This is a genomic window from Pseudonocardia sp. (genome assembly GCF_050246655.1).
GTDB lineage: Bacteria > Actinomycetota > Actinomycetes > Mycobacteriales > Pseudonocardiaceae > Pseudonocardia.
The window spans coordinates 1-114921 of record NZ_JBFWVQ010000005.1; the positions used below are offsets into that span (position 1 = coordinate 1).

At 73.8% G+C, this 114921-nt stretch carries 99 protein-coding genes and 2 tRNA genes (1 of these 101 only partly in view); 56 read left to right on the top strand and 45 right to left on the bottom strand.

The features are described from left to right. Positions 1-401: 401 nt before the first annotated feature. Genes AB7J25_RS02865 through AB7J25_RS02880 form a run of 4 tightly spaced genes read right to left on the bottom strand, consistent with a single transcriptional unit; the run spans position 402 to position 2949 of the window. The gene (locus AB7J25_RS02865) at positions 402-719 is read right to left on the bottom strand and encodes a hypothetical protein (protein ID WP_428376250.1); all 318 of its coding nucleotides are present in this window, start codon (positions 717-719) and stop codon (positions 402-404) included. Continuing rightward, positions 709-1530, bottom strand: a complete 822-nt coding sequence (gene istB, locus AB7J25_RS02870; RefSeq protein ID WP_428376252.1) for an IS21-like element helper ATPase IstB — start codon at positions 1528-1530, stop codon at positions 709-711. Before istB ends, AB7J25_RS02865 begins: the two co-directional genes overlap by 11 nt. Before the next feature lie 2 nt (positions 1531-1532). After that, positions 1533-1946, bottom strand: a complete 414-nt coding sequence (locus tag AB7J25_RS02875) for a hypothetical protein (RefSeq protein WP_428504685.1) — start codon at positions 1944-1946, stop codon at positions 1533-1535. 40 nt (positions 1947-1986) lie between these two features. Next, positions 1987-2949 carry a hypothetical protein gene (locus tag AB7J25_RS02880; RefSeq protein WP_428504687.1) on the bottom strand — a complete coding sequence of 321 codons (963 nt, stop codon included), beginning with the start codon at positions 2947-2949 and terminating at the stop codon, positions 1987-1989. A gap of 283 nt (positions 2950-3232) precedes the next feature. Here AB7J25_RS02880 and AB7J25_RS02885 point away from each other — a divergent pair, with 283 nt between their 5' ends. The 3 genes from AB7J25_RS02885 (at position 3233) to AB7J25_RS02895 (ending at position 5828) form a co-directional block, all read left to right on the top strand. Beyond that, positions 3233-4513, top strand: a complete 1281-nt coding sequence (locus AB7J25_RS02885; RefSeq protein ID WP_428504689.1) for an IS110 family transposase — start codon at positions 3233-3235, stop codon at positions 4511-4513. 408 nt (positions 4514-4921) lie between these two features. Then, positions 4922-5416, top strand: a complete 495-nt coding sequence (locus tag AB7J25_RS02890; RefSeq protein WP_428504691.1) for a hypothetical protein — start codon at positions 4922-4924, stop codon at positions 5414-5416. Positions 5417-5507: 91 nt separating this feature from the next. Continuing rightward, positions 5508-5828: a hypothetical protein gene (locus AB7J25_RS02895; protein ID WP_428504693.1), complete on the top strand. Its 321-nt coding sequence runs from the start codon at positions 5508-5510 to the stop codon at positions 5826-5828. On the opposite strand, the gene AB7J25_RS02900 is transcribed toward AB7J25_RS02895, so the two are convergent. The 3 genes from AB7J25_RS02900 to AB7J25_RS02910 all read right to left on the bottom strand — a co-directional run bounded on the left by AB7J25_RS02900 (position 5829) and on the right by AB7J25_RS02910 (position 8150). Next, positions 5829-6341 (bottom strand): flavoprotein, encoded by a 513-nt coding sequence (locus AB7J25_RS02900; RefSeq protein WP_428504695.1) that lies wholly within the window; start codon positions 6339-6341, stop codon positions 5829-5831. Further along, complete coding sequence (locus tag AB7J25_RS02905) at positions 6338-7540, bottom strand: helix-turn-helix domain-containing protein (protein WP_428504697.1); 1203 nt, start codon at positions 7538-7540, stop codon at positions 6338-6340. The genes AB7J25_RS02900 and AB7J25_RS02905 overlap by 4 nt, the downstream gene beginning before the upstream one ends. Before the next feature lie 226 nt (positions 7541-7766). Then, the gene (locus tag AB7J25_RS02910; RefSeq protein WP_428504699.1) at positions 7767-8150 is read right to left on the bottom strand and encodes a helix-turn-helix domain-containing protein; all 384 of its coding nucleotides are present in this window, start codon (positions 8148-8150) and stop codon (positions 7767-7769) included. Positions 8151-8270: 120 nt separating this feature from the next. Here AB7J25_RS02910 and AB7J25_RS02915 point away from each other — a divergent pair, with 120 nt between their 5' ends. The 9 genes from AB7J25_RS02915 to mobF all read left to right on the top strand — a co-directional run bounded on the left by AB7J25_RS02915 (position 8271) and on the right by mobF (position 17998). Continuing rightward, positions 8271-8609, top strand: a complete 339-nt coding sequence (locus tag AB7J25_RS02915) for a hypothetical protein (RefSeq protein WP_428504701.1) — start codon at positions 8271-8273, stop codon at positions 8607-8609. Further along, a complete protein-coding gene (locus AB7J25_RS02920) occupies positions 8606-8917 on the top strand; it encodes a hypothetical protein (RefSeq protein ID WP_428504703.1) in 312 nt (103 codons plus the stop codon). Before AB7J25_RS02915 ends, AB7J25_RS02920 begins: the two co-directional genes overlap by 4 nt. A gap of 1 nt (position 8918) precedes the next feature. Continuing rightward, positions 8919-9149, top strand: coding sequence for a hypothetical protein (locus AB7J25_RS02925; RefSeq protein ID WP_428504705.1), 231 nt, complete (start codon positions 8919-8921; stop codon positions 9147-9149). Continuing rightward, the gene (locus AB7J25_RS02930) at positions 9146-9580 is read left to right on the top strand and encodes a WhiB family transcriptional regulator (RefSeq protein ID WP_428504707.1); all 435 of its coding nucleotides are present in this window, start codon (positions 9146-9148) and stop codon (positions 9578-9580) included. Before AB7J25_RS02925 ends, AB7J25_RS02930 begins: the two co-directional genes overlap by 4 nt. Further along, positions 9577-9948, top strand: coding sequence for a hypothetical protein (locus AB7J25_RS02935; protein WP_428504709.1), 372 nt, complete (start codon positions 9577-9579; stop codon positions 9946-9948). Before AB7J25_RS02930 ends, AB7J25_RS02935 begins: the two co-directional genes overlap by 4 nt. After that, the gene (locus AB7J25_RS02940; RefSeq protein ID WP_428504711.1) at positions 9945-10556 is read left to right on the top strand and encodes a DUF2637 domain-containing protein; all 612 of its coding nucleotides are present in this window, start codon (positions 9945-9947) and stop codon (positions 10554-10556) included. Before AB7J25_RS02935 ends, AB7J25_RS02940 begins: the two co-directional genes overlap by 4 nt. Further along, positions 10553-12400, top strand: coding sequence for a type IV secretory system conjugative DNA transfer family protein (locus tag AB7J25_RS02945; protein ID WP_428504713.1), 1848 nt, complete (start codon positions 10553-10555; stop codon positions 12398-12400). The genes AB7J25_RS02940 and AB7J25_RS02945 overlap by 4 nt, the downstream gene beginning before the upstream one ends. Beyond that, complete coding sequence (locus AB7J25_RS02950) at positions 12397-13029, top strand: hypothetical protein (RefSeq protein ID WP_428504715.1); 633 nt, start codon at positions 12397-12399, stop codon at positions 13027-13029. Before AB7J25_RS02945 ends, AB7J25_RS02950 begins: the two co-directional genes overlap by 4 nt. A 634-nt stretch (positions 13030-13663) precedes the next feature. Beyond that, positions 13664-17998, top strand: a complete 4335-nt coding sequence (mobF, locus tag AB7J25_RS02955; RefSeq protein WP_428504717.1) for a MobF family relaxase — start codon at positions 13664-13666, stop codon at positions 17996-17998. Between the two features lie 22 nt (positions 17999-18020). Here mobF and AB7J25_RS02960 read toward each other — a convergent pair whose 3' ends face one another. The 11 genes from AB7J25_RS02960 to orn form a co-directional block, all read right to left on the bottom strand. Beyond that, on the bottom strand, positions 18021-18602 hold the full coding sequence (locus AB7J25_RS02960) for a hypothetical protein (RefSeq protein ID WP_428504719.1): 582 nt from the start codon (positions 18600-18602) through the stop codon (positions 18021-18023). A gap of 435 nt (positions 18603-19037) precedes the next feature. Then, on the bottom strand, positions 19038-19538 hold the full coding sequence (locus tag AB7J25_RS02965; RefSeq protein WP_428504721.1) for a hypothetical protein: 501 nt from the start codon (positions 19536-19538) through the stop codon (positions 19038-19040). 414 nt (positions 19539-19952) lie between these two features. Continuing rightward, positions 19953-22178 carry a hypothetical protein gene (locus AB7J25_RS02970; RefSeq protein WP_428504723.1) on the bottom strand — a complete coding sequence of 742 codons (2226 nt, stop codon included), beginning with the start codon at positions 22176-22178 and terminating at the stop codon, positions 19953-19955. Continuing rightward, positions 22175-23995: a hypothetical protein gene (locus AB7J25_RS02975; RefSeq protein WP_428504725.1), complete on the bottom strand. Its 1821-nt coding sequence runs from the start codon at positions 23993-23995 to the stop codon at positions 22175-22177. Before AB7J25_RS02975 ends, AB7J25_RS02970 begins: the two co-directional genes overlap by 4 nt. Positions 23996-24095: 100 nt before the next feature. Further along, complete coding sequence (locus AB7J25_RS02980; protein ID WP_428504727.1) at positions 24096-24341, bottom strand: hypothetical protein; 246 nt, start codon at positions 24339-24341, stop codon at positions 24096-24098. Between the two features lie 18 nt (positions 24342-24359). Further along, complete coding sequence (locus tag AB7J25_RS02985) at positions 24360-26426, bottom strand: hypothetical protein (protein WP_428504729.1); 2067 nt, start codon at positions 26424-26426, stop codon at positions 24360-24362. Between the two features lie 13 nt (positions 26427-26439). Beyond that, entirely contained in the window at positions 26440-29928 is a 3489-nt protein-coding gene (locus AB7J25_RS02990; protein ID WP_428504731.1) for a penicillin-binding transpeptidase domain-containing protein, read from the bottom strand. Positions 29929-30074: 146 nt separating this feature from the next. After that, positions 30075-31304: a tyrosine-type recombinase/integrase gene (locus AB7J25_RS02995; protein ID WP_428504733.1), complete on the bottom strand. Its 1230-nt coding sequence runs from the start codon at positions 31302-31304 to the stop codon at positions 30075-30077. A 97-nt stretch (positions 31305-31401) separates the two neighbouring features. Next, positions 31402-31477 (bottom strand) — tRNA-Lys (locus AB7J25_RS03000). Positions 31478-31559: 82 nt separating this feature from the next. Beyond that, positions 31560-31635: transfer RNA gene (locus tag AB7J25_RS03005), tRNA-His, on the bottom strand. Positions 31636-31703: 68 nt separating this feature from the next. Beyond that, positions 31704-32351, bottom strand: a complete 648-nt coding sequence (gene orn / locus AB7J25_RS03010) for an oligoribonuclease (protein WP_428504735.1) — start codon at positions 32349-32351, stop codon at positions 31704-31706. A 34-nt stretch (positions 32352-32385) separates the two neighbouring features. On the opposite strand from orn, the gene AB7J25_RS03015 reads away from it, so the two are divergent. After that, positions 32386-33975 carry a helicase HerA-like domain-containing protein gene (locus AB7J25_RS03015; protein ID WP_428504737.1) on the top strand — a complete coding sequence of 530 codons (1590 nt, stop codon included), beginning with the start codon at positions 32386-32388 and terminating at the stop codon, positions 33973-33975. Positions 33976-33999: 24 nt separating this feature from the next. Here the strand turns inward: AB7J25_RS03015 and AB7J25_RS03020 are convergent, their stop codons facing one another. Both AB7J25_RS03020 and AB7J25_RS03025 read right to left on the bottom strand, forming a co-directional pair. Beyond that, positions 34000-35622 carry a PH domain-containing protein gene (locus AB7J25_RS03020; protein WP_428504739.1) on the bottom strand — a complete coding sequence of 541 codons (1623 nt, stop codon included), beginning with the start codon at positions 35620-35622 and terminating at the stop codon, positions 34000-34002. Further along, entirely contained in the window at positions 35619-36122 is a 504-nt protein-coding gene (locus tag AB7J25_RS03025; RefSeq protein WP_428504898.1) for a PH domain-containing protein, read from the bottom strand. Before AB7J25_RS03025 ends, AB7J25_RS03020 begins: the two co-directional genes overlap by 4 nt. Before the next feature lie 169 nt (positions 36123-36291). Between AB7J25_RS03025 and AB7J25_RS03030 the strand changes: the two genes are divergently transcribed. Together AB7J25_RS03030 and AB7J25_RS03035 are read left to right on the top strand one after the other, a co-directional pair. Continuing rightward, positions 36292-37188 carry a TIGR03564 family F420-dependent LLM class oxidoreductase gene (locus AB7J25_RS03030; RefSeq protein WP_428504741.1) on the top strand — a complete coding sequence of 299 codons (897 nt, stop codon included), beginning with the start codon at positions 36292-36294 and terminating at the stop codon, positions 37186-37188. Continuing rightward, positions 37188-38693 carry an argininosuccinate lyase gene (locus AB7J25_RS03035; protein ID WP_428504743.1) on the top strand — a complete coding sequence of 502 codons (1506 nt, stop codon included), beginning with the start codon at positions 37188-37190 and terminating at the stop codon, positions 38691-38693. The genes AB7J25_RS03030 and AB7J25_RS03035 overlap by 1 nt, the downstream gene beginning before the upstream one ends. 465 nt (positions 38694-39158) lie before the next feature. Here the strand turns inward: AB7J25_RS03035 and AB7J25_RS03040 are convergent, their stop codons facing one another. Continuing rightward, entirely contained in the window at positions 39159-40139 is a 981-nt protein-coding gene (locus tag AB7J25_RS03040; RefSeq protein WP_428504745.1) for an alpha-ketoacid dehydrogenase subunit beta, read from the bottom strand. Continuing rightward, a complete protein-coding gene (locus AB7J25_RS03045; RefSeq protein ID WP_428504747.1) occupies positions 40139-41137 on the bottom strand; it encodes a thiamine pyrophosphate-dependent dehydrogenase E1 component subunit alpha in 999 nt (332 codons plus the stop codon). The genes AB7J25_RS03040 and AB7J25_RS03045 overlap by 1 nt, the downstream gene beginning before the upstream one ends. A gap of 196 nt (positions 41138-41333) precedes the next feature. On the opposite strand from AB7J25_RS03045, the gene AB7J25_RS03050 reads away from it, so the two are divergent. The 3 genes from AB7J25_RS03050 (at position 41334) to AB7J25_RS03060 (ending at position 44619) form a co-directional block, all read left to right on the top strand. After that, positions 41334-42203 carry a DUF7714 family protein gene (locus AB7J25_RS03050; protein ID WP_428504749.1) on the top strand — a complete coding sequence of 290 codons (870 nt, stop codon included), beginning with the start codon at positions 41334-41336 and terminating at the stop codon, positions 42201-42203. A 110-nt stretch (positions 42204-42313) separates the two neighbouring features. Then, complete coding sequence (locus AB7J25_RS03055) at positions 42314-43666, top strand: class-II fumarase/aspartase family protein (protein WP_428504751.1); 1353 nt, start codon at positions 42314-42316, stop codon at positions 43664-43666. Further along, positions 43663-44619, top strand: a complete 957-nt coding sequence (locus AB7J25_RS03060; RefSeq protein WP_428504753.1) for a 1-aminocyclopropane-1-carboxylate deaminase/D-cysteine desulfhydrase — start codon at positions 43663-43665, stop codon at positions 44617-44619. Before AB7J25_RS03055 ends, AB7J25_RS03060 begins: the two co-directional genes overlap by 4 nt. On the opposite strand, the gene AB7J25_RS03065 is transcribed toward AB7J25_RS03060, so the two are convergent. After that, a complete protein-coding gene (locus AB7J25_RS03065) occupies positions 44609-45403 on the bottom strand; it encodes a phosphosulfolactate synthase (RefSeq protein ID WP_428504755.1) in 795 nt (264 codons plus the stop codon). The two genes, AB7J25_RS03060 and AB7J25_RS03065, sit on opposite strands and share 11 nt — an antisense overlap. 231 nt (positions 45404-45634) lie before the next feature. Between AB7J25_RS03065 and AB7J25_RS03070 the strand changes: the two genes are divergently transcribed. The 13 genes from AB7J25_RS03070 to AB7J25_RS03130 all read left to right on the top strand — a co-directional run bounded on the left by AB7J25_RS03070 (position 45635) and on the right by AB7J25_RS03130 (position 60554). Further along, on the top strand, positions 45635-46741 hold the full coding sequence (locus AB7J25_RS03070; RefSeq protein ID WP_428504757.1) for a cobalamin-independent methionine synthase II family protein: 1107 nt from the start codon (positions 45635-45637) through the stop codon (positions 46739-46741). Position 46742: 1 nt separating this feature from the next. Continuing rightward, positions 46743-46943, top strand: a complete 201-nt coding sequence (locus tag AB7J25_RS03075; RefSeq protein WP_428504759.1) for a zinc ribbon domain-containing protein — start codon at positions 46743-46745, stop codon at positions 46941-46943. A 141-nt stretch (positions 46944-47084) separates the two neighbouring features. After that, the gene (locus AB7J25_RS03080; protein ID WP_428504761.1) at positions 47085-48392 is read left to right on the top strand and encodes an FAD-dependent oxidoreductase; all 1308 of its coding nucleotides are present in this window, start codon (positions 47085-47087) and stop codon (positions 48390-48392) included. After that, positions 48389-49129 carry an SDR family NAD(P)-dependent oxidoreductase gene (locus AB7J25_RS03085; protein ID WP_428504763.1) on the top strand — a complete coding sequence of 247 codons (741 nt, stop codon included), beginning with the start codon at positions 48389-48391 and terminating at the stop codon, positions 49127-49129. Before AB7J25_RS03080 ends, AB7J25_RS03085 begins: the two co-directional genes overlap by 4 nt. Then, positions 49126-49893 carry an SDR family NAD(P)-dependent oxidoreductase gene (locus tag AB7J25_RS03090; RefSeq protein ID WP_428504765.1) on the top strand — a complete coding sequence of 256 codons (768 nt, stop codon included), beginning with the start codon at positions 49126-49128 and terminating at the stop codon, positions 49891-49893. Before AB7J25_RS03085 ends, AB7J25_RS03090 begins: the two co-directional genes overlap by 4 nt. Then, on the top strand, positions 49890-50789 hold the full coding sequence (locus tag AB7J25_RS03095; RefSeq protein ID WP_428504767.1) for a CoA transferase subunit A: 900 nt from the start codon (positions 49890-49892) through the stop codon (positions 50787-50789). The genes AB7J25_RS03090 and AB7J25_RS03095 overlap by 4 nt, the downstream gene beginning before the upstream one ends. Next, entirely contained in the window at positions 50786-51598 is an 813-nt protein-coding gene (locus tag AB7J25_RS03100) for a CoA-transferase (RefSeq protein ID WP_428504769.1), read from the top strand. Before AB7J25_RS03095 ends, AB7J25_RS03100 begins: the two co-directional genes overlap by 4 nt. 89 nt (positions 51599-51687) lie before the next feature. Beyond that, positions 51688-53691, top strand: coding sequence for an acetate--CoA ligase family protein (locus AB7J25_RS03105; RefSeq protein WP_428504771.1), 2004 nt, complete (start codon positions 51688-51690; stop codon positions 53689-53691). A gap of 189 nt (positions 53692-53880) precedes the next feature. Continuing rightward, positions 53881-55002 (top strand): cobalamin-independent methionine synthase II family protein, encoded by a 1122-nt coding sequence (locus AB7J25_RS03110; protein ID WP_428504773.1) that lies wholly within the window; start codon positions 53881-53883, stop codon positions 55000-55002. Positions 55003-55014: 12 nt separating this feature from the next. Next, positions 55015-56409 (top strand): aldehyde dehydrogenase family protein, encoded by a 1395-nt coding sequence (locus AB7J25_RS03115; RefSeq protein WP_428504775.1) that lies wholly within the window; start codon positions 55015-55017, stop codon positions 56407-56409. Between the two features lie 7 nt (positions 56410-56416). Further along, the gene (locus AB7J25_RS03120) at positions 56417-57055 is read left to right on the top strand and encodes an MEDS domain-containing protein (RefSeq protein WP_428504777.1); all 639 of its coding nucleotides are present in this window, start codon (positions 56417-56419) and stop codon (positions 57053-57055) included. After that, the gene (locus tag AB7J25_RS03125; protein WP_428504779.1) at positions 57052-58707 is read left to right on the top strand and encodes a PucR family transcriptional regulator; all 1656 of its coding nucleotides are present in this window, start codon (positions 57052-57054) and stop codon (positions 58705-58707) included. Before AB7J25_RS03120 ends, AB7J25_RS03125 begins: the two co-directional genes overlap by 4 nt. Positions 58708-58709: 2 nt before the next feature. Next, the gene (locus tag AB7J25_RS03130) at positions 58710-60554 is read left to right on the top strand and encodes a helix-turn-helix domain-containing protein (RefSeq protein WP_428504781.1); all 1845 of its coding nucleotides are present in this window, start codon (positions 58710-58712) and stop codon (positions 60552-60554) included. 105 nt (positions 60555-60659) lie between these two features. On the opposite strand, the gene AB7J25_RS03135 is transcribed toward AB7J25_RS03130, so the two are convergent. Together AB7J25_RS03135 and AB7J25_RS03140 are read right to left on the bottom strand one after the other, a co-directional pair. After that, positions 60660-62417, bottom strand: a complete 1758-nt coding sequence (locus tag AB7J25_RS03135) for a thiamine pyrophosphate-binding protein (protein WP_428504783.1) — start codon at positions 62415-62417, stop codon at positions 60660-60662. 1 nt (position 62418) lies between these two features. Continuing rightward, positions 62419-63492, bottom strand: coding sequence for a hypothetical protein (locus AB7J25_RS03140; protein ID WP_428504785.1), 1074 nt, complete (start codon positions 63490-63492; stop codon positions 62419-62421). Between the two features lie 203 nt (positions 63493-63695). Here AB7J25_RS03140 and AB7J25_RS03145 point away from each other — a divergent pair, with 203 nt between their 5' ends. The 5 genes from AB7J25_RS03145 (at position 63696) to AB7J25_RS03165 (ending at position 68403) form a co-directional block, all read left to right on the top strand. After that, positions 63696-64439, top strand: coding sequence for an SDR family NAD(P)-dependent oxidoreductase (locus tag AB7J25_RS03145; RefSeq protein ID WP_428504787.1), 744 nt, complete (start codon positions 63696-63698; stop codon positions 64437-64439). Between the two features lie 2 nt (positions 64440-64441). After that, entirely contained in the window at positions 64442-65323 is an 882-nt protein-coding gene (locus AB7J25_RS03150; RefSeq protein WP_428504789.1) for an alpha/beta fold hydrolase, read from the top strand. A gap of 4 nt (positions 65324-65327) precedes the next feature. Next, entirely contained in the window at positions 65328-66086 is a 759-nt protein-coding gene (locus tag AB7J25_RS03155; RefSeq protein WP_428504791.1) for an SDR family NAD(P)-dependent oxidoreductase, read from the top strand. Positions 66087-66111: 25 nt separating this feature from the next. Then, positions 66112-67173, top strand: coding sequence for a hypothetical protein (locus AB7J25_RS03160; protein ID WP_428504793.1), 1062 nt, complete (start codon positions 66112-66114; stop codon positions 67171-67173). Positions 67174-67362: 189 nt separating this feature from the next. Continuing rightward, positions 67363-68403: a hypothetical protein gene (locus AB7J25_RS03165; RefSeq protein WP_428504795.1), complete on the top strand. Its 1041-nt coding sequence runs from the start codon at positions 67363-67365 to the stop codon at positions 68401-68403. 102 nt (positions 68404-68505) lie between these two features. Here the strand turns inward: AB7J25_RS03165 and AB7J25_RS03170 are convergent, their stop codons facing one another. Both AB7J25_RS03170 and AB7J25_RS03175 read right to left on the bottom strand, forming a co-directional pair. Continuing rightward, on the bottom strand, positions 68506-69138 hold the full coding sequence (locus AB7J25_RS03170; protein WP_428504797.1) for a class II aldolase/adducin family protein: 633 nt from the start codon (positions 69136-69138) through the stop codon (positions 68506-68508). A 40-nt stretch (positions 69139-69178) separates the two neighbouring features. Continuing rightward, positions 69179-69781, bottom strand: a complete 603-nt coding sequence (locus AB7J25_RS03175) for a TetR/AcrR family transcriptional regulator (protein ID WP_428504799.1) — start codon at positions 69779-69781, stop codon at positions 69179-69181. A gap of 86 nt (positions 69782-69867) precedes the next feature. Between AB7J25_RS03175 and AB7J25_RS03180 the strand changes: the two genes are divergently transcribed. Genes AB7J25_RS03180 through AB7J25_RS03190 form a run of 3 tightly spaced genes read left to right on the top strand, consistent with a single transcriptional unit; the run spans position 69868 to position 73378 of the window. Beyond that, positions 69868-71622, top strand: a complete 1755-nt coding sequence (locus AB7J25_RS03180; RefSeq protein ID WP_428504801.1) for a CocE/NonD family hydrolase — start codon at positions 69868-69870, stop codon at positions 71620-71622. A 32-nt stretch (positions 71623-71654) separates the two neighbouring features. Next, a complete protein-coding gene (locus tag AB7J25_RS03185; protein WP_428504803.1) occupies positions 71655-72437 on the top strand; it encodes a cyclase family protein in 783 nt (260 codons plus the stop codon). Continuing rightward, positions 72434-73378 carry a fumarylacetoacetate hydrolase family protein gene (locus AB7J25_RS03190; protein ID WP_428504805.1) on the top strand — a complete coding sequence of 315 codons (945 nt, stop codon included), beginning with the start codon at positions 72434-72436 and terminating at the stop codon, positions 73376-73378. The genes AB7J25_RS03185 and AB7J25_RS03190 overlap by 4 nt, the downstream gene beginning before the upstream one ends. An 8-nt stretch (positions 73379-73386) precedes the next feature. On the opposite strand, the gene AB7J25_RS03195 is transcribed toward AB7J25_RS03190, so the two are convergent. The 3 genes from AB7J25_RS03195 to AB7J25_RS03205 form a co-directional block, all read right to left on the bottom strand. After that, on the bottom strand, positions 73387-74346 hold the full coding sequence (locus AB7J25_RS03195; RefSeq protein WP_428504807.1) for a sucrase ferredoxin: 960 nt from the start codon (positions 74344-74346) through the stop codon (positions 73387-73389). 92 nt (positions 74347-74438) lie between these two features. Further along, positions 74439-76034: an AMP-binding protein gene (locus tag AB7J25_RS03200; RefSeq protein ID WP_428504809.1), complete on the bottom strand. Its 1596-nt coding sequence runs from the start codon at positions 76032-76034 to the stop codon at positions 74439-74441. A gap of 38 nt (positions 76035-76072) precedes the next feature. Next, on the bottom strand, positions 76073-77419 hold the full coding sequence (locus AB7J25_RS03205) for an MFS transporter (protein ID WP_428504811.1): 1347 nt from the start codon (positions 77417-77419) through the stop codon (positions 76073-76075). A 287-nt stretch (positions 77420-77706) separates the two neighbouring features. Here AB7J25_RS03205 and AB7J25_RS03210 point away from each other — a divergent pair, with 287 nt between their 5' ends. Further along, positions 77707-78480 (top strand): DUF2461 family protein, encoded by a 774-nt coding sequence (locus AB7J25_RS03210; RefSeq protein ID WP_428504813.1) that lies wholly within the window; start codon positions 77707-77709, stop codon positions 78478-78480. 149 nt (positions 78481-78629) lie between these two features. On the opposite strand, the gene AB7J25_RS03215 is transcribed toward AB7J25_RS03210, so the two are convergent. The 3 genes from AB7J25_RS03215 to AB7J25_RS03225 all read right to left on the bottom strand — a co-directional run bounded on the left by AB7J25_RS03215 (position 78630) and on the right by AB7J25_RS03225 (position 82576). Continuing rightward, positions 78630-80741 (bottom strand): glycosyltransferase family 39 protein, encoded by a 2112-nt coding sequence (locus AB7J25_RS03215; RefSeq protein WP_428504815.1) that lies wholly within the window; start codon positions 80739-80741, stop codon positions 78630-78632. Further along, the gene (locus AB7J25_RS03220) at positions 80738-82036 is read right to left on the bottom strand and encodes a glycosyltransferase (protein ID WP_428504817.1); all 1299 of its coding nucleotides are present in this window, start codon (positions 82034-82036) and stop codon (positions 80738-80740) included. Before AB7J25_RS03220 ends, AB7J25_RS03215 begins: the two co-directional genes overlap by 4 nt. A gap of 123 nt (positions 82037-82159) precedes the next feature. Then, entirely contained in the window at positions 82160-82576 is a 417-nt protein-coding gene (locus AB7J25_RS03225; RefSeq protein WP_428504819.1) for a MarR family winged helix-turn-helix transcriptional regulator, read from the bottom strand. A 69-nt stretch (positions 82577-82645) separates the two neighbouring features. Here AB7J25_RS03225 and AB7J25_RS03230 point away from each other — a divergent pair, with 69 nt between their 5' ends. Continuing rightward, positions 82646-83191, top strand: a complete 546-nt coding sequence (locus tag AB7J25_RS03230; RefSeq protein WP_428504821.1) for a sigma factor-like helix-turn-helix DNA-binding protein — start codon at positions 82646-82648, stop codon at positions 83189-83191. A gap of 80 nt (positions 83192-83271) precedes the next feature. Continuing rightward, positions 83272-83955, top strand: coding sequence for a DUF899 family protein (locus AB7J25_RS03235; RefSeq protein ID WP_428504823.1), 684 nt, complete (start codon positions 83272-83274; stop codon positions 83953-83955). A 927-nt stretch (positions 83956-84882) separates the two neighbouring features. Here the strand turns inward: AB7J25_RS03235 and AB7J25_RS03240 are convergent. The 5 genes from AB7J25_RS03240 to AB7J25_RS03260 form a co-directional block, all read right to left on the bottom strand. Next, positions 84883-86307: a sensor histidine kinase gene (locus tag AB7J25_RS03240; RefSeq protein ID WP_428504825.1), complete on the bottom strand. Its 1425-nt coding sequence runs from the start codon at positions 86305-86307 to the stop codon at positions 84883-84885. After that, on the bottom strand, positions 86304-87032 hold the full coding sequence (locus tag AB7J25_RS03245) for a response regulator transcription factor (protein WP_428504827.1): 729 nt from the start codon (positions 87030-87032) through the stop codon (positions 86304-86306). The genes AB7J25_RS03240 and AB7J25_RS03245 overlap by 4 nt, the downstream gene beginning before the upstream one ends. Before the next feature lie 154 nt (positions 87033-87186). Next, a complete protein-coding gene (locus tag AB7J25_RS03250; RefSeq protein WP_428504829.1) occupies positions 87187-87420 on the bottom strand; it encodes a hypothetical protein in 234 nt (77 codons plus the stop codon). Between the two features lie 34 nt (positions 87421-87454). Next, positions 87455-88198, bottom strand: coding sequence for a siderophore-interacting protein (locus tag AB7J25_RS03255; protein WP_428504831.1), 744 nt, complete (start codon positions 88196-88198; stop codon positions 87455-87457). A gap of 565 nt (positions 88199-88763) precedes the next feature. Continuing rightward, positions 88764-89354 (bottom strand): TetR/AcrR family transcriptional regulator, encoded by a 591-nt coding sequence (locus AB7J25_RS03260; RefSeq protein WP_428504833.1) that lies wholly within the window; start codon positions 89352-89354, stop codon positions 88764-88766. A gap of 71 nt (positions 89355-89425) precedes the next feature. On the opposite strand from AB7J25_RS03260, the gene AB7J25_RS03265 reads away from it, so the two are divergent. The 7 genes from AB7J25_RS03265 (at position 89426) to AB7J25_RS03295 (ending at position 99603) form a co-directional block, all read left to right on the top strand. Further along, on the top strand, positions 89426-90871 hold the full coding sequence (locus tag AB7J25_RS03265) for a flavin-containing monooxygenase (RefSeq protein WP_428504835.1): 1446 nt from the start codon (positions 89426-89428) through the stop codon (positions 90869-90871). 132 nt (positions 90872-91003) lie between these two features. Then, the gene (locus AB7J25_RS03270) at positions 91004-92467 is read left to right on the top strand and encodes an FAD-binding oxidoreductase (protein WP_428504837.1); all 1464 of its coding nucleotides are present in this window, start codon (positions 91004-91006) and stop codon (positions 92465-92467) included. Beyond that, a complete protein-coding gene (locus AB7J25_RS03275) occupies positions 92464-93963 on the top strand; it encodes an AMP-binding protein (RefSeq protein WP_428504839.1) in 1500 nt (499 codons plus the stop codon). The genes AB7J25_RS03270 and AB7J25_RS03275 overlap by 4 nt, the downstream gene beginning before the upstream one ends. 87 nt (positions 93964-94050) lie before the next feature. Beyond that, positions 94051-94989 (top strand): CHAD domain-containing protein, encoded by a 939-nt coding sequence (locus AB7J25_RS03280; RefSeq protein ID WP_428504841.1) that lies wholly within the window; start codon positions 94051-94053, stop codon positions 94987-94989. A 106-nt stretch (positions 94990-95095) separates the two neighbouring features. After that, entirely contained in the window at positions 95096-96124 is a 1029-nt protein-coding gene (locus AB7J25_RS03285; RefSeq protein WP_428504843.1) for a PHP domain-containing protein, read from the top strand. Positions 96125-96168: 44 nt separating this feature from the next. Further along, positions 96169-96720 (top strand): thioredoxin family protein, encoded by a 552-nt coding sequence (locus AB7J25_RS03290; RefSeq protein ID WP_428504845.1) that lies wholly within the window; start codon positions 96169-96171, stop codon positions 96718-96720. 57 nt (positions 96721-96777) lie between these two features. After that, a complete protein-coding gene (locus AB7J25_RS03295; protein ID WP_428504847.1) occupies positions 96778-99603 on the top strand; it encodes a helix-turn-helix transcriptional regulator in 2826 nt (941 codons plus the stop codon). Here the strand turns inward: AB7J25_RS03295 and AB7J25_RS03300 are convergent. Further along, positions 99595-100122 carry an ester cyclase gene (locus AB7J25_RS03300; RefSeq protein WP_428504848.1) on the bottom strand — a complete coding sequence of 176 codons (528 nt, stop codon included), beginning with the start codon at positions 100120-100122 and terminating at the stop codon, positions 99595-99597. The two genes, AB7J25_RS03295 and AB7J25_RS03300, sit on opposite strands and share 9 nt — an antisense overlap. Continuing rightward, on the bottom strand, positions 100119-100553 hold the full coding sequence (locus AB7J25_RS03305; RefSeq protein ID WP_428504849.1) for a VOC family protein: 435 nt from the start codon (positions 100551-100553) through the stop codon (positions 100119-100121). Before AB7J25_RS03305 ends, AB7J25_RS03300 begins: the two co-directional genes overlap by 4 nt. 80 nt (positions 100554-100633) lie before the next feature. Here AB7J25_RS03305 and AB7J25_RS03310 point away from each other — a divergent pair, with 80 nt between their 5' ends. Further along, entirely contained in the window at positions 100634-101281 is a 648-nt protein-coding gene (locus AB7J25_RS03310) for a TetR/AcrR family transcriptional regulator (protein WP_428504851.1), read from the top strand. A gap of 6 nt (positions 101282-101287) precedes the next feature. On the opposite strand, the gene AB7J25_RS03315 is transcribed toward AB7J25_RS03310, so the two are convergent. After that, positions 101288-102895, bottom strand: a complete 1608-nt coding sequence (locus AB7J25_RS03315; protein WP_428504853.1) for an FAD-dependent oxidoreductase — start codon at positions 102893-102895, stop codon at positions 101288-101290. 88 nt (positions 102896-102983) lie between these two features. On the opposite strand from AB7J25_RS03315, the gene AB7J25_RS03320 reads away from it, so the two are divergent. The 5 genes from AB7J25_RS03320 (at position 102984) to AB7J25_RS03340 (ending at position 110121) form a co-directional block, all read left to right on the top strand. Continuing rightward, positions 102984-105953, top strand: coding sequence for an ATP-binding protein (locus tag AB7J25_RS03320; protein WP_428504855.1), 2970 nt, complete (start codon positions 102984-102986; stop codon positions 105951-105953). A 4-nt stretch (positions 105954-105957) separates the two neighbouring features. Next, positions 105958-107337 (top strand): FAD-binding oxidoreductase, encoded by a 1380-nt coding sequence (locus AB7J25_RS03325; protein ID WP_428504856.1) that lies wholly within the window; start codon positions 105958-105960, stop codon positions 107335-107337. Next, positions 107334-108248 carry an NAD(P)H-binding protein gene (locus AB7J25_RS03330; RefSeq protein ID WP_428504858.1) on the top strand — a complete coding sequence of 305 codons (915 nt, stop codon included), beginning with the start codon at positions 107334-107336 and terminating at the stop codon, positions 108246-108248. The genes AB7J25_RS03325 and AB7J25_RS03330 overlap by 4 nt, the downstream gene beginning before the upstream one ends. A 53-nt stretch (positions 108249-108301) precedes the next feature. Further along, positions 108302-108811 (top strand): methylated-DNA--[protein]-cysteine S-methyltransferase, encoded by a 510-nt coding sequence (locus AB7J25_RS03335; protein ID WP_428504860.1) that lies wholly within the window; start codon positions 108302-108304, stop codon positions 108809-108811. A gap of 266 nt (positions 108812-109077) precedes the next feature. Further along, positions 109078-110121, top strand: coding sequence for an alcohol dehydrogenase catalytic domain-containing protein (locus AB7J25_RS03340; RefSeq protein ID WP_428504862.1), 1044 nt, complete (start codon positions 109078-109080; stop codon positions 110119-110121). Between the two features lie 80 nt (positions 110122-110201). On the opposite strand, the gene AB7J25_RS03345 is transcribed toward AB7J25_RS03340, so the two are convergent. Together AB7J25_RS03345 and AB7J25_RS03350 are read right to left on the bottom strand one after the other, a co-directional pair. Then, positions 110202-112073: a helix-turn-helix domain-containing protein gene (locus tag AB7J25_RS03345; protein WP_428504864.1), complete on the bottom strand. Its 1872-nt coding sequence runs from the start codon at positions 112071-112073 to the stop codon at positions 110202-110204. Positions 112074-112126: 53 nt separating this feature from the next. After that, on the bottom strand, positions 112127-112669 hold the full coding sequence (locus tag AB7J25_RS03350) for an RNA polymerase sigma factor (RefSeq protein ID WP_428504866.1): 543 nt from the start codon (positions 112667-112669) through the stop codon (positions 112127-112129). 175 nt (positions 112670-112844) lie between these two features. Here AB7J25_RS03350 and AB7J25_RS03355 point away from each other — a divergent pair, with 175 nt between their 5' ends. Next, the gene (locus tag AB7J25_RS03355) at positions 112845-113633 is read left to right on the top strand and encodes a YqjF family protein (RefSeq protein WP_428504868.1); all 789 of its coding nucleotides are present in this window, start codon (positions 112845-112847) and stop codon (positions 113631-113633) included. Here AB7J25_RS03355 and AB7J25_RS03360 read toward each other — a convergent pair. Then, positions 113526-113960: a hypothetical protein gene (locus AB7J25_RS03360; RefSeq protein WP_428504870.1), complete on the bottom strand. Its 435-nt coding sequence runs from the start codon at positions 113958-113960 to the stop codon at positions 113526-113528. The two genes, AB7J25_RS03355 and AB7J25_RS03360, sit on opposite strands and share 108 nt — an antisense overlap. Before the next feature lie 57 nt (positions 113961-114017). Then, positions 114018-114921, bottom strand: the end of a protein-coding gene (locus tag AB7J25_RS03365; RefSeq protein WP_428504872.1) for a transglycosylase domain-containing protein. The gene runs 1133 nt beyond the window's last position; the window shows 904 of its 2037 coding nt (coding positions 1134-2037); its start codon lies beyond the right edge, outside the window — the gene reads right to left on this strand; its stop codon occupies positions 114018-114020.

Genomic DNA, 114921 nt, shown 5'->3' on the forward strand with positions numbered 1-114921 from the left:
CAGTGGGTCCGCGTTTCTAAGGGCGGACGTCGAACAAGGCGTCGGCTTAACAGGGCGGTGGCCCACTGGTACCTCGGACGGATCGACGACGTCGGCCGCCGACACCTGCTGAGGGTGGACCAGTGAGGCTGGCACGCCGGCACTCAACATCAAGGGTGCTCGCTGCGCTCGCATCGGCTGCGCCGACGGCCGCGAGCGGCCGCCCTTGACGTCGAGCCTAATGGGGCTTGCCAGGCTGTCTGTGGGGCAGTCTCGGTGCTCGTAGCCGCCTGTCGGTGAGCACTCGTTGAGCCTGGAGCTCGAGGTTGTGGGACTCCTGGGTGGAGATCGTGCCCCGGTGATGACGCTGGCTGGAAGTTCCCAGAGTTGCTAGATCATCTTCCCCAGGTGTGGCGGGCAGCTTAGCGATCGTGTCGGCGCAGCGGGATGACCGTGTCGCCGACGGCGGGCGGGGTTGGGCGGGCGGCTTCCGGGGTGGTGAGCAGGGCGACGATGGTGATCGTTTCGCCGCAGTGGGGGCAGGGGCGGGTGGCGGCGGGCTCGGGTCCGGGCGGCGGTTCGGTGGCCGGGGTGGTGGTCGGGGGTGGCTGCTCGGCGAGGCGGCGTTGGTAGGCGGCCTTGCGGCAGCGGTCGGAGCAGTAGGTGTGGCGAGGTTGGACGGCCAGGAAGCCGTCCCAGCAGATGGGGCAGATTCGCTCGGCGCGCTGTTCAGCTGACACGGGCGTTCACCCCGGCGCGCAGGTTGTCGACGGTGTGCTGGTGGGCGCGCAGTCGGTAGGAGGGGCCGTCGATGCCGACGACGGCGGCGCGGTGCAGCAGTCGGTCGAGCATGGCGGCGGCGACGGTGGCGTCGCCGAACGCGGAGGCCCAGTCGGCGATGCCGACGTTGGTGGTCAGGATCGTGCTGGACTTGAGGTAGCGCTGGTTGATGACCTGGAACAGGGCCGACGCGCCGTCGCCGGGTAGCGGGAGGTAGCCGAGTTCGTCGATGACCAGCAGCCGGGGGCCGGCGAAGAAGCGCATGCAGGTGGCCCAGCGGCCTTCGAGGGCGGCCTTGTGGCAGCGGGCGGCCAGGTCGGCGGCGGTGGTGAAGTAGACCCGGTGGCCGGCGTCGACCGCGGCGCGGGCCAGGCCGGTGGCGAGCATGGTCTTGCCGACCCCGGGTGGACCGACGAGCAGGACGTTGGAGGCGTCGTCGAGGAAGCGCAGGGTGGCCAGGTCGCGGATGAGTTTCTCGTCGACGCCGGGTTGGGCGGCGAAGTCGAAGTCGGTGATCGTCCACGGGTCGGGCAGGCAGGCGAACCGCAGCCGGGAGGCCAGGCGGCGGTCCTCGGTGGCGGTGACCTCGATCTCCAGCAGCCGCTCCAACGCCGCGGTCAGCGACAGCCGCTCGGAGCGGGCGGCGTCCAGCACCCGGTTCAGGGCCTCGGCGGCGTCGTTGAGCTTCAGGTAGGACAGGTGCGCCTTGAGCTGCTGAAACCGGCGGGCCTCGCTCATCGCGGGTGCGGAGTCGGCTCTCGGATCGGGCATGGTCACTCCTTGCTGGTCGAGGTGCTGGTCGAGGTGCTGGTCGAGGTGCTGGTCGAGGTGGGGGCGGGTGCGCGCGACAGCTGGGCCGCGGTCGCGGCGTAGGTGGACCTGTCGATCACGACCCGGGCGGCCGGGTCGGGAACTGCGGTTCCGCGCAACCGGTCGGCTTCGGCCAGCGCGGCCGCCGAGGGTGGTCGGCGGGTCTTGTGCCGGCACGGGGCTTGGTCGGTGAATGCGGTCAGGACGGCGCGCTCGAGCGCGATGACGTGACCGGTGTCGCGCAGGATCTGCCCGGCGCCGTCCGGCGCGCGCCGGTGCGCGGCGATGACCGCCCCGTCCGGGGTGGCGATATGGATCAGGTCCGCGCCGAGCCGATGGCGGACGCTGACCTGGGTGCGCCCCAGACCGGGCGGCACTGAGTAGGAGTTGCCACGGACGCGACCAGGCCCTGTGGGCTCACCGTGCGGGCGACGACGAGCTCGGCGGGGAACACCGCGCGCGGCGCCGGGCGCAGACCCTCGCTGGCGGCGAGCGCGCTGACCGTGGTCGCAGCGCCGTCACGGCGACGAACCCGTGCCGATCGAGCCGGGCGCAGAGCTGGTCCAGCCCGTCCTGCGCGGCCGCGACGGTGACGTCGTCGAGGGTGCGCCACCAGCGCTGCGCGGCAGCGTGGTTGGCCTTCTCGACCACGCCCTTGCGGTTGCCGCGCCGCGGCGGGCAGATGTCGATCCCGACCCCGTAGTGGCGGGCCACCGCCGCGAACGCCGGCGTGATCTTGCCCGACGCCGGGAAGCACACCGTGGCCATCCGGTCGAACCGCCACCGACGGGTCACCCCGTCGAGCCGGTCGACCACCCCTGCGAGGGCCTCGACCAGGTGCGGGAAGTCCTCGGCCTCGGCCAGCACCCCGCGCCAGCGCCCGGAGTGGGCCAGCGCGCCGACCAGCAGATGCGCCTGCCGCCCCGGCCCGTGACTCGCCACGGCGGTGCCGCCCCAACCGGGGGGTGGGTCGGGCAGCTCGACCCAGTCCCACTGGGTCTCCTCCCCGGCGGGGTGCGCAATGATCGAGACGTCGCGGCCGCGCACGGTCTGGCAGGGCTCGCAGTGCGGGCGCAGCTCGTGGGCCCGGATCGCCGCGGTCAACGACGGATACGACCCCCGGTAGCCCAGCTCGACCAGCTCGTCGAGCAGCGTCGAAGCCCACAGATGCGGATCGTCGGCCAGCCGCTGCCGACAGTAGGCCACGAACGGCTCGACCAGCGTCGGGGCCGTCCGGACCCGCTGCCCGGGCGCCCGTTGCCCGGACAGGTAGGCGCGCACCGTCTTGCGGTCCACCCCGACATGACGGGCGATCGCCGAGATCAACCAGCCCCGCGCACGCAGCGCGTGCACTTCCACGTCTTCCTCCAGCGAGAGCATCAGGGCCCTCCAACCATCGCCCGCGATTGATCACCGCGGACCGTGGCCGTCGGGCAGGACACCGGCGCGCAACCACGCCGGACCCCGCTCACACCTGGGGAAGTTGATCTAGCAGGACTGGGGAACTTCAGATAGCGCCGTCACCGGCCGGTGGCCGGGAGGGCAAGACCGCTGCAGGGATGGCGTGCCGACCTGATCTCAGGTCCGAGCACTGATCCATTAGGCCGCTGGCGTTCCTCCCGGAGGCTACCCATTGTCGATCATTGTTCGGAGGGATGTCAGGTTGCTGTTCGTGGGAGACGACTGGGCCGAGGACCACCACGACGTGGAGATCCAGGACGGCGCGGGCCGTCGGCTGGGCAAGGCCCGACTGCCCGAGGGCATCGCCGGGGTGGCGCGGCTGCACGAGCTGATCGCCGAGCACCTACCGGCCGACCGGGGACAGGCCGGGGCTGCCGACGCCGAAGCAGTCGAGGCGGCCGATGGCCCGGGTGCGGTGTGGGTGGGGATCGAGACCGACCGGGGCCCGTGGGTGCAGGCGCTCGTCGCGGCCGGGTACCGGGTCTTCCCGATCAACCCGCGGCAGGTGGCCCGCTACCGGGAGCGGCACTCCAACGCCGGCGCGAAGAGCGACGCCGGTGATGCACACGCCCTGGCCGACATGGTCCGCACCGACGGTCACCAGCTGCGGGCGATCGCCGGGGACAGCGCGTTGGCCGCAGGGGTGAAGATTCTCGCCCGCGCGCACCAGACCCTGGTCTGGGAACGCACCCGGCACGCGTCGCGGCTGCGTGCGGGGCTGCGCGAATACTTCCCGGCCGCGCTGGACGCCTTCGACGACCTCGCCGCCGCCGACACCCTGGAGCTGCTCGGCAAGGCCCCCGACCCGGCCAGCGCTGCCCGGTTGACCCGCGCGCAGATCACCGCCGCGCTGCGCCGTGCTCGCCGCCGCGACGTCGAGGCCAAGGCCGCCGCGATCCAGGCGGCATTGCGGACACCGGCGCTGACCCAACCCGCCCCGGTTGCGGCCGCGTTCGCCGCCGTCACCCGCGCCCTGGCCGGCGTCATCGGCGCGCTCAACGCCGAGATCGCGGCCCTGCAGGCCCAGCTGGCCGCCCAGTTCACCGCCCATCCCGACGCGGAGATCTACCGCAGCCAGCCCGGCCAAGGCGCGGTCGTCGCCGCCCGGGTGCTGGCCGAGTTCGGCGACGACCCCGACCGCTATGCCACTGCGCGGGCGCGGCGCAACTACGCGGCCACCAGCCCGATCACCCGCCAGTCCGGCAAGAAGAAGACCGTGCACGCCCGGTTCGTGCACAATGACCGCCTCGTCGACGCCCTGAACCGACAAGCCCAGGGCGCACTGTCGGGTTCGCCGGGCGCGCGGGCCTACTACGACCGGCTCCGCGCCCGCGGTATCGGGCACAACGCCGCACTGCGCCAGCTCGCGAACCGGCTGGTCGGGATCCTGCACGGCTGCCTGCGCACCCGCACCCGCTACGACGAGGCCACCGCCTGGCCCCACACCGCACCCGGCGCCGTCCCGGACTCCACCGCCGCGTGACGACCCGGGGGCAGCTCAAGGCCGCGCGGCCGAGCACCGAACGGACCGCCTGCGGCGGGCTGCTCCGCGGCCCCTGAGCTTGACACGGCCGCTCTCCCCGGCAAGGGCCGCGAGAACTTCTGGCCGCCCTACGGGCCGCTAGCGCTCGGCCACAACTTCTCACTTCCTCCCTTGCCGGCGAGCCTCGGCGGCCGTGTGCGGCGCCCAGAGCGGTGGCGGGCAGGACCCGCCACCCACGAGGCGGGGCCGCGGACCAGCAGCCCACCCCGACCGCCACCGAGATCCACGCCTTGACCAGCAACGGCCAGGGATGTCTCCACCGGCGCGCACGGACGCCTCTGCGGTGGCGGGGCAGCGCCCGCCACCCACCACCGGGCCGCCAGGCCCGCGAGGCTCGGGGAGGCCACGATGACCAGCACCGCCACGAACCCGACGACGGTCTCCGACCAGCTCGGCCCGGTGATCACGTCCAACGTTCTCGCCGTCGTGATGCGCGTCGCCGGACCGGTGACGACCGGGGTCGCGCCGTACGGGCTGGGTACGCCGGAGCGGCAGGTCACCGTGCGGATCGGGGACGCCGTGGTGTTCCTGCGGGATCGGCGGACGGCCGCGCGAGTCCGGCAGCAGTGGGACGCCGGGGTTGGGATGGCGCTGCAGTTGCGGCGTCGGGTCTCGCAGACGTGGCTGCACCCGCGGCCGGGCACCTACCCGGTGGCCGTCAGTGTGCAGCTCACCGAGCACGTCAAGGTGTTGACGGTGTTCGTGCCGGGGAACCTGGAGAAGCGGCGGCCCGACCACGTACGGGTGCAGGTCGACCAGCTCGTTTGGGAAATCTGCGACATCGAGGCGTGGCGGACGATCGGCGACGCCTGGCTCACCGCCCAGCAGTACTTGGAGCGGTGACGCCGCTGGGCTGTGGACAGCGCGGAACCGGCTGTCCACAGCCCGACGTCATCCGGCGCCACGCCGATCCAAACGGCGGCACGCTTGCCGGATGCGAACCCATCGATGGGCGATCTCGTCCGATCCCACCGGCGACCGTGTCCTGTGCGAAGGCTCGGCGACCAGCAACGCGGAGGCCTGGCTTGCCGCCCTGAGCGCCGGCCGCATCGCGCTCCTCGACGGCACCGTGACGGACCTGGCGGTGACGGTCGATGACTGGCTGCCGACGGCGCTGTACAGCCCGGCCCGGGACGCGGCCGGCCGCGTCGACCCGGACGAGGTGACCGCCGATCTCGTCACGATCTACCAGTGCCGGACAGCGGACGCGACGGCGGCCGCGATCGAGCGGCCGCCGCCGCGAGGGCGCGGCTGATCAGGACGGCAGGACGCGAGGCCAGTTGAGTACCGGCGGGCCATCGGCGACACGCAGAACGACCTCGTCGGGATCGAGCACGGTCACACCGGAGGATCGGAGCAGATCAACGCTGCGCGGGTAGGCCGGGTGCCGCTGCAGCGCCTCCTTGACGCACGGCGCAGCGGTGATCGGCAGCCCGAGGCCGAGCGCCTCGTTGAGCAGCCCGAGCGCGAGCGTGTCGCTGATGCCGGCGGCCCACTTGTTGAGGCTGTTGAACGTCAGTGGCGCGGCGATCACGGCGTCGGCCGGCGGGAGCGGGTCCTGATCGGCGGGCGTGCGCGGCTCGACCCGGACCGGATGCCCGCTGGCGTCGGCGAGGGCGTCGATGTCGACCCAGGTCGCGGCCGTGGGTGTGAGGATCACGTACGGATCCCAGCCGTGCTGAGAGAGCAGCGCGAGGAAGCGAGGCAGGTCGAGCACCGGCGGCGCGCTGCACGCGATGACGTACACGACCCGGCGCGACCCCGTCATGCCTGCAGCACCCCGGCGCGGCCGGCGATCGCGCGCAGCCCGGGCGTAGCCGTGCGGCGCTCCCGCTTGAGCATCTCGCGCAGCAGTTCCCGCACGAGGACGTTGTAGCGCAGCGTCTGGGGCGCGACCCGCTCGGCTTCCAGCAGGTTGACGACGGCCTCGGCGTCTGCGCGCCGCTGGCAGTAGGCCCAGGCCATGTCGATGTGGACCTGGGCGCGCCGGCTGAGCAGGCCCTGCGGCATCGATGTGGTGTCGACGTACTCGGCCTTCGCGATCGCCTCGCCCGCGTCGCCGAGCTCGGCGGCCGCCGAGACCCGGTGGATTGCGACGTTGGTCGGGCCGAACGCCGTCCAGCCGTGGTTGCCGTCTTCGCCGAGCTGGTCGGCGAAGAGCTGTGCGCGCTGGAGGCGCTCGGTGGCTTCCGGGCGGTCGTTGCGCCGGCCGGCGACCACGGCGGCGATCAGCATCAGTGCTCCGCGCACGGACAGGCCGGTGGGGGAGTCGTCGTCGAGGTTCGTCGCGGTGGTGACGGCGATGGTCTCGGCCTCGTCGAGCCGGTCGTTCTTCAGGAACGCGCACGCCACCTGGTAGGCCGCGGCGGCTGCCAGCGCCGGTGACTCGGCGTGCAGCGCGGCGGTCGCTGCCCGGTCGGCGGTCAGCCAGGCGAGCTCGCCGTTGCCGACCTTCGTGACGAGCTTGGCCGCCGCGACGTAGACGCTGCTCTGCAGTTCGAGCGCGCGGCGGCGCTCGTCGCCGCGCAACTCAGCGACGAGGCCGTCGGCGCTCGTGATGAGCGATGGCAGGATGCGGGTCGCGGCGCCGTAATCGGCGGCCTGGTAGCGGAGGTGAACCTCCGTGGTCATCCGTTCGATGTCCCGCAGCTGGACGCTGCGCAGTGCTGGGACTCCGAGCCCGGGATAGGCGCCGAGCGCGGTCTGGATCGCGGCCATCCCGTCGAGCTCGGGTTCGCCGTTCGGGGCCAGTGAGAACGGCTGCCCGCTCAGCGTCTCGACCTTGACCCGCAGCACCTTGGCGATGTCGACGAGGACGGACAGCTTGTCCACCGAACGGACGCCCCGCTCGACCTGCGACAGCCAGGACTCCGAGCGCCGCACGAGACCGGCGAGCTCGCGCTGGCTCAGTCCCCGCCGGAGCCGGTAGATGCGGATTCGTTCACCGATCGGACCTTCGAGTGCCATGCCGCCCATTCCACCTCCCAGCCTTGATCGGAACCCGCACTTTCGTACTACCCGATCTTCGTGCAGGCGGTCCCGATGATCGGTTCCACGCTAGGTGGCATGCGGACGGCGCGGGGCGGATTCGAAGAAGACGGCACTCCCGACGGTAGGCCACCCGACGAGGTGCGGGCAGTCGTCCGCGACCTGGTCGCCGAGCTCGACCGGGCGCTGGAGACGCTCAGCGAGCTCAGGGCCGAGCGTCTGCGTCGTTTAGCCGAGCTTCGAGCTTTGCGACGCGCTCCCGCAGATCACGCAGCTCCGTCTCCACGCCGTTCAGGGCGTCGAGCACCGGATCCGTGACCTCGTCTGGGTGAGGCTCGACCTGCTCACCACGGAGGACCTGGTCGAGATAGCCGCTCGGCCAGCCCAGCGCCTCCGAGACGGCCGCGAGGGTCTGCGGGCGGCGCCGGCGCGGGCTGAGGTTGTGCTGCAGCTCGCGCAGCGTCGTGATGGACACCTGGGCACGTGACGCGACATCCATCTGCGTCATGCGCGTCTGGGCAAGCCGGTCCTGGATCGCACGCGCGACGGCGTCCCAGTCTTCGGGAACCTGCCGGTCGCTGTCGGCCACGGGCGAAGCCTAGAGCCTCACCGATCCACAGGAACACCACTACCGCAACCGTTCGCGGCCGATCGCTGTCAATATTGACACCAACTGATGCTAGCTTCGATCAGTATGAGGGGAGAGATCATGAACCGACACACCGCGGGGGCTCCGAAGACCAGTCAGGCCGACCCGCACCCGTCCGAGCCGACCGATCGCCAGGCCGGGCTGTTGATGACGGTCGAGCAGGTAGCGATGCTCTGGTTCGGCGACGTCGGTCCGGGCGGCTCAGCGAGCTCGAACTGCCAGCGGATCCGCCGTCTGATCCCGGACGCACTGCCCGCCCGGCGGATCGGCAACCGATGGTTCGTCAACCGGTCGACCGCGGAGGCGTGGGCCGCAGGATCCGACCCGGCGTCGGTGATGGCGCATCCGGACAGCCGCATCCCGGCGTCGCGGCGCCCGTCCGAGGAGGCCGGACGATGAGCGGCACCTTCCAGAAGATCGACGACGCGGTCGAGCACAGCCGCCGCGAGCGGGAGCGACTGCTGCGGGAGCCCGCGTGCCCGGACCGGGCGATCCGGATCTCCGAGCTGTTCGTGATCGAGGCGGACGCCTGGTCGCAGCTGTTCGAGCTGACCTCCGTCCGGCCGGTGTGGCGGGCCGCACTCGTCGCCGAAGCCGTGGCCCGCCAGCAGGCCCGTCGGTGGACCGCCCGGGCAGCCGAGCTGATGGACCTCGCGTGCGATGTCCCGCTGCCCGAGGCCGCCACGGTCGCGAACGGGGGGCGGTGACGTGGACAGCATCGGAGTCCTGATCGCGTTCTCGATCCTCGGCGCGGTCATCTGCGCCAAGGCGCGCGTACCCGCGGGCGCCGTCGTGTTCTCGCTCGTCGGGATCGTCCTGTTCGTCTCGACCCCGGCCGGCGACGGCCTGCCGCGCGGCCTGGCCGAGTTCGTCACCACTCTGAACGACGCCACCACGCCCGCTCTCACCCGCGACGAGCCCGCGGGCGGCATCGGATGAGCGCCTCGATTGCCCGGCCGGATCCGACCTGGCGGGAGCGGGCGGCCTGCAGAGACGCCGAGCCCGACCTTTTCTTTCCGGAGCCGGACTTCGGTCCGGCCTACGACGCGCAGGTGGAGCAGGCGAAGGCCGTCTGCGCCGGCTGTGCCGTCCGCGCTGAGTGCCTGTCCTTCGCAATGAGCTGGCTCGGCTACGGCGTGGCCGGGGGGCTCAGCCAGGACGAGCGATGGCAGCTCGTCGGGGCGACCCGGCGGACGGCCGTCCGTCGTTCCGTCACGACGTTGCCGGGCTCGACCCGGGCCGAGATCTCGGCCGCCGGCCGGTCGCTGCTGGCCGAGGGCCGCTCGCCGGAGTCCGTTGCCCGCGAATGCGGGGTCAGCATCCGCACCGCGCTCCGCTGGGCCGCTCAGATCAAAGGAGCAGCAGCATGACGACCCTCGATGACGGCGGAGAGTACTGGCCGACGGCGACGTCCTACGCGAGCGAGGGCGCGAACGCGTGGCGCAAGGCCGTCCACGCCCAGCTCAGCGCTCCGGCAGCGCACAGCGACTTCTACGCGCTCGCCGCCGAGCTTGTGGACACCCTGCGGTCGCTCGACGGCCTGCTGGGTGTCCTCGCGCGGCAGGTCGCGGGCTACGGAGAGGGGCGCGAGCTCTACGACGACGCAGATGTGAATCCGGTGGAGCGGCTACGGGACGGCGAGCGGCACTTGACCGTTGCTCGTCAACGACTGGCCGAGGCGGAGCGCGCGGCGAACGGGTTCTGGTCGGCGATCGGGCACATCGGTGAGCGGTCATGACGGGGCGGACCGTGCTGTTCGGGCTGCTGCTGGTCGTCGCGGCCGCGGCCGCGGTGCTCTCGTTCGCAGCGCTGCGCGACCTCGCGCTGGTGTGCGGGTTCGCCCCGGGGCTCGCCTGGTTGCTGCCGGTCGTTGTCGACGCCGGGGCGGCCGCCGGGTCGTTGGTCTGGCTCGGCGGGTGGAGCGCCGACTCGGCGCGGCGGTTCGCCCGCGCTCTCGCGCTGGCCCTGCTCGTGCTGTCGGTGGCGGCGAATGCCCTCGGGCACGGCCTGGCGGCCTACGCCCTCGCGCCGCCGTGGTGGGTCGTCGTCGTGGTCTCGGCCGTCGCCCCGGCCGTGCTGGGCGCGGTCGTGCACCTGGCCGTCCTGGTCGGTCGGCCGCGGCCCGTCGTCGAGGACGAGCAAGACGAGGAACTGCTCGACGAGCGCGACTGGTGGGCGACCGCCCCGCCTGCCGGTGACACGACCGAGGACCGCGCGTCCGAGCTGATCACGGCCGGGGCGGGGCGCCGCCGGCTGTCCCGGGAGCTGGGTGTCTCGGAGTACCAGGCCCGGCAGCTGCTCGACCGGGCCCGCAACGGAACGGCACAGGGGGAGTCGACGTCATGAATATCGGAACCGTTCTGGTCCTCGCTGCGATGGTCGGCGGCGGGATGTTCGCGTGGCGGCGTGGCGCCCGCGGGGTGGCGGCCGGGCTGCTCGGCCTGGCGCTGCTGCCCGCCCTCACGCTCGTCGAGCAGACGCCGCCGGCGGTCCTCGTCGGAGCCGGGCTCGTCGCGGCCGTCCTCGGGTGGCACCACTGGTCGCGCACGTCGACGACGGTGACCCGGTGGGGCGCCCGCTCCCGCCGCAAGTCGGGCGTCGCCTCCACGCTGGACATCGCGCGGCTGGCGAGCGGGCCGGCGATGCGACGCAAGGCAACGACGGTCCGGCCGTTGCTGGCCGGGCTGTCTCGATGGCAGCGGTTGCGGGTGCGCACTGTCGAGTTCGCCGTGCCACTCTGCCGCGCCGGATTCGCCTGGGTGTGGGCGTCGATCGAGGACGTCGTCTGCGTGTTCGGCGGGCCGCGCACCGGTAAGACCGGCTGGCTCGCCGGGAAGGTGATCGACGCTCCCGGCGCTGTGCTCGTCACCTCCACCCGGACCGACCTGCACGACATAACCGCGCCACTGCGCGCGGCGAAGGGCCCGGTCTACGTGTTCAACGCGGTCGGGCTCGGCGGGCTGGCGTCCACGATCACCTTCGACCCGCTCACCGGGTGCACCGACCCGGTCACCGCCGCCGAGCGGGCGACCGACATGCTCACCGCCACCACGCGGTCGGGAGTGGGTGGCGACCGGGAGTTCTGGGACGCCCAGGCCCGCCGCGTCCTCGCCGCGCTGCTGCACGCTGCCGCCCTCGGCGGACGGCAGATGCGCGATGTGCTCGGCTGGGTCGCCGACCCCGACCGCGGACGGGCCGAGCTGACCTCGTTGCTCCGCAAGAGCCGCGAGCCGGCGTTCGAGGAGGACGTCGCGCAATTCGTCTCGACCAACGAGCGCACCCGCACGTCGATCACCTCCACGATCATGCCCGCGCTCGGGTGGCTGATGAGCCCCGCGGCGTCGGCCGCGGCCGAGCCGGGCCACGGGTTCGACGTGGCAGAGCTGCTGGAGTCGCGCGCCACCGTGTACCTTCTCGGCGCGGAGGAGGCGCACACCGGGCCGCTGGTCTGCGCGCTCACCGGGCACGTCGCCCGGGAGGCCCGGCGCATCGCCGCGCACGAGCCCGCCGGACGGCTCGACCCGCCGCTCACGCTCGTGCTCGACGAAGCCGCGCTGATCTCGCCCGTCCCGCTGCACTCGTGGACGGCCGACATGGGCGGGCGCGGGGTGACGATCCTTGCCGCCTTCCAGTCCCGGGCGCAGTTGCTCGCCCGCTACGGCGAGCACAACGCCGCGACGATCCTCAACAACACCGGCGCCGTCCTGCTCTTCGGCGGCACCCGTGACCGCGACGACCTCCAGTTCTGGTCGACCCTCGGCGGCGACCGGGACGAGCGGATCACCACCACCGATCTGCACGGCCGCGTCGCCTCCCGCACCGTCCGGAAGGTCCCGGTGCTGGCGCCCGCCCAGATCGCCAACCTCCCGGCCGGGCGGGTCGTCGCGTTCCGTCGCGGGCTCGCGCCGGTGATCGGGCGGGCGCAGATGGCGTGGCGCCGCCGGGACGTCCGCGCTCGTGCCCGCCACGCCCGCCGGTTGGAGCGGTGGGCCCGATTCGACCGTTGGGCCGACCGACAGCGTGTCCGCCGCGACGCGTTGCTGGAGACCGTGCTCTCCGCGCTGGCCGCTCGGTGGCCGGAGCGGTTCGGCGAGGTGGCCACCCGCGTGCGCGCGTCGAACGCCATGTTCGCCGAGCTGCGGGAGATCCAGAACGCGACGGAGGCCGACGTCGAGGGACAGTCGCGATGACGCAGCCCGACGACATGCAGCTGCTCGCACTCGGCCGCGACGTCGAGCGCAACGCCCGGCGGCTCGGGGACGTCGAGACGCTTGTCCGGCAGCTCTGCGCCGAGGTCGCCGGCCTCGCTCGGCGGCTCGGCGCCGCCGAGGCCGAGGAGGAGTCGCGGGCAGTCCGCGCGCTGCTGGCGTCCGACGACGCCGAGCAGGCCGCGGCCGACCTCGCCGACCTCGTGAACTGGCTGGCCAGCGTGTACCTGCAGTACCCGGGTTCCGAGCTGCGGTCATGCTGGCTCTGGCACCCGGACGTCGTCGAGGAACTCTGGTGGCTGCGGTGCGCGCACGCCGACGCCTACCACCCGGAGAACGGCACGTGGCAGCGCGTGGGGGACTGGCACGACCGCCAGCGGCCTGGGGTTGCCCGCCGGATCAGCAAGGCGATCGGCTCCTGTGAGCTGTCGCTGCACGTTCCGGGCGCGCGGCGCCACCAGCCGTCCGCGTCGGTCCCACTCGTCGACGCGGCGCCGCCCATCGCGGCGTGGATCGTCGGCGGACAGGCCGCCTCGCCACCGGTGCCGACGGCCGCTCAGCTCGCCGAGGCCGAGCGGTACGACGCCGAGCTGCACCGGAGCCACCGGTGAGGACCTGTGCGGTACGCGGCTGCGGGGCGCCGCACCGGGCCCGTGGTTGGTGTCGGGCGCACTACCGCCGCTGGCAGCGGCACGGCGATCCGCTCACTGATGTGCCGATCCGCCGGGCGGCAGGCAGCTACTCGACGGCCCGCCAGCGGGTCGCCGCCGCGCGGGGCCGGGCGTCGGAGCACGCGTGCGCGGCTTGCGGCGCGCGGGCGTCGCACTGGTCCTACGACGGCACCGACCCGCACGAGCGCAGGGATCCCCGCGGCCGCCGCTACAGCCTCGACCCAGGCCGCTACCAGCCGAGCTGCCGGTCCTGCGTGCGACGTCCGAAGACGCTCGATATCCAGCGCGCCGCACGGCTCTACCGCGTCGGCGCCAGCGCCCGCGCGATCGGCCGACTTCTCGACACCGGACCTGAGGCCGTCCTCACCGCACTCCGCCATCACGGAGTCCCGATCCGATCCACCCGAGGACGACGAGCGACAGCACCTAGTCAAGATCAAGAGCGAGGGACACAACCGCAACAGCAACCGAGGAGCACACCAGTGCATCCCGATCCCATGGTGTGTGCTGCGAGCCCTGACCGGGCCGCGGCCAAGATCCACTCGTCGTCGCTCGCGGACGAGGAGGCAGCCTCGTGCTGACCGTCGAGTCCGGACACGACGTCGGCTACCTCACCGGCGCGGTTGCCCGTGGCCGCGAGGGCTACTACACCGGCGCCGTCGCGGCCGGTGAGCCGCCGGGCCGTTGGTACGGCGCCGGGGCCGAGCTGCTCGGTCTGCACGGTGAGGTCGACGCCGACCTGATGCAGGCCGTCTACACGCACCTGCTCGATCCGCGCGACCCCGCTGCGCACGATCGCAAGATGTGGAACGAGGCGCCGGCACTCGCCGCCGCGCACCGCAAGTACCGCAGTGCGGACGACATCTACGCCGAGCTGCTCGACGCCCACCCCGACGCCGGTTCCGAGGAGCGCGTGCAGCTGCGCATCCAGGCCGAGCGGTCGTCCCGACAGGCCGTCGCGTTCATGGACGTGACGTTCTCCGCGCCGAAGTCGGTGACCGTGCTGTACGTGGCGCTGGAGCGGGCCGCCAACGAGGCCGCCGCGGCCGGCGACCACGAGGCCGCAGCGGCGTGGTCGATCCACGCGAAGGCCGTCGAGGAGGCGGTCATGGCCGGCGCCACCGCAGCGATCGACTACTTGCAGGACGTCGCCGGTGTCACGCGGGTCGGCCACCACGGCGGCAAGGGTGGCCGGTGGATCGACGCGCCGAGCTTCGTCGTCGCGCAGTTCCTCCAGCACGACTCGCGCGACCGCGACCCGCAGTTGCACGTCCACCAGGCGATCCTCAACCGCATCCTGTGCGCCGACGGTGTCTGGCGCGCGCTCGACGGCCGGGCGATCCACGCGGCCCGTGGGGCCGCCGGCGCGATCGCCGAGCGGGTGATGGAGGCCCACGTCGCCCGGTCGGTCGGGGCGCGGGTCGACATGCGCCCGGACGGGAAGGCGCGGGAGGTCGTCGGGATCGACCGGGAGGTGCTCGACATCTTCTCCTCCCGATCGAAGGTCATCGCCCCGCGGGTGCAGGAGCTGCTGGAGGCGTTCGAGGCCCGGTTCGGGCGCCCGGCGTCGCCCTACGAGCGGGCGGTGATCGCCCAGCAGGTCACGCTCACCACCCGGCGGGCGAAATCGCACGTTGGCGAGACCACTGAGCAGCAGCTAGACCGGTGGGAGGAGATGGCCCGCACGCGGCTGACCGGCGGGCTCGCGCCGATCGCCCGCGATGTACTCGCGCGCGCCCAGCAGGCTGGGCCGGCGGCGGAGTTCTCGCCGGTGGACGTGATCGAGCGGGCCGTCGCGGCGGTGGGGGAGACCCGCCAGCACTACACCCGCTACGACCTGATGCGCGCGGTGTCCGACGCGCTTCCCGGGCACCTGGACATCGCGCCGAGCGAGGTCCGCCCGCTGCTGGAGGGGCTCACCGACGCCGCGCTCGACCTCGCCGTCAGACTGACCCCGCAACCGGATCTCACCGACGCACCGCCGGACCTGCTGCTCGCCGACGGCAGCTCCGTGTTCGCGCGGCCCGGTTCGACCCGCTACGCCAGCGCCGGCCAGCTCGCCGCGGACAAGGCGCTGCGGGAGGCGACCGTGCTCCGCGGAGCTGCCCGATTCAGCGACGACCAGGCAGGGAAGCTGCTCGACCGGTTCGCGGAGTCCGGCCGGGCGCTCGGCGTCGACCAGGCCGCCGCCCTGCGCGGCGTGCTGACCTCCGGGGCGCAGGTGGAGGTCCTCTGCGCCGCGCCGGGCACCGGCAAGTCGTTCGTCGTCGGCGCGCTGTCCGAGGCCTGGGCCGGCGTCGACGGGCGGCGGGTCTTCGGGCTGACGCCGTCGCAGGTCGCGGCCGGAGTGCTCGGCGAGGAGGGCGTCACCGCCGCGGCGAACACCGCGGCGTGGTTGGGCGCGCAGCGCCGGCTCGACGCTCGATCCGGCGGCGCCGACGAGGCCTGGCGGCTGCGCCGCGACGACCTGGTCGTCGTCGACGAGGCGAACATGGCCGGCACCGACCACCTGGCCGAGATCCAGCAGCGCTGCGCCGCTGCCGGCGCGAAGCTGCTGCTCGTCGGCGACCCGCGACAGCTCGCGGCCGTCGGCCCGGGCGGCGCGCTGGCCGACGTCGCCGAGCACGGGCTGCGCTACGAACTGGCCGAGGCCCGCCGGTTCACCCACGACTGGGAGCGCGCGGCGTCGCTGCGGCTGCGCGAAGGCGACGTCGACGTGCTCGGCGAGTACGACAAGCACGGCCGATTGCGCGACGCGGGCACCGCCGAGCAGGCCGAGGCCGCCGCGTCCCGGGCGTGGCTGGCCGACACGCTCGCGGGCCGCGAGTCGCTGCTCATGGTCGGCAGCAACGCCGCCGCGGCCCGCGTGTCGGCCGGGCTGCGGGCCGAGCTTGTCTCGCTCGGCCTGGTTGCCGAGACCGGGGTCGCGCTCGGTCGCGACGGCTGGCAGGGCGTCGTCGCCGGCGTCGGCGACCTCGTGCAGGCGCGCCGGAACGGCTGGGAGCTGCGCGGCTGGGCGGGCAACACCCGCGCGCCGATCAACCGAGAGACGTACCGGGTGCTCGACGTCCGGCACGACGGCGGGCTGACGGTCGCGCCGATCACCGGCCGCGGCGACGCTGGGGAGGAGCTGGGCGAGCTGATGGCCCTGCCGGCGAGCTACGTCGCGGCCGACGTCACGCTCGCCTACGCCTCGACCGTGCACGCGGCCGAGGGGCGCACGGTCGACACGTCGCACTCCGTCTTCGGCGCTGGGACCGATCTCGCCGGTGTCCTGGTGCCGATGACCCGGGGCCGCGAGGCCAACACCGCATGGGTCGTCACCACCCCGCTCGCGCAGGACACGCAGACCGGCGAGACGTTCGACGTCCGGCCCCGCACCGCTCGCGCGATCCTTGCCGATGTCGTCGAGAACGCCCGCGAGGAACTGTCGGCGCTCGCCGAGCGGGAGCGGGCGGACGTCGAGGCGCGCTCGACGGCGACGCAGCTTGACCAGCTGATCGCTGTCGCGGAACAGGTCACGACCGGTCGGACGTCGGCGGCGCTGGACCGGCTGGCTTCCGCTGGTCTGCTGTCACCGCCGGGGCGGGCGATGCTGGCTGCCGACGACACGATCTGGTCACTGGAGCGGCTGCTGCGCACCGCCGAGCTGGCCGGCCACGATCCCGAGGGCGTCCTCGCCGAGGCGGTGTCCGCCCGCGGCTTCGACGACGCCCGCTCGCTCGCGCAGGTGATCCACCACAGGATCACGCACCGGCTCGCTGGTCGGCTCACCCCGCACATCACGTCCGCGGTCGACCTGGTCCCGCGGGACGTGCCGGAGGACCACCGCGCGTGGCTCTTGCGGCGAGCCGAGGCCGCCGACGACCGGCGCCGCGAGCTCGGCGCGCAGGCCGCGCAGGACGCGCCGAAGTGGGCGGTCGACGCTCTTGGCCCGGTCCCGGAGGACGTCGTAGCGCGCCAGGAGTGGGAGCACTGCGCGGGCTGGGCGGCGGCATGGCGGGAGCTCGCCGATCACACCGATGAAGTCGACCCGCTCGGCGCGGCGCCCGCCCGCGGCATGGTCGAGAAGGCCGCGCTGTTTCGCGCCGCGCACGAGGCGCTGCGGCTCCTCGACGCCGGCCACGAGGAAGCCGGGATGAGCGACGGGCAACTGCGGATGCGGGTGCGTGGCTGGGAACGCGAGCAGGCATGGGCGCCGCCGCACGTCGCCGAGGAGCTGGCCGCCACACACGCTGCGATGGATAAGGCCCGCGCCGACGCGATCGTGTTCGCGGGCCGCGCCGATGCGCCGGATGTGGCCCCAGCCGATCGCGAGCAGCTGCGCGCCGCGGCGATCGCGGCCCGCCGGGAGGCGGAGTCACTGGCCGAGCAGGCGTCCGCGCTCGAGGTGGCCGACCGCGCCCGAGCGCGCTGGTACACCGACACGGCGGTTACCCGGGACAAGGCCGAGCGATCGGCCGCCGAGTTGCGTGCGCGTGGTGTCGACCCATACGACACCACTGATCACGTCACCGCCGAGGAATGGCTCGACGCAGCGCGCGCCGACCAGGCCGTCGAGGAGATCGTCCGGGAGATCCGCGACGAGTACGAGCTGCACGACGCCGCGGACGCTCCTTCGGCGCATCACGAGGAGCACCTGGACGTACGCGACCGCAGCACGGCCCACCCGAGCGAGCGGATCGACCCCGCCGAGCGGCGTCGCTTCCCCACCCTGGACGAGACCGCCGAGGCGGTTGCTCGCGCCCAGGTTGCGCTGACCGAGATCGAGGAGCGTCACCGCATCGACGCCGAGCGCGCCGCGCGCGAGACCGAGGAAGCCATGCGCGCGGAGGAACTCGCGCGGTGGAGCGACGAGGCCGACAGCGATTCCGAGGTACTCGGCCCCGAGCCGGCGCTCGAACGCTGACCGCAGGTCGTGGGTGCGGCGGCTACGGCCGCTGCACCCACGACGTGCGGTAGCCCGCGGACTCCAGCTCCGTGATCGCCGCCTGAACGTCGCCGACGCGCCACTCCCGCCACAGGGTGAGCAGTTCCAGGACAGGCGCCGGAAGGGGCGCACCCGGGAACTGCGCCGGCGAGCGCCACTCGGGCCTGATCGTCTGCATCCCGTCGAAAGTGACCTCGCCCAGGTGCGGCTCGAACGAGTGCCAGCGCAGCACGTGGTCGTTCATGGTGGCGTCGAGCACGACGACCGCGCTCGCGTAGCCGACGTCTGCCGGCGGATCGACCGCGGTGCAGAGGTCGGCGTTCTCCCAGACGACCACGAGCTGCGTCGCGCACAGCAGCGACGGCAGCAGCCCCAGCGTGGCCACGGCGTCGCACGCATCCTTGCCGCGGAAGAAGGGCCGCGTCGACACACTGCCGATGTACGGCGACGCGAGGTGCCGCGACAGGATGTGCAGCGTCGGCGGCGGGCACAGCGCCGTCTCACGCAGCAGCTGATCCGCGCCCTCGACGCTCGCCTGCGCGATGGCGTCGACGACGTCAGCAACGGCTCCGACCTCGGTCACGTCAACAGTGTGCGCGCGGCCACCGACAGTCCGTAGGGTCCTGCCCCGAGAGGCCCTCATCACGGTCGTGCAATGGTCGTCAGTGCGTCGCACGCCGCCCCTGACCCTGCCCACGTAGCACGTCCCATGCTCCTAAACTGACCGTCGAGGCCAGTCGGGCGGCCCGCCTCGCCGACCGCCTCCCGCACCGCTGGTGTGCTTGCGTCGTACTGCGACGGGCAAGGTCGACGCGCTGTCAGCCGTCGATGTCGCGGATAGTCACGACGTCGTCGTCATGGCGGCCGACGATCAGCCGTGACGTGTCCGGCGAACTGCGGCGCCCGAGCGCCGAAGCCGACCGACAGCACCTCCCGCCCGGGCAATGGGAAGGGTCGGACAATGGGTCTCCAAATGGGATTGCCGATGCGGTAGGGTGTTGGTCGAAATACACGGAGGTCAACGCTGCTTGTCCCACACGAGAACCTCAATTACGACAGGGACTCCGGGATCGCCGGACTCGAGGATGCGGATCCACGCGTATCGACCCTCAGTTGTCCGGACACAGTAGTACGGCTTTGGATCTATCGAGCTTAAGTCGATCGCGTCCAAGTAGTTGGGGGGTTCCGCGCAATACGCGACATCCGGAGTACTCTCGGCATGTGAGAAGCGAAGCCCGGAGTTCATCGAGAGCAGATAGGGGCCATCGGCCTTGAAGTCGGCGTCGCGGTCAGTGGTCGCACTCGAGTCCGCCATGGTTGAGTCGAGATCGACCGAACTTCCGCTCATGAGACTGATGGTATACCGGCGCTCCCGAAAGTCTGCCGGGTTGACGCTCGTCATCACTGGTGCTATCTCCGAAGCGGGCGGATTGGTCGGCGCGGGGCTCGCGGACGGAGGATCTGATTCGTCTCCGCGGTTGACCGCGACGATCACGACGATCGCGATGAGCATGAGCATGAGCAAGGATGCCGCTGCCCCGACCGCAAGTACTAACCGTCGTCGGTTCCTATTCAAAAACGCTAAAAACGCCTCACGCCGATTCTTTACATCCAGGGACGCCGCAAATGCCGCAACTTGCTCCTCATGCGTGTTCCGACGGGCGGCCTCACCGGCGACGGTCTGACGAGGCGGGGGTGTAGTCGATGGCGGCGGCGAAGAGGCAGCTGCGTCGGCGGGTTGTGTGGTGGAGGGCGGGTCTGAAGGCTCCGCCATGCCCTTCGCCCTCTCTCGTGCGCATCGGAGCGGACAGTCCACACCGGCTGCTCACAAGGTATCGGCCATGGTGGGAGCTGACGACCCCCTCCAACGTCATTGCAGGTGTGGCGAAGCAACAGCCCTCGCACCTGCGGTGGGAGCCTGGCTATCCGTGGTTTACCCCCCAGGAGCGGTTGACGGCGAGGGCGACACCTGTTGCGGGCCGCTGCTCGGGCCCGACGTCGGGGGCGTCGTCATGGGCGTGGGAGTGGCCGGTGTGGGCGGCGCCGAGACGCTTGGATCGACCGTGGAAGTCGGTGTTGGGGATGGCGGCGGTTCCGTCGCCTCGTCACCCGTGACGTACGGCCAGAGGATCGCGCCGGCCAGCATGCCGACCAGGAGGGCGAACACGAGTAGCACTGCGAGCGCGACCCTTTGCCGCCGCCGAACCAGCTTCGGTTGCGCGACACCGACCGGATCGGCCGTCCGCTCGCTCCGCGTGGGCCATGGCGGCTCGCCCTTCACATCGTCGGGCGACTGCTCGTCACGGGGTGCCGTGAGCTCCTGCACCTCGGCCGGGAGCTTCTCGACCTGAGCCTCGGACTCCTGCGCTTGGCTCTCCGACTGCTGCAACCGACCGTCGGGCTCCTGCGCCTCCGCCTGGGATCCGAGCTCCTGAGCCTGGGCCGCGAGCGCCTTGACTCGGCCCTCGGCCCGCTGCAGCAGGTACCGCACATGCGCGGGTGCGGCTGCGTCATAGGTGAACGCTGCGATGCACTCGCGCTCCAATTCGTCCGGCAGCACTAGCTCGGAGCGTCGCGCCGCGACTGGCTGCAGTCCGTGGCGCAGTACCGTGCGGCGTACGTCGTCGCCGAACAATGTCACCGACTCGACCAGCGCTGCGAACCGCTCGAGCGAAGTCATCTCGGTGTCCATCAGAGCTTCGGCGAGCCCGCCGATGTCGTCTCGTCGGCCTGCCTCGATGAGCACGCCGACCAGTTCCATGGCGGCTTTGGGCCACGGCTCCTGTGTGTGTGGCGCGAGCTCACCGAGATCGGCCGGCAGACGGTCGCCGCGCGCAAGAAGCCACTTCCGATCCTGGGCAGACAGCGACCGGTTCGCCGCGAGACGCGCGCGGACGTCGTCCAGTGTGTCCGGGAAGAACTCGGGGTGCGTCGCCGCGGTCAGGCCCAGGTCCATTAACCAGGCCCGGGCGGCGGCCAGGCCTTCGTCGGTCGTCGGCGCGAGTCCCACCTGCTGCAACTGCGCGAGGTCGCCTGCAATCGCCGCGACATCGTCGTTTCGGCGAGCCCGCATCGCCGCGGCAAGGCGCTCGCGCCATTCGGCGGTCGACTTCGCCGGTGGAACGTGCAGCTCATCGACGTGGTTCGTCACCGCGGTCGTCCACAGGCCCTCGAACAGCGCCTTCTGAACGTCCGCGCCACCGGAGCCTGCCAGCAGGTACATCCGCGCGGCGGTTGGCTGTCGCTGGGCCCACAGCGTCACGAGCGGGACGTCGCCGACGAGTCGGCCGTCGGGGTCGTCTGCGTCCAGCAGGCCCGCCACCCGGTCGATCGTGAGGCGAAGCTTCTCAGTGGCGAGCCAGTCCAACAGCCCACCCATCCCGCGGACGGTGGAGGGCGTCGCGAAGTCCGCAGTGGGCTCGGAGACGAAGTCCGCCAGCCAGACCATGGCCTTCTCCTGCGCGGGCGTCAGGGAAGGAGACGAGCTGCCGAGCCATTCGTCGACGCGCTTGGCCTGGTCGCCGCGGCGTTTACGGAGGACATCGGGCCAGCGGCCGGCCACGACGGGCTGCTCGCTGCGCGTCGGTGGCTCAAGGAGGCACGTCCGCCACCAGTAGCGCGCTACGACGTCGAGGGGCAGCACCTGGAGCAGACCGGTGAGCAGTGCGCTCGCCGTCTCGGGGTCGATCGCGAGGCTGATGCGAGCCCGGCCGGTGGTGAGCTCACGTAGCACTCGCTGAGCCAGCACGCTGTTGCCGCCCGAAGGTGCCTCCCGCTGCTGCACGCCCGCACGGAACGGCCCGTCCGCGCAGCGCTGCACGCACCAACGCCACAGCTCGCCCGGTGGCCAGCTGGCGGCGTCGGCGAAGACGAACTGGCAGGTCCCCGCTGCCCCGAACGGTCCGCGACGCCCCTGTACGTGGAAACACCAGTACCGACGCCGAGCGACGGAGACATACATCAGACCGTGCACCGGCAACGTGCCGGTATCGAGCTTCGGCTGTCCGACCGCCGACAGGAGGCTTGCCGCAGCGTCCTGCAGTATCGAGACCTCGCTGCGGCGGGCTTTGTTCAACAGCTTGAACCCGAGCCCGACCCGGTCGGCGAATTCCACCAGAATCGGCTCATGTCGTGCCTCGGCGGCAAGCTCGACGGTCACGGGAGTGCTCGGCGCATGATCCGCAGCTGGAGCTGGGTGAGCCCGGCTGATGGCTCATCGACTTTCGGGTACTTACGGTCGCCGCTGGGCGGCATCCGAACGCCGCCCGCCTCCGACTTATAGGACGGGACCGTTCCCAGCGGAGAGCAGAGGAAGAACCGCACGTCGCGCCAGCGCTGTGCGAGCAGTGACACCACCCGGGCTCGCTGACCCAAGCCCTGCATCAGACCACAGCCCAGAGCGGACATCACCAGGTCGCGCATCTGCAACAGGCTGCCGCCATCGGGCTGGTGGCATGCCGCCACGTGTGCGTCGAGGGACGGCACGGACACCTCCAGCTCGTCGAGCGCGGCGACGAGGTCGGGATTGGTCAGCTCGATGTGGTCGGCGGCGCCGCCGTGCACGAGGTTCCAGAACTGCTCCGGCTTGCTGTAATGCTCCAGAAGCGAGGTCGCGAGCTGCTCAACCCTGCTCCGCTGCGCGGCATCGCGCGCCGGCCCGTCGAATGCGCCGACCTGCAGGTAGTCGACCAGTTCCTGCACGTCGTCAGCAGCGAGCACCGGGTAGTTCCGGTCGATGACGTAGCCGATGTAGCGGGCGATGCCCTCCGCGACGTCGCCCTTGGCGCCCAGCTGGTCCAGCCGGCAATTGCGCAGCGCGCGCTCCACGAGATCGCACTTTGTGATCGCGATCAGATTGTACAAGGTGCCGCCGAGGGGCGAACAGAAGTGCCCGAAGTCGAGCGCAAAGTCGCTGCCGAGCCGATCATTCACCCCGTCCCGGTTTGCGAGATCATCGTGTAGTCTCTTGAGGTCGCCAGCCCGTCTCTCGTCCGGCCGAGCGCTCCCCTCAACGATCCGGGCAAACTCGTCAGAATCGGTCACCGCGGCGCGCAGGTAATCCGTGAACCGCCCGCCCGAGCTGAACGGGTCAATCACCCACACCACCTCGGTGCAGTGCTGCATCATCGGTAGCGCCTTGAACCCGACGTAGTTGTCGTTCTCCCGGTCGAACAGCTCCCCAGGCAGGTCGACGATGCAGCTCAGCACCGGCCGGCCGTCGATGCGCGTACGCAGGAAGATCGGTTGCCGGAGCGTATCCCCCCACTGACTGGCTCGGGGGTAGCCCATCACCTTGAGTTGCAACGCCTCCGCGGCCGCGCGAACCTCAGGACCGATCTTCTCCTTCAGGATCGTGGCCGGAACCATGTCGTCCTTGACGGTGATCGGTATCGGCGTGTTCGCGTGGAACGTCCGTAAATAGTGCTCCTCCAGGGTGTCGAGGGGCACCACCTCGAATGGGAACTGCTTGACTCCCGCAACATGCACCATGCTCCCGCTGTTCGGGTGGTCGATGCCCTGCGGTTTCAGCGGCTGCTTGAGGGCGCGAACGAGCAGATAGCTCTTGCCGCTGGCCACCGGGCCGAGTGCGGCGACGAACGCGTGCTGGCGCCACTGAGACAGATCCTCGCCACCGGGGCTGAGGTCCTCCTCCATGAAGTAGTGCCCGTCGCCGCAGAGCAGGTAGACGGACGTGACGTGCTCGGCAATGAACTTCCCGCGAACGGCCACCAGCTCCCCATCGAGCGGTCGACCATCCTCGTCGGCGAACTCCTCGGGAAAGTCGGTTCCGGACGTCGTCTGCGCCCCGGAGGATTGGCCATCGTCCGGTGTGGAGGTCAGCGCAAGGCGCCGGCCGACCACGGAGAGCCGCCAGGTGATGGGACGACCAGGTTGGTAGGCGACCTCCAGCCGCAGGCTCGGAGGCAGGAATCCGTTCGGCGGCCGTTCGCTCCGGACTGGCTTGACGCCGAGCACCGCCCTGCACAGTGGGCAGCGGCCGTTGCCGGGGGGTTCAGCGGCATGCGGGCTGCGGCGACGACGTCCTAGCATCGCCTGCTCCGGACTGAACGCCCCGTCATGCCGTGGGGCCGATCACGATCGCGACCACGACCACCGCAACGAGGAGAATCCACGGCACGAGGCCCAACCGGACACCCGCCCGCCTGCCTTGCCTGGCGGCGGCACGGAACTGCGGCTCCAGGTGCTCCCGCACTGCGTCCGACGGCGCCAGCTCGTCCGGACCCGCCGCACCGACCCAGTTGATCAACGCCGCGCGCTGCACGGGCGGGTAGAGTTCGGCCAGCGTCAGACCCTCACGCACGTGATCCTCCCGAATCGGTCACGGTAGCCAACCCAACCCCCAGATGGTCACGAGCAGCAGGCCGGTTCCGAACGCACCGACGCCGCATGCCCACAGCCACCGCGACTGCTTGTAGACACGGTCGATCTGCGCCTGAACGGCCTGGTCCACCGCTCGAATGGCGACGTTGCGGCGCCCGAGCTTCCGGCGGATGCGAGCGAACGCCTTCGCGTACGGGCCGTCGTAGCGGGGCTTCTCCTTATCTGCGGGCCCAGCCATCGGGACGTTGGACGCCGCGATGACCCTGTCCAACCAACTCGTGCAGGTCCACCCGCTGCTGCTGACCTTGCTGCCGTCGAACGGCTCGAGCAGGACGTCGACCATGCCCTTCCAGCGCTCGTCCTTCGGCCACCGGCCGGACAGCGCCGCGCGCAGCTCGGGAAGCTTGTCGATCGTCCGGCTTCCTGGAGCGCCGTCGCGGGTCAGCACCCGCAACCGGGCGGAGCCGACGAGGGCACCGAGGACGAGCAGCCCGAAGCCGAACCGATCGTGCTCGATGATCCGCCCGGAACCCAGGACAGGCCCGTCGTATCGGTCCGGCGGGTTCTCCCGCAGCATCCGCCCGGTGGCATAACCATTGGTGTAGGGCAGCCAGGTGGGCATCGACTCGATCTCGGTGACCGAGTCACCGTCGACGAGCACGTAGTCGCCGCGGCGCTTGAGGTAGTTGTCCGGCTTGAGATCGCAGTGGGCAATCTTCTTGACGTGGCACTCGTCGAGGGCGGCGGCCATCGCACGGAACCGCTCAAGCTGGAACAGCGCAGGACTCCCTGGGTCGCGCTCGACCGTCCGGCCCTTCAGCCAAGGCGAGGCAACCACAACGAAGCAGTCCGACACCACGCCGGGAGCGCCGAACCACGCACCGAATACGTAGTGCCGGCCGCCCGGTTCCGGCGGCAGTGCACCGACCGCGGTGGGCGGCGGCTCGCCGTCGTCGTCCGGGTCGATGACGTGCACGGGCGCGATCCCCCACGGCGGCCGGTCGAGGTCCCCACCCTTGGCGATGATCACTTTTCGGATTGCCTCCGCCTGCCGGTTGAACGTCTCCCGGAGGAACGCCGCATGCTGCGGGGTCGGCGTGCGGAAGATCTTGATGAACCAGCGCTGGCCGTCCAACCCCGGCCCCGAGCTGGTCCCGTCGGTGTAGTGCACCCGTGCCGGGACCTCCATGTACCCGGTCTTGAACTGGGCGGCCTTGACCCGGAACCCGCGTACCTTCGGCCGGGCGCCGACGTCCGGAGCCGTGATCCGCAGCGTGCCATGGGTATTCATCACGTCGATAACGGTCGTGTGGTGGTCCGGCGATCCGGGCAGCCGGCCGGCGGTGCCGGTCAGCAGCGTGTCCTCCCACGGCGTCAGGTCGTACGTGACGTCGGTTCGATGGCCGCCCTCCAGGAAGGTCAGACACCCGTGGCGCCTGACCGCTCGCTCGGTCAGCGGATGGTCGTCCAGCAGCACCTTGATGCCACGGAGCCTGCCGAGCGGGCGCATTTCCAGGTCGCCACCGACCAGTCGCAGCTGGAGCAGCGGCTTGCGGGAAACGTTGCGCAACCCTCCGGGCAGCACGATCACCTTGCGATGGTCGAGGTCGGGTTCCTCGTCGCGACGGTGCACGTTCAGCCAGGTCTTGGACGGGATGAGCAGGTAGGGCAGCGTGACACCGCCGCAGGTCAGCTTCAGCAGCTCACGGTCCCCAGGCACGACGCCACCGTCGTCGACCTCGTCCTCATCCTCACCCTGCACCGTCACCGCGACGATGTAGTCCTGCTCTTCCTGAGCGAGCGTTGAGTCGACGTAGAACGCGGTGGTCAGCAGCCAGCCCTCGCGAGGGTCGGGCAGGGACCGCCTGACGTCCTCGCGAAGCACGTTCGCGTCGGTCTCGGTCAAGCCGACCTTGGTCTCGATCAGCAGGTCCACGGCACGCCTCGGGGCGTCCTCTCGCCGCCACCGCGGCAGCGGACCTACCTCCTTGCAGCGGCCGCGCACCCCTCGTTTCGCCGCGTCGATCACCCTGTCGGCATACGCGCGGTACTCCTGCTCGTTCATCGTCATCGCCCGGTCATCGCTTCCCTACTACGGCGTCGAGTACCTTCGCCACAACCTGCCGGGCCCGCGCGCCGCCGACCCCCCGTCGGTCCGGAGCCTCCAGCACGATGGCGAACGCCACCGGCCCGCCCGTGGGCCGGTCGACGAACCCGGCGATCCAGGCGAACTCGTTGACGTAGCTGGCCCCACCGGCCTCCCGGACGTGCGTGCCGGTCTTGGCGAACACGGTGACGCCCTCCGGTCTCTCCAGCCGGTGGGCCGTACAGCTGTCGCACATCGGGTCGGCGGTCTTGGCCAGCGCCACCCGCATCTGCTCGGCCACCTCCGGCTTCAGCTTCTCGATCGGTGGGACCTGCACGGGTACGGGCTCGTCGGCGCCCAGCACACGTACGCTGCTCGTCAGCGTCGGTTGCACGTACTGGCCGCGGTTCGCGATCGTGGCCATGACAGACGCCATCTGCAAGGGCGTGCCCTGTAGTTGGTTTCCGCCGAGAGCGACGTTGGCAATCGCGGAGCCGCGCGCCTGCGGCGGCACCAGCGACCGCAGCGCGAACGAGCTTCCGGCCAGCGCGTCCGTCGGCGGTCGATACTCCGGGTCCGTTGCGTCCCCCACGACGAATCCGAACGCCTCGGCCACGGGCTTGATCTTCGACCAGCCCAGCGTGTCGGCGAGGGCGACGAAAGCGGTGTTGCACGAGACAGCCAACGCCATTTGCAGCGACATCTGTCCATTCACCGTCCCGGGGCACTGGCCGCCGCGTAGGTTGCCGACTACCCGGCCGGGCAGCGAGTACGTCGTCGGGGCCGGGATCATGTCCATCGCAGTACGGTGCAGGTCTTCGTTCAGCCACGCCGCAGCCACGATGACCTTGAACGTCGAGCCGAACTGGTAGAGCCGCGCCAAGGCCCGGTTGGTCTCGTCGTCGGGTCGTGGCACGTTCTGCGGAACCGGCGCGGAACTGCCGTCGGCGATGTAGCGTTCGTTTTCCTGCTCCTGCAGCGCCGTGGGGTCGACGGCCTGCTGGTCGCGCAGGAACCACCGCACGCAGTCGTTCTTATTGTCCCGGATCGCCGGCTCCACCCGGCATGTTCGGTCCGGGACGATCATCCCATTCTGGAGCCGCCCGTAGCTCCCAAAGCGGCGGTTGAACTCCTTGAGCTGCTCGTCGGTGAGCCCGACCGGCTCAGAGATCAGCGGCAGCGTGCCGGGGGCGGTGGCCGCGGCGAGGACGTGGCCGGACTGCGCCTCCAGCACGACGATCCCGCCGGCGAGGGGTGGTGGGGGTGGGTCCGCACTGCCCGATGTGTCCGTGGGATCCGTCTTCGCGGTGAGCGCGTCGCGGACCACGACCTGCAGTCGGGGGTCGATGGTGAGCGCAGCCGACGCCTCGGAACGGTCGCCGAACACGTGGGGGAGGAGCCGGTCACCGAGCGTCGACGGCGCCGCTCCACCGAACACGCCCGGTAGCGACTGCTCGGCCAGGCCCGGTACGCCGGCTGTGGTGAGGATCCCGCCGAGGCCCTCCGGGCCGGTGCCGGTGCCGTCCGCGCGCATCCACGACCCGCCGGCATGGGAGACGAACCGGCTCCCGTCGGGCAGGGTGACCTCGCGCAACGTCCGCCGGTAGGCAATCAGGTCTGTGCTGCACACAGTCGGGTCGACGACCGGGGGGTCCTGGGGACCGCACAGCCGGCGGTCCGTCGCGTAGCGGCCGTACGGGAACGTCGTGGCGACGAGCAGCGCGACCAGCGCGACGACCCCGACCGCGCCTGGGCCCCACCGGCTCGGCTCGCGCGGCGGCGGGCCAGCCGGTGCGGCCAGCCGCGGGTCGGACGGGCGGTGGTCGTGGTAGGCCACCGCGAGAGCGAGGATGACACCGGCCGCCAGCGCGAGCGTCGACTGACCGCCGCGGGAGAGCAGCGGCGCCGTGATGCCCGAGTGGGGGATCCAGTTCAGAGTTGCCGCGAGCACGAAGGCGTACTGGCCCAGGATCGACGCGGCGAGGCCCGCGGCGAAGAGCCGAGAGCGGTCGGCAGGCGGCGGCAGCGCTGAGTAGGGGTCGCCGCGGCGGCGTTGCCACCACACGGCCCGGCTGAGCCCCAGCGCGAGCAGCACAAGCACCAGGGCGAAGCCCAACACGACGGCCCCACCCAGCTTGCTCCACACGGCCGCGACCACGAAGTCGGTGCTCTGCAGTGGCACCGCCTTCGACGCGGTGTCGGACAGTCCCCGCCCGAACACGCCGCCGTCCGCGATCGCCCCGCCTGCCTTCGAGACCTGGGCGCGGATGCTCGCCTCCGCCGGCAGCTGCCGGCGCAGGCACACCGTGGCGCCGTAGGTGATCCCCGGCTCCTTCAACTGCGCTGGAAGGTCGGCTTGCTCGACGGCGTCGCAGTCGTAGTTCCATACGTACTGCCACCCATTGCGCGCGACCTCGAGCCGGGCCTGCACGTAGTCGGTGGTTGACGCGACCACGACGAAGATCAGGACGAGGGCGGCGATTGGCACGGCCTGGTCGCGCCAGAACGCCCGCAGTGCCATCCGGCTGGCCGCGCGCCCGCGGTGGATGGCCTCGTCGCGTAGGGCGACCCAGGCAATCCCCAGAGTACCGATGAAGATCGGGATGATCGGGCCGAGGTCATTGCGGAAGCCACTGGCGACCGCCGCGATCGTGAACATCACGGCCGGCACCCAGAGGCGAGGGTCGGTGACGCGGCGCCAGCCCTTCGGAATGGCGTCGGCGTTGACGACGTAGCGGGCGACTACGACGGCCAGCACCCAGAAATAAAGGATCTTGCCATACTCCGGGGTGGCGACACCCTTGGCCGTGAGCTGCGCATCCGCGCCGATCCCCGGGACAGCTGGCAGTCCGAACAGCACGATGATCGCGACGACGGCCAGGGCCAGGCTGACGACGCCCCGGGGTCGGGGCACAGCCGCCGTCCACTTGCCCGGCCGCGCGAACTGGGTGACAACCAGCAATACGAGCAGAATGCCGGCCGCCGGCAGCAGGATCCCGAACCCGCCCGCCCGCCACGCCGACTCGGCGAACGCCGCGCTCAGCGGCGCGCCCGGGTCCGGCACCACCGAGAGCCGGACCACCAGGAACCAATGAAACTCCAGGGCGAACAGAAGCGCCAGCGCGGTGGCAACGATCGGGCCCGGGATGTGGGCGACGGTGCTCCCGTCGGCCAGGTCGTCGCGGTGCACGCGGCGAAGGATCTTGATGCCGACCCCTGCCAGCAAGGCCACGAGAGCCACGACGACAGCAACCCACACGAGGTTGACGGCGCGACTCGCGACGAATGCAAAGGCCAGCAGAACCAGCGGCGCCACGACGAGGAAGGGCGGCGAGCGGAAGAAATCCCGCAGCCCGTCCGGATGGTGTACGGCTGGGTCGACCGCGAGCTCGAGTCGCTCGGTGAGGAACCCGTACGCGACGACGCCGACCATCGCGAACGCAACGATTGCGACCAGCGGCGACACGTCGAGCCCTGCCACTGCACCAGACCCTTCCCGCCCGACGACGGGTGTCATTCGGCTGGCACCGCACGACGTCTGCGGATTACGTCTCGTTAGGCCGAGCCTGATCGTTACCGTCTGCCTGAGTGGGTTTGTGGACCAGCTTCGTCGTCGTGAGAACAGGCTTACCGAAGCGCAGCGTCGAGGAAAACGGCGGCATCCGGGTGGAGTTCGCCGCGGCTGACGTAGGTGTCCTTGAGGAACTTGGCCTGGCCGAGAAGGTCGGCCTTGGCGCGGTCGGTGAGCGTCATCTCGTCGTCGAGGATGGTGGCGTAGGTCCTGCGCCAGGTGTGCGGGGTCATCCAATCGAGGCCGACTTGGCCGCGGATGGTGCGGACGCTGCGGCGGACGGTGGAGGGCCAGCGGTAGGTGAGTTCGCCGTTGCGGCTGGCGGCGGGGAAGACGGGGTGTTCCGGTTGTTCGTCGCCGGTGAGGCGGGCGCGCAGGCGCAGCGTCACGAACTGGGGGAGCGGCACGATCCGGAGGGCGGTGGAGGTCTTGCCGTCGTGAACGGACAGGCCCTTGCCCTTGACGGGATAGACGTTCTGCCGGACGGCCACGACCGGGACGAGGCGCATGTCGTCCTGGGTGACGACCGGGAGGCCGGAGAGATTGACGTCCATCCACCGCAGCGCGCACAGCTCGCCGATCCGGAGGCCGGAGCCGAGGGCGAAGCGGATGAGGTCGGGCAGGTCGGCCTTGATCGCGACCGGGTTGGTGTCGACGAAGTCGAGCAGCTGCCGTCGTTCCTCAGCGGTCAGGCCGCGCGGAGGAGCGGCACGGTGGCCTTTCGGTGACTCGATCCGCTCCAGCTCCCGGGTCGGGTTCGACGGGATCGCCTGGTGCAGGACCGCCTGCTGGAGCACGCCGGAGACGATGGCGCGGACGGTGCGCCGGCTGCTGGCCGCATAGTGCGGCTTCTCGCTCGTCGAACCGTCGGGGTGCTCGACGGTCCGCCGCATCCGTTCGAGGCGGGAGAAGAAGGCGTCGACCTGGGCGACGTCGCACTCGCCGAGGCGCAGATCGCCCAGTTGGGGGAGGACGACCTTGTCGAGCCAGTGCCGGTAGATGTCGAGGGTCGAGTCCTCCCGTCGCTCGCGGATCTTGCCGAGCCAGACGTCGGCCGCGTCGCGAAAGCGCGAGTCGGTCCTCAGCAGTTCGACGCGCTCGCCGCGACGGTTGCGCAGCTCGTCCTGTAAGGCCTTCTGCGCGGCGGCACGGGTGCTGCCCCACCGCTCGACACGGCGGGTACGGCCGTCGAGATCGCGGACCCGGCAGCGGGCGACCCAGCGGCCGTCCTCGCGGGTGCATTTCACCGATCCGTGGTGCCCGAGAGCGAGGGGCGGACGGGCCATGAAGGGAGCCTCCGGAAGTCATTCCGTCGGGTTTCCGACAGGTTTGATCTTCCGAAAGTAGCGGTCGAGAGTGTCAAAACTCGCTGACCTGCAGTGATGGTGCGCCGCCAGGGACTCGAACCCCGAACCCGCTGGTTAAGAGCCAGCTGCTCTGCCAATTGAGCTAGCGGCGCCTGCCGTTGCGCCCTCCCGCTCGGCGCTGCCGGAACCGTATCAGTGGCTCCGGAGCTGCCTTGCGGCGGGGGCGCCGCGGCTTGGGGTGAGTGACGGGACTCGAACCCGCGACCACCTGGACCACAACCAGGTGCTCTACCAGCTGAGCTACACCCACCATCGCGCGTCGCCCGCCTCGCGGTGAGCGACGGGAACGATCGTACAACTCACCGTCGACTGGGTTCCCTACGCCCCCGACGCCGCCCCCGACGCCGCCCCCGACGCCGCCCCCGACGCCGGGACCCCGAGGGAGGCCGCGACGGCCTGGGCCTCCGCCGATGTCGGGCCGGGCTGAGCGGCGAACATCGTCTGCCGGTAGTAGGTGAGCTCCTTGATCGACTCACGGATGTCGGCCAGGGCGCGGTGGGCGAGACCCTTCTCGGGCTTGGCGTAGAAGACGCGGGGGTACCAGCGGCGGCACAGCTCCTTGACGGAGCTGACGTCGACCATGCGGTAGTGCAGGTGGGCGTCGAGGTCGGGCATGTCGCGGCTGAGGAAGCCGCGGTCGGTGCCGATGGAGTTGCCGGCCAGCGGGGCGGTACGGGGCTCGGGCACCCAGGCGCGGACGTAGTCCAGCACCTGCTTCTCGGCCTCGGCCAGCCCGATCGACGAGCGGCGGACCTCCTCGGTCAGCCCGGACCGAGCGTGCATCTCACGGACGATCGGCACCATGGTGTCGAGCACGGCGTCGTCGGCGTGGATGACGATGTCGACGCCGTCGCCGAGGACGTTCAGCTCGCCGTCGGTGACGAGGCAGGCGATCTCGATCAGCGCGTCGCGCCCGAGATCCAGCCCCGTCATCTCGCAGTCGATCCACACCAGCCGGTCGTTCACCCGGCCAGCGTAGATGCCGTTAGGCTCCGGCGGCGTGGACGAGGCCGTGGGGAGTGCCGTGGAAAGTGCTGCAGCGCAGGAGATCGCCGCCGGTTACGCCACCGAGGGGGCGGCGCTGGAACTGGGCACCGTCCTGATCGACGGCCAGGTGGATCCGACGGCCCGGGTGCGCATCCCGCTGGCCATGCTGAACCGCCACGGGCTCGTCGCGGGCGCCACGGGCACGGGCAAGACGAAGACGTTGCAGGGGATCGCGGAACAGCTCTCCGCGGCGGGCGTCCCGGTACTGCTCGCCGACATCAAGGGCGACGTCTCCGGCATGGCCCGCCCCGGCACGCCGAACCCGAAGATCGACGCCCGCGCCGCGGACACCGGCGACGACTGGACGCCCACCGCGTTCCCCGTCGAGTTCCTCTCCCTCGGCGGCGGCAGCTCCGCGGTGCCGATCCGGGCGACGCTCACCCAGTTCGGCCCGATCCTGCTGAGCAAGGTGCTCGACCTCAACGACACCCAGGAGTCGACGCTCGGCCTGATCTTCCACTGGGCCGACCAGCGCCAACTTCCGCTGCTCGACACCAAGGACCTGCGCGCGGTCATCCAGCACCTCACGAGCGACGAGGGAAAGGCCGACCTCAAGGGCATCGGGGGCGTGTCGTCCGCGACCGCAGGGGTGATCCTTCGGGCGCTCGTCAACCTGGAGGCGCAGGGCGGCGACGACTTCTTCGGCGAGCCCGAGTTCGACCCCGCGGACCTGATGCGGGTCGGGCCGGACGGCAAGGGCGTCGTCACGCTGCTGGAGCTCGCGGACCAGGCCGCGAACCCGCGGCTGTACTCGACGTTCCTCATGTGGCTGCTCGCGGAGCTCTTCGAGGACCTCCCCGAGGCGGGCGACCTGGACAAGCCCAAGCTTGTCTTCTTCTTCGACGAGGCGCACCTGCTGTTCACCGACGCCTCCAAGGCGTTCCTGGAGCGCATCGAGCAGACGGTGAAGCTCATCCGCTCCAAGGGCGTGGGCGTGTTCTTCTGCACCCAGCTGCCCACCGACGTCCCCAACTCGGTACTCTCCCAGCTCGGCGCGCGGATCCAGCACGCGCTGCGCGCGTTCACCCCGGAGGACCAGGCGGCGCTGGCCAAGACCGTCAAGACCTACCCGACGACGGAGCACTACGACATCGAGAAGGCACTGACGTCGCTGGGCACCGGCGAGGCGATCGTCACGGTGCTCTCCGAGCGTGGTGCGCCGACGCCGGTGGCGTGGGCGCGGATGCGGGCGCCGCGCTCGCTCATGGCGGCGATCGGTCCGGAGGCGGTCACGGAGGCGGCGAAGGCGTCGCCGCTGTATGCGAAGTACGGGCAGACGATCGACCGTGAGTCCGCCTACGAGCGGCTGACGCGCCGGATCGCCGCGGACGGCAGCGCGGGTGCGGAGGCGGAGGTCTCGACGGCGCCCGTCCCCGAACCCGAGGCGGCGCCGCGACGGCGGGCCCCGCAGCGCGAGGAGCCCGGCCTCGTGGAGACGACGCTGAACTCGCCCGCGGTGAAGTCGTTCCTGCGCTCGGCGGGCAGCGCCCTCGGGCGCGAGATCATGCGGGGGATCTTCGGGACGCGGTCGCGGCGGCGCTGAGCACGGCGACGCGACCGCCCGCGCTCAGCGGCCGGGGTGCGGTGCGCCGGCGAGGAACGGCGCCAACAGCCCGGGGACGGCCGCGTCGGCGAGCGCGGCGCCGTCCGCGGCTGCGATGTCCACCACCGGGTAGCCGCCGTCGCCTGCGGCCGTGACGGCGGTCAGCGTCACGAGGCCGGACCGGCGCTGGAAGACGCTCTGCCGCAGCGTCCAGCCGATCACGCCGCCGCGCTGCAGCACCACGGTGCGCCGCAGCAGCGATCCGTGGCGGGCGACGAGGTAGCGCTCGGTGAGGGCGTGGCCGAGGTTGCGCCAGCGGTCGTAGCCCACGAGCGCCGCCAGCGGCAGGAGCAGCAGCGCCACCGGGCCGAGGCCCGTCCCGAACAGCGCGACGTCGAGCAGCCAGAGCAGCGCGACGAGCACGACGGCCCCGCCGACGGCCCGGTTCAGCCGCCGGACGAGCGCCGCCCGCGGGTGGCGACGCAGCGGCGTGCGTGTGACCGGACCGTCGCGCAGCACCGCCGCCGCGAGCCGGTGGCCCTCGGCGATCGGGGCGGGCGGCCCGAGCACACCGCCCTCACCGCCCCCGGACAGGCCCGTCGAGACGGCCTTCGCCTGCCCCCCGCGCCCGAGCCGCAGGAGCGCCGGCTCGGAGAGCTCCACGCCGCGCAGCCGCTCCTCGGCCACCGACAGCGACCGCCGGGTCAGCAGGCCGCGACGCACCCGCAGCGTCCCGTCCGGCTCGCGGGTGAGCCGGTAGCCGAACCAGCGTTCCGCGAAGAGCAGCATCGCCCCGGCGACGGCGATCCCGACGAGCGCGGCGACCAGCACGAGGACGGCCAGGAGCAGGGACATCGCGAAGCGGTCGCCCGCGGTGTCGACGAGGTCGCCGGGGGAGAGGCCGACGTCGCCCACGATGTTGAACAGGGCACCGACGAACGCGCCCACGGCGACGAGCGAGGACACCGTCAGGGGGGCGAAGCGGATCCACGCCCAGTTCAGCCGGGCGAGTTCCTCGGCCTGCTGCGCGGCGATCTCCTGCGGTCCAGCGGGTGTCGGCACCGCCGAGACGGCGCGGCTGCGCGTGAGCAGTGCCAGCCGCAGCCGCTCGGCTTCCGGTTTGCCGACGGCGTCCAGGCTCAGGCCGGCGTCGTCCTGACCCGCCCCGGCGGCGGCGCTGACCTGCACGACGCTCAGCCCGAACAGGCGGTGCAGCAGCTTGGCGGTGGTGTCGACGGTCCGGATGCGGTCGCGCGGGACGGACCGGCGCTGGCGGTTGAACAGGCCGGTGTGCAGCTCGACGCGCTCGTCGGTGATCCGGTAGCGGGTGGTGCGCCAGCGGAGCACCCCGAACAGCACGACGACGACCGCGGCACCTGCGGCGTACCACAGGCGGCTGAGATCGCCCTGGCCGGTGATCAGCAGGATCAGGACGAACGGCAGGAGGCCCGCGAGGTTGCCCAGCGGGCCGACGACGAGCATCCGCGGGTCGAGACGCCGCCACGGGGTCTCGACGGCGAGGTCGTCCGCGGGAGCAGCCCTCGAAGCTGCGGGGAACCCGGCCGGCGGGGTGGGCGCCTCGATGGACTGCGCGGGCGTCACCGGGTCGGTGTGCGGCGTCACGGGGTCGGCGTCCGGCCGCGTCACGTCGCGTCCCCGGGGGTCGCCTGCGTGGTCTCGGTGAGCGAGCGGGCCAGCTCCGCCGCGGCCGCCGCGTCCAGGCCGGTGATCTTCACCGCGCCGCGCGCGGACGCCGTCGTCACCGTGACGGTCGCGAGGCGCAGGAGCTGCTGCAGCGGACCGCGTTCCGTGTCCACCGTCTGGATCCGTGAGATCGGCGCGATCCGCCACTCCCGCACCAACCAGCCGGACAGCGTGTACACCGCCTCCCCGGTCACCTCCCAGCGGTGGATCCGGAACAGCACCGGCGGGACGGCGACGACGTAGGCCAGACCGGCCACGCAGGTCAGGAGGGCCGTGACGAGCAGCCAGGACGGACCGAACGCCGCCGCGACGACCTGCGGGGCGACGAGCATCAGCGTGCCGCCGAGCCCGCGCAGCCGCCACCAGGTCACGGCGCGCGGATCCGCCTGGTGGGCGGGTGGGCGCAGCGGCAGGGCCACTGCGGTGCCGGTCGGGGTCCCCACGGTGTCCACGACGTCCACGGTGCCACGGGCCGGCCCGGGCCCGCCGCGCACACGTCCGGAGATCGGCGCATCGGGCGACCCGGGGGTCGCCGGGTCCGGCCAAGGTTGCGGGCCGGGTTCGTCCTGCCGGGACCTGCCGTGCACCGCCGCCGAGGATGACGATCGGCGGATGCGTATCGCGGTGACCATCGGTGGCGAGGCGATCGGATCCCCCGTGCCGCCCGCCGAAGCGGTCGAGGAGGCATGCCGGGCGGAGGCCGAGGGCTTCGCGTCGGCCTGGTCGGTCCACTTCTCGCGCGGCACCGACGCGCTCAGCGTGCTCGCCGCCGCCGGGGTCCGGACCAGCCGCATCGATCTCGGGGTCGGCGTCATCCCGACCTACCCGCGCCACCCGCTCGCGCTCGCCCAGCAGGCGATGACCGTGCAGGCGCTGTGCGGCGGGCGGCTCACCCTCGGCGTGGGGGTGTCGCACCGGCCGGTGATCGAGGACCTCCACGGTCTGTCCTACACCTCGCCCGCCGAGCACCTGCGCGACTACCTGTCGGTGCTGGTCCCGCTCGTGCGCACGGGGAAGGTCACCCATCGCGGCCGCTACTACCGCGTCGACGGCGCGGTGCACGTGCCGGACACCCGGCCGGTGCCCGTCCTCGTCGGCGCGCTCGGCCCGCGGATGGTGGAGGTCGCGGGCGAGCTGTCCGACGGGGTCGTGACGTGGCTCGCGGGGCCGCGCAGCCTGACGGAGGTGATCGTGCCGCGGCTGCCCGCAACCGCGCGGGTGGTGGCCGCGATCCCGGTCTGCGTGAGCGTCGACGAGGCCGGCGCGCGAGCGCGGGCGGAGACCGTCTTCGCCCGCTACGGGCAGCTGGAGAACTACCAGCGGCAGTTCGAGCGGGAGGGCCTGACGTCGGTCGGCGAGTTCGTCGTCGCCGGTGACGAGGACACGGTCGCGGCCCGGCTGCGGAGCTACTCCGATGCCGGGACCACCGAGCTCTGGGCGGTGCCCTTCGGCGATGATGAGGATGTACGACGGACGCGCGCGGCGCTCGCCGCCTGGGGAGGAACCTGATGTCGGTCAACCGCCGCGACTACTCCGACGAGCTGGTCGAGGGCGGGTTCGCGATCGAGGTGGCGGACGCCCCGCTGCTGCACGAGGGCCTGAACCTCGCCGATATCGCCCACGTGCTGGTCCTGCACGAGAGCGGGATCGCCCCGGACGCCGCCGTGGCGCAGTTGCTCGGCGTGCTGCTGGACGCCCAGGCCACGCCGGTCGGGGAGTTCGGCTACGACCCCGAGTACGGGGAGACCTACAACTGGCGCGAGCGCCGGTTCACCGACGCGATCGGCGACGCCGCGGGATGGCTGCACGCCGGGCGCACGCGCCGCGAAGCCGTCCGGGTGGCGTTGCGGCTCCGCCTGCGCCGCGATGTCGTCGACCTGATCGAGGCGGCCGCGCGGTTCGTCGAGGCGGCAGCCGTACTGGCCGCCGCGCACGCCGAGACGTACATGGCCGACCAGACCTACCTGCAGCAGGCGCAGCCATCGACGTTCGGGCACTACGTCCTGCAGTTCTGCTACGCCGTGCAGCGCGACGTCGAGCGCCTGGTCGCCGACCTGGCGTGGATCAACCGCAGCCCGGGCGGCGTCGGCTGCGTCAACGGCAGCAGCCTGCCCTACGACCGCGCCCGGATCGCCGAGCTGCTGGGATTCGACGACGTCATCGAGCACACCCGGGACGCAATGTGGCAGAACGACGGGCTGCTCACCCTGGTGGCGGACGCGGCCGGGCTGGTGACGACGCTGGCCAAGCTCGCCGAGGACCTGGAGATCTGGAGCAGCAAGGAGTTCGACTACGTCGAGCTGGCCGAGGGGCACACCCGCGGCTCGGTGATGATGCCGCAGAAGCGCAACCCGTACGCGCTCTCGATGGTGCGCGGCGAGGCCGGCGTGCTGATCGGGCGGCTCACCGGGCTCTACGCCGTGGCCAAGACCCCGTCCGCACGCAGCGACAACCTGATCTTCGCCTACGGCGAGGTGCCGCGGTCGACGCAGCTCGCGACGAAGGCCACGCGGCTGATGGCGGGAGTCGTCGGTGGGCTGCGGGTCAACTCCGTGGCGATGTACCGGGCCCTGGAGACCGGCTACTCCCAGGCCACCGACATCGCCGAGTTCGTCATGCTGGCCGCGGAGGTGGACTACCGCACCGCGTACGACGTGGTCGGCGCGACCGTGCGGCGGGCGGCTCGCGAGGGGGTGCCCGGGGTCGCGATCACCGGTGAGATGCTCGACGCGGCCGCGACGGAGGTCCGGGGGCGGCCGCTCGGGTTGGCCGGTCGCGACCTGACCGCGGTGCTGGACCCGGCGACGATCGTGCGCACCCGGGCGACCCGCGGCGGCGCGGCGCCGGAGGTGGTGCGCGGCATGGCCCGCGAATGCCTCGCCGTGGCCCGCGAGGCGGTCGCGGCGGCGCAGGCGCGGCGGGCGGCGTTCGTCGCGGCGGAGGACCGGTTGCTGGCGGCCGCGGCCGCCGGGGCGGGCGTCGACGGCCACCGGCGGGTTCCGGTCGAGAGCTGACGGCGGCCGGGTCGGGTGTCCGACGGCGGCCGGAATCCGAGTGTCCGACGGCGTCGGCCGTGCACCGGGCCGCGTGCACGTCCCGCCGCCGGCGCACGTCCCGCCCGTGCACACCTTGCGCGGCATGCACCTTCCCGCTGCGCGCACACCCTCCCGCTGCCGTGCGCACCGTCGCACCGCGCGCACACGCTCGCTCCCCGTGCACACGCTCCCGCTGCCGTGCACAGGGCCGGACGTGTGCACGGCCGCGCGGGCGTGTGCACGGCGCGGCGGGATGTGCGCGGCGCGACGAGGTGTGCACGGCACGGCGCGACGGGGTGTGCACGGCACGGCGCGACGGGGCGTGCACGGCGCGCTCCGGCGGCTGTGCTGCGCGAACGGCACGTTGGGGAAGACCTAGCTCCCATATGGGCCGTTCGCGGGACAGGGGTCGGGGGCGGGCCGGGGGCCGGGCAGGGGTAGGTCTCAGGCGAGCTTCCGCACCGCCGCCACCACCCGCTCCACCGTCGCGGACACCTCCGCCTCCAGCGGCGCGGCCACCGGCAGCGGCACGTTGCCCCCGCTGACCCGCACGACGGGCGCGGTCAGGTCGCCGAACGCCTCCTCGGCGAGGATCGCCGCGATCGCCGCCCCCCAGCCGAGCTGGCCGGGGTTCTCCTCGACGATCACCACCCGCCCGGTCCGGCGCGCCGCGGCCAGCACGGCCGCCGCGTCCAGCGGCACCAGGGTGCGCAGGTCGAGCACGGTGGCCCGCACCCCCTCGGCCTCCAGCTCGTCCGCGGCCCGCTCGCACACCCCGGCCGTCACCGAGAGCCCGATGAGCGTGACGTCGTCGCCCTCGCGGCGCACCGCCGCCCGGCCCAGCGGCACCACGTGCTCCCCGGCCGGGACCGGGCCCTTGCCGCCGTAGAGGGCCTTGTGCTCGAACACCAGCACCGGGTCGTCGTCGCGGATCGCCGCGGCGAGCAGGCCGAACATGTCAGCCGGCGTCGACGGCGAGACGATCTTCAGCCCCGGGACGCACATCGCCCAGTTCTCCACCGCCTGGCTGTGCTGGGCGCCGAAGCCCAGCCCGCCGCCGTTCGCCCCGCGGATCACCAGCGGCAGGCTGAGCTGGCCGCCGGTCATGTAGCGCGCCTTGGGGATCTCGACGGCCACCTGGTCCCAGCAGACGCCGTAGAAGTCGGAGAACATGATCTCCGCGACGGGCCGCAGCCCGGCCATCGCGGCCCCCATCGCCGCGCCCGCGATCGCCGTCTCCGAAATCGGGGTGTTGCGGACCCGGTCCGCGCCGAACCGGTCGGCCAGGCCCACCGTCGCCTTGAACACCCCGCCGGAGGCGATGTCCTCGCCGAGCAGCACCACCCGTTCGTCGCGGGCCATCTCCTGGGCCAGCGCGGCCGCCACGGCCTGGCGGAAGGTCAGCTCGACGGTCCCGGTCGTCATCACGTCCTCCAGCCCGAGGTCCCGTCGGCCCACATGTCGGTCCACGCCGTCGCCGCCGCGGGTGCGGGCGCGGCCAGCGCCTCCGCGGCCAGCCGGTCGACCTCGGCCCGGGCGCCCGCCACGACCTCCTCGATCTCGGCCTCGGCGACGCCGTACGCGGCGAGCACCCGCGCGTGGCGCACCAGCGGCTCGCGTTGCCGCCAGGTCTCCACCTCCTCACGGCTGCGGTACGTCGCCGGGTCGGCGGCCGAGTGCCCGCACAGCCGGTAGGTCTCCGCCTCCACGAGCGCGGGCCCCGCCCCGCCGCGGACCCGGTCCACGGTCTCGCCGAGGCACTCCCGCACCGCGTGCACGTCGTTGCCGTCCACCATCACCGCGGCCATCCCGTAGGCGGCCGCCCGGTCCGCGGCCGGCCGCCCGACCGGGATGACGTCGGCGATCGACGTGTACTCCATGTAGTGGTTGTTCTCGCAGACGAACACGACCGGCAGCGACCAGACCGCCGCGAGGTTGAGCGCCTCGTGGAACGCGCCGATGTTGGTCGTGCCGTCGCCGAAGAAGCACACGGTGACGGCGTCCGACCCGCGGTGCCGGTCGGCCCAGGCCATCCCGGTGGCCATCGGCAGGTGCGCCCCGATGATCGCGTACGAGCCGAAGTAGCCGTGCTCGACGCTGGTGATGTGCATCGACCCGCCCTTGCCCTGGCAGATCCCGCCCTCGCGGCCGAGCAGCTCCCGAATGATCGCGCCCGGCGGGGCGCCGCGGGCGAGCGCGTGGGCGTGCCCGCGATAGGTGCCGATCGAGCGGTCGCCGGGCCGCAGCACCGAGGCCGTGCCCACCGCGACCGCCTCCTGGCCGATGCCGAGGTGCGCGGGACCGCGGACCCGGCCCTGCCGGTAGAGCACGTCGATCTTCGTCTCGAAGGCCCGGACGAAGGCCATCCGGCGGTGCAGCTCCAGGGCGAGGCCGCGGTCGACGGCGGTGGCGGCGTGGGTCACGGTCGGGCTCCTCCCGGACGTCGGCCGCGTCACGCTACCCAGGGCCGCGCCGCGGTGCTTCGTTCCGCGGGGACGGAAACCCGGGCGGGATGTGGCCGCGGTGGCCGGGGGTGGCGGGTTCGGCCCGCGGGGCCGATGAACCGGATGTCCCCGCTGGTTACCGTGGCGGTTCGACCACCGAACGGGGGCTGCCGCCGTGATCCCGATCCCGCCACCCAACACCCGCTCCCACCCCTACCGCGGGCTGTCGGTGCAGGAGGTGGACGTGCCGCTCACCGAGCGGTCGATCCTCGCCCACCTGCACGGACGCGAGGTCTACCGGCGCACCGAGTTCCTCGCGCTGCGCCACGGCGACGAGACCGCGCTGGTCGCGGTGCGCAAGGCGAGCCTGGAGCCGTTGATGTCCCCGGTCGTCGAGGCGCGGGTGCTGGCGGGGCCGGACGAGACGCGCTGGGTGGTCTCGCCGGAGACCGACGTCGGCAACGCCACCGCCCTCGCCGCCGCAGCCGACCCGGACGCCCGCGTGTCGGTGGTGCTCGGCCGCTTCGAGCACGTCAACTTCATCTGGGAGCCCGCGCCGATCCCGGTTCGGGTCACCGAGGTCGTGCCCCCGGAGCCGCCGAAGCTGTTCGCCCAGGCCGAGCAGGCCGTCGCCTACGACGAGGACCTCCCGCCGGTGCGCCTCGTGCTCGACGCGGTCGACGTGCACGAGCTGGCGGCCGCGCATCCCGCCCGGGAGTACCTGCTGCCCTGCCGCGGGTCCGGGACCGAGCTGGGCGCGCCGGTGGCGTTCCTCGACACCCGCCCGGCGCAGCGCGCGGACTGGACGCTGATCGGGTGTGAGCGGTCCCTGCAGTTCCACCGGCACTTCTACGGCGACGAGCCACCCCGGGTCGACCTCTGCCCACGCAACCGGGTCGCCGGCACCGGGACCGGGACCGGGAAGACGCTGACCAAGTGCTGCCTCATCGAGCGCGGCCTCGAGGTCGACGGCGACATCGCCGTCGTCCCGTGGGGCGCCAACCTCGACGAGGTGCGCGAGGGGCTGCGCAAGCTGCTGCTGTAGCGCGAAGATGCGGTCGAGGTCCGGCTCGGGATGCCGCTGCACCCGGTGGACCGGGGGCCGTTCGACGCGGGGCTGGCCCGGACCACCGACCGTCTGAGCAGAATGCGGACATGAGCGCGCACCCGGCCGACTCGACCGTCTACCGCCATCTGTGGTCCACCCCCGAGCTGCACGAGGTGTTCGACGACGCGGGCCGAACCCGGGCCTGGCTTGAGATCCTCGCCGCGCTCGCACAGGCGCAGGCCGGACTCGGGCTCGTCCCGGCCGACGCGGCCGACGCGATCCGCGAGCACGCCCGCGTCGAGCTGCTCGACCTGGACGCCGTCGCCGTGCAGACCCGCGCCACCGGCCACTCGACGCTCGGGCTGATCCGCTGCCTGAAGCAGGTGCTGCCCGAGCACGCCCGCGAGTGGGTGTACTACGGCGCGACCGTCCAGGACGTCTCGGACACCTGGTTCGCCCTGGCGATGCGTGGCGTGCTCGACGTTGTCGACCGGGACGTGGCCCGTTGCCAGGCCGCGTGCGTGGAGCTGGCCCGCAAGCACCGCGACACCGTGATGTGCGGGCGCACCCACGGCCAGCCGGGGCTGCCGGTGACGTTCGGCTTCAAGGCGGCGGTGTGGGCCGCCGAGCTGGGCCGCCACCGCGAGCGGGTCGCTCAGGCCCGGCCGCGGCTCGAGGTGGTGCAGCTCGGCGGGGCGCTGGGCACGCTGGAATTCTGGGGCGCCGCCGCGCTCCCGCTGCTCGACGCCTTCGCGGCCCGGCTGGGGCTGCGGGCGCCCGAGCTCCCGTGGATCACCGCGCGGGACCGGGTGGCCGAGTTCGCCACGCTGCTCGCGCTGGTCACCGGGACCCTCAGCAAGATCGGCAACGAGATCTACGAGCTGCAGCGCCCGGAGATCGGGGAGCTCTCCGAGCCGTTCACCCCCGGGCAGGTCGGCAGCATCACGATGCCGCACAAGCGCAACCCCGAGCTGGCCGAGCACCTCGACACGCTCGGGCGGGTGGTGCGGGCCAACGCGGGCCTCGCCGTCGAGGGGATGACCGCGCTGCACGAGCGCGACGGGCGCGGCTGGAAGGCCGAGTGGCTGGTGCTGCCGGAGTCGAGCCTGCTCACGGGCGCCGCGCTGGGGTACGCGGCGCGGCTGCTGGAGGGCCTGCAGGTGCACGGCGACCGGATGCGCGCCAACCTCGACGCCCGCCGCGGCTACGTGCTCTCCGAGCCGGTCATGCGGCTGCTCGCCGACCGGATGGGTAAGCACGCCGCCCACGAGGCCGTGTACGCCGCGACGATGGCCGGCCTGGACGCCGGTGTCGATCTCGGTACCGCGCTGCGCGACGCCGGCCTGGTCGGGCCGGCGGGGCTCACCGAGGCCGAGCTGGCCGACGCGCTGGACCCGGCGCGGGCACTCGGGGCGGCGACCGCGTTCGTCGACCGGGTCGTCGGCGGGGCGGGGTCGTGACGGGCCTGCTGAGCATCCCGCGCGTGCGCCTGGGGACGCTGCCGACCCCGCTGGTGGCCGCACCACGGCTCTCGGCGGAGCTGGGGGTCGAGATCTGGTTCAAGCGCGACGACCTCACCGGTCTCGGCCTCGGCGGCAACAAGGTCCGGGGCCTGGAGTACCTGCTCGCCGACGCCGAGGGCCGGGGTTGCGACTGCGTCGTCACCGGCGGGGGAGTGCAGTCGAACTGGGCGATGCTCGCCGCGCTGGCGGCGCGCACCCGCGGCCTGGACGCGGTGCTGGTGTGCTTCGGCGACCCGGTGCCGCCCGTCGGGAACCTGCTGCTGGCGCTGCAGGTGGGCGCCGAGGTGCGGTTCACCGGCGATCCCGACCGCGCCTCGGTCGACCGCGGCGTCGAGGATGTCGCCGCGCAGCTGCGCGCCGCGGGCCGCACGCCCTACCCGATGGGCCGCGGCGGGGCGAACCCCGTCGGGGCGCTCGGGTACGTCGCGGCGAGCGTCGAGCTGCTCGCCCAGCTGCACGAGCGGGCGCTGCGCCCGGCGCAGCTGTGGCTGGCCACCGGCTCGTGCGGCACCCATGCCGGGCTGCTGGCCGGGGCGGCCTGGCTGCGGGCCGGCTACGAGGTGGTCGGCGTCGCGGTCAGCCGCCCGGTCGCGGAGAGCGCCGCGCGGGTGGGCGGGATCGCCGCGGAGTGCGCCGCGCTGCTCGGCACCCCTCCGCCGGACGGCGCGCCCGTCCTCGTCGGCGGGTTCCTCGGCCCGGCGAAGGGGGCGCGCTCGCCCGAGGGCGACGCCGCGGCGGAGCTGGTGGCGCGCACGGAGGGCGTGTTCCTCGATCCGGTGTTCGCGGCCAAGGCGATGGCCGGCCTGGTCGCCGCCGCGCGCGCGGGGGACGTGCGCGGCCCGGTGGTCTTCCTGGTCTCCGGCGGTGCGCCGACGCTGTTCACCGCATGAGGTCGGGCTCGTCGGCCACCGGCGGGAGCAGATCCAGGGTGTCCGAGCGCAGGCCGAGCCGCAGCGTCTCCAGCGCGATGACCTCCTCGGCCGCGATGTTGCCCAGGCTCGCCGCCGAGCCCAGCCTGCGGATGAACCAGGCCTGCTGGTCCTTGCGCGGCGCCTCGAAGATGATCCGCTCGGTGGGCAGCTCCGCGATGATCGCCTCGACCAGCTCGGCGCGCACCTCGCCGTTGGGCAGGTAGAGCCCCACCGTCCCGCTCTCCCGGGCCTCGGCGATCAGCAGCGACGCCCCGGCCTCCAGGTCGCCCGCCATCTCGTCCACCCACTCGGTGGCGACCACGGCGTCCTCGGGGTGCTTGGAGCCGCACTCCGAGAGCACCGTGAACTCGGCCGCGAGCATCCGGATGAGCTGGCGCTTGCGCTCGCGCGGCATGCCCAGCGCGCCGTTGGACACCTCGATGTGGGTGACGCCGAGGCGCTGCAGCCACCGGGCGTAGTCCCACAGGCGCCCCTGGCTGTCGCAGATCTCCAGCAGCGTGCCGCCCGGGCACAGCGCGATCCCGGCCGCCTTGGCGATCGTGACCTTGGCCTTGACCCCGTTGGAGATGTACGCCGTGCCCCAGCCCAGCTTGATGATGTCGATCGACTCGCGCGCCGACTGGAGCAGCGCCTCCAACCCGACCAGGGACAGGCCCTTGTCGAGCACGTGGGTGAGACCGTCCGTGCGCGGCTTGGGCGGCCGGTAGGGCAGCGTGAGGAAGCCCGGCCCGATGTGTTCCACCGGCCGAGTATCGAGCGCCCGCGCCGCCCGCCGCTCCGACCTGTCCGGCCGAAGTTCGCCCGCCAGGCTGTCGGTCGGGGACCAGGCGGTGTGCGGCCCGAGGGGTCTGGCCGGGTGGGACCAGCGTGGCTGTCCCCCCGGGCCAGAGAATCCGCCGTTCCCCGGCCCGGCCGCTAGCGTGCGTTCCCACGGCAGATCGTGATCTTAGTCACCTGTGCGGAAGGGGTCAGTATGCGAGTCGGCGACCGGGAGATCCTCATCCCCACCTCCATGGTGGGCAACTACCCGAACCCTCGCTGGTGGGACGCCGGGCCGGTGCGGGACTGGCGCGGCGACCAGGAGCCGCCGGACGCGTTCAACCGGGAGGCGTTCGAGGACGCCATGGCCGCCCTGGCCGGAGACCAGGAACGGGCCGGGCTCGACATCATCACCGACGGCAGGCTGCACGGCGACAACTACGCCGACCAGGCCCTCTACTACTACTACCGGCGGCTGGGCTACGACCTCAAGGGCGGCTTCCTCGGCTTCCCGATCTACAGCAGGCTGCACGCGGGGACCGCGACCGAGGAGATCAAGCGCCATGGCGCGATCATGGTCGAGCAGGCGCGGGCGCTGAAGAAGGTCACGGACAAGCCGACCAAGGTGCAGTACACGGGCGTCCAGGTGCTCGCCCAGGCCACCAACGACCTGCACTACGACAACCCGCGCGACCGCGCGATGGCCATCGCGGCCGCGATGAACGAGGACATCCGCGAGGTCGACGCGATGGGCGTCGACTTCATCCAGCTCGACGAGTTCACCTGGCCCTACTTCTACGAGGACTGGGCCATCGAGGCGTTCAACCGCGCGGTCGAGGGCGTGCAGAGTGCCCAGATCATCGTGCACGTCTGCTGGGGCAACTGGGGCGGCACGCCCGCCTACTACCCGGACGAGACGGCGCAGGCGGGGGAGATCTTCGACCTCACCCAGCGGCGCGGCGATGCTCCCGCGGCGACCGCGTCGGTGGTGCCGAGGTCCTACGAGGCCAACATCGACGTGCTCAACCTGGAGAGCTGCGGGCGCCGCTCCGACGACCTCTCCGGGCTCGACGTGCTGAAGAACCACCCGCTGCCGGACAACGTGTCGTTCTGGGCGGGCGTGATCGACGTCAAGTCGACGATCACCGAGACCGCCGATCAGGTCGCCCACCGCATCGAGCAGCTCCTGGAGTACGTCCCGGCCGACCGCCTCGGCGTGACCACGGACTGCGGCCTGATCCTGCTGCAGCGCTACATCGCGGTGGACAAGCTGCACGCGATGGTCGCCGGCACCGAGATGATCCGCAAGAAGCTGGCCTGACATGCCGGTCTACCGGCTGCGCTGCCCGGACTGCGGGCACGGGTTCCGCTCGCTGGTCATGGAGGGCGCACGCGTCCCCCCGGTGTGGGTGTGTTCGCGATGCGGCAGCCGGCGCGCGGAGCCGGTCGGGGACGAGACCTCGACGCACCCGTTCGCGGGTGACGGCGAGGGCGCGTCAGGCGCTTGCCCCTGTTGTGGCTGACGCGCATCGCCCCGGCCAGACCGGCGTGCGGACCCCGGACCCCCAGCCGCACGCCGGTCGTCCCCCGGCCACGAGCCCGTCGCTCCGCTTTGGCGGATCAGGACGTGGCTCGTGGCGCGGGGGCCGCCATAGCGTGAAGTGATGCACAGCAGGTTGGTCGTGGTGGGTGGCGGGGCGGCCGGGATGTCGGCCGCCTCGGCCGCCCGCCGGGTGGACCCCGAACTGGAGATCGTCGTCCTCGAGGCCACCGGCTACGTGGCGTACGGGCTGTGCGGCATCCCGTACTACCTCGCGGGCCTCGTCGGCACGGCCGAGGAGTTGCTCGCCTACCCGGCGGCGTACTTCGGCGGGCGGCGCCGGATCGACGTCCGCCACCACGTCCAGGTCACCGATCTGGACCCCGACGGGCACACCGTCGGCTACCGGCAGGGCGGGCGGGCGCACCGGCTCGGCTACAGCCGGCTCGTGGTGACCGCGGGCGGCACGCCGAACCGTCCCGCCCTGGACGGGGTGCGCAGCGACCGGGTGTTCACCATCCGGACGCTGGAGGACGCGATCGCGCTGCGCAGCCTGCTCGACGCGGGCCGCGTGGGGCACGCCCTGGTCGTCGGCGCCGGCTACATCGGGCTGGAGATGGCCGAGGCGTTCGCCGTGCGGGGTTGCGCGGTGACCGTCGTGGAGCGGCTGGACCGAGTGCTGCCCGGATTCGACGAGCCGATCGCCTCGACCGTCGAGGCGCACGTGCGCGAGCACGTGGACCTGCGGCTGGGCGCGGATCTGCGTGAGGTCCTCGACCTCGCGCCGGACGTGGTCGTGCTCGCCACCGGGGTGCGGCCGGAGGCGAGCATCGCCGCCGCGCAGGGCGCGCGCACCGGCCCCGCGGGCGCGCTGCTCGTCGACGCCCGGATGCGCACCAGCCTGGCCGACGTGTGGGCCGCGGGCGACTGCATCGCCCCGCACCACCGGGTCCTCGGCGGGCCGGCGTTCGTCCCGCTCGGGCCGACCGCGAACAAGACCGGGCGGGTCGCCGGGACGGTCGCGGCGGGTGGCGAGGCCGAGTTCGGCGGCATCGTCGGCACGGCCGTGGTGAAGGTGTTCGACCTGGAGGTCGCCCGCACCGGGCTCTCGGTGGTCGACGCCGAGGCGGCGGGGCTCCCGGCGCACGCCACCGACATCGTGCACCGGACCCGGGCCAAGTACTACCCCGGCTCGGCAGAGCTGCACGTCCGCCTCGTGCACGGCGAGGGCGGGCGGCTGCTCGGGGCGCAGATGGTGGGACGGGAGGGCGCGGCGAAGCGGATCGACGTGGTCGCGGCGGCGCTGCACGCCGGGATGACCGTCGCCGACCTGCTGGGCCTCGACCTGTCCTACGCCCCGCCGTTCGCGCCGGTCTACGACCCCCTGCTGATCGCGGCACAGGCCGCGGACCGGGCCTTGGAGGCGGTATGACGGCGATGACGAGAGTGGCGGTGGTGACCGGGGGTGTGTCGGGCATCGGCCGGGCGACGTGCGTCCGGCTGGCGGCCGACGGGTTCACCCTCGCGGTCGCCGATCTCGACGGGGACGGGGCGAAGGCCGCCGCCGGGCCCGACGGGCTCGGCCGTGGCGTCGACGTCGGTGACGCCGCGGCGGTCGAGGAGTTCTTCGCCGAGGTCGTGGCGACGTTCGGGCGGATCGACGTGCTGGTGAACAACGCCGGTATCGCCGGCTCGTCGGAGGCGACGATCCTGCACACCACGCCGATCGAGGAGTGGGACCGGGTCTTCGCGGTGAACGTCCGCGGGCCCTACCTGTGCGCACGGGCGGCACTGCCTGTGATGATCGCGGCCGGCGGCGGGCACGTGATCACGATCGCCTCGGTGGCCGGACAGGTCGCCTTCCCCGGCCGGGCGGCGTACACGGCGTCGAAGGGCGCGGCGCTGCAGATGGCCCGCTCGATCGCGATCGACTACGCCGCGCAGGGCATCCGCAGCAACGCGGTCTGCCCGGGGATCGCCGAGACGAACATGACGAAATGGCGGCTGGACCAGCCGGAGCTGCGGGCCGCGGTCGAGCGGCTCGTCCCGGTCGGCCGGGTCGCGCAGCCCGACGAGATCGCCGACGCGGTGTCGGTGCTGGCATCGGACCGGCTCGGGTACATGACGGGTTCTGCACTTGTGGTCGACGGAGGGTACACGGCGCAATGAGCAAGCGGCTTCAGGACAAGGTGGCGATCGTCACCGGCGCGGGGTCGGGGATCGGGCAGGCCGCCGCATTGCGGTTCGCGGAGGAGGGTGCGGCGGTCGCCGTGCTGGACCTGTCGCCCGAGGCGGCGGCGACCACCGCGATGCTGATCGACAAGGAGGACGGGCAGGCGCTGGCGCTGGCCGCGGACGTCCGGAAGGCCGACGAGCTGGACGAGGCCATCGACGCGGCCGTCGCCGAGTTCGGCGGGCTGCACGTGCTCTACAACAACGCCGGGGTGGACTCGCGGGGATCCGTCGCGGACACCAGCGAGGAGGACTGGGAGCGCTGCTTCGCGGTCAACGTCACGGGCACGTTCCTGTGCTCGCGGTCGGCGCTGCGCCACATGGGCCGGGGCTCCGCGATCGTCAACCAGGGCTCGGTGGCGGGGCTGGTCGGCGTGCCGAACTTCGCGGCCTACTGCGCGGCGAAGGGCGCGGTGGTCTCGCTCACCCGGTCGATGGCGCTGGACCTTGCCCCGCGCGGGATCCGGGTCAACGTCATCTGCCCCGGCACGGTGTTCACTCCGCTGATGGAGCCGATGCTCGCCGCGCGCGGCGACGGCGACCTGCAGCTGGGGCTCGAGCGCACGTTGGTCAAGTACCCGATCGGCAGGCTGGGTCAGGTCGAGGACATCGCCAACGTGGCGCTGTTCCTCGCCTCCGACGAGGCCGCCTTCATGACCGGGTCGGTGGTCACCCCCGACGGCGGGATGACCGCGCAGTGACCACCTTCCACCTCGGCTCGGACAAGCGGGTGTCGCTCGCCGAGGCCGCGGCGCGGGTCGCCGACGGCGCGACGGTCGCGCTCGGCGGCGGGCTGTGTGCCCGGCTGCCGATGGCGCTGGTCCGCGAGCTGGTCCGGCAGGGCCGCCGGGACCTGCACGTCGTCGGCTCGGCGCACTCGATCGACGTCGACCTGCTCATCGCGGCGGGCGCGGTGAAGGTCTGCGAGGAAAGCTACGTCGGCTTCGAGCAGGACCTCGGGCTCGCCCCGGCGTTTCGGCGGGCGGCGCAGACCGGGGCCATCGAGGTGCGGGAGAGCTGCTGCGTCACCGTGCTCACCCAGCTGCGGGCCGCCGAGATGGGCCTGCCGTTCCTGCCGGTGCGCGGGGTGAAGGGCACCGACATCGCCGCGCTGCACCCCGAGTACGGGCTCGTGACCTGCCCGTTCACCGGGGAGGAGCTGGTCGCGGTCCCGCCGCTCGCGCCGGACGTCGCCTTGGTGCACGCGCCGATCGGCGACGCCCGCGGCAACCTCCACATCGACCAGCCCTACGTCCTCGACGAGCGGTTCGCGCACGCCTCGCGGATGGTGGTGGCCACGGTGGACCGGCTGGTCCCGACCGAGGAGGTGGCCGCGGCCGGCGTAGTGATCCCGGCCCACACCGTGGCCGCCGTCGCCGAGGTGCCGTTCGGGGCGCACCCGTCGTCGTGCTACCCCGGATACGCCTACGACCGCCGTCACCTGGCCGAGTACATCGCGGCCGTGGACGAGGACCTGGCGGGCTACCTGGAGCGCTACGTGCTGCCCGGGGAGGACGCCTACCGGGCCGCGGTCGCGCCCGATCGGCTCACCGGGTGGGCGGAGTCGGACGAGGCGTGGCAGGAGCTGTTCCGGTGAGCGGGGACCTCGACTGGGGCATCGACGAGTGGTTCGTGGTCGCGCTCGCCCGCACGATCGCCGACGGCGAGGTGGTCTTCCACGGGTTCGCGAGCCCGTGCGCCCAGGTCGCGATGTACGTGGCCAAGCACACGCACGCCCCCGGGTCGATGCTGGTGGAGGGGGCGACGTACGCGGTCGACCCGGTGCCCGCGTTCATCCCGCCCACCAGCAACGACCTCGCCCTGCACCGCGACGCGGTCTACCGGATGCGCTTCGAGGAGTTCTTCGACGCGGCCGTGCGCGGCGCGGTGGACCGGATGTTCCTGTCCGGTGGGCAGATCGACGGCCACGGCAACACGAACGTCACCGCGATCGGCGGGATGCCGTCACCGAAGATCAAGCTCGGCGGCGGGGGCGGCGGCTGCAACATCTCCGCCACGATCCGCACGCTCACCGTCTGGACCACCCGGCACCGGTCGGGGCGCACCCTCGTACCGCGGGTGGACTTCCTCACCGACCTCGGCCACCGCACCCCCGCCGGCACGCGCGCCGAGCTGGGCTACACCGGGGGCGGCCCGCAATGGCTCGTCACCGAGCTGGGGCTGTTCGACTTCGACGGCGGGCACGCGCGGCTGCGGGCGCTGTTCCCGGACGTGACGCTCCGGGACGTGGCCGAGTCGACCCGGTTCGACCTGGTCGTGGACCTCGACCCGGGGTTGCTCGCCCCGCCGCGGCCCGAGGAGCTCGCCGCCGTGCGCGCGGTGGACCCGCTGTGCGTGCGCCACCAGGAGTTCGGGCCGGACGAGCTGAAGCGCCGGTTCCCGTGAGCGGCGGGTCCGGCCGTCGAGAACGACAGTGCGCTGATCAAAAAGCCCCTCCGGGCTGCACAACGTCGTTCTCGACGGGGACCCCCGGGTTGCTGGACGCCCTGTTCACCCCCCGGCGGCTCGCGCTGGTCGGCGCCTCGCAGCGGCCGGGCACGCTCGGCGCGCTGCTGGCCCGCAACCTCGCCGGCTACCCCGGCGAGCTGCTGGCGCTGCGGGCGGGGGACTCGCTGCAGGCGGCGGTCGGGGCCAGTGGCCCGATCGACCTGGCCGTCGTCGCGGTGCCGGCAAAGGCGGTGCCCGGCGTCGCCGCGGACGCCGCCGCCGCGGGCGTGCGGGCGATGGTCGTGCTCTCCGCTGGGTTCGCCGAGACCGGCGACACCGCGCTGCAGGACGAGCTGGTGCGCAACGCCCGTTCCGGCGCGGACGGGCCGGTGCGCGTGATCGGCCCCAACTGCTTCGGCCTGCAGAACTGCGACCTGCCGCTGAACGCCTCGATCGCCGCCGGGCTGCCCCGCGGCGGGGGCGGGATCTCGTTCGTCAGCCAGTCCGGCGCCTACGCCATGGCGATCTACGACCTGGCCACGGACGAGCAGGCCCGCTTCGCCAAGGTCTGCGCTCCCGGCAACACCTGCGACGTGACGATCGCCGAGCTGCTGGCCGAGCTCGCCGCCGACCCGGCGTCGCGCACGCTGTGCTTCCTGCTGGAGTCAATGCGCGACGGCCGCGCGTTCGTCGAGCATGCCCGCCGGGCCGCCCCGGACAAGCCCGTGATCGTCGCCAGGACGGGGCGCTCGGCGGCCGGTGCGCGCGCTGCGGCGTCGCACACCGCCGCGCTCGCGGCGGGCGAGGCCGTCTCGCGCGGGGCGTTCCGGCAGGCCGGGATCGTGCAGGCACGGTCGGGCCAGGAGCTGCTCGACGCGGCCCGCGCACTCGACGGGCAGCCGCTGCCGGGGGGCCCGCGGGTCGGGATCATCACCAACTCGGGCGGCACCGGGGTGGAGCTCGCCGACCTGCTCGCCGACGAGGGGCTGGCCGTGCCCGCACTCTCCGCGGGCTTGCAGCGGCGGATCGGGGAACTGCTGCCGCCGTTCGCGAGCCCCGCGAACCCGGTGGACATGACGCCGGTGTGGTCGCGCTTCGCCGAGCTGTATCCGGCGCTGGTCGAGATCCTCGCCCGCTCCGGCGAGGTCGACGTCGTCGTGCCGGTGCTGCTGCAGCGCGCGGCGACGGACCCCGCCACCGTGGCGGGCGTGATCGGGGCCGTCGAGCGGCTGCGGGCCGACGGCGTGGCCGTGCCGGTGCACGTGTGCTGGGTGGCGCCCCGGTCGTCGCGGGGGCAGGCGGACACGCTGGCCGCCGCCGGGGTGCCGGTCTTCGAGTGGCCCGCCCGCACGGCGCGCGCGGTCGGCCTGGCCCGGGCGTACGCATCGGCCCGGGAGCGGGTGCACCCACCCGCGCCGCAGCCGCCGCCGTTCACCGGCTCGGTCCCGGGCGCGGACGACCCCGTGGGGGTGGCGGGCTTGCTCGGTGGGTTCGGGATCGCGACGGTGCCGGCGACCCGCTGCGCCACCCCGCACGAGGCCGCCACCGCGGCCACCCGGTTCCCGGCCGTGGTGAAGCTCGCCGTCGCCGAGCACCGCACCGAGCGCGGCGGGGTCCGCCTCGGCCTGAGCGACGCGGCGCAGGTGCGCGCCGCAGCGGCCGACCTGCTGCCCGCCGGGGACGTGCTCGTCTCCCCCCAGCTCGACGGGGTGGAGGTGGCCGTCGGTGGCCTGCGCGACCCGGCATTCGGGCCGGTGGTCATGGTGGGCCTCGGCGGGATCTGGGTGGAGGTGCTCGCCGACGTCGCGTTCGCGCTCGCACCGCTGTCCGTGGCCGAGGCCCGCGACCTGCTCGCCACCCTGCAGGGCCACGCCCTGCTCACCGGCGCCCGCGGCGGCGAGCCCGTCGACCTGGCCGCGCTCGCCGGGGTGGTCGCGGCGGTGGGGGACCTCATGGCCGCGGTGCCGCAGGTCGCCGGTGTCGATCTCAACCCGGTACTCGCGACTTCCGCGGGTGCGATCGCGGTGGACTGGAAGGTGCGCCGTCTCTGAGCCGCCATCGGGCGATCACCTGAACGTGTGACACTCGGACGGCGGGGCGGTTCCGCAGCGCGAAACCTACTGACCGGTTCGTCCGTCGGGGACGACGACCGCCGCAGGTATTGGTCCGACTGTCTGAGGACGTGATCGCGTGGTCCGCGTAGCGTGAGCTGGCGCACACTCGACGTTGAGGGAGCCTGGATGCGGATCGCGGGGCGCGAGATCCTCCTGCCCACCACGATGGTCGGTAACTACCCGAACCCCCGCTGGTACGACGGCCATGCGTTCGCCCAGTTCCCCAAAGGGGAGTTCGTCCACGACGCGATCAGCCGGGAGGCCTTCGAGGACGCGATCCTCGCGATCGTGCACGACCAGGAGGCCGCCGGGCTCGACGTGATCGCCGACGGTCGGGTGTACGGCGGCGACTCGCCGTACGCCCAGATCATCTACCACTACTACGGCCGGATGTCGGGCTTCAAGCCCTCCGGCGCCAATGTGGGACTGCCGATCTTCTCGACGATGTACTCGCCCGTCGTGATCGGCGAGGTCGCGCGCGAGCACCCGTTCCACCTCGCGACGCTGCGGGCCACCCGCAAGGCGACGACGAAGCCGGTGAAGATCTCCTACGCCGGGATCCAGGTGCTCGCCACGTCGGCGACGAACAACTACTACGACGACACCCGCGAGCTGGCGAGGGCGATCGCCAAGGCGTTCAACGAGGATTTCCGCGAGCTCGCCGACAACGGAGCGGACATCATCCAGCTCGACGAGTTCGTCTGGCCCTACGGCATGGGCGACTGGGAGATCGAGGCGCTCAACACCGCCATCGACGGGGTGGACTGCGAGTTCTGGGTGCACACCTGCTGGGGCAACTACTCCGGCACGCCCGGCTACCTCGACGAGCACGGCGAGCGCGACTTCGGCGCCTGGGTGCTGGACCGGCGCCCGGCGGGCGCAGCGACGCCCGAACGCGCGTCGGCGATCTTCCCGCAGGTCAAGGACGCCCGGATCACCGCGCTGAACTACGAGGTGGGGCGCACCGGGCCGGAGGACCTGAAACCGCTGGTGGAGCACGGCTGGGACCGGCCGTTCGTCGCCGGCGTGATCGACGTGAAATCCACCATCACCGAAACCTCCGACGAGGTCGCCGACCGGATCCGCCAGGTCCTGGAGTACGTGCCCGCGCACCGGCTCGGGCTCTCCACCGACTGCGGGCTGGTCAACCTGCCGCGGCTCATCGCGGCGAGCAAGCTGCGCGCCCTGGCCGACGGGGCGGCGATCGTGCGGGCGGAGCTGGCCGGCGCGCCGGGGACGGCGGGCTAGGAAGGAGCATCGATGGAAGCCGAGCAGGTCGTCGCGGAGGTCGTGGACCGAGCGCGCGCGGCCCAGGCCGTGGTGGACAGCTGGGACGCGCAGCGCGTCCGGGAGCTGACCGACGCCGTCGCCTATGCGGTGGCGCGCAAGGACCGGGCCGAGGCGCTGGCCCGCCTCGCCGTCGACGAGGCCGGGTTCGGCAACTACGACGACAAGGTCTTCAAGATCCAGCGACGGGTTCTCGGGGTGCTCTCGGACCTGCGCAGCACCCCGACCGTCGGGGTCGTGGAGACCGATCCCGACCGCGGCCTGGTGAAGATCGCCAAACCGGTGGGCGTGGTGGCCGCGCTGATCCCCACCACGGGGCCGGACGCCACCCCGCCGGTCAAGGCGCTGTTCGCGCTGGCCGGGCGCAACGCCGTGGTGTTCGCCGCCCACCCGCGCAGCGCACGCACCACCGCCGCCGTCGTCGAGCACATGCGCGAGGCCTGCGAGCAGGTGGGCGCGCCGGCGGACCTCGTGCAGATGCTGCCCCAGGCGAAGATCGGCCACACCCAGGAGCTGATGCGCCAGGCCGACCTCATCGTCGCCACCGGCGGTTCGGCGATGGTCAAGGCCGCCTACAGCTCGGGCACCCCGGCTTTCGGCGTCGGCGTGGGCAACAGCGTGCACGTGATCGACGAGACCGCCGACCTCGCCGACGCGGCCGACGCCGTCGCGATCGCCAAGACCTTCGACTTCGCCACCAGCTGCCTGGCCGACAACGCCGTGATCGTGCACGACGACGTCCACGACCGGTTGCTCGACCTCCTGCGCGAGCGCGGTGGCTACGTCTGCGACGCCGACGAGAAGGCCCGGCTGCAGGCCGCGATGTGGCCCGACGGCGGGGCGGTCCCGTGCATGGAGGTGATCGCGAAGTCCGCGCCACGGATCGCCGAGCTCGCCGGGATCACGGTGCCGGAGGACACCAGGTTCCTCGTCGTCGCCGAGGACGGGACGGGGCCGGCGCATCCGTTCAGCGGCGAGAAGCTCAACGTCGTGCTGGCGCTCTACCGCTACTCCGGCGGGATCGACGCGGCCGTCGACCTGGTGAACGCGATCACCGCCTACCAGGGCCTCGGCCACACCTGCGGCATCCACACCGCGAACGACGCGCACGTCGACGCGCTGGCGTACGGCACCCGTACGGCCCGCGTGCTGGTCAACCAGAACCTCAACGAGGGCGCCGGCAGCCCGCGCAACGGGCTCCCGTTCACGCTCTCGCTCAGCTGCGGCACGTGGGGTGGCACCATCACTACGGAGAACGTCAACGCGCGGCACTTCGTGAACCTCACCTGGGTGTCCCGGCCGATCACGCCGCGCGACCTCGATCCGGACGTGCTGTTCGCCCGGCACGTCGAGCGGTACGGGCGGTGAGCAGGCGATGACCATGACCACTTCGGTGACCAACTCGGAGATCACCATGGGTCCGCCCGGGGTCACGATGGCCCCCGGCGACCACATCTGCGCGTTCTACCGGGGCCGCGAGCAGCGCGACGCCCTCCTGGTGCCGTTCCTGCGGGAGGGCCTCCTGGCGGGCGACAAGTGCCTGTGCGTGATGGACGACCCGGAGACGTCCCACCTGCTCGGGCCGCTGTCCGCGGCCCTGGACGTGGAGATGTTCCAGAAGTCCGGCCAGTTCGAGCTGCTCACGAGCGACGACGCCTACCTGCCCGACGGCCAGTTCCTCGCCGACCGGATGCTGACGTTCTGGGAGTCCGGATTCGACGGGGCGCTGGACCAGGACGGCTACGGCTTCGTGCGGGCGGTCGGCGAGATGACCTGGGCCCTGCGCGACGCGCCGGGGGTGGACCAGCTCGTCGGCTACGAGGGGCTGCTCAACCGGTTCACCCCGCGCTACCCGCGGTCGGTGCTGCTGTGCCTCTACGACCTGGAGCGCTTCACCGACGGCGAGGTGCTGATCGGCATGCTGCGCACCCACCCCAAGGTGCTGATGTCCGGTCAGCTGCTGGAGAACCCCTGGTACGACGACCCGGACGAGTACCTCCTCGAACGGGCATGAGCGCGCCGGAGCTGGAGATCGCCCGCGAGCTGGAGCCCGCGCAGCTGCGCCGCGGCCTGCTCTCGACGATGCGCAGCCTGCTCGTGCTCGCGCAGCTGATGACCGAGAGCACGGGCGAGCGCCAGATCCTGGACCTGGCGGTCACGGCGGTGCCGTCGCTGGCCCGGTGCCGGGCCGTCGGCATCGAGCGGGCCGACGCACCGGGACGGCTGACCGGCCGCGTGCCCGACGCCGCGGGCGGGCCCGTCGAGACCGACGGCGCGCCGTGGGCGTGGGCCTACCCGCTGGGCAGCGCGACGGCGACGTTCGGGCACCTCGTCGTCGCCGCCGACGCCGAGCCGAGCGGGGAGGAGCAGTTCCTGCTGCGGGCGCTGGCCCAGCAGACCGGCGCTGCCCTGGCCAACCAGCGGCTGCACGCCCAGGAGCTGGCGACCGCCGCCGAGCTGTCCGAGGTCAACGACCGGCTGCGCGGCACGGTGGGTGCGCTGGAGCGCAGCATGGAGATCCACGCCCGGCTCACCGCCGTGGCGGTGTCCGGCGAGGGCTGGGACGGGATCGCCCGGGCCGTGCACGAGCTGACCGGCCTGCCGGTGGCGATCGAGGACCGCTACGGGAACCTGCGGGCCTGGGCGGGTCCGAACCGCCCCGACCCGTACCCGAAGGACTCGGTGGTCGGCCGCGAGCAGCTGCTGCGCCGCGCGTTGCGGGCGGTGCGACCGATCCGCGACGGCGGGCGGGTCGTGGCGCTGGCCCACCCGCAGGGCGACGTGCTGGGCGTCATCGTGCTGGTCGACCCGGGCCAGACCGCTGGTGAGCCGGAGCTGATGGCCCTCGAGCACGGCGCGACGATCCTCGCGATGGAGCTCGCGCGGGTGCGCAGCCTCGCCGAGAGCGAGCTGCGGATCCGCCGCGACCTCGTCGACGAGCTGCTCACCGGCACCGACGAGGAGAGCGCGCTGACCCGGGCGATCGCCCTGCGCTACGACCTGCAACGCCCGCACCGGGTGCTGGTCGTCGAGGGCCGGGGCCGGATGCGCGACACCGACGTGCTGTTCCAGGCGGTGCGCAACGCCGCCCGCGAGGAGTCCGCAGGCAGCCTGCTCGTCGCGCGCGGGGCGCAGGTGGTGCTGCTGGCCGACCGCGAGGCCGACTGGGACGCGCTGCGCGCGGCGATCCTGCGCGAGCTGGGCGGCGGGCGCGCCCGGATCGGCGTCGGCGAGGTCTGCGAGCGGGTCACGGACTTCCCGCGCTCCTACCACCAGGCACGGCTCGCGCTGCGCCTGCTGGCCGTCGCGGAGTGGGACGACCGGGTCGTGTCCTTCGACGACCTCGGCGTCTACCGGCTGCTCGCCGGCGTGGACGATCTCGCCGAGGTCGACCGGTTCGTGCAGCACTGGCTCGGCGACCTGCTGGCCTACGACCAGCAGCGCGGCGCGGACCTCGTCCGCACGCTGGCCTTCTACCTCGACCGGGGCGGCAGCTACAGCGCCACGTCCAGCGCGCTCGTGGTGCACCGCAACACGCTCAAGTACCGCCTGCAGCGTATCCGGCAGATCTCCGGGCTGGACCTGTCCGATCCGGAGACCTGCTTCAACCTCCAGCTCGCCACCCGGGCGTGGCAGACCCTCAACGTGCTGCGCAACGGCCACTAGCGATGGCGGGGACGTCGGCGACGCTCGCCGGCCGGGTCACCGTCCCGGCGGGCGACCCGGTGCTGACGGCGCTGGCGAACGCCGCCCTGGGGATCGCGGGCGCGGACACCACCGGCGTGCTGCTGCTCGACGAGGCGGGCGAGACGGCCCGCATGGGCGCGTGGGCGGGCGACTGGACGGTGCACTCGGCGAACCTCACCGTCCGCCGAGGGCGGGGGCTGGCGGGCCGGATCCTCGAGACCCGGCGCCCGTGGAAGGTCGACGACTACGCCTGCGACCGGTCGATCAAGGCCGAGGAGTTCATGCCGGTGCTGGTCGAGGAGCACACGGTCGCCGGCCTCGGCGCGCCGCTGCTCGTCGACGACGTGCTGGTCGGCGTCGTGATGGCGTGGAGCAAGCGCCGCGGCGCCTTCGACGTGGAGGCCACCCGGGCGCTGGTGAACCTCGCCGACCTGGCGGCTCTGGCGATCGTGCGCGGCCGGGCCGCCGACGCCGTCCGCCGCGACCTCGCCGAGGCGGACCGGCGCGCCGCCGAGCTGGCGGACCGCACCGCCGTGCACGCCCGAGGGGAGCAGCTGCGAGGCGAGCTGGTCCCGCTCCTGCTGGCCGGGCGAGGGCTCGCCGAGCTGCTCGGGACGGTCTGCGCGCACACCGGCGGCGACGCGGTGCTGTTCGACTCCCGGCTCGACGAGCTGGGTGCGTGCGGCGCGGTCGGCCCCGTCCGCGACCGCGTGGTCGCGCACGTGCGACGGTCGCGCAGCGAGTCCGACACCACCCTCCCGCCCGCGCCGGGCTTCCCGCGCTGGACCCTGCTGCGCTCCGTCGACGCCGACGGTGTGCGGCTGGCCCGCCTCGCGCTGTGCCTGCCCCGGGTGCCGGACGCCGGTGACCGGGTCACCGCCACCGAGGCGGTGGCCGCGTGCGCGATTCACCTGACCCGGGAGCGCGCCGTCCTCGACGCCCGCTCGCGGGTGCACGCCGACTTCGTCGGGCAGCTCCTGGACGGGCTCGTCGACGAGGCGGTCGCCGTGGTCCGGGCCCGCCAGCTGGACTGCCCGCTGCCGGCCCGGCTGCGGGTGGTCGCGATCCCGGTGCGGCTCGCGGGCGACGACGGGGGACTCGTCGACGAGGAAGCCCGCCGGCTGGACCAGCTGGTCGACGTGGCGGAGCGGCTCGCCCGCGGTGCCGGGGCCGGCGTGCTCGCGGGCCGCCGCGGCGCGACCGTGGCGCTGGTCGTGGACTCCGCCGTCGGCTCTGCTGACGGCGCGGCCGATGAGGCGGCCGACGCCGCTGCCGACGACGTGGCCGACGACGCGGCGGACGACAGCGAGGCGGTGCGCGCCCTCGCCGAGCACGTGGTCCGCGGACTGCGCCGGCACGCCCCGGGCGCGGTCGGGCGGGCCGGTGTGAGCGCGTGCGTCGAGTGGTCGGCCGACCTGCGCGGGGCATACCGGCAGGCCGAGCAGGCGCTCGCCGCCGAGGCACCCGGCGGTGGTCCGGTGGTGCTGTTCGACGACCTCGGCCTGCTGCGCTTCCTGCTCGCCCCGTGCGACCGCGCCGACCAGCAGCGGTTCGTCCGCACCGTGCTCGGCGCGGTGCTGGACTACGACAGGGAGCACCACACGGACCTGGTCGCCACCCTGGGCACCTACCTCGACGAGGGCGGCAGCCTCACGCGCACCGCGACGAGCCTGTACGTCCACCCGAAGACGGTGCGCTACCGGCTGCGCCGGGTGGAGGAGCTGGCCCACCGGGACCTCTCGGGGCAGCGCGACCGGTTCGACGCCCAGCTCGCGATCGCGGTACTGCGCGCGCTGGAGCTCGACGCGGGTGACGGGCCGGCCTGATCCGCGCCCGCGCGCCCCCGTCCCCCCGCGCGAACGGCCCGTACGGGAAATAGGTCCTCCCGTACGGGCCGTTCGCGCGGGGGTGGGGTGGGGCGGGCGCCGTATCTACGGTCGCTGGGCGCCCTCCACGTTGTCGTAGTACGGCAGCACCGTGCCGCCGGTGCCGACGACGCCGAGCATCGCGGCCGTCACGGGGTGCGCCACGTCGCCGGACACGGCGAGGTTCACCACCGCCGGGCCGCCGTGCGCGGCGGAGTGCGCGACTGCCGCCTGCACGGCGGGGCGCACCTCGTCGAGCCGGTCTACCCGCACCCCGAAGGCGCCGAACCCCGCCGCGACCCGGTCGAACGCGGTGTCGGTGAGCCCGGTGACGATCTCGGTGTCCGGCCCGAACAGGTACTGCTGGCCGTGCAGCGACATGCCCCAGCACTCGTTGTTCACCACGACCGTGACGATCGGCAGCCCGTGGCGCACCATCGTGTCGAGTTCCTGCAGGTGGAAGCCCATCCCGCCGTCGCCGATGAGCAGCACCACCTGCCGGTCCGGCTCGGCGACCTGCGCCCCGATCGCGAGACCGGGGGTGCTGCCCAGGTGGCCGAGGTAGCCGCAGCCGATCGCGCGCCGCGGCCGGGCCGCCGGCATGGCCATCCCGACCCAGGCGCTGATCTCCCCGCCGTCGACGACCAGCGTCGCGTCCTTCGGCAGCGCCTCCACCGCCGCACGCACGCCGTGGTAGGGGTGCAGCCGGTCCTTGACCAGCTCCGGGTCGTCGGCGAACGGCGACGGCCGGGCGTGCACGCCGGTGGCCAGCGCCACCCACTCGCTGCGCCCCGGCGGCGGGGGAGCGGATCCCCAGGCCTCGGTGAGCGCGGCGAGCGTGCGGGTGGCGTCGGCGGTGATGCCGACCGCGGCCGGGCGCAACCGCCCGATCTCGGCGGGGTCGAGGTCGACCTGGATCACCGCGGCGTCCTCTGGCACCACGGAGCCGCCGCGCCCGCCCAGGTAGAAGCCCAGCCGGGCACCGGCCAGCAGGACGACGTCGGGGCCGTTGCCCTCGGCCACCAGCGCGCCGAGACCGCGGCTGGACCAGGCGTTGAACGGGTGGTCGGCCGGCATCGCGCCGACGATCATGCCGGGGTGGAACACCGGCACCTGGGCCCGCTCGGCGAACGCCGCGAGCGCGGCGCTCGGCGCCGAGCCCCGCAGCCCTCCGCCGGCGATGATCACGGGCCGGCGGGCCGACCGCAGCAGCGCCACCGCCTCGGCCACGCCCTCCGGGGCGGGCGCGGGGGGGTAGGGCAGCCGGGTCGCGACCGGAGTCGCCTGCGCCGTCCCGAACAGCACGTCGACGGGCAGGTCGAGCAGCACCGGCCCGGGTACGCCGGTCAGGGCGGTGCGGATCGCGAGGTCGACCAGTCGCGGGATCTCGGCGCGCGAGGTGACCCGGTGCGCCCACTTCGTCGTCGGCGTGGCGATCGCGACCTGGTCGAGGAAGCCCTGCAGGACGTTCGCCTCGGCGTCGCGGCGCGGCGGCGAGCTGGTGAGCACCAGCACGGGGCTGCGGTCGGCGTAGGCCACCCCGAGCCCGGCCACCGAGTTGGTGAACCCTGCCCCGGCGGTCACGAACGCCACCCCGATCGTCCCGGTGGTGCGCGCGTAGCCGTCGGCGGCGTTCACCGCGACCGCCTCGTGGCGGGTGTCGACCAGCCGGATCCCGCGGCGGTCGCAGCCGACCAGCAGGGCGTCCAGGTGCCCGCCGTGCAGCCCGAAGGCGACCTCGACGCCGTGCTCGGCCAGCGTGGCGGCGAGCAGGTCACCCCCGGTCAGGGGGCCGTCGGTGACCGGATGCCGCGTCGCCGCCATCTCAGCGGCCGGTGAGTTCGGCGCGGACGATCTCCACACCGGCGACCATGTTCGTCAGCTTCTTCTTCGCGACGATCCGCCGGATCGACGAGAGCGCGCAGTCGGTGGAGACCCCGACCTGCTCGGCGGGGACGATCTCGATCGTGCGGCGCAGCCAGTCCGCGACGCGGCGGGGGTCCTCCGCGCGCAGGTCCTTGCCGTCGATCACGCCGACGGCGAGGTCCTTGTCCCGCGGCCAGCCGGTGAACGCCTCCACCTCGACGAAGTCGTGGCTGGCCATCTCGATGTGGAACTGCTCGCAGTCGATGTCGAAGGCGAACGGGAACACCTTGTGCGCGCTCACCCAGTCCGGTGCGAACGACGGCTGGCCCTGTTCGTGGCCGTAGCACAGGTGCACGACGCGGTACAGGTCGACGCCGTCGAAGCAGCGGTTGAGCACGTCGACCATCCAGCTCTCCAGCTCCATGAGCCCGGCGAACTGGGTCAGCGGCTCGGCGAACTGCACCTGCTCCAGCCCGCGTGCCGCGAGGTCCTTGAACTCGGCGTTGTAGGCATCGGCGTAGGCGAAGGCCAGCGCCTTGACGTCACCGTAGTGCTGGTCGGTGGACAGCAGCGCCATCGTCGTCGGGCCGAGCCCGACATTGATCTTCAGCGGCTTGTCGGTGGCCGCCCGCACGGCCTCCAGCACCGGTTTGAAGATCGGCCGCCGCCACCCGACCTCACCGACGACGGTCGGCTTGTAGACCGCAAGGGTGTTCGTGCCGAGCACGACGTCGTCGCCGAAGGGCAGGATGCCCTCCAGCTTGTGCGGCAGCGTGTGGAACAGCTCCGCGAGCTCCCAGTCGGTCTCGTTCTCGTAGTGCTGGGCGCCGTCGGTGACGATGTCGAGGCCCGCGTCCTCCATGTCCTTGACGCTCAGGGCCACCGCCGCGCGGTACAGCTCCCGCGCCCGGTAGGTCGGGAACTCCTTGCCGTCCACGCCGGCGTCGAACGTCGGGCCCTGCATGAAGATCGGGCGGGGGTATGCGCCGACGAGCGTCGTGGGCAGCAGGACATCGTTGCCTCGTACCTTCATGGTTCCTCCGTTCTCGCAGGCCAGGGCCTCGTGACCAGCGTGGACGCTACCGGCGACGGGCGCGGCCGCGGATGCTCTCCGGCGGCTAGACAATTCGCCGGCCGCTTGTCCGCGGCGGGAGTACCGCAGGCCCGTGCCGCTCCGCCACGTTGGTAGGGACGACCGGGCCGGGGCCCGGGGCCCAGCGGCGGGAGGAGCGGCGGATGGCGGGGCGGATCGCGCTGGTCACCGGTGGTGCGTCGGGGATCGGGCGGGCCAGCTGCGCCCGGCTGCGCAAGGACGGCTACCGCCTCGCCGTGCTCGACCTCGACGGCGAGGCCGCGGCGTCGGTCGCCGGTGCGGACGGGCTGGGACTGGCGGCCGACGTCGGAGACGAGGCCTCGGTGGCCGCGGCCGTCGAGAGGGTCGTCGCCGAGCTGGGCCGGATCGACCTGCTGTTCAACAACGCCGGGATCACCGGCTCACCGGCCGCCACGCGCTGCCACGAGACCCCGGTCGAGGAGTGGGACCGGGTGCTCGCGACGAACCTGCGCGGCCCGTTCCTGCTCAGCCACGCCGTGTTGCCGGTGATGCTGCGCCAGGGCGGCGGTCACGTGATCAACCTCGTGTCGATCGCCGGCATGGTCGCCTCGCTCGGCCGCTGCGCGTACTCGGCGTCCAAGGGCGGGGCGCTGATGCTCACCAAGTCGATCGCCGCCGACTACGCCGCCGACGGCATCCGCTGCAACGCCGTCTGCCCGGGCTGGGTGCACACGCCGATGACGGCATGGCGGCTCGACGATCCGGAGCTGGGCCCGCGGGCGACGCGGACGATCCCGATGGGCCGGGTCGCCCGGCCCGAGGAGATCGCCGAGGCCGTCGCGATGCTCGCCGCGGAGTCGCTCACCTACGTCACCGGTCTGGCACTCGTCGTCGACGGCGGGCTGACGTCGACGATCGTGATCTGACGATGGCCACCGTCGAGCCCTCGCGGGTGCGCGCGAACGGCGTGGAGCTGGCCTACCTGGAGGCGGGACGCCGCGACGCCCCGCTGGTGCTGTGCCTGCACGGCTTTCCGGACAGCGCGGTCACCTGGCGCCACCTCACCGCCGATCTCGTCGCGGCCGGGTGGCGGGTCGTGGCGCCGTGGCTGCGCGGCTACCCGCCGTCGCAGGTCGTGTCCGGGCCCTACCAGGTGGCCGCGCTCGCCCGCGACGCCGTCGCGCTCGCCGACGCGCTGTCGCCGGACCGCCCCGTCGCGCTGGTCGGCCACGACTGGGGCGGCCTCGCGACCTACGGTGCGGCCGTCCTCGCCCCGCATCGGTGGTCGCGGGCGGTCGTGCTGTCGGTCCCGCCGACCGCGGCGTTCCGGCCGTTCCTGCGGGCGAGCGCCGAGCAGCAGCGCAACTCCTGGTACATGTTCTTCTTCCAGGTCGCCCCGCTGGCCGACGCCGTCGTGCCCGCCGACGGCCTCGCGTTCGTCGAGCGGCTCTGGCGGGACTGGTCGCCCGGCTGGGAGCCCGACGGGCAGGCACTGGCGGCGGCGAAGGAGAGCATCGCCGCAGGCTTCCCCGCGGCGCTCGACTTCTACCGCGACACCTGGCAGCCCGCGCGCCAGGACCCGGCGCTGGCACACGACCAGGACCGGATCCTCGCGGGGCCGGTGCCGGTGCCGACGCTGGTCCTGCACGGCCTGCGCGACGGCTGCATCCTGCCCGGCGCCTACGCGGACGCGGGCGCCTGCTTCGCGGGTGAGCACCGCATCGACGCCGTCCCCGGTGTCGGGCACTTCCTGCACCTCGAGGCCCCGACGGTGGTCAACCCGAAGATCGTCTCCTTCCTGAAGGGATGAGCGGATGCCCAAGCTCAGCGGCAAGGTCGCGATCGTCACCGGCGCGGCGGGCGGCATCGGCTCCGCGACCGCGCGGCTGTTCGCCGAGGAGGGCGCGGCCGTCGCGCTGGTCGACCTGCGGCCCGACGCGCTCGCGGCACTCGCCGACGAGATCGTGGAGAAGGGCGGCGAGGCCCTGGTCGTGCGCGCGGACGTCACCGACGAGCAGGACGTGCGCGCGGCCGTCGACCGCGTCACCGGCGAGTGCGGCAGGCTCGACATCCTGGTCAACAACGCCGGGCTCGCGATGGGCGGGCTGCTGGTCGACACCGCCCTCGAGGACTGGAACCGGGTGCTGGCGGTCAACCTGACCAGCGCGTTCCTCATGACCAAGCACGCGGCCCCGCGGATGTCCGACGGCGCGATCGTCAACATCTCCTCCGTCGCCGCGCTCATGGCGGTGACCGAGGCGGGTGCCTACACCGCGGCCAAGGGCGGCGTGCTCGCGCTGACCCGGGTCGCCGCCGCCGAGCTGGGGCCGGCGATCCGGGTCAACTGCATCTGCCCCGGCACCGTGCTCACGTCGATGCCCGAGGAGATGTTCCGCCGCCGCGGGGAGGGCGACGTCGACGCGGGGATCGCGATCACGGCCCGCAAGTACCTGACCGGCCGGCTCGGCACACCGGAGGAGATCGCGTCGACGGCGCTGTTCCTCGCCGGGCCCGACGGGTCGTTCTTCACCGGCGCGGTGCTGGCCGCCGACGGCGGCGTCACCGCCCAGTAGCCACCAGCCCACGAGGAGGATCGCGATGAGGATTCGCGACACGGACGTCCTGCTACCAGCCATGATCGTCAACTCGTTGCCGCGCCCGATCTTCATGGAAGGGCGGGTGTTCACCGAGGGGGTCGACGCCCGCGAGTACCCGAGCTTCCGCGTCCGGGAGCTGTACCGGTCGGCCGTGCGGCTGGTTGTGCGCGACCAGATCGAGGCCGGGCTCGACGTCGTCGCCGACGGCGGTCAGTACTACGAGAACGAGACGAACTACGAGGTGGCCGAGCACCACCACGTGATGGCCCAGCGCCTGGAGAACTACCTGCCCTACGGCGACCGCATGGTGGCGGGCACGTTCGACCTGCCGATCTACAAGCCCACCGCGATCGGCCCGGTGCGCTGGCACCGGCCGATCCTCGCGCCCGTGATCGAGGCGGTGCGCGCGGCGACGGACATGCCGTTCAAGCTGCACATGGGCATCGGCCCGGTGACGCTCGCGGCGATCACCACGGACCGCTTCTACGACGGCGACATCAAGGCCCTCTCCCTCGATGTCGCGAAAGCCTTCAACGACGAGCTGCGCACGATCCAGGCCCGCGGCGACGTCGACATGGTCCAGGTCGCCGAGCCGCTGACCTTCTTCGAGAACGACCCGTGGATCGTCGAGGCGCTCAACACCGCGTTCGACGGCATCACGATGCGCCGCGTCGTGCACATCTGCTACGGCCACGAGGAGGGCCAGCAGGGGCAGGAGGAGCTGCGGGCGGCCAGGTTCCTGCCGTGGGCGTTCGACATCGACTGCGACGCCTTCCACATCGAGATGGCGGGCCACGACTTCGCCGAGGTGCCCGCGCTGCGCGGCTGGCCTGCGGGCAAGGACCTCGTCGTGGGCGCGCTGGACGGCAAGAACCTGCGGGTGGAGAAGCCGGAGCAGATCGCGACGTGGGTGCGCCAGGTGCTGGAGCACGTTCCCGCCGAGCAGGTCGGGCTCGCGTCGGACTGCGCGCTGGCCTCGCTGCGCCAGGTCGTCGCGGTGAAGAAGATGGCCGCGCTCGCCGCCGGGGCGAAGATCGTCCGTGACGAGCTGACCGGCTCCTGACCAGCGGCACCGGTCCCGCCGGTGGTCGATCTGGCCGGCCGGGACCGAATCCGGCAGTTCCGGTTGTCCTGCACGGACGATGGACCGGCCCGGCGGGGCGTGGCACGGTGCGAGCAGGTGCTGTGGCAGCGGTCACAGCAGGCGGGGCCCTGCGTCCGGTGCGGGCCCTCGATGCGAAGGGTGGTCGTGGTGGAGATCCGTGGTGAGGACGTACTACTCCCGGTATCGGCAGTGTCGGCGTTCCCACGCCCGCACTGGCTACAGGGCCGGGTCTTCGGCAGCGAGTACGAGCCGACCTACCGCAGCCACAACCTGCGGGTCGCCTACGAGGACGCATGCAAGATCGTCGCCCGCGAGCAGGAGCGGGCGGGCCTGCACATCCTCTGCGACGGGGCGCAGTACTACGAGTGGGAGGCACCGGGCTTCCAGCTCGAACCGATCTTCCACTACATCCCCGAGATGCTCGGCGGCATCACCAACTACGGCCCGCCCGGGGACGGGGTGAAGTACCAGCCGTTCTACAAGGGCCGCGTCACCGGCAAGGTCGAATGGGTCCGGCCGATCTTCGAGGGCGTCGTCTACGCCCTGCAGAACGCCACCGACCGCCCGTTCAAGGTGGCCTTCCTCGGCCCCGCGCAGCAGAGCGTCATCCTCGCCGACGAGCACTACGGCGACGGCGTGGCGCTGGCGAAGGACATCGCCAGGGCGCTCAACAAGGAGATGCGTTTCCTGCAGGACATGGGCCTGGAGGCGGTGCAGCTGATCGACGTGCTGCCCCCGTACACCACGGACATGTGGCAGATCGAGTGCCAGCAGATCCTGTGGGAGGGCATCCACATGATCAAGTTCTGGCACGTCTGCTACGGCAGTGTGGACGGCCAGCGCGACGTCTTCGACGACCACGCCGCGTCGATGATGCCGCTGTTCAAGGAGTCGCCCGCCGACGTCATCCACCTGGAGTTCACCAACAAGAACTTCTCCGAACTGGAGACCTTCCGCGACTTCCCGGCCGACAAGGTGCTCGGCGTCGGCGTCGTCGACGCGAAGAACACCATGGTCGAGTCGCCGGACCAGATCGCCGCGCGGATCAAGCAGGCGCTCAACGTCGTGCCCGCCGACCGGCTGCTCGTCTCGCCGGACTGCGGGCTGGGCTACTTCAGCCGCACCACCGCGTTCGCCAAGCTGCGCAACATGGGCCAGGCCGCCGAGATCGTCCGCAAGGGGTTGTAGCCGCCCGCGCGGGGGCCCATCGCGGCCGAGATGAACACCAGCGGGGTCCGCCGGCCGGCGGACCCCGCTGGTGTGCCATTCGAGCGGACGGCGGGTCCGGGTTCAGGCGGTCGTCCCGGTCCAGGCCGGGCAGGCAGGCGGCGTGCGGCGCAGCATCAGGCCGGTGAGCGTGAGGCGCGCCGCCTCTTCCAGGTTGAACGCCCTGCGGTGTGCCATCTCCACGTCCGCGCCCAGCACCGAGCAGCCGTGGTGGGCGAGCACGACGGCGTCGCAGCCGCCGGCGCAGGCGGCTGCCGCGGCGTCGGCGACCTCGTCCCCGCCGGGCGGGGAGAACGGCACCACGGCGACCTCGCGCAGGTAGAGGCGGTGGTCGCTGGTGACCAGCACGATCGGCTCGTCCAGCACGGACAGCAGCACCGAGGTCTGCGGGTGCAGGTGCACCACCGCGTTGACGTCGGGCCGCGCCCGGTAGGTCGCGGCGTGCAGCCGCCACTCGCTCGACGGCGCCACGCCACCCGGCCTGTCGAGCACGGTGCCGTCGGCGATCCGGATGCGGGCGAACGAGTCGCGCCCGAGGCGGTCCAGCCACGTGCCGGTGCCGGTCACCCAGCAGGTGTCCGACCCCGGTTCGCGGGCCGAGAGGTTGCCCCCCGAGCCGACGACGAGACCCGCGGCGACCGCGGCGGCACCGACCTGCGCGAGCTGGTCGCGCAGGTCGCCGGCGGGATAGGTCACGGCAGGCCCGCCGGAGCGAGGACCGCGGGGCAGACGAAGGTCATGGCCCGACCCTAGGCGGGGCCTGCGCGGCGATACCCGCGAGGAGGGCGTCCACGATCCGCGCGGGCAGCGCGGGGTCGATCGGCTCGCGCGACAGCACGACCTTGAAGTGCAGCGGCGCGACGAGCAGTTCGATGACGAACCGGGCATCGGTGCCCTCGGGGAGCTCGCCCCGGGCGACCGCCCGCGTGATCATCTGCTGGGACAGCTCGGAGCGGGAGTCCCAGAACCGTGTCCGCGTCCGGCCGGCCTCCGGGGCGTCGGACGCCGCGGCGATCGCCCGGTCGAGCGCGTTGCCGAGCGGTGTCGTGAGGTAGGCCGCGAGCCGCGTGGCGTACGTCGTCAGGTCCTCCCGCAGCGACCCGGTGTCAGGCACCGGGAGGTGGTCGCCCGCGGCGTCGAGCATCGCCTCGATCATGAGGGTGTCGCGCGTGCCCCACCGCCGGTAGATCGACGTCTCGTGGACGCCGGCGCGGGCCGCCACCTCGCTCACCGACAGGCCGTCCAGGCCGTGCCTCTCCAGCAGCTCGACGGTGGCGTCGAGCACGGCGCGCCGGACGCGCGCCGAGCGCCCGCCGGGACGGCGCCGCACCTCGTTCATGGCGCCATGCTAACGCAAGCACTCTTGCTTTTGTCTGCGGGCGACGGCACACTGCTAACGCAAGTTGACTCGACTTTGGAGGAACGATGGACGGGATCGCCCCCCGCAGCGAGGCGGTGGACGGGATGCGGATCGACTGGGACGTGCCGGTCCCGATGTCGGACGGCGCGGTCCTGCGGGCCGACGTCTTCCGCCCCGACGACGATGCGGCCCACCCGGTGCTCATGACGCTCGGGCCCTACGGCAAGGGCCTCGCGTTCCAGGAGGGGTTCGCCGGCATGTGGCAGCGGCTCGCCGCGGCGTACCCCGACGCGCCTGCCGGCTCGACGAACGCCTACCAGGTCTGGGAGACGGTCGACCCGGAGAAGTGGGTGCCGGACGGCTACGTCTGCATCCGGGTGGACTCCCGGGGTGCGGGCCGCTCCGCGGGCCTGCTGGACATGCTGAGCCCGCAGGAGGCCCGCGACTACTACGACGCGATCGAGTGGGCGGGCACCCGGGAGTGGTCCACCGGGCGGGTCGGCCTGCTCGGGATCTCCTACTACGCGGCCAACCAGTGGGCGGTGGCCGCGCTGCGGCCGCCGCACCTCGCGGCGATCTGCCCCTGGGAGGGCTTCACCGACTTCTACCGCGAGCTCAACCGCCACGGCGGGATCCTGTGCCGCTTCGGCCAGGCGTGGCAGGATCACCAGATCTTCACGGTGCAGCACGGCGTGGGTGAGCGGGGCAGGCGCAACCGCCACACCGGTGAGCTCGTCGCCGGACCACCGACGTCGACCGAGGCCGAGCTGGCGGCGAACCGCGTCGAGACCATCGGGGAGGCGAAGGCGCGCGAGCTGCTCGACGAGTTCAGCCGGGCGCGCACGCCCGATCTCTCGCGCATCGAGGTGCCCGTCCTCTCAGCCGCGAACTGGGCCCACCACCTGCACACGCGCGGCAACTTCGAGGGCTTCACCGCGGTGGCGTCACCGCAGAAGTGGCTCGAGGTGCACGGCAACGAGCACTACGCCGAGTTCTACACCGACTACGGCGTCGCCCTGCAGAAGCGGTTCTTCGGCCACTTCCTCGCCGGCGAGCCCACCGGGTGGGAGAGCCAGCCGCCGGTGCGGCTCAACGTGCGCCGCGTCGACGGCACCTTCGAGGGCCGCGACGAGTACGAGTGGCCGCTCGCCCGCACGCGGTGGACCCGGTTCCACCTGGACACCGCCCGCGGGACGCTCGCCACGGCGGAGCCGGCGGCCGAGCGGTCGGCCGACTTCGCGGCCACCGGGCCGGGGCTCGACTTCTGGACCGAGCCGCTCGCCGAGCAGCTCGAGATCACCGGGCCCGCCGCGGCCACCCTGCGCGTCGGCTCCTCCACGACCGACGCCGACCTCGTCGTGACCCTGCGGGTGCGCGACCCCGACGGCCGCGAGGTCTCGCTGGTCTCCGCGATCGACGCGCACGGGGTGCTCGGCGTGGGCTGGCTACGGGCCTCCCACCGGGAGCTCGACGAGGAGCGCAGCCTGCCGTACCGGCCCTGGCACCCGCACACCCGCACGCTCCCGCTGACGCCGGGCGAGCCCGTCGACCTCGACGTGGAGATCTGGCCCACCTCCATCGTGGTCCCGCCGGGATACCGGCTCGGGGTCACGGTCTCCGGGTGCGACTTCCAGATGCCCGGCGACGGGCCGTGGCCCGTGCTCTACGGGATCGAGCAGCGCGGCAACGGGGTCTTCGTCCACGACGACCCGCAGGACCGGCCGGCCGGGACCTTCGACGGGGTCACCACGCTGCACAGCGGCCCCGGCGGGCGCTGCTCGATCCTGCTGCCCGTCATACCCCCGCGCGAGCCCTGCTGAGCCGCACCACCCCGACGACGTGGAGGAAGACCATGCGCACGTTGATCGACCTGTCCGTCCCGCTGCGGGCCGGGATCGCCTCGGATCCACCCGGGCACCTGCCCGAGATCGAGTACTACACGCACGAGCAGACGGCGGCGGAGCTCGTCGCGTTCTTCCCCGGCCTGACGGTCGACGACCTGCCGGACCGCGAGGGCTGGGCGATCGAGCGGGTGCACGTCACGACGCACAACGGCACCCACCTCGACGCGCCCTACCACTTCGCCTCCACGATGGACGGGGGCTCCCGCGCGATCACCATCGACGAGGTCCCCCTCGAGTGGTGCCTGCAGCCTGCGGTCAAGCTCGACTTCCGCCACTTCCCGCACGGCTACGTCGTGACCGCGCACGACGTGGAGTCCGAGCTGGACCGCATCGGCCACGAGCTGTCCCCGCTGGAGATCGTCGTGGTCAACACGTCCGCCGGCACGCGGTACGGGCAGGACGACTACGTGTCCTCCGGCTGCGGGATCGGCCGCGAGGCCACGCTGTACCTGCTCGAACGCGGCGTGCGGCTCACCGGCACGGACGCGTGGAGCTGGGACGCCCCGTTCGTGCACACCGCCGCCCGCTTCGCGGTCGACCGGGATCCGTCGGTGATCTGGGAAGGGCACCGGGCCGGGCGGGAGATCGGGTACTGCCATCTCGAGAAGCTCCACAACCTGGAACGCCTGCCCGCCAGCGGCTTCCAGGTGTCCTGCTTCCCGGTCAAGATCCATGCCGCGTCCGCCGGGTGGACCCGCGCGGTCGCCATCCTCGACGGGGAGCAGGCATGAGGCTCGGCAGCCTGACCGTCGACGGGGCCCGCCGCTTCGGCCTCGTCCAGGGTGACCGGATCGCGCTGCTCGACGAGCACGCCGACCCGTTCGCCGTGCTCGGTGCCGGCACGCCGGGTGCGTCGACCGGTGAGCGGCTCGGCTGGGACGAGGAGGCGGTGCTCGAGGTGCCCGTCCCGGTGACCAGCATCCGGGACTTCATCACCTTCGAGCAGCACACCGCCGGCGCCCTGCGCGCTGTCACCGGGACCGGCGAGGTCCCGGACGCCTGGTACGAGGCCCCGGCGTTCTACTTCACGAACCCGCACGCGGCGATCGGCTCGGGCGCCGCCGTCGCGATGCCACCCGGGTGCGAGGTGTTCGACTTCGAGCTCGAGGTCGCCGCCGTCATCGGCCGGGCCGGCTACAACCTCTCGCCTGCCGAGGCGGCGGGCCACATCGCAGGCTTCACCATCCTCAACGACTGGTCGGCCCGCGACCTCCAGGGTCGCGAGATGCGCGTCGGGCTCGGCCCCGCCAAGGGCAAGGACACCGCGACCACCCTGGGGCCGGTGCTCGTCACCCCCGACGAGCTCGCCGCCCACGAGCGCGACGGCCGCTACGACCTGGGCATGGAGGTCCACGTCAACGGGACCAGGATCGGCGGCGACACGCTCGCGAACATGGCCTGGACGTTCGCCGAGCTGATCGCCTACGCCAGCCGCGGAACCTGGGTCCGTCCCGGGGACGTCCTGGGGTCGGGCACGTGCGGCGGCGGCTGCCTCGCCGAGCTGTGGGGCTGGTACGGACCGGGGCGACCGGCGTCGCTGCAGGTCGGCGACACCGTGCGGATGACGGTCGAGGGTCTCGGCACCCTCCAGAACACCGTGACCGCGGGCCCGCCCCTGCACGCCGTGCCGCGCGCCCGCCGGGGCGATCCCCGGCGACCTCTCCTACCCTGACCTGCCGACTACGACGCGACGGTCGGCAGCAGGCGGACGACGCCCGGCCGCAGCCGCGCGACCGGGGTGGGATCGGCTCCGCAGGACGGGGGACGCGTGCGGTCCGGGGCCACCTGCACCACGTCGACGAGCCAGCGGCGGCCGTCGGCGGCGGAGACGAGGACCTGGCTCATGCCGACGGTGGGCGCTGCCGCGTGGCCCGGCGGGACCGTGGCGGGCACCGTCGTGGTGCACTCCTCCACCCGCACCGCCACGGCCTCGCGCAGGCCGGTCGCCTTCCGGACGGCGATCTCGGCGACCTGGCCCTCCGGAGGCCAGGTGGAGCGTCCCCGGCACAGCAGCGGCTCCATCTCGCCGTGCGCGGCCGCCTTGACGACGTCCACCGCGGTGGCCGGATCGAGCCGGCCGTACAGGTAGCCGGTGGGCAGCACGAGCGCGGTGGGAGCGAAGCGGTGCCCGCCCAGGTGGCTCGACTCCCACACGTTCGGTGCCATCTCCGGGTTGCCGGCGAGGACGGACGTGACGAGAGCGCGGCCGTCCAGGGCACAGCAGACGTCGCGGCGGCCGTGCGTGCAGATCAGGAGCAGCGGGTCGCGGACCGGCGTGCCCGGCAGCGGCTCCTCCGGACCAGGCAGCCGCAGCGACCCGAGCCGGCCCGGAGGCAGGACGAGGCGGCTGACGCGCGGGTCGGCGGGGTCGGTGTCCGCCAGCAGGACGGTCAGGGGACCCGAGGCGCGGGGACGGCGCCCGGGGCGGCGGATCAGCAGCGGCCGCCACCCGGCGGCCAGGGCCTGCTCGGCGAGGTGGCGCAGTGCGGGATCGGGATGCTGGGAGACGCGCCGCGGCCATGCCCCCGGGTGCTCGACGCACAGCCAGCGCCGGGCCACCGGTGCGGTGCCGGCCAGCGGCTCCTCGAGGGCCCTGGCGAGCACTGCGCACCGGACCGCGGGGGCGGGCTCGGCATCCACCCCGACACGTTAGCGCAGGGCACCCTAACTTCATGCCCGGGACCACCCTTTCGGGCCGCGCGATCGGCCGGTGTGCGTACCCCCGAACGGGGTCATGACGCCGGCAGCTCCCGCTTCACGATCTTGCCGGTGGTGTTGCGGGGCAGCGCGTCGAGCACCACGACGTCGCGCGGCACCGCGAAGCGGCCCAGCTCGTCGCGCACCCGGCCGCGGATGCCGTCCGCGTCCACCTCGTGGCCCGGCTCGGGGACGACGTAGGCGGCGAGCCGCTGCCCGTACCGCTCGTCCGGCACCCCGACGACCGCGACCTCGCGGATCCCGGGCAGCGCCGCGATCAGCTCCTCGACCGGGCCCGGGTGCACGTTCTCCCCGCCACTGACGATCATGTCGTCGGCCCTGCCGGTGAGGTGGAGCCTGCCGTCGGCGTCGAGGTGCCCGACGTCGCCGGTGCCGAGCAGGCCCGCGTGCCGCTCGACGTCGGAGCCCTCGCGGGTGTAGCCCTCGAACGGCATGTCGTTGCCGACGAAGATCCGGCCGTCCGTGCCGGTGGGAACCTCGCGGCCGTCCTCGCCGAGGACGGCCAGCCGCGTGCCCGCCGGCGCGCGGCCCGCGGTGCCGGGGCAGGCGCGCAGGTCCTCGGGCGTCGCGATGCTCACCCAGGAGACCTCCGTCGAGCCGTAGAGGTTGTAGAGGACGTCGCCGAAGCGATCCATGAACGCGGTGGCGAGCCCGGTGGGCAGGGCCGAGCCGCTGACGGCGACGATCCGCGGCGCATGGGCGCGCCACGCGCCGTCGAGCTGTGCCGCGGGCAGCTCCATGATCCGCTGCAGCATCACGGGTACGGCGAAGACGGCGTCGACCTGCTCTCGCTCGGCGAGCGCGAGCATCCGGGCGGGGTCGAACCGCGCCGACAGGACGACCGTGGCGCCGTGCAGCAGGGACAGCTGCAGCGCCGCGAGCCCCCAGGCGTGCAGCAGGGGAGCGGCGACCAGCACGGGGCGCCGGGCCTGCAACGGGATCATCGACAGGATGGCCCCGACCGGGGCGAGGCTGCCCGGGGACGGGCGGCGGGCGCCCTTCGGTGGGCCCGACGTGCCCGACGTCAGCACGATGGTGTGCGTGGCGCCGGGGCGCAGCGGCAGCGGGGCGTCCCCGGGGGCGGCGATCAGCGCCTCGATCCCGTCGCCGGTGCGGATCGCGACCGGGCCGGAGGGGAGGTCGAACTCCGGGTCCGCGACCAGGATCCGCAGGTCCTGCTCCTCGGCCACCTCGCGCAGCTGCGCGACCGAGAGGCCGGTGTTCAGCAGGACGACGTCCGCGCCCGCCGCCCCGGCCGCGATCTGCGCCTCGATCGCCCAGCGGTGGTTGCGGCACAGCACCCCGAGCCGCCCGCCCGGCGCGAGGCCGCGGGCCGTGAGTCCGCGCGCCAGCCGCAGGGACCGGTCCGCGACCTCGGCGTAGGTGAGCCGGCCGTGGTCGTCCACGATCGCCGTGCGCCCGGGATGGCGCGCCGCGGCGGCCACGTAGCCCGCCGTGAGGGTCATGCCGAACCGCAGCGCGCCCACCGCCATCCGCGCGACCCGGTCCGGCCGCACCGGGCCGAGCACGCCGGAGCGTCCCATCAGGCAGAGCGCGCGGGCATTGCCGGCGATCCCGTCCACGACGGCCGCCACCCTGTCCCCGATCATGAGGACAGGGTGGCACCGGCGCGGCCGGACGGCACTGCTCAGGTGCTCGCGGGCTCGGTGTCCTCCATCTCGTTCTGGTAGGTCTCGGTGAGCGCGAGCGTGCAGGCGATCGCGAGCACCGACACCACGATGATGTAGATCGAGATCGCGCTCGTGCCGCCGGTGACCTGCAGCAGGTAGACGGCCAGGAGCGGGGCGATCGCGCCGCCGAGGAGCGCCCCGAGCTGGTAGCCGAGCGACGCGCCGCTGTAGCGCAGCTTCGCGGTGAACATCTCCGAGAAGAACGCCGCCAGCGGGCCGTACATCATCGAGAGCGCCAGCTGCGCGACCGTGATCGAGACCGTCATCGACCACAGCGAGCCCAGGTCGGCGAGCAGGAACAGCGGGTAGGCCCACAGCGCCGTCGCCACCGATCCCGCGATGTACATGGTGCGCCGCCCGATCCGGTCCGAGATCGCGGCGAAGATCGCCAATGCCGGGATCTGGACGACCGACGCGATCGCGATCGCGATCAGCACCTCCGGCTGGCTCATCCCGACGGTCTTGGTGCCGTAGGACAGCATGAACGTGATGTAGAGGTAGAACGTCGTGTTGACGACGGTGAACGCGCCCCCGGCGAGCAGGATCCGGCCCCAGTGGTGGCGGATCACCTCGAGCACCGGCGAGCGCTGCTGCGCGGCCTGCGCCTGCGGGTCCTCGGCGGCGAGCTGCTGCAGCCGTGTGAACGCCGGGGTGTCCTCGAGGCGGTTCTTCGCGTAGATCGCCACGGCGACGAGCACGACGCTCGCGACGAACGGGATGCGCCACCCGTAGGCGTCGAACGCGGCCTGGTCCATCGAGATCCCGAGCAGGAAGAACGCGACGACGCCCAGCAGCACGCCGATCGGGACGCCGATCTGCGCGAAGCTGCCGTAGAACCCGCGCTTGTGCTTCGGCGCGAACTCGGTGGCGAGCAGGACCGCCCCGCCCCACTGGCCGCCCACGGCGAGGCCCTGCGTGAACCGCAGCAGGGTCAGCAGGATCGGCGCGGCGATGCCGATCGCGGCGTAGGTGGGCAGCAGGCCGATCAGGACGCTCGCCACGGCCATCGTCATGAGCGCTGCGAGGAAGGCCTTCTTGCGCCCGGCGCGGTCGCCGAAGTGGCCCCACAGGATCCCGCCCAGCGGCCGCGCCACGAACCCGACGCCCAGCACCGCGAACGACGCCAGGAGGCCCGCGAACTCGTTCTCGCCGGGGAAGAACAGCCGCGGGAAGACCAGTGCTGCGGCCGTACCGAACAGGAAGAAGTCGAACCACTCGACGCTCGCGCCGACGAGACTGAGGCCTGCGATCCTGCGTATCGACCGTTCGTCGAGCGTCGCGCTGCGTTCCCGTGCAGTCGTCATCGGTAGAGAGCCCTTTCGCTGGATCGGGTGGTGCGATACCCACGGTCGCGAGATCCGTAAACCGGGGTTCGTCTCGCCGGCGCGTGTGCCCCGTCGCCCGCGCGGGGACGGTAAAGGGCCGAACGGGTGTGCCGGTACCCGCGCAGGAGGGGGCTTTCGGCCGTCACGAGATCGGCGAACGGTGGAACCGCGGGCGCCTGCGGCGCGTCGGTGTGCGGGCCGGGATCGCCCGGCCCGAATCCGAGGGGGAGACGATGATCCGATCGAACACGGCCGAGGTGGGCCCGATGCGAGATGTGGGGGTGACCGACGGCGCCACGGTCGTCGCATCCGGGTTCCGCGGCTGGCCCGCCGACGCCACGGCGTTCCTCACCGAGCTCGCCGCCGACAACACCGCGCAGTTCTGGTCCGCCGAGCGGCATCGCCACACCGAGGCGGTGCTGCCGCCGCTGCGGGCGCTGGCGGCGGAGCTCGCGGCCGAGTTCGGCGAGCTGCGGATCTTCCGGCCGTACCGGGACCGCCGCTTCCGCCCCGACGCGCCGCCCTACCGCTGTGACGCGGGCGGGGTCTGCCACAGCGCGGGCGGCACCGCGCGGGCGGTGGTGCTGTCCGGATCGGCGCTGACCGTCGAGGTCGGGCGGTTCGCGTTCGACGGCCCGGCCTTGCAGGCCTACCGGGCCGCGCTGGGCGGGGCCGGTGCTGCCCCGGTGGACGGTGCTACCGCTGGGCCGGGGGCGGCGGGTACCGGTCCGGGCCGCGACGTCGATCCCACCGACGCGGCCGGCACCGCCGTGGGTGCGCGGCTGGCGGCGATCCTCGCCGACCTCGCCGCGCGGTGCGTCGTCCCCGACGATGCCCGGCTCCTGACCCGGACGCCGCGTGGCGTGCCGGCGACGCATCCGCACGCCGACCTGCTGCGGCGGCGGGCGCTGCTCGTGCGCCGGTCCTGGCCCGCCGGGGAGTGGCTCGGCACGCGCGAGCCGCTGCACCGGGTCCGGGAAGCGTGGCGGGCGGCGGAGCCGCTGGTCGCCTGGCTCGACGAGATCGTCGGGCCGGCCTGAGGGCATCCACGAGCGGCGCACCGCCCGCTCCCCGTGGGCGAGTGCGCCGCTCGCGGTGGGCGCCGGTGCCGCGGCGAGGGGTGCGCGCGAGCACCGGCGCCCGGGTGGGCCGGGCCGCCCCGCCGGCCCGGCCCTGGTCGGGCTCCGGATCAGGCCGGGAGCGGGTCGGCGAGGTCGTAGACCGTCTGGCCGTCGATGGTGACGGGGGCGTAGTGCTCCCGGACCCACTGCGCGATCTCCGAGCCGGGGCCGCCCCTGCCCGGGCCACGAGAGACCCGGCCGTCGTCGACGGTGGTCGCGGCCGCGGTGGAGCTGCCCGGGCCGGAGGCGTCGCCGGTGCCCGGTGCGGGACCGCCCGTACCACCGGGTCCACGGGATCCCGCGATGCCACCACCTTCGACGAAGTAGCGCACCTCGCCCGCCGCGACCATCGCCTGGAACTCCGCCGACGTCGGTGCCGGGTCCGAGCCCATGAAGCCGCCAATGCTGATCACCGCGGTACCGCTGGCGAGCTGCAGGGCGGAGCCGGTCTGGGCGCCCGTCGTGGCGGCAGACCACTTCGTGCCCGAGTCCCGCAGCAGCGCCACGAGTTCCGCGGACACCTCGGGCTCGCCGCCGCGGAAGAGGTTGCGCGACGCCCCCGTGCCGCCGTCCGCGCGTGGTCCCGCGTGAGGCAGGGATCCCGTGTTCGCCTGGGCCACGGTCTGCACCGTGTACGCGGCCGGCCCCGCGAGCCCGCAGACCGCTGCGGCGACCAGCGCGATCCCCGCCACCCAGCGTCGTCCGACAGTGCCGACAGTGCCGACGGTGCCGACGGTGCCGACAGCGCCGACAGCGGCGGCGGCCCGGCCCGGTCGCGCGGCGAGCATCGCGACCGCGCCGGCGGCGCCCGCTGCGAGGACCACCCACCGCAGCCACGGCAGGAAGTCCGGGGTGCGGGCGAGCAGTACCCACGCCCACGCCGCCGTCCCGGCGACCGCGACGGCGAGCGTCACCCGCGCGGCGACCGACCCCCGACGGCTCCACAGCTCGTGCCCTCCGATGGCGACCAGCGCCGCGATCCCCGGGGCGAGCGCCACGGTGTAGTACTCGTGGAAGATCCCCTCCATCAGGCTGAAGATCAGCGCGGTGACGATCGTCCAGCTGCCCCAGAGGATCAGCGACGCCCGGACGGGGTCGGTGCGCGGCGCCGGCCTTCGCGCCCAGAGGGCCGCCACGAGCAGCACCAACGCCGCCGGCAGCAGCCAGCTCACCTGCCCGCCGACCGTCTCGCCGAACATCCGCAGGATCCCCGCCTGGCCACCGAACCCGCCCCCGCCGGGGCCCGGGCCGAACTCGAACTGCGTCGCCGCCGGACTCCCGGGCGGCGGTGTGGGCATGCCGCCGGTGACCCCGCGCGCCACCGCCCCTGCGTCGCCGCCGCGGCCAACACCGCCGAACAGCCGGGAGAGCCCGTTGTAGCCGAGCGCGAGCTGCAGCGCGCTGTCGCCTTCCGAGCCACCGATGTAGGGCCGCGACGCCGCGGGCCAGAGCGCCGCGATCGCGATCCACCACCCCGCACCCACGACGACGGCCAGCGCCGACCCCACGAGCTGGCGCGCCCGCCGCCAGAACCCGGTCGGGGCGGCGACGGCGTACGCGAGCACGAACGCGGGTAGCACCAGGAACGCCTGCGCCATCTTCGTGAGGAACGCGAAGCCGATGACGAGGCCGGCGAGCAGCAGCCAGCGCGTGCTCGCGATCTCCGTCGCGCGCACCACCGCGTACGCGGCGACGACCATGAGCAGGACGAGCAGCGCGTCGGGGTTGTTGAACCGGAACATCAGCGCGGCGACGGGGGTCAGCGCGAGGATCACCCCGGCGAGCAGGGCCGCGTTCGGGCCGGAGACGCGGCGCACCGCGGCGTACAGCACCCCGACGGCGGCGACGCCCATCAGGACCTGCGGGACGAGGATGCTCCACGAGGACACCCCGAACAACCGCGCGGACAGGGCCATGATCCACAGCGAGCCCGGGGGCTTGTCGACGGTGACGACGTTGTAGCGGTCCAGCGAGCCGAAGAAGAACGCCGTCCAGTCCTGGCTCATGGCCTGCACCGCGCCGGAGTAGTAGCTGTTGGCCCAGCCGTTGGCGTCGAGGTTGTACAGGTAGAGCGCGGCCGTGGCGACCAGGAGGGCCACCAGCGCGGGCCGATCCCACCGGCGCGGCGCGCGGGACGGGTCGACGGGCGCGGCGGCGGGCCGGGTGAGGGTGGTGGTCATCGGGCGTCCTCGGGGAGCGACGTGACGGTGTGCAGGGAGCCGGCGGGCGGCGCCGCGGCGACCGGCGTGGCCGAGCCGTCGCGGGCCGCCGGGTCGTCGCGGAACACCCAGGTCCGGAACGCGACGAAGCGGACGACGGTGGCCAGGGCGTTCGCCGCGACCAGCACGGCCACCTCGACGGCCTGCCCCGCGCCGGGGAACCAGGCGCCCAGCGCCGCGAGCGAGCCGGTGGTCAGCACCAGGCCGACACCGAGCAGGAGCAGGCCCTGCAGCTGGTGGCGGGCCGCGCCCTCGCGGCCGACGACGCCGAAGGTGAGGCGGCGGTTGGCGGCGGTGTTGGCGACGGTCGCGAGCAGCAGCGCGACCAGGTTCGCGCCGAGCGGGCCGAGGGCACCGCGCAGCATCAGGTAGAGGACGGCGTGCAGGACCGTCGACGCGACACCGATGGCGCCGAAGCGCAGCAGCTGTCCGGTCACGGGCTGGGACACCTCCGGTGCGGGAGCGCCGCGGGCGAGGTCGCGCAGCTGGTGCAGGGGCAGGCGACGGGTGGTGAGATCGCGGCCGAGCCGGGCGATTCCGCGCAGGTCGGCGAGCGCGGTCGCGAGGATGTCGACGCGGCTGTCCGGGTCGTCGACCCAGTCGACGGGCACCTCGTGGATGCGCAGCCCGGCCCGCTCGGCGAGCACGAGCAACTCGGTGTCGAAGAACCACCCGGTGTCCCGCACGAGCGGGAGCAGGCGGCGGGCCACGTCGGCGCGGATGGCCTTGAACCCGCACTGGGCGTCGCTGACGCCGATCGCCAGCGTGCCGCGCAGCAGCAGGTTGTACGCGCGCGAGATCACCTCGCGTTTGGCGCCGCGCACGACGCGGGCGCCGCGGCCCAGGCGGGTGCCGATGGCGAGGTCGGAATGCCCGGAGACGAGCGGGGCGACGAGGGGGAGCAGCGCGGCGAGATCGGTGGACAGGTCGACGTCGCAGTAGGCGAGGACGTCGGCGTCGGAGGCACCCCACGCGGTTGCGAGCGCCCGCCCGCGGCCCTTGGCCTCCAGCCGCAGCACGGTCACGTGCGGGAGCTCGGCGGCGAGGCGTACGGCGATCACGGGCGTGGCGTCGGTGCTCGCGTTGTCGGCGATCGTGATGCGGAACCGGTAGGGCAGCCCGGCCAGGTGGGCGTGCAGGCGATGCACGGACGGCTCGAGGTCGGTCTCCTCGTTGAAGACCGGCACGACGACGTCGAGCACCGGCGGTTCCTCGCCGGTCCGGTCCCGCGGGGCGAGCAGGGGCTGGGCTCTCATGGCCCCGACGATGTCGATCGCCGCTGTCCGAGGCTTGTGACGAACCTGTGGACGAGCTGTGTCCTCGGCCGGTGCTCAGGCCGTCCTCACGCGGTCCTCACGCTCGGTCCTCACGCTCGGTCCTCACGCTGAGGCCGCGAGGACCTCCAGGATGCGGCGCAGCTCGGTACGGTCGTCGGGGGTGAGGCGGTCGAAGAGGCCCGCGGTCGAGGCGATGGCCTCGCGGAGGCCGCTGACGACCGCGCGCCCGTCGTCGGTGGGCACGACGACGCGCTTGCGGCGGTCCTCCGGCGGGGTGGTGCGGCGCACGAGGCCGCGGCGTTCGAGCTGGTCGACGATGCCGGTGGCGTTGCTGGGATCGCAACACAGGCGCGCCGCGATCTCCTTGGTGGCGACGCCGCCGTCCCCGAGATGGCTGAGCGTCATGGCCTGGACGGGAGTGAGGTCGTGCCGGACCGCGACCTCGTAGAGCTGCGCGCCGAGTCCGCGGGCGACCTGAAGGTACAGCTCCAGGAGCTCCCGATCGTCCGCGGTGCTCACGGAGAAACGGTAACACGCATGTATCGGTACTCCTCAATGTTTGACATGCTCCACTATCCCGGAGTACCGATGGTTCGTATGACTCCGACGGGGGACGGGGGACCGGAACTGCCCGGCACGGCGGACGTCGCCGCGGCGGTGGAGGGTGACGAGGTCGCACGGCAGCGGGTGCTGGCCGTGCTGCATCCGCTCGTGGTGCGCTACTGCAGGGGCAGGCTCGGCGCGGGCCCGGCGGCCGACGAGGCTGCCGACGAGATCGGTGAGCGCGTCGCCGCGCTCCTGCCCGGTACGGACGGAGCGGCGTTCCTCGTCGCGGTCTACCGGCTGGCCCGCGACGTCACCGATTCGGTGGAGGACGCGCTGGCCGGTCGGGGTAGCGGGGTCCGCCCGCGGCGGCTGCGGGTGGTCCCGGGGGCCACCGCGGCGGTCTCGGTGCTGAGCCGGTTGCCCGCCGACCTGCGCGACGTCCTCGTCCTGCGTGTCGCCGCCGGGCTGGGGGTGGCGGACGTCGCCGCGCTCGTGGGATCGAGCGTCGAGACCGTGCGGGTCCGCCAGCACCGGGCGCTCGTCCGGTTGCGCGCCCGCGGGCAGGGCGCCGCCGCGGCCGGTGCCTGACGGCATCGAACGGCCGGGGGCGATGAGTTCGCCCACCCCGGGTCGTCGTAGCACCGACGACCACCCGAGGAGGAGTGCCGATGTCCCTGCCACCCGTCGTGTCACCTCAGGAGTGGGAGGCCGCCCGCGCCGAGCTGCTGGCCGCCGAGAAGGCGGCCACCCGGGCGCGGGACGCGCTGGCCGCCGCGCGGCGCCGCCAGCCGATGGTGCGAGTCGACGACCACGTGCTCACCGGCCGCGACGGCCCGGTGCGGCTCTCGGAGGCGTTCGACGGGCGCCCGCAGCTGATCGTCTACCACTTCATGCTGCAGCCGGGCCTCGATCACGTCTGCGAGGGCTGTGCGATGTTCACCGACAACCTCGGCCATTCCGACCACCTCCACGCGCGGGGCGTGAGCCGCGTCCTCACCTCGCCCGCGCCGATCGAGGAGATCGAGCAGGTGCGCGAGCGGATGGGCTGGAGCCATCCCTGGTACTCCGCGCCCGCGTTCACGCGGGCCATGGGCGTCGGCGACGGGTTCGGGCTGTCGGTGTTCCTGCACGTCCCGGCCGACCGCGCGGTGTACCGCACGTACTTCACCTCCGGTCGCGGGGTCGAGGCCCTCGGCAGCAACTGGACCTTCCTCGACCTCGTCCCCTTCGGCCGTCAGGAGACCTGGGAGGACACCCCGCCGGGGCGCCCGCGCTCCGCGCCGTACGTGTGGTGGCGCCACCACGGCGACTACGACCACCAGGAGGACCAGGCGCGACGGTGCTGCGGCTGAGCGCCCGGCGTGGCGTACTGGCCCGGCGGGCGGAGTGCGGACGGCGGTGGTGGGGTGCCGCGGGCTGTCGGCGGGGGGCTCGGGCCCTGCCGGCGGGCGGGGGGCTCGGGCCCTGCCGGCGGGCGGGGGGCTCGGGCCTTGCCGGCGGGCGGTCGGGTCCTGCCGGCGGTCGGTCGGGCCCTGCCCGGGGTCGCGGGCGCGCTCGGGCGAGATCTCGAACATATGTGCGACACCTGGCACACGGCGTGGTGTCGTGGCACACATGGTGGGCGTTGTGTGCGAGCGCGCACCGATGTGTGCGGGCGCTCGAACATGTGCTCCACGGCGACCGGGCTGCCGACAAGCGAACACGTTTCCACGGCGACCCGGGCCGTAGGTGCGCGAACATGCGTTCCGGTGCAGCCCGGGTGGACGTGCGCACGGCCGTAACGGCGGTTGCTGCGGGGGGTTGCCGGCGGGCGCATGCCCTGCCGGGTGCGGGCCGGGGCGTTCCGCGTGTGCTCGAACATATGTGCGAGCGCTGGCGCATGGCGTGGTGTCGTGGCACATACGGTGGGCGGTGTGTGCGGGCACCGCGCGGTATGTGCGCGCGCTCGAACGTGTGTGCCACGGCGGCCCGGGGTGCTGTGTCCCAGCGCGGCCCGGGCGCAGGCACGCGAGCACGTGTTCCAGCGCGGCCCGGGCGCAGGCACGCGAGCACGTGTTCCAGCGCGGCCCGGGCGCAGGCACGCGAGCACGTGTTCCAGCGCGGCCCGGGCGCAGGCACCCGAACACGTGTTCCAGCGCGACCTGGGGTGCTGGCACGCGAACATGTGTTCCCCGGCCCCGACCCCGGCCCCCGGCCCCCGGGCGCTGGCACGCGAACACGTGTTCCAGCGCGACCGGGGGGCAGGCACGCGAACACGGGTTCCAGCGCGGCCCGGACAATCAGCCGCCACGGGGGAGCGTGACGGTCAGCGCCGTGCGGCCCGGCCCGCTCTCGGCGGTGACGGTGCCGCCGTGCGCGGCCACCACGGCGTCGACGATCGCGAGGCCGAGGCCCGTCGAGCCGTGCTCGCGGGAGCGTGACACCTCGCCGCGGGCGAAGCGCTCGAATACGTGGGGGAGTACGTCCGGGGCGATCCCGGGGCCGGAGTCGACGACGGTGAGCCGGGCCGAGTCGCCGTCCGCCCGCAACGCCACGTCGACCTCCGTACCCGGCGGGGTGTGGGTCCGCGCGTTCGCCAGCAGGTTGGCGAGCACCTGTGCCAGACGGGTCGCGTCCCCGACGACCGTCACGGGTTCCGGCGGGAGGTCGAGGCGCCAATGGTGGTCCGGGCCGGCGACGTGGGCGTCGCTCACCGCGTCCAGGACGAGCCGCGTGAGGTCGACGGGCCCGCGGTCGAGCTCGCGGCCCGCGTCGAGGCGGGCGAGCAGCAGGAGGTCCTCGACCAGCAGGCTCATCCGCTGCGCCGACGCCGTGATGCGCCCTGCGGCGTGCTCCGGGTCCGTGGGGGAGCGTTGCAGCAACTCGGCGTAGCCGCGGATCGCGGCCAGCGGCGTGCGCAGCTCGTGGCTCGCGTCGGCGACGAAGCGCCGCAGCTGCGTCTCGCTCTCCTGGCGGGCGTGCAGGGCCGCGCCGACGTGGTCGAGCATCCGGTTGAACGCCGCCCCCACCTGCCCGACCTCGGTCGCCGGGTCGACCGCGTCCACCCGTTCCGCCAGCGACACCTCGCCGCGGTCCAGCGGCAGCGCGCTCACCCGGCTCGCCGTCGCCGCCACCCGCTCCAGCGGACGCAGCTCCCGGCGTACGAGCACCGCGCCCGTCACCCCGGCGCCGAGCACGACGATCAGCCCGATGCCGAGCTCCAGCGCCACGAGCCGCGCCACGGCCTCGTCCACCGGCTGTTCGGACAGGCCGGTGACGACGACGTCCCCGGTCGCGCTGCGGACGACGATCATCCGGTGGGCACCGAGCGGGCCGAGGTCGGTGCTGAACGGCACCCCCTCCGGGGGGAGCCCGACGAGCGTCGCGAGCTGCGGCCCGGGCACGGAGTGCAGATCGCCGCCGCGGTCCACGGCGGTGGACGCCACCGCCGTCCGATCGCGGACGACCACCGTGATGCTGCCCGGCCGGGGCGGGCCGACGAGGCTGATCCGCGTGCGCCCGGCGGAGGTGTCGGACGGGGGCGCGTCCGGCGGCGGAGAGCGGTTGACCGCGCGGCCGACGGCGCGCAGCTCGTCGTCCAGCCGATCGAGCAGGAAGCCGCGCATCGCGACGGCGGTGCCCGCGCCGATCAGCGCCGTCGCCACGGCAAGGAGCGTCACGACCACCACGACCAGCCGGGCCCGCAGCGAGCGCGGCCCACTCATCCGGGCGCCCGCAGCACGTACCCGGCCCCGCGCACGGTGTGGATCATCGGCTCGCGGCCGGCGTCGATCTTCTTGCGCAGGTAGGAGACGTAGAGCTCGACGACGTTGGACTGGCCGCCGAAGTCGTAGTTCCAGACCCGGTCGAGGATCTGCGGCTTCGACAGCACCCGGCGCGGGTTGCGCATCAGGTAGCGCAGCAGCTCGAACTCGGTGGCCGTCAGCTCGATGAGGTCCCCGCCGCGGCGCACCTCGTGGCTGTCCTCGTCCAGGGTGAGGTCGCCGACGGCGAGCACCGGGCCCTGGCGTGTGGCCGCGGCCCCGGCGCGGCGCAGGAGCCCCCGCAGCCGCGCCACCAGCTCCTCCAGGCTGAACGGCTTGGTGACATAGTCGTCGCCGCCCGCGGTGAGGCCTGCGACCCGGTCGGCGACGGCGTCGCGGGCGGTGAGGAAGAGCACGGGGACGTCGGTGAGCTCGGTGCGCAGCCGGCGCAGGACCTCCAGGCCGTCGATGTCGGGCAGCATGACGTCGAGCACGACGGCGTCGGGGCGGAACTCGCGTGCCGTGCGGACGGCGGACAGGCCGTCCGCGGACGTGCGGACCTCCCAGCCCTCGTAGCGAAGCGCCATCGACACGAGCTCGGCCAGCGTCGCCTCGTCGTCCACGACGAGCACCCGCACGGGGCTGCCGTCGGGCCGGTGGAGATCGGAGTCCCGCACGACGGTCACGGTAGCGATCGTGCGCCGCCGGGCTGTGGGGGTGCTGGGCGGTTCCTGTGGGCGGGCTGTGTGTGGACGTGCGGTCAGCGGCGGGCCCGGCGGCGCGCGGCTCCGATCAGCCAGAGCACCGGCGTGCCCACCAGGAGGATGGCGGCCAGGTCCATCAGGCCACCCCGAGGCCACCGATGCTGCACAGCAGTCCGAGGTTCGCAGCGCTCGCGGCCAGCGGCTGCCGCCACCGGCGGTCGGCTCCGGCGAGCAGTCGGACGGTCGCGAACAGGGCGGCTATCCCGATCGCGACGACGATCTCCCAGCTCGCGTACAGCTGGGTCACCCCAACGAGCGCCGCGGCGACCGTGGCCGACACGGCGGTGTCGGCGGCCGCCCAGGAGGCCACAGTCGGGTGGTCCTGCACCGCGCTGGGAACGCGGTCAGCGGGCGCGCCAGTAGCCCGTCGCGTAGACGGCGCGGCGGTCGAAGCCGCGCTCACCGAGCAGGTGCAGCCGCAGATCCTTGACGCAGCCCGACTCGCCGGAGAGCCACGCCTGGCCCCGCCCGCGCGGCAGCTCGGCGGCGCGGACCGCCTCGGCGAGCGGCTCGCCCGGGGGCCGGTCGCCGCGGTGCACCCAGTGGATCTCGGCGTTCCCGGGGAGCTCCTGCTCCTCGCCCGCGTCCTCGACCTCCAGGTAGGCGTGTGCGGGCACACCCCGCGGCAGCGCGTCGAGGACGGTGGCGACGGCGGGCAGCGCCGTCTCGTCGCCGATGACGAGATGGTGCTGCGCCGCCCCGTCCGGCTCGTACCGGCCCCCCGGCTCGGAGACGCCCACCCACGCGCCGGGCTCCGCGTCGCGCGCCCACGCCGCGGCGGGCCCGTGGCCGTGGTGGAGGACGAAGTCGACGTCGAGCTCGCCGGCGCCCGCGTCGAAGCGGCGAACCGTGTAGGTCCGGATCGTCGGGCGGGCTTCGCCGGGCGGCCACAGCGGCCCCCCGGACGTGGCGCGCGGGACGGCGGGGCGCTCCTGGCCGGCGACGGGGAAGAACATCTTGATCCGGCGGTCCGGGCCCTCGCCGGGGAAGCCGGCCAGCTCGTCGCCGTGCAGGGTCACGCGGACCATCCGCGGGGTGATCCGGACGCTGCGGCGCACCTGCAGCAGTCGGGGGGCGGTGGTGGTCACGGCCCCATTGTCCGAGTTCCCGCGGTCGCGGGTGGTGGTGGGTGCCGGGGTGGGCGGAGTGCGGGGTCGTCGCCGGGGCTGCGCTTGTACGCAGACCCCGTGCTTGTGGTCGCAGGCCGGTGCTTGTGATCGCCGGGCTGCGGGTCCGCCTCGCAGGGGCTCGGGCCTGTCCTCGCACGGCCCGGCGCGCGCTTCGCAGGGGTCGGGTGCGCTTCGCAGGGGCTGGCGGCTGTCGTCGCAGGGGTTGGGTGCGCTTCGCATGGCCCGCGTGCGCTTCGCAGACGCTGCAGCCCCTGCGAGGCGTGCGGAAGCACTGCGAAGACGGGTTCCTCGCGCTCGACCGGGGTGGTGGCGGGGTAGCCGACGCTCGCGCCCGCGTATCCGTTGCGGCCGACGGAATCCGCAACTCGCCGCCGCGGATTGCGGAACTCGCCCCTGCGGGATGCGCAACTCGCCGCCGCGGGTTGCGGAACTCGCCGCCGCGGGATGCGCAACTCGCCGCCGCGGGATGCGCAACTCGCGGGGCCGGGGCCGGGGCCGGGGCCGGGGGCGGGGGCGGGGGCGGTCAGCGGCGGCGGGCGGCCAGTCCTGTCCAGGCGAGGTCCATGAGGTACTCGGTGGCGTCCGCGCCGCTCACGGACGGATCCCGGTCCCGCCAGAGCGCGAGCCGTTCGCAGGCGCCGACGATGACCTGCGCCCAGCCCGTGAGCCGCTGCGGATCGGCATGCGGGTCCTGGGCGGCGAGCAGTGCGGCGATGAACGCGGTCTGCTGGCCGCGGATCTCCTCGATCGCGTCGGCGCTCACGCCCGGCTCGGCGTAGAGCGCCGTCCAGCCGGGACCCTGGGCGTCGAGGAAGTCGAAGAACGCGCGGATGCCGCGGCGCAGCATGTCCTCGGGATCGCGCGCGGCGGCGACCGCGGCGGTGGTGACCTCCAGCAGTTCTGCGCGTGCCCGCGTCAGGCAGGCGAGCAGCAGCCCTTCCTTGGAGCCGAAGTGCGTGTAGAGCACGGGTTTCGTGACGCCGACGCGCTCGGCGACCGCGTCCATCGACGCCCCCGCGTAGCCGCGCTCGGTGAAGACGGCGACGGCGGCGTCGAGGATCTGTCGCTCGCGCTCGGCCCGCCCGACGCGCCGCCTCGGCGCCCTCGTCTCCACGGCGGCGAACCCTACCGCAAGTAACTTACCCGTGGTAACTTACCGCCGGTAGCCAGCCGGAGGAGGCAGCGATGACCGTGGACGTCGCGATCGTGGGCAGCGGGTTCGGCGGGCTCGGCGCCGCCGTCACGCTCACCGAGGCCGGCCGGAGCGTCGTGATCCTGGAGAAGGCCGGCTCCGTCGGCGGCACCTGGCGGGAGAACACCTATCCCGGCTGCGCCTGCGACATCCCGTCGCATCTCTACTCGTTCTCCTTCGCCCCCAACCCGGACTGGACGCACCTCTACGCCCGCCAGCCGGAGATCCGCGCCTACCTGGAGGGGATCGCGGACCGCTACGGGCTGCGCGAGCACCTCCGCTTCGGTGTCACCGTCACCGGAGCGGAGTGGGACGGCGCGGCGTGGAACGTCGCCACCGCCGACGGCGGCAGCGTCCGCGCCCGCGCCGTCGTCTGGGCCACGGGGCCGCTGCACGAGCCGGCGATCCCGGAGATCGAGGGCCTGGACTCGTTCGCGGGCACCGCCTTCCACTCCGCGCACTGGGACCACGGCCAGGACCTGCGCGAGCGGCGCGTCGCCGTCATCGGCACGGGGGCGAGCGCGATCCAGTTCGTGCCGCGGATCGCGCCGGACGTCGAGCACCTCACGCTCTTCCAGCGCACCCCGCCGTGGATCCTGCCCAAGCCGGATCGCCGCATCCCCGCGTGGCTGCGCCGCGCCTACGCCGTCGCGCCGATCCTGCAGAAGCTGCAGCGGGCGGTGATCTACGGGCGCAACGAGGCGCTGGTCGGCGGGTTCCTGAACCCCGCCAGGATGACGGTCGTGGAGGCCGTGGCCCGCCGGCACCTGGACCGGAAGCTCGCCGCGGACCCGGAGCTGAAGGCGAAGCTCACGCCGGACTTCACCATCGGCTGCAAGCGGATCCTGCTCTCGAACGACTACTACCCGGCGCTCACCCGCTCGAACGTCGCCGTCGAGACCGGGCGGATCGCGCGGGTCACGGCGAACGCGGTGGTGACCGAGGACGGCGTCGCGCACGAGGTCGACACGATCATCTTCGGCACCGGGTTCAAGGTCGGTGACACCGTCAAGCAGATGGCCGTCACCGGCCGGGACGGGGTGAAGCTCGCGGACGCGGGCCAGCGCGGCCTCGAGGGCCACCTCGGCACGACGTTCGCCGGGTTCCCCAACATGTTCGCCCTCTGCGGCCCGAACACCGGTCTGGGCCACAACTCGATGGTCTACATGATCGAGTCGCAGCTCGCGTACGTGCTGGACGCGCTGCGGATCGTCGACGCGCACGTCGCCGTGGCCATCGACACCCGCCCGGATCGCCAGGACGCCTACAACGCCGAGATCCAGCGGCGCTTCGAGGGCTCGGTGTGGACCTCCGGCGGGTGCATGAGCTGGTATCTCGACGCGGACGGCCGCAACCGGACGCTCTGGCCGGGCTACACGTTCGACTTCCGGCGGCGGACGCGGAAGGTGGATCCGGCGGACCACGAGCTGGTGGGATAGCAGTGATCATCGGTTCCGCGACATGAGGTGCGCCCGTGCACCTCATGTCCCGGAAACGGCGATCATGGCGGAGCGGCCGACCGGGGATGCGTGGGGTCGTCTCCCCGGCGACGGCCCGGCTACCGTGCCGGAATGGTCGCGCCGCCGAAGTCGCAGCAGCCGGGCCAGCCGGCGCACCCGGGCCAGCCGCAGCAGCCGGGCCACCGGGGAACGCCGCCGTCCGCCCTGGTCCCCGAGCTGGTCGCCGCCCTGCCGCGCGGCCGGGTGCTCACCGACCCCGACGTCGTCGAGCGCTACCGCCACGACGAGGCCGAGTGGGCCGAGCACGGCAGCCCGCTCGCGGTCGCCCGCCCGGAGTCGACGGCCGAAGTGGCCGCGCTCGTGCGGGCGTGCGCCGAGCACCGGGTGCCGGTGGTGCCGCGCGGCGCGGGGACGGGCCTGTCCGGCGGGGCGAACGCCGTCGACGGCTGCGTCGTCCTCTCCACGGAGCGGATGCGCGCGATCGTCGAGATCGACCCGGGGGAGCGGCTCGCGGTCGTCCAACCCGGGGTCGTGAACGACGACCTGCGCGCCGCGGCGGCGGCGCGCGGCCTCTGGTATCCGCCGGATCCCGCGAGTGCCCCGTGGTCGACGATCGGCGGCAACGTCGCCACGAACGCGGGTGGGCTCTGCTGTGTCAAGTACGGGGTGACGCGCGACTACGTGCTGGCGCTGGAGGTGGTGACGGCCTCCGGCGAGGTGGTGCGGGTCGGGCGGCGCACGGCGAAGGGGGTGGCGGGCTACGACCTCGTCGGCCTGCTGGTCGGCTCGGAGGGCACGCTCGGGGTGATCACGGAGGTGACGGTGCGGCTGCGGCCGCTGCGGGCCGCGCCGACGCGCACGGTGGTCGGGTTCTTCGACTCGCTCGCCGCCTGCGGGCGGGCCGTCGCGGGTGTGACGGCCCGCGGGCTGGAGCCCTCCGCGTTCGAGCTGATCGACCGCCACTGCCTGGCGGCGGTGAACGAGTGGAGGCACGCCGGACTGCCGCAGGACGCCGCGGCGCTGCTGCTCGCCCGCACCGACCTCCCCGAACCCGCCGCGGAGATCGAGGCCACGGCGATCCGCGAGGAGTTCGTCGAGGCGGGTGCCGCCGAGGCGCTGATGTCCACCGACGCCGTCGAGGCCGAGGCCCTCTTCGACGCCCGCCGCCTCGCCTACCCGGCGCTGGAGCAGCGCGGCGACGCCATCCTCACCGAGGACGTCTGCCTGCCCCGCGGTCGCCTCGCGGAGATGTTGCAGCGCGTGGAGGAGATCGCCGCGCGCCACGACGTCCTGGTCGCCAACATCGCCCACGCCGGCGACGGCAACCTGCATCCCCTGCTCATCACCCCGCACGGCGACGACGACGCCCGGCGCCGGGCACAGGCCGCGTTCGTCGAGATCGTCGACTCCGCCATCGACCTCGGTGGCACCGTCACCGGCGAGCACGGGGTCGGCCTGCTCAAGCGCGACGGCATGCGGCGCGAGCTCGGGCCCGCCGTCCTCGCGCTGCAGCGCGCCGTCAAGCAGGCCCTCGATCCGGCCGGCATCCTCAACCCGGGCAAGGTGGTCGGGTGACCGCCCCGCTGCTGCCGGCCCTGTGGGATCCGACGGACCGTCCCGCACTGAGTTTCACCGACGGCGCCGGTTCCACCGCCCTCACCTACGCCGAGCTCGCCGGTGCCGCGGGGGCGCTCGCCGGGAAGCTGCCATCGTCGGGGCGCGGGGCGGTGGTCGCCACCCCGACGCTCCACACCGCGGTCGCCGTGACGGCGGCGCTGCTCGCGGGCGTGCCGGCCGTCCCACTGAACCCGAAGCTGGGAGCGCGGGAACTCGCGCACGTGCTCGGCGACGCCGCCCCGGACGTCCTGCTCGCCCCGCCCGGCGCGGTGTTCGCCGGCCCGCTCGCGGAGCTCCCGCGGGTCGACGTCGATCCCTCCGCGACCGGGCCGGTCCCCACGGCCGAGCCGGACCCCGAGCAGCCCGCACTGATCGTCTACACCTCGGGGACGACGGGCCCACCCAAGGGGGCGGTGCTCTCCCGGCGGGCCGTCGCGGCCAACGTCGACGCCCTCGCCGAGGCCTGGGGATGGACCGGCGAGGACGTGCTCGCGCACGCGCTGCCGCTGTTCCACGTGCACGGGCTGGTGCTGGGGATGGTCGGGGTGCTGCGGCGCGGCGGGTCGCTGCTCCACCTCGGCACGCTCTGCGCGGAGGCGCTCTCCGCGGCCGTCGAGTCGGGCGCGACGATGGTGTTCGGTGTCCCGACCCAGTACCACCGGCTCGCCGCGGAGCTGGAGGCCGATCCCGCGGCGGCGAAGACGGTCGGCCGGGCGCGGCTGCTCGTGTCCGGATCCGCGGCGCTCACCGCGGTGGACCACGCGCGGCTGCGGCGCGCCACCGGGCTCGCGGTGCGCGAACGCTACGGCCTCACCGAGACCCTCATCCTCACGGCGGCCCGCGCGGCGGAGGATCCCGAGCCGGGCACCGTCGGCCGCCCGCTTCCCGGCACCGAGGTGCGCCTCGTCCCGCTCACCGAGGGCACCGACGGCACCGACAGCACCGACAGCACCGACGGCGCCGGGGATCGGGCCGCCGACCACGCCGCGGACGGGCTGGGCGCGGTCGAGGCGCGCGGCCCGGGACTGTTCTCCGGCTACCTCAACCGCCCCGACGCCACCGCGGCGGCCATGACGCCCGACGGCTGGTTCGCCACGGGCGACATCGCTCGCTGGACGGAGTCGGGCGCGCTCGCGATCGTCGGGCGCCGGGCCACGGACCTCATCAAGTCCGGCGGCTACAAGATCGGTGCCGGGGAGATCGAGAACGCGCTGCTGGAGCACCCGGGCGTCGCCGAGTGCGCCGTCGTCGGCGTTCCGGACGAGGACCTCGGCGAGCGGATCGTGGCCTACGTCGTCGCGGCGGAGCCGGTCGAGCCCGTCGAGCCGGAGGTGCTGATCGGGCACGTCGCGGCCCTGCTCGCGCCGCACAAGCGGCCGCGGGAGGTGCGGTTCGTCGGCGAGCTGCCGCGCAACGACATGGGCAAGGTGATGAAGGCCCGGCTGCCGCTCTGAGTCCCGTGAGCGGGTTCCGCGAGCGCCGCCGCGCCGAGCGTCCGTTCGCACGGTGTGGCCGCGGCGCGCACGGGGCATCCTGGTCGGGTGACGACCCTCTCCGCCGTGCCGAGCACCGAACCCGCGCCCCCGCCGGCGCCCCGCGCGACCGGGAAGAGCGGATCCGCGGGTGCGGTGCTGCTCGCCTACCTCGGCGAGCACACCGACCGCCTCGCCGCCGAGGCCGAGCGTGCCCGCACCGACGAGCCCGACGCCGTCCACCAGCTGCGGGTCAACTCGCGTCGGCTACGCAGCGCCCTGCAGGCCTACCGGCCGCTGCTCGACCGGGATCGCGCGGAGCCCGTCGTCGAGCTGTTGCGCGAGTTCGGCCGCCGCATGTCGCCCGCCCGCGACACGGAGGTCCTGGAGGAGCGGATCACCGGCCAACTCGCAGAGCTCCCCCAGGAGCTGCTGCTCGGCCCCGTGCAGGCGTTCACGACCCGGCACTTCGCCCGGCTCGGCGCGGAGGCCCGGGCCGGCGTCCTCGCCGAGCTCGACGGCGAGCACTACGCCCGGCTGCGCGCCGCGCTCGACGAGCTGCTCGCCGACCCGCCGCTGACCAAGCGGGCCGCGCGGCCCGCCCGCACGGAGCTGCCCGCCGTCGTCGCCCGCACCGCACGGCGGCTCGCCCGGGCCGTCCGCGACGCCAACGACCCGGCCAACCCGCACCGCGCCGAGGCCGTGCACGCCGCCCGCAAGGCCGCCAAGCGGCTGCGCTACGCCACGGAGGTCGCCGCCCCCACCGTCGGCAAGCCCGCGACGCGGTTCGTGGCGGGCCTCAAGGGCTTCCAGACCGCGCTCGGCGAGCACCAGGACACCGTCGTCGCCCGGGCCATGCTGCGCGAGCTCGGCGCCCGCGCGGACAACGGCTTCGCGTTCGGCGTCCTGTACGGGCGCGACGCAGCCCGCGCCGAGCGGATCGAGGAGGAGCTGCCCGGCCTGTGGAAGGCGGCCTGGCGCAAGCGCAACCGGAAGTGGTTGCGCTGATCCCGTGGTGGTTCCGTCGAGAACGACGTTACGCAGCTCGGAGGGCCCTGTTGATCAGCACAACGTCGTTCTCGACGGGCGGACCCGGCGTGGCAGCATCGACGCCGTGACCGCCCGGGACCCCGTCGCCGACCTGCGGCGCATCGCGTTCCTCCTGGAGCGCGCCCACGAGTCGACCTACCGCGTCCGCGCGTTCCGCGGGGCGGCGGCGGCGCTGCGCGGGCGCGGCACAGACGAGCTGACCGACCTCGCGCTGTCCGGCGAGCTGTTGCGCCTGCGCGGGGTCGGGGAGAAGACCGCGCGGTGCGTCGTCGAGTCGCTGGCCGGGACCGAGCCGTCCTACCTGCGAGCGCTGCGTGAGGCCGGGGACGCGCCGCTCGCGGAGATCGGGGCGGCCGCCGCGGACGTCCGCACCGCGCTGCGCGGCGACTGCCACAGCCACACCGACGCCTCCGACGGCGGCTCCCCGCTGCGCGAGATGGTGCAGACCGCCCGCGAGCTGGGCCACGAGTACCTCGTTGTCACCGACCACTCACCGCGGCTCACCGTCGCCAACGGGCTGTCCGCCGACCGGCTGCGTGCGCAGGTCGAGCAGATCGCCGAGCTGAACGCCGAGCTCGACCCCGGGTTCACCGTGCTCACCGGGATCGAGGTCGACATCCTCGAGGACGGCGCCCTCGACCAGGAGGCGGAGCTGCTCGACAGCCTGGACGTCGTCGTGGCCAGCGTGCACTCCAAGCTGCGGATGCCCGCCGCGGAGATGACGGAGCGGATGCTCACCGCGATCGAGAACCCACTGGTCGACGTGCTCGGGCACTGCACGGGGCGGATGGTCACCGGCTCGCGCAAGCGGCCCGAGTCGCAGTTCGACGCTGCCGCGGTGTTCGCCGCGTGCGCCGAGCACGGTGTCGCCGTCGAGATCAACTCGCGGCCGGAGCGGCTGGACCCGCCGAAGCGGTTGCTGCGCCAGGCCGTCGAGGCGGGGTGCGAGTTCACCGTCGACACCGACGCGCACGCACCGGGCCAGCTGGACTGGCTGGACTACGGCTGCTCCCGGGCGGCGGACTGCGGCGTCCCGCTCGAGCGGATCCGCAACACCTGGCCGGTGCGGCGGCTGCTGGCGGCTCGGGGCTGACGGCCTTCGGCCGCGGTGGGGCGGACGGGCCTAGCCTTGGCCGCATGGCCACCCAGTCCACCATGCTCGCCCTGGGCACCCCCGCACCCGACTTCGCGCTCCCCGAGCCCGCGACGGGCCGGACGGTCACGCTCGCCGAACTGACCGGCCCGGCCCTGGTCGTCACGTTCCTGTGCAACCACTGCCCGTACGTGCAGCACGTCGCGGCGGGCCTCGCCGCGCTCGGGCGCGACCTCGCGGCACAGGGGGTGCCGATGGTCGGGATCTCCAGCAACGACGTCGTCACCTACCCGCAGGACGGCCCGGAGGCGATGGCGCAGGAGGCGCGCCGCCACGGGTGGACGTTCCCGTACCTGTACGACGAGTCGCAGGAGGTCGCCCGGGCGTACTCGGCGGCGTGCACCCCGGACACCTTCGTGTTCGACGCCGATCGGCGCCTGGCCTACCGCGGGCGGCTCGACGACTCCCGGCCACGCACGGACCGCCCGGTGACGGCGGCGGACGTGCGGGCGGCCGTGGCCGCGATCCTCGCGGGCGAGCCGGTCGACCCGGACCAGTGGCCGTCGGTGGGCTGCGGCATCAAGTGGCGGTCCTGACCTCTACGCCCGGGGAACCCCGTTGGCGGCGGTGCGCCCCCGCGGTCTACTGAACCGGTGACCGTGACGCCCCGGCCCGCGCTCGTCGGTCGAGCGGCGGAGTTCGCGACCCTCGCGCGGCTGGTGGACGGGCTGATCTCGGGGACGGGTGCCGCGCTGCTGGTCACGGGCGAGGCCGGGATCGGCAAGTCGCGGCTGGTGGCCGAGGCGGCCGCCCGGGCGGGCGCGGCCGGGCGGACGGTGCTCACGGGGCGGGCCGTCGACGGCGGCGGGACGTACCGGGCCGTCGCGGAGGCGCTCGCACCGCTCCTGCGCGACGGGGCGCGGGCCGGCTCGGCCGCGGGCGGGCCGGCACCCCGATCCCCGGCGGCCGAACCGCTCACCGCCCTCGGCCGGCTGCTCTCCGCCCCCGGGGCCGACGTGGTGGCCTCGCCCGGGATCGACCCGACGGTCGTCCTCGGCGAGGCCGTGGTGTCCCTGGCCCGCGAGCTCCCGGGTGGGGCGGTGCTGGTGCTGGAGGACCTGCACTGGGCCGACGCCGACACGCTCGACCTCGTCGGCTACCTCGCCGACGCCGCCCGCGCCGTCCCGCTGGTGCTCGCCCTCACCGCGCGCACGGAGCGGCCGATCCCGGCGCTGGCGGCGCTCGCCGCGCGGCCGTCGGTGACGACGGTCGGGCTCGCCCCGCTGGACGCGGACGGGGTGGCGGCGCTCGCCGCCGCCTGCCGGGGCGGGGTGCCGCTGCCGGCGGCGGAGATCGCGCAGCTCGTCGCCCGTTCGGACGGGCTGCCGTTCCTCGTGGAGGAGCTGGCGGGGGGATCGGCGGGCGCGCTCCCGCCGACGCTGTCCGCCCTGGTGGCCACGCGGCTCGCGGCGCTCCGGGACGGGGCGCGGCCGATCCTGCAGGCCGCCGCCGTGGCCGGGACGGATCCGGACTGGCGGCTGCTCGCGACCGTCACCGGCGCGTCGCAGGCCGTGACGCTGGCCGCATTGCGCGCGGCCACCGACGCGGGCCTCCTGGTCGCGGACGGCGACCGGCTGCGCTGGCGGCACGCCCTCACCCGCGACGCCGTGCTGGCCACGCTCATCCCGCCGGAGAGGGCGGCGCTGGCGGGCGCGGTCGCCGACGTGCTGGACGGGCGCGGCCCGGACGAGCGGGCGCTCGCCGCCGAGCTGTTCGTCACGGCGGGCCACCCGGAGCGCGCCGCGGCGGTGCTGCTGGACCTGGCCCGCCGCGACACCGCCCGCGGTGCCCTGCGCAGCGCCGCGGACCTGCTGGACCGGGCGGCGGCCGCGGGCGGTCCCCCGGGCGCGGTGGCGCTGGAGCGGGTCGGGGTGCTCACCCGCAGCGGGCGCGCGGTGGACGCGCTGGAGGCGGGTGCCGCCGCGCTGGAGGGCGGGGACGTGGTGGGCGAGGAGCACGCCGAGCTGTGCCTGCGCCTGGCCCGGGCCGCGGTGGTGGCCGGCCGGTGGGTCGACGCGCTCGGCTGGCTGGACCGGGCCGGGCGGCCGCAGGACCCCCGTTCCCTGGTGATCGCCGCCGACGCCGCGTACGGCGCGGGGGACGCGCCGCGGGCCGCGGAGCTGGCCCGGGCGGCGGTCGCGGGCGCCGAGGCGGCGCTCGTGGCGGCCGGCGGGTCGGGCGGCCGCGGGGGTCGGGGTGCGGCGGGCGAGGTCGCCGCCCGCGCCGCGACCCTCTGCGAGGCGCTGCTGATCCTCGGCCGCAGCGCGCCCGCGCAGGGCCTCGTCGTGCGGGTGGGGCCGGTGCAGCGCTCGGCGCAGGTCGCGGCCGAGTACGGGCTCGCGCCGTGGCGGGTGGAGGCGCTGTTCGTGCTGGGCTCGGCCGAGGTGTCGGCGGGCGACCCGGTCGCGCCCACGCTCGCGGCCGCCGTCGAGCTGGGGGAACGCACGGGGGCGCTCGTACAGGTGGTCCAGGCCGGCATCCTCGGCACGGAGCAGATGATCACCACCGAGGGTCCACGGGCAGCGGTGCTGACGGCACGGCGGGCGGCGGAGCGCGCGGGCAGGCTGCGGCTGACCGCGCTGCAGGCCATGGCCGAGCTGCTGGCGGCGTCCGCTGCGGCCCTCGACGGTGACACCGCGACGGCGACGGCGCTGGTCGAGGCCGCGGTGTCGCGACCGCACGCGCCGGTGGAGGCGCAGGCCGCCCGGCTGACGGTTCCGGGACTGTGCCGGTTGACCGAGCACGACCTGGTGGCCGCCAATGCCGCCGTCGATGCGGGGATGAGCCCGCTGCTGCGCCACGGTTCGGCGGCGCCGACGGCCTACTTCGGGCTCTGGGTGCTGCTGCGCACCGTCGTCGGGGACCGTGACGCGGCCGCACGCGCGGAGCTGCGCGGGCATCCGACCGTGCAGTCGGGGCCGAACGGGGCCGCCCTCGCCTACGCGGACGCGGTCGCGGCCGGACGGGCGGGGGACCGCGAGGAGGCGGCGAACCGGTTCACCGCGGCCGACGCGGCCCTCGCGCAGCTGCCCTGGTGGAACCGGCTCCTGCGGCTCCTGGCGCTGGAGACGGCGGTCGCGGACGGCTGGGGCGACCCGGTACCGGCACTGCGGGCCGACCTCGCCGCCCACGAGGCGGCGGGCGACGAGGCACGGGCCCGGCTCTGCCGCGATCTCCTGCGGGCGGCGGGCGCCCCCACCCGCCGCCGCGGCGGCCCACCCGTGCCCGCGGAGCTGCGCAGGCGCGGGGTCACCGGCCGGGAGGCCGAGGTGCTGGTGCTGGTGGCGGCGGGACTGTCCAACGCGGAGGTGGCGAAGCGGCTGTACCTCTCGCCGCGCACCGTCGAGACCCACGTCGCGAACCTGCTGGCCAAGACCGGCGCGGCGAGTCGCACGGAGCTGCGCCGCTGGTCATCCTGACCGGCGCGCCCGCCACGTCGCGACCAGCATCCTCGCCAGGTACAACGGCGACGGTGGGGTCCAGCCCAGCTGCATGGCCTGGCCGAGGTCGTCGCGGTTGGCCCAGTGCTCGACGACGAGGCCGTCGCGCATCCGGAACCAGTGCGACTGCGTGACGGCGAAGTGCCGCCCGGTGGGCGGGAAGGCCTGGGTGGGGCGGGCGTCCGGCCCGTAGGCGACGAACGTCCCGACGTGCCGCCCCGACATGGTGGCGTGCACGACGACGAGGTCGCCGTCCTGCGCGGGCTGGTGGACCACGTCGTGGATCTCCCAGTGCAGGTCGGCGTAGGCCGCGCGCAGCCACAGCGCGGTGGCGTGGAGGGCGGCCGGGCCGCGTCCGCGCGCGGCGCGGGGCTCGTCGACGTCCTCGCGGTTGCGGCAGTCCGGGTGGACGACCTCGGCGAGGTCGGCGAGGGTGCCGTCGGCCATGAGCCGGATGGACCGCACGCACACCTCGCAGGCATCGGTGCGGGTGCTCATGCGACGGCCCGCCCGCCCACGCCGGGCGTGCCGGCGCCGATCGCGTGCTCGCGGCTGTAGAGGTGGATCTCCAGGCCGTCCGGGTCATGGAAGACGACGACCCGCCCGATCGTGCCCTGCCGCACGGAGTGCGCGATGCCGGCGTCGGCGAGCCTGCGGGTCCAGGCGGTGACCGCCGCGGGGCCGTCGATCGCGAAGATGACGGGATCGAAACCGGACATGCCGGCGACGTCGGGGCGCTCGCGCAGGGCGAGGCCGGTGTCGCCGAGGCCCGGGACGTCGTAGGCGACGCCGCGCACGACGCCGTCGTCGTCGGCGAACTCGCGGATCGGGCGCAGCTCGAAGAGCTGCTCGTACCAGGCTCTGCTGCGGCCCAGGTCGCTCACGGGGAGCTTGACGCCGAAGACGCCGCTCAGTCGTGCCTCGTTCACGGTGGTGTCCCTCTCGGGTATCTTGGAAGCTGACAACATTCATTGGAATGCACTTCTAAGCAACTGTCAACGAGGTTTCCGTGGCCGACCGGCGCCGCTACTCCACCACTCTGCGCAGCGAGCAGACCGCCCTCACCCGGCGGCGCATCCTCGACGCCGCGGGGACGCTCTTCGCGGCGAACGGCTACCTCGGCACCACCGTCGCGGCCGTCGCCGCCGCGGCGGACGTGAGCGTGCAGACGGTCTACAACGTCGTCGGCAACAAGGCCGCGCTGCTCAAGAACGTCTACGACGTCACGATCGCGGGCGACGACGAGCCGGTCTCCATCGCGGACCGTCCGGAGGGGCGGGCGATCGAGACGGCGGCCACGGCGGAGGAGAGCCTGCGTGCCTACGCCGCACTGGCCCGCCTGCTCGGTGGCCGCACCTTCGCACTGCTCACGATGCTCCTGGCGCAGGCCGACAGCGGCGACGAGGACCTGCGCGCGTTCGTCGAGACCACCGAGCGTCAGCGCCGCATCGGCAACGAGGGCACGGCCCGCCACGTCGCCGAGAACTTCGGCCTGCGCCCGGGGACGACCGTCGAGGAGGCCACGGACGTCCTGTGGGTCCTCACCTCGCCGGAGGTCACCGATCGCCTGATCCGCCGGCTCGGCTGGAGCTGGGAGCGCTACGAGCGCTGGCTGGGCCAGGCGATGTGCGACCTGCTGCTCGGGCCGGGCCGGTAGGGCCGCTCACCCGGCGGCCGCCGCCTGCGCCGCCGCACTCCAGCCGAGGGTGACGTCGAGCGCGCGGGCCAGCACCCCGTCGTGGTCGGTGCACGGCCCGTCGTGGCGCCACGCGACGATCCCGTCGGGCCGCACCAGCACCGCCGAACCCGGCGCGAGCCGGTACGCGGCCGCCACCCCGCGCGCCTTACCGTCCGGGTCGCCGTCCGCGACGAGCAGCTCCAGCCGCGCGAGGGGCGCGTCGACGAGGGCGGGCAGCAGGCCCGCGGCCGTCCGCGCCCACGCGAGCGCCCGCCGCTCCCGCCGCGCGACCGCGCGGGCCCATCCCGTGGCGTCGGGGCCGGTGACGAGCGTGAGGCGGTCCGCGAGCACGTCGAGCAGCGACGTCGCCGGCCCGAGCCACACGTGCGGCGCGCGCTCGCCAGGGCGCGCGGCCCGGTCCGTGCGGAACGGCGGCGCGTCGTCGGTCGCGTCGATCACCGGCGAGCGGTAGCTCCGGCCGAGGTCGCCCTCCAGCCCGTCCGCCGGGTCGGACTCGTCGCGGCGCAACGAGCGGGCCGCGTTCCAGCGGCCCACCGGGCCGCGCTCGGCCTCGTGGCTGTCGAGCAACGCCTGCCCGGCGAGGCCGCGGGCCACCCAGGCGAGCTTCCAGCCCAGCTCGTGGCCGTCGTGGATCGCGGTGTTGAGGCCGGTCGCACCGGCCGGGGTGGTGCGGTGGGCGGCGTCGCCGACGAGGAATCCCGGCCCCGCGCGGAACGCGGTGGCGACGGCGGCCGTCATCGCGAACGTCATGCTGCCGAGCAGCTCGACGGGCAGGTCCGGGATCCCCGTGGCGGTGCGGACGAGATGCACCCAGCGGGCGGGGTCGTCGACGGGCTGCTCGCCGCGCTCCGGCTCGTAGGGGTGCGCGAACTCCCAGCGTCCGGAGCCGACCGGCAGCAGGACCCCGGTCGCCTCGGGGTGGTCGAGGAACGCGATGCCCGGCGGCCTGCGGTCGAGGTGGGCGTGGATCGGGGCGCGGAAGAGGGCCTGCGCGTAGGCGCCGGAGCCGCCGAGGTCGCGGACCCCGATTCCGAGGGCGCTGCGCACGGTGCTGCGCGTCCCGTCCGCACCGACGACGAACCGGGCCCGGACGGTGTCGGTGCCGCCCGCGCCGCCGTCCAGCCGCGCGCGCACCCCGCGGGGCGTCACGTCCAGGCCGGTCGCCGTGGTGCCGAAGCGGACGACCCCGCCGAGCCGGGTGACCTCGGCGGCCAGCACCGGCTCGGTGTGGTCCTGGGGGACGATCGTGAGGTGGGTCGGGCTCACGGCGAGCGACTCGGCGGTACTCGGAAAGCCGTGGTGGGCGTAGCGGGTCGCCGGATCGGTGAGCGTCGGTCCGATCGCGACCATCGGGTCGCAGTCGACCGCCCCCGCGCGCACGGCCGCCTCCAGGCCCCAGGTGCGCAGGATCTCCATCGTCCGGGTGGACATGCCGGTCGCGCGGGGGATGCTCGAGGTGTCGGCGCGCCGCTCGACGACCAGCACGCGCGCCCCGTGGCGCAGCGCGGAGATCGCGGTGGCGAGGCCGGCCGGGCCTGCGCCGACGACGAGCACGTCGGTGGTGTGGTTCATGGGGCCCAGGATCGGCGGGCGGGGCCGCGCGCGGATCCGTGACGGATACGGAGTTACCCGGCGGCGGCGCGGAGGCCACGATGTCCGCATGCCGGCCGTGCGGGTGCGCCTCCTCGGGCGCTTCGAGCTGCGCGCCGACGGTGCCGAGGTGGCGCTGGAGTCGGCGCGGGCGGAGTCGCTCCTCGCCTACCTGCTGCTGCACCGGGGGGAGCCCCAGCCTCGGGAACGGCTCGCCGCGCTGCTGTGGCCCGAGTCCACCCAGGCGCAGGCGCGCACGAACCTGCGCCACGTGCTGCACACCGTCCGGGGCCGGTTGCCGGACCCGGCCGCCGTCCTCGACGTCACGACGAAGGCGCTGTGCTGGCGGGGCGAGGTATGGCTCGACGTCGCGGAGTTCGAGCGGCTGCTCGACGCGGGCCACCCGGAGGAGGCCGTCGAGATCCACGCCGGTGAGCTGCTCGACGGCTGCGACGACGAGTGGCTGCGCCCGGAGCGCGACCGGCTGCGGGCCCGGCTGGGCGAGGCCCTGGCCGTCGTCGTGGAGCGGGCCGAGGGCCGTGGCGACCTCGCCGCCGCGCTGGCGCACGCGGAGCGGCTGCGCGGTGCGGACCCGCTGCGGGAGGCGACGTACCGCCTGCTCATGCGCCTGCACGATGCCCGGGGCGAGCGGGCGCGGGCGCTCGCGGTCTACCACGAGTGCGCGTCCACCCTGGAACGCGAGCTGGGCGTGGCGCCGTCGGCGGCGACGCGGGCGGCCTACGAGGCGCTGGTGGGCGGCGGCCGGGCGGCGGCCGCGGGGCGTGCTGCCGGGCACGCCGCGCTCGTCGGGCGGGTGCCCGAACGGGCGGCGCTGGCGGCGGCCTGGCGGGCCGCCGAGCGCGCCGAGCCCCGGTTCGTGCTCGTCGGCGGCGAGCCGGGGGTGGGCAAGTCGCGGCTGGTGGAGGAGCTGCGGGCCTGGTGCGCGCGCCGCGGCGCGGCGGTCGCGGACGCCCGCTGCTACGCCGCCGAGGGCCCGCTCGCCTACGGCCCGGTGGTGGCGTGGTTGCGCGGGTCCGCGCTCGCGGCGCGGGTGGCCCGGCTGGACGCGGCCCGCCGTGCCGATCTCGCCCGCCTGCTCCCGGAGCTCGGGGACACCCGCCCGGAGCCGCTGCCCGCGGCGGAGCTGCGGCTGCGCCTGCTCGACGCCGTCGCCGCGGCCGTGCTGGCCCCGGGGCCGCCGGTGCTGCTCACCGTGGACGACCTCCAGCACACCGACCGCGAGACCTGCGCGGCGTTGCACTACCTGCTGCGGGCGGACACCCCCCGGCTGCTGGTGGTCGCGACCGCCCGCACCGGGGAGATCGACGCCCTGCATCCGGCGCGGGAGCTGCTCGCCGGCCTGCACGCGCTGGACCGGTGCACGGAGATCGAGCTGGGTGCGCTCGGCCCGGCGGAGACGGCACAGCTCGCCCACGGCCTCGCCGGGGCACCGCTTTCCGAGGCGCAGGCGCACCGGCTCCACGAGGAGACCGAGGGCAACGCGCTCTTCGTCGTCGAGGCGCTGCGGGCGGGCTGGTCGCCGGGCGCGCCGGCGAGCGCGCGGGTGCAGGCCGTCATCGGTGCGCGGCTCGCGCAGCTCACCGATCCCGCCCGCGAGCTGGTGGCGGTGGCGGCGACGATCGGGCGTGCCTTCCGGGTGGACGTCCTCGCCGCGGCGATGGAGGCGGCGGCGACGGGGGAGGACGAGCTGGTCACGGCCCTGGACGAGCTCTGGCAGCGGCGGATCGTGCGCGAGCAGGGCCCCGACACCTACGACTTCGCCCACGACCGGATCCGGGAGGTCGCCGCCGCGGCCGTCGGACCGGTGCGGCGCCGGCTCCTGCACGCGCGCATCGCCGCGGCGCTGGAGCGCTCGCCGGGGGCGGACCCGGCGGCCGTCGCGGGCCACTACGAGGCGGCGGGCCGGGCGGCCGACGCCGTGCGGTGGTACCGGGTCGCGGCGGAGGCGGCGCAGCTCCTGCACGCGGACCGGCGCGCGGTGGAGCTGCTCGACCGCGCACTCGTCCAGCTCGAGACGCTGCCCGCGGGGCCCGGTCGCGACGCCGAGGAGCTGGCCGTGCGCACCGCGATCCTCGCGCCTCTGGCACTGGTGGACGGCTACGCCTCGCCGGCCACGTCGGTGCACCAGGAGCGCGCCCGCGAGCTGTCCGGTGGCGCCGAGTCGCCGCCGCTGCTGCGCTCGCTGGCGCTGACCGCGCTGAGCGGCTCCGACTTCGCCGCTGCCACCCGGGCCGGGCATCTGCTGCGCGCCGCGGGTGAGCGCGACGGCGACGACGTCGGGCTGGTCGAGGCGGGTTACGTGCTGGGCGTGGCCGCGTTCTGGCAGGCGGACTTCGCGGGAGCCCGCGACCACTTCACCGCCGCGGTGGCGCGGTACCGGCCCGAGCACAGCCGCGTCCACCTCATCCGGTACGCCCAGGACCCGAAGGTCACCTGCCTGGGGCGGCTCGCGAACACGCTGTGGTTCCTCGGGCGCGCCGACGAGGCGTTCGCCGCGCGGGAGGGGGCGCTCGCGTGGGCGCGTGAGCTGGGACATCCGCTGAGCACGGGAGTGGGCCTGCTGTTCGCCGCGCTCCTCGACCTCGACGCGGGCGACGACGAGGCGCTGCGCGCCCGGGTGGCCGCGATGGCCGAGGTGCGCGCCGAGCAGCCGCCGTTCCGGCTCAGCCGGGCGGCGTTGACCGCGCTCGTCGCGGGTGGCGGCCCGGACGAGGTGGACGCCGCGGCGGCCGCCGTCCCCGGCGGCATCGCCGCGCCGGGCCAGACGGCCGTGCTGGCGCGGGTGCGGCTCGCCGCCGCCGTCCGGACGGGGGACGCCGCGCTCGCCCGGGCCGCCTCCCGGGCCCTGCTGGACCTGGGCGGACCGGCGTGCGTGTGGGCACCGGAGGCGCACCGGGTCCTGGGGGTGCCGTCGAGAACGACGTTGCGCAGCCCGGAGGGCCCTGTGGATCAGCACAACGTCGTTCTCGACGGAACGCTGCCGGGGAACGGTGCCGGAACGCCGTGCCCGCCACTGTGACCGCATGCAACCTGCCATGATCACCGAAAAGCTGCGCCCGGACTTCCGCGGCGCCCTGCTGCAGCCCGGCGAGGAGGGCTACGACGACGCCCGCCGGGTCTGGAACGGCGCGATCGACCGCAGGCCCGCCGTCATCGCCCGCTGCGTGGGCGCGGACGACGTCGCCACGGCCATCCGCTTCGCCCGCGCCAACGACCTGGAGCTCTGCGTCCGCGGTGGCGGCCATGCCGTCGCGGGCCACGCCGTCGCCGACGGCGCCCTCATGATCGATCTGTCCCTGATGCGCGGCGTCCGGGTCGACCCGGCGACCCGCCGGGCCCGGGTGTCGGGCGGAGCGCTCTGGTCCGACGTGGACGGCGCCACCGCGGCGTTCGGCCTGGCCGTCACGGGCGGGCAGATCAGCCACACCGGCGTCGGCGGGCTCACGCTCGCGGGCGGCCTCGGCTACCTCATGCGCAAGTTCGGCCTCACCGTCGACAACCTGGAGTCCGTCGACCTCGTCGCCGCTGCGGGCGAACCGATCACCGTGGACGCCGGGTCGGAGCCCGAGCTGTTCTGGGCGCTGCGCGGGGGTGGCGGCAACTTCGGCGTCGCCACGTCGTTCACGTTCCGGCTGCACCCCGTGGGCCCGCTCGTGCTGGGCGGCCCCGTGTTCTGGCCGCTCGACGCGGCGGGCGAGGTGCTCGGCTTCCTCGACGGGTTCGCCCGCGAGGCCCCGGACGAGCTGGGTGTCGCGGTCGTCGCCCGGCTCGCGCCGCCGATGCCGTTCCTGCCGCGGGAGCGCTACGGCACCCCGGTCCTCGGCGCCGTGCTGGTGTGGGCGGGCGACCCCGCCGAGGGCGAGCGGGTCCTCGCACCGCTGCGCACCGTCGCGCCCCCGATCGCGGACGTCGTGCGGCTCGTGCCCTACGCGGGGCTGCAGTCGATGCTCGACGGCGGCGCGCCGCGTGGGCGCCACTACTACTGGAAGTCGCTGCGCCTCGACGCCGCCACGCCCGAGGTCGTCGACGTGATCACCCGCGGGGTGGCGTCGATCCCGACGCCGTTCTCGCAGTTCAACGGCTACATCGTGGGCGGGGCGGTGAGCCGGGTCGACCCGGACGCCACCGCCGTGGCGCGCGAGCCGGGGCTCGACCTCAACGTCGCGGCCGCGTGGTCGCCCGCCGACCCGGACGGGGACTCGCACGTCGCGTGGGTGCGCGAGCACTGGGGAGCCCTCGCGCCGCGCGCGCACGGCCTCTTCGCGAACTTCGTCTCCGACGAGGACGCCGCGGCGACCTACGGCGGCAGGCTGGCCCGGCTCACGGCGGTGAAGGACCGCTGGGACCCCGACAACGTGTTCCACCACAACGCCAACATCGCGCCCTCGGGAGGCCCCCGATGAGCCGCTCGACGAGCATCGTCGTGTTCGGTGCCACCGGCACCGTCGGGCGGCATGTCCTGGCCGGGCTCGCCGCCCGCGGCGTCGCAGCCCGGGGGGTCTCGCGGTCCGCGCCCGACCCGGGTGCCACCCACACCCCGTCCGCGCGAGTTGCGCATCTCACCGGCCCGAGTGCGGCCGCGGCCATCCGGGCCGACCTGGACGAGCCGTCGTCCGTCAAGGCAGCGGTGGCGGGCGCCGACGCCGTGCTGCTCTGCACGCCGAACCATCCACGGCAGGCCGAGCGGGAGATCGCGCTGATCGACCTGCTGGAGCCTGGCACCCGCGTCGTCAAGGTCTCTGCGATCGCGGCCCGAGCCGGGTCGCCGTCGGCCTTCGCCGACGCCCACGGGCGTTCCGAGGCCCATCTCGCCGCCTCGGGGCTGCCCGCGACGGTGCTGCGGGCCGGGTTCTTCACCTCCAACCTGCTCGCGGGGGCGGAGACGATCCGGATGCACGGCCGGTTCTTCCTGCCCGCAGGGGACGCCGCGCTGCCCTTCACCGACCCGCGCGACGTCGCCGCCGTCGCCGTCGCGGCGCTCACCGGGACGGGGCACGAGGGCCGCACGTACACCGTGACGGGGCCGGTGCCGCTGACCTGCGCGGACGCCGCCGCCCAGCTGGCAGCGGCGCTGGGACGCCCGGTGGAGTACGTGCCGGTTCCCGACGACGTCGCCCGCGCCGGGATGCGCGACGCGGGCGTACCGGCCTGGTTCGCCGACCAGATCGTCCTGCTCTACGGGGAGCTGCGCCGGGCCGGGAGCGCTCCGGCGACCGACGTCGTGCGGGTGCTCACCGGCCGCGAGCCGCGCACCGTCGCCGACTTCGCTCGCGACCACGCGGCTGCGTTCGGGCTCGCCGACCTGTCGTCGTAACCGACCGTCCGACCGGGTTGCGCCGCCGGACCGTGGCGCGGTCTGCTGGACCCATGCCCGGCGCCGTGGCCACGCTCGACAGCCCCGTGGGGCCGCTCACGCTCGCGGCCTCGGACGCCGGGCTCACCCATCTCGTCTTCGGCTCGCGCGACCTCGCGCCGCCCGCGACGCCCGCCGCGATGCGCTGGCTCGACGTCGCCCGCGACGAGCTGGCCGCCTACTTCCAGGGCCGGCTGCGCACGTTCACCGTGCCGGCGGACCTGGAGCGGGTCACCGGTGAGCGCCGCGCGATTCTCGACGCGCTCGTGCACGTCGGCTACGGCGAGACGGCGAGCTACGGGGCGCTCGCCGTCGCGGCCGGCCTGGACGGCGACGGGGCGCGGCGGGTGGGGGTGGCCATGGCGCGCAACCCGGTCGCGATCGTCGTGCCCTGCCACCGCGTGATCGGCTCGGACGGGTCGCTCACCGGCTACGGGGGCGGGCTCGCGGCCAAGCGGTGGCTGCTCGACCTGGAGGCCGCGCAGCCGTCGGACCGGCCCGGCCAGCTGGCGCTGCCGCTGTGACGGCCCGGGGCGCCGCACGCGCCGCGCCGGCCCCGCGCCCGACCCTGGCGCGGCACGGGCCACGCGGCGTACGCTCCGCGCCTCCCCGCACGTCCGGCTATGGCCCGCGAGCCGGCCCGGGGGTCCCGGAGTGTCCCGTATCCGGGTCACCCACCCACCGCCCCGCCCCGCCACCCCTGACCGATGGTCCGATTCTGCGACAGCGCCCGTGTGATGGCGGCCACTAGCGTCGAGCATGTTCGCACCGGCAACCACGGAGGTTTGGGATGAAGGCGCTCGTCTACCACGGCCCCGGGAAGAAGTCCTGGGAGGACGTCCCGGACGCCGCGGTCCAGGAGCCCACGGATGTCGTGGTCCGCGTCGACACGACCACGATCTGCGGCACCGACCTGCACATCCTGCAGGGCGACGTCCCGGCGGTCACCGACGGCCGCATCCTCGGCCACGAGGCCGTCGGCACCGTCACCGCGGTCGGGGACGCGGTGAAGGGGTTCTCGGTCGGGGACCGCGTGCTGGTACCGGCGATCACGAAGTGCGGCCGCTGCGAGTACTGCCAGCGCGGCATGCCGTCGCACTGCCAGACCGTCGGCGGCATCGGCTGGATCTTCGGCCATCTCATCGACGGCACGCAGGCCGAGTCGGTGCGCGTGCCGTACGCGGACACGTCGCTCTACTCGATCCCCGAGGGCGTCACGGACGAGCAGGCGATCTTCCTCGCGGACTCGTTGCCCACTGGCTACGAGGTGGGTGTGCTGGCCGGCGGGGTGCGCCCCGGCGACACCGTGGCCGTCGTCGGCGCCGGGGCGGTGGGCCTGTCGGCGATCCTCACCACGGGGCTGTGGGGGGCGTCGAAGGTGATCGCGGTCGACACCAACAAGTTCCGGCTGGCCAAGGCCCTGGAGTTCGGCGCAACCGACGCCGTCGAGGTCGGGCCGGGCACGGTCGCCGACGTCATCGCGCTGACCGACGGGCTCGGCGTGGACGTCTCGATCGAGGCGGTCGGCTACCCGGAGACGCTGCTCACCGCGGCGTCGCTGGTGCGGCCCGGCGGCACGATCGCCAACATCGGCGTGCACGGCACCCCGGTGGAGCTGCCGATGCAGGACATGTGGATCCAGAACGTCACGGTCACGATGGGGCTGGTCGACACCGTGTCGATCCCGACGCTGCTCAAGATGGTGGCCAGCGGGCGGATCCCGTCGGAGAAGATGGGCACCCACTCGTTCACGTTCGGCCAGATCGACGAGGCCTACGACGTGTTCAAGAACGCGGCCGCGAACGAGGCGCTGAAGGTCGTCATCACGCCCTGATCCCGGGGCCCCCGTCGAGAACGACGTTGTGCAGCCGAAACGGCCTTGTTGATCAGCGCAACGTCGTTCTCGACGGGACGTCACGCGATGTACGAGATCCCGAACGCGTCGATCTTGCGGTACAGCGACGACCGGGCGATGCCGAGCATCGACGCCGCCTTGTACCGGTTGCCGCGGGACTCGTAGAGCGCCTGGATGATCGCGTCGCACTGCGCGGTCTCCAGCATCGACAGCCGCCGGGCCCGCCCCGCGAAGCACAGCGCGGGCAGGTCCGGCGGCTGGACCTCGCCGAGCGGCTTGCGGGCCACGACGTAGCGCAGCACGTCCTCCAGCTCGCTGATGTTGCCCGGCCACGCGTACCCCTCCAGCACCCGCACGACCGTCAGCGACAGCCGCAGCGACCGCCCGGCCGCGAGCCTGCGCAGGATGGCGAGCGCGATGTCCCCGATCTCGTCGGCCCGGTAGCGCAGCGCCGGGATGCGGGTCATCTCGTGGAAGTGGCGCAGCAGCAGCCCGTAGGGGCGGGTCGCGTCCACGGCGGGCGTGTCCACGCAGCCCGCCACGAGCGGCGGGGACGGCAGGGCGACGAGCGGGCGCAGCGCCTCGTCGAGCCGCCGGGCGCCGACCGGGCTCAGGGTGTTCAGCCCGCGCAGCACGAGCAGCTGCGGCCTGCCCTCGACACCGTCGAGGAGCGGACGGACGGGGTCGCCAGGGTCGGCCGCCCCGCCGACGGCGCCGCAGTCCACGGTGACGATCCGCCCGCGCGGGTGGAGCTGGTGGAACCGGGTCGTGAGCAGGGTGCGCTTGCCGACCCCCGGTTCGCCGATGAGCAGGTGGTTGCGCCACCGGGTGAGGCTCGCGGCCACCTCCTCCTGCGCACGCAGGAACGGGCTCAGGAGCTCCCGGTTGGCGCGGACGCGGGCCTCGGCGTGCTCCCGGTCCGCCCGGTCGCCGCGGCGCAGGTCCTCGGCGTAGTCGCGGCGCGTGGTGGGCGCGACGTGCGAACCCTGCCTGCGGACGGCCTCGGCGACGGCCGCGGTGACGAAGCTCGACCGCGCGGCCGAGACGGTGGCGCCCGTGAGCAGGCAGCCCACGAGCTCGCCGCCCACCTCCACCGGCGACAGTTCCAGCTCCGCGCAGCCGCCCGCCGGGAGGTCGACGTGGCTGCGGGTGAAGTCGCGCAGCACCGAACCGGCGAGGACCCGGTCGCCGAGGATGCGCAGGTCCGCCCCGTCGAGATGGCGGGCGGCGGCGTTGGTGAGCAGGACCTCGCCGTCCGTGGCGAGCACCCAGCCGCCCTCGGCGTCGGCCCGGCGGAACGCGTCGAGCAGCGCGCGCGACCGCCGGTGCGGCTCGTCGGCGGCGCGCTCGGTGAGCCGGGAGGCCAGCAGCCGGGCCAGCGGCAGCCGCAGGGACGTGGCCTGTGCCGCGTGGCCGAGCACCACCACGACGCCGACCACGTGGCCCTCGCCGTCGCGGACGAGCGCGGCCGCCTCGTCGAGGCAGGTCAGAGCGGTGGCGTAGTGCTCGGGGCCGCACAGCGCGACGTCGTCGTCCTCGTGCAGGGCCACGCTCGCCGCCGTCGTCCCGACGGTGCTCTCGTCATGGACGTAGCCCGGGACGACGAGCAGCGCGTCGAGCACCCCGGCGAGCGCCGTCCCGGTCCCGGCGTCGAGGCGCATCCGGACCACCCCGGCCGGGTCCAGCAGCACCACTGCGGCGCCGGTCCCGGCCAGCGCCGCGGCGACGACCTCCTCGGCCCCCGCCACCAGGGGCGCCACGGGCCCGTACCCCTCGTAGCGGGCGCGGGCGCGCTGCGGGTCGACACCGCGCGCGGCCGACCGCTTCCACGAGGCCAGCACGGCCGGTGCGACGCCGGCCGCGCCGACATCGCACCGCCCGTCCACCAGGAAGGCCTGCCGGGCCGCTTCCGTCTCCACCGCCGCGGGCACCTGTCGGAGGATAGGCACGTGACGCCGCTTCCGACGTCTCACAATCGGACGCTTCAGGCCGCGAGCTCCAGTTCGCGCCGCAGCCGCCGCAGGCCGTGGAACACCCGCGTCTTGACCGTCCCCTCGGGCACCCCCAGTGCGTCCGCGACGGCCCGGTAGCGCCGGCCGTCGACGACTGTCGCGAGGATCGCGGTGCGCTGGTCGCGGCCGATCGTGGCGAGCGCCTGCGCGAGGGCCGCGCGGTCGGCGAGGGTGTCGGCGTGGTCGCCCTCGACGGGCCCGGCCGCGGCGCTGACCGTCCCGACCGCCATGGCCGGACGGGCGGCCCGGGCGCGGATCATGTCGATGGCGACGTTGCGGGTGATCGACGTCAGCCACGCGGCGAGGTGCTCGCCCCGTCGGGTGTCGAACCGGTCGCAGGCCCGCCAGGCACGCAGGAACGCCTCCTGCACGGCGTCCTCGGCCAGGTCCACGTCGCCGAGCAGCAGGTAGGCCCGGTGCCGCAGCAGCCGATGATGGGTGCGGTGGGCCGCGGTCATGCCCTCCCGCGTGCACAGCCCCGCGCATCGCGACTCGTTCGAACCGGTGGTGTCCATCGCCCTGTCTCCGTCCCGCGTCCCGGCCATCCGTGACGGGGACCACACTCGGCGGGTGCGCTGACAGGGCGGTGTCACAGCGCTGTCTCGGCCGCTGTCTCGGCGGCTGTCTCGGCGGCTGACCCGGCGGCTGACCCGGCGGCTGACCCGGCTGACCCGGCGGTATACCGGTGGCGTGCACATCACCGGCTACCAGCGCTGGCGGGAGCTCGCGTTCCTGCACTGGCCCGCGGACCCCGCCGCCGTCGAGCCGCTGCTCCCGCCCGGGCTGGCCGTCGACACCTTCGACGGGCGGGCGTGGCTGGGGATCGTCGCGCTGACCATGCGTGACGTCCGCCCGCGCTACGTCCCGGCCCTGCCGGGGATCTCGCACTTCCTGGAGCTCAACGTCCGCACCTACGTCCGCCACGGTGACGGATCCGGCATCTGGTTCTTCAGCCTGGACGCCGCGACGCTCGTGGCCGTCGCGGTCGCGCGGGCGTGGTGGAGCCTGCCCTACCACCCCGCGTGGATGGCGACGCGCCGCGACGGGGACGTGATCGCCTACCGCAGCCGTCGCGCCTGCGGCGGGGCGCGCTTCGCGGCTCGCTACCGGGTCGGGGCCGGTCTGGGCCCCGTCGACCCCGGCACCTTCGAGCACTTCGCGGTGGAGCGCTACCGGCTCTACGCCCACCGCGGCGGGCGCTTGTACACCGGCCAGGTCCGGCACCGGCCGTACCCCTTGCACGCCGCCGAGCTGCTGGACCTGGACGAGTCGGTGCTGTCCGCCGCCGGGCTGCCCGCGGCGGACGGGCAGCCGCACGTGCTGTTCAGCCCCGGTGTGGAGGTCGGACTGGGCCCGCGGACGCGCTGCCGGTCAGCGGTCCACCTCGACCGGCAGGACCGCCCCGACCGGGTGGGCAGCCGCGCCGTCGGCCGGCCCGTCGCCCGCGCTCACCAGCAGCACGAGCCGCGCCTCCCCTAGCAGCGCGGCGTACCAGCCGGCGGGCACCGTGCCGGTCACGATCGTCATGGTCGCGCCGTCGGGGTCGCGTAGCCGCAGCTGCCCCCGCGCGTCGACCAGCACCTCCCAGCCGGGCGGGTCCGGCAACCGGCCCGGGTCGTCGACCGCGTGGACCGGGTCGAACCCGGCGACCAGGAGCGCCGCGAGGAGCACCTCCCGGTCCGCGGCCGTCAGCGGCTGCGGGGCCGTCTCGGGCACCGCGATGAGCGTCGGCACCGGCCCGTCGAGCCGGGCCGTGGCGCGCAGGTGCAGGGTGTGGTCGGTCGGGGGAGCGGGGGAGCCGGTCATGGCCGCGAGGCTGCCGGACGGGCCCTGTGGGGACGCTGAACGCGGGTCCGGGAACGGTCACGGGCCGGCGTCGAGGTAGCGCGGATCGGGCTCCGGCAGCGGCACGGCCGGCTGCCCGCCGAGGTACGCCCCCAGCGCCCGGTACACCGTGCGCGCCGGGGCCGTCCCGCCGAACAGGTTCCCGCCCGGGCAGGGGTGTGGCGGGGAGCCGTCGCACAGCGGCCCGGGGTGCGGGGAGTCGTCGAACACGATCGCGGCGCCCGCCGCCGTCGGGGTCGCGGCGACGAACGACGCGGACTGGTTGCGCTGCGTCGTCCCCGTCTTCGCCGCGACGGGCCGGTGCCAGCCGGTGATCCCCGCCGCGGTCTCGGACGTCCCGCCGCCGGTGTCGTCGTGGCCGAGGGCCGCCATCAGCGAGTCCGCGAGCCCCGGCGCCACCGCCTGGCGGCACGGCGCGGTGGGCAGCGGCACGGCGGCGCCGTCCGGCCCGGTCACGGACGTCACCAGCTGCGGCGGGCACCACGTCCCGTGCGCGGCGAGTGTCGCCATGACGTTGGCGAGCTCCAGGCCGCTGGTGGGGCTCACCCCGAGGGTGAACGACGCCTGCGAGCGCGCCGCCTGCCCGGGCGGGGGTCCGTCGCCGAACGGGACGGTGAGCGAGGTCATCCCGAGCCGCTCGGCCATCTCGACGACCGGTGCGATCCCGGTGCGCTCCTCCAGCGCGACGAACGCGGTGTTGGGCGAGAGCGCGAGCGCCTCGGAGAGCGTGAGCTGCGGCGGGTAGTCGCCGGCGTTGTCGATCGGGACGGGCCGGTTGCCCGCGCCCTTGTAGATGGGGGAGAGGTAGCCCGACGGCGGGACGTCGATCGTCGAGTCGATGCCGACGATGCCCTGCTCCAGGGCGCTCGCCGCGGTGAAGATCTTGTAGACCGAGCCGGCGCCCAGCCCCTCCGGCTCGTAG

Bases quoted from the DNA above. Each gene is read 5' to 3' on its own strand.
- istB (WP_428376252.1), bottom strand. From the start codon at position 1,530: ATGCCCGATCCGAGAGCCGACTCCGCACCCGCGATGAGCGAGGCCCGC.
- AB7J25_RS02880 (WP_428504687.1), bottom strand. From the start codon at position 2,949: ATGCTCTCGCTGGAGGAAGACGTGGAAGTGCACGCGCTGCGTGCGCGG.
- AB7J25_RS02890 (WP_428504691.1), top strand. From the start codon at position 4,922: ATGACCAGCACCGCCACGAACCCGACGACGGTCTCCGACCAGCTCGGC.
- AB7J25_RS02895 (WP_428504693.1), top strand. From the start codon at position 5,508: ATGCGAACCCATCGATGGGCGATCTCGTCCGATCCCACCGGCGACCGT.
- AB7J25_RS02900 (WP_428504695.1), bottom strand. From the start codon at position 6,341: ATGACGGGGTCGCGCCGGGTCGTGTACGTCATCGCGTGCAGCGCGCCG.
- AB7J25_RS02905 (WP_428504697.1), bottom strand. From the start codon at position 7,540: ATGGCACTCGAAGGTCCGATCGGTGAACGAATCCGCATCTACCGGCTC.
- AB7J25_RS02915 (WP_428504701.1), top strand. From the start codon at position 8,271: ATGAACCGACACACCGCGGGGGCTCCGAAGACCAGTCAGGCCGACCCG.
- AB7J25_RS02920 (WP_428504703.1), top strand. From the start codon at position 8,606: ATGAGCGGCACCTTCCAGAAGATCGACGACGCGGTCGAGCACAGCCGC.
- AB7J25_RS02930 (WP_428504707.1), top strand. From the start codon at position 9,146: ATGAGCGCCTCGATTGCCCGGCCGGATCCGACCTGGCGGGAGCGGGCG.
- AB7J25_RS02935 (WP_428504709.1), top strand. From the start codon at position 9,577: ATGACGACCCTCGATGACGGCGGAGAGTACTGGCCGACGGCGACGTCC.
- AB7J25_RS02940 (WP_428504711.1), top strand. From the start codon at position 9,945: ATGACGGGGCGGACCGTGCTGTTCGGGCTGCTGCTGGTCGTCGCGGCC.
- AB7J25_RS02945 (WP_428504713.1), top strand. From the start codon at position 10,553: ATGAATATCGGAACCGTTCTGGTCCTCGCTGCGATGGTCGGCGGCGGG.
- AB7J25_RS02950 (WP_428504715.1), top strand. From the start codon at position 12,397: ATGACGCAGCCCGACGACATGCAGCTGCTCGCACTCGGCCGCGACGTC.
- AB7J25_RS02965 (WP_428504721.1), bottom strand. From the start codon at position 19,538: ATGCTCATGCTCATCGCGATCGTCGTGATCGTCGCGGTCAACCGCGGA.
- AB7J25_RS02985 (WP_428504729.1), bottom strand. From the start codon at position 26,426: ATGAACGAGCAGGAGTACCGCGCGTATGCCGACAGGGTGATCGACGCG.
- AB7J25_RS02995 (WP_428504733.1), bottom strand. From the start codon at position 31,304: ATGGCCCGTCCGCCCCTCGCTCTCGGGCACCACGGATCGGTGAAATGC.
- AB7J25_RS03030 (WP_428504741.1), top strand. From the start codon at position 36,292: ATGCGTATCGCGGTGACCATCGGTGGCGAGGCGATCGGATCCCCCGTG.
- AB7J25_RS03035 (WP_428504743.1), top strand. From the start codon at position 37,188: ATGTCGGTCAACCGCCGCGACTACTCCGACGAGCTGGTCGAGGGCGGG.
- AB7J25_RS03040 (WP_428504745.1), bottom strand. From the start codon at position 40,139: ATGACGACCGGGACCGTCGAGCTGACCTTCCGCCAGGCCGTGGCGGCC.
- AB7J25_RS03055 (WP_428504751.1), top strand. From the start codon at position 42,314: ATGAGCGCGCACCCGGCCGACTCGACCGTCTACCGCCATCTGTGGTCC.
- AB7J25_RS03070 (WP_428504757.1), top strand. From the start codon at position 45,635: ATGCGAGTCGGCGACCGGGAGATCCTCATCCCCACCTCCATGGTGGGC.
- AB7J25_RS03075 (WP_428504759.1), top strand. From the start codon at position 46,743: ATGCCGGTCTACCGGCTGCGCTGCCCGGACTGCGGGCACGGGTTCCGC.
- AB7J25_RS03080 (WP_428504761.1), top strand. From the start codon at position 47,085: ATGCACAGCAGGTTGGTCGTGGTGGGTGGCGGGGCGGCCGGGATGTCG.
- AB7J25_RS03085 (WP_428504763.1), top strand. From the start codon at position 48,389: ATGACGGCGATGACGAGAGTGGCGGTGGTGACCGGGGGTGTGTCGGGC.
- AB7J25_RS03090 (WP_428504765.1), top strand. From the start codon at position 49,126: ATGAGCAAGCGGCTTCAGGACAAGGTGGCGATCGTCACCGGCGCGGGG.
- AB7J25_RS03110 (WP_428504773.1), top strand. From the start codon at position 53,881: ATGCGGATCGCGGGGCGCGAGATCCTCCTGCCCACCACGATGGTCGGT.
- AB7J25_RS03115 (WP_428504775.1), top strand. From the start codon at position 55,015: ATGGAAGCCGAGCAGGTCGTCGCGGAGGTCGTGGACCGAGCGCGCGCG.
- AB7J25_RS03120 (WP_428504777.1), top strand. From the start codon at position 56,417: ATGACCATGACCACTTCGGTGACCAACTCGGAGATCACCATGGGTCCG.
- AB7J25_RS03125 (WP_428504779.1), top strand. From the start codon at position 57,052: ATGAGCGCGCCGGAGCTGGAGATCGCCCGCGAGCTGGAGCCCGCGCAG.
- AB7J25_RS03130 (WP_428504781.1), top strand. From the start codon at position 58,710: ATGGCGGGGACGTCGGCGACGCTCGCCGGCCGGGTCACCGTCCCGGCG.
- AB7J25_RS03135 (WP_428504783.1), bottom strand. From the start codon at position 62,417: ATGGCGGCGACGCGGCATCCGGTCACCGACGGCCCCCTGACCGGGGGT.
- AB7J25_RS03140 (WP_428504785.1), bottom strand. From the start codon at position 63,492: ATGAAGGTACGAGGCAACGATGTCCTGCTGCCCACGACGCTCGTCGGC.
- AB7J25_RS03145 (WP_428504787.1), top strand. From the start codon at position 63,696: ATGGCGGGGCGGATCGCGCTGGTCACCGGTGGTGCGTCGGGGATCGGG.
- AB7J25_RS03150 (WP_428504789.1), top strand. From the start codon at position 64,442: ATGGCCACCGTCGAGCCCTCGCGGGTGCGCGCGAACGGCGTGGAGCTG.
- AB7J25_RS03155 (WP_428504791.1), top strand. From the start codon at position 65,328: ATGCCCAAGCTCAGCGGCAAGGTCGCGATCGTCACCGGCGCGGCGGGC.
- AB7J25_RS03160 (WP_428504793.1), top strand. From the start codon at position 66,112: ATGAGGATTCGCGACACGGACGTCCTGCTACCAGCCATGATCGTCAAC.
- AB7J25_RS03175 (WP_428504799.1), bottom strand. From the start codon at position 69,781: ATGAACGAGGTGCGGCGCCGTCCCGGCGGGCGCTCGGCGCGCGTCCGG.
- AB7J25_RS03180 (WP_428504801.1), top strand. From the start codon at position 69,868: ATGGACGGGATCGCCCCCCGCAGCGAGGCGGTGGACGGGATGCGGATC.
- AB7J25_RS03185 (WP_428504803.1), top strand. From the start codon at position 71,655: ATGCGCACGTTGATCGACCTGTCCGTCCCGCTGCGGGCCGGGATCGCC.
- AB7J25_RS03190 (WP_428504805.1), top strand. From the start codon at position 72,434: ATGAGGCTCGGCAGCCTGACCGTCGACGGGGCCCGCCGCTTCGGCCTC.
- AB7J25_RS03200 (WP_428504809.1), bottom strand. From the start codon at position 76,034: ATGATCGGGGACAGGGTGGCGGCCGTCGTGGACGGGATCGCCGGCAAT.
- AB7J25_RS03205 (WP_428504811.1), bottom strand. From the start codon at position 77,419: ATGACGACTGCACGGGAACGCAGCGCGACGCTCGACGAACGGTCGATA.
- AB7J25_RS03210 (WP_428504813.1), top strand. From the start codon at position 77,707: ATGCGAGATGTGGGGGTGACCGACGGCGCCACGGTCGTCGCATCCGGG.
- AB7J25_RS03215 (WP_428504815.1), bottom strand. From the start codon at position 80,741: ATGACCACCACCCTCACCCGGCCCGCCGCCGCGCCCGTCGACCCGTCC.
- AB7J25_RS03220 (WP_428504817.1), bottom strand. From the start codon at position 82,036: ATGAGAGCCCAGCCCCTGCTCGCCCCGCGGGACCGGACCGGCGAGGAA.
- AB7J25_RS03230 (WP_428504821.1), top strand. From the start codon at position 82,646: ATGGTTCGTATGACTCCGACGGGGGACGGGGGACCGGAACTGCCCGGC.
- AB7J25_RS03235 (WP_428504823.1), top strand. From the start codon at position 83,272: ATGTCCCTGCCACCCGTCGTGTCACCTCAGGAGTGGGAGGCCGCCCGC.
- AB7J25_RS03240 (WP_428504825.1), bottom strand. From the start codon at position 86,307: ATGAGTGGGCCGCGCTCGCTGCGGGCCCGGCTGGTCGTGGTGGTCGTG.
- AB7J25_RS03265 (WP_428504835.1), top strand. From the start codon at position 89,426: ATGACCGTGGACGTCGCGATCGTGGGCAGCGGGTTCGGCGGGCTCGGC.
- AB7J25_RS03270 (WP_428504837.1), top strand. From the start codon at position 91,004: ATGGTCGCGCCGCCGAAGTCGCAGCAGCCGGGCCAGCCGGCGCACCCG.
- AB7J25_RS03290 (WP_428504845.1), top strand. From the start codon at position 96,169: ATGGCCACCCAGTCCACCATGCTCGCCCTGGGCACCCCCGCACCCGAC.
- AB7J25_RS03300 (WP_428504848.1), bottom strand. From the start codon at position 100,122: ATGAGCACCCGCACCGATGCCTGCGAGGTGTGCGTGCGGTCCATCCGG.
- AB7J25_RS03315 (WP_428504853.1), bottom strand. From the start codon at position 102,895: ATGAACCACACCACCGACGTGCTCGTCGTCGGCGCAGGCCCGGCCGGC.
- AB7J25_RS03320 (WP_428504855.1), top strand. From the start codon at position 102,984: ATGCCGGCCGTGCGGGTGCGCCTCCTCGGGCGCTTCGAGCTGCGCGCC.
- AB7J25_RS03325 (WP_428504856.1), top strand. From the start codon at position 105,958: ATGCAACCTGCCATGATCACCGAAAAGCTGCGCCCGGACTTCCGCGGC.
- AB7J25_RS03330 (WP_428504858.1), top strand. From the start codon at position 107,334: ATGAGCCGCTCGACGAGCATCGTCGTGTTCGGTGCCACCGGCACCGTC.
- AB7J25_RS03335 (WP_428504860.1), top strand. From the start codon at position 108,302: ATGCCCGGCGCCGTGGCCACGCTCGACAGCCCCGTGGGGCCGCTCACG.
- AB7J25_RS03340 (WP_428504862.1), top strand. From the start codon at position 109,078: ATGAAGGCGCTCGTCTACCACGGCCCCGGGAAGAAGTCCTGGGAGGAC.
- AB7J25_RS03350 (WP_428504866.1), bottom strand. From the start codon at position 112,669: ATGGACACCACCGGTTCGAACGAGTCGCGATGCGCGGGGCTGTGCACG.
- AB7J25_RS03360 (WP_428504870.1), bottom strand. From the start codon at position 113,960: ATGACCGGCTCCCCCGCTCCCCCGACCGACCACACCCTGCACCTGCGC.